Raw genomic sequence first — 113,002 nt, forward strand, 5'->3', positions numbered from 1 at the left:
TGACGTGAACTGAACCCCGGGCAAACTCATTGTTGCCGCGGTTGACCCGCAGGTGTCTTCTGGTGATGAACTTTGCCTCTTAAGCCCTTGAATTAATAGCAATATGATTCTTCTGCCGTGGCGGCACGTGGCCATGGGATTTGCGGATGACCGCGGCCGGGCAAGTCAACCGCCTTGCGAGGGAAGACGTTGAAGAAGAGCGTCTGTCACGGCTGCCCTGGTCCTTCGTGGACAGTTCACCCGGCAACACCCGCACCATAACTTTTCCAACATCCGGAGCTTCCCCATGAACAAATTACTGTCCACCCTCATCAGCGCAGCCGTCCTCGCCATGCCCCTGGCCGTGATCTCCACGCCAGCAGCGGCCCAGGCCGCCGCACCCGCAGCAGCCCCTGCCGCCGCACCAGCCGAAAAAGCCGCCGCGCCCACAAAAGCCAAGGCAAAAGCCAAACACAAGGTCAAGCACAAGGCCAAGGCAAAAGCCAAAAAATCGGTGTAATTCGCGGATGAAGTTCCGCTGAGCCCTTGATCAGGCGTCAGGAATTGAAAAAGCCCGCAGATGCGGGCTTTTTTATGGCCGTCTGTTTCGGCGCAGGCTCAACGGCCCAGGTACGACAGCGCAATTCCCGCAAATACCGTAAAGCCCAGCCAATGGTTGAGCCGAAACGCCTTGAAACAGTCATCGCGCTCGCGCTTGCGGATCAGCCAGCCGTGCCACAGCGCCTGCCCGAGCGCCACCGCAATTGCTATTAAATAAATAGCTGCTTGCGCAATATCCATAAGGGTTACAGCCCAAATTAACAGAAAAATCAGGTAACTGAGCATGACACCCGCCACATCGAACCGCCCCAGCGTGATGGCCGACGTTTTCATGCCGATCTTCAAGTCGTCGTCACGGTCGACCATGGCGTATTCCGTGTCGTAGGCAATCACCCAGAACAGGTTGCCCAGCAACAGTACCCAGGCCAGCAGCGGAACGCGCGACTGCACGGCGGCAAACGCCATCGGAATGCCAAAGCTGAAAGCGACCCCCAGCACCGCCTGCGGCATGGAGACATAACGCTTGGCATACGGATAGACCAGCGTGACCGCCAGCGCGGCGAATGACCAGGCAATGGTGACGACATTGGTGGTGAGTACCAGCCCGAAAGCCAGCAAAGCCAGCACGGCGCCGAGAATCAGGGCCTCTCTGACAGAAAGGGCGCCGCTGGTCACGGGCCGCTGCGCCGTGCGTTTGACATGCCGGTCAAAATCACGGTCGGCCACATCGTTGACACAGCAGCCGGCACTGCGCATGAGGAAAGTGCCCAAGCTGAACACGACCACAAGGTGCCAGCCCGGAAAGCCGTGCGAAGCCACCCAGAGCGCCGACAGGGTGGGCCACAGCAGCAGCAACCAGCCCGCCGGGCGATTCCAGCGGATCAACTGCAAATAGAAGTCGAGTTTTTGTTTCAACAAGCCAGGCGGCACCTTACTCTTCGAGCAAGGAGCGCAGCATCCAGGCGGTCTGCTCGTGCACTGTCAGGCGCTGCGTCAGCAAGTCGGCCGTCGGCTCGTCGCTGGCCTTGTCGGCCAGTGGAAACAATTCGCGCGCCGTGCGTGCGACGGCCTCATGGCCCTGCACCAGGATGCGCACCATTTCCAGCGCCTTGGGCGGCACCAAAGGCACATCGGGAATCGATGCCAGCTTGCTGAACTGGGCGTAGGAGCCCGGCGCGGGATGGCCCAGGGAGCGGATACGCTCCGCCACCGGATCGACGGCTGCCCACAATTCGGTGTACTGCGTCATGAACATCAGGTGCAGCGTGTTGAACATCGGCCCCGTCACGTTCCAGTGGAAGTTATGTGTGGTCAAGTACAACGTGTAGGTGTCGGCCAGCAGGCGGCTCAGGCCCTTGGCGATCGCTGCGCGGTCTTTTTCATTGATGCCGATATTGATGGAGGGTGCGGGTTTTCCTGCGGGCTTGGTCGATGTTTTGGCCATGGTGTTTCCTTTTTAAAGATTCTGGGACAACTTTACGAAATCAGGGAAGGGGCTGCAACAGCCGGGCTCAATGCCGGCCATAGACGGCGTTCACGACAGGCGATTGACGCCGGGCAGCTCGCACGCATAAATGGCATTGCGCAGCGCAGCGATCGCTTCGTACCGGGTAAAGCTGCGGCGCCACGCCAGCACCACGCGCCGGCTCGGCACATCGCCTGCGAAGGGCAGGTATTTGATGAACGAGGGTTGCTCTGCTGCCACCTTGCTGCGGCTTGCGGCCGTTTTCCCCTTGGCGGGTTTCCTGGCAGTTGCGGCCTGCTCGGCCAGCGCCTCCTTGGGCACGCCCAGGCGGGGAACCAGCGTGATGCCCATGCCCGCCGCCACCATATGCTTGATGGTTTCCAGCGACGAACCTTCAAAGCTTTTGCTGATGCCTTCGGCGCTGCTGGAAAAGCGTGCAAATTCGGGGCAAACCTCGAGCACGTGGTCGCGAAAGCAATGGCCGGTCCCCAGCAGCAGCATGGTTTCCTTCTTGAGCTCCTCAGCCGTCACGCTCTTGCGTGACGCCAGCGCATGGGCGCTGGGCACCGCCGCCATGAAAGGCTCGTCATACAGCGGCGCAATGGCCAGGTTGGTGTCGGGAAAGGGCTCGGCCAGGATGGCGCAGTCAATTTCACCGGTACGCAACTCTTCCAGCAACTTGACGGTGAAGTTTTCCTGCAGCATCAGCGGCATCTGCGGCGTATGCGCAATCGCCTGGCGCACCAGGTCAGGCAACAGGTAGGGGCCAATCGTGTAGATCACGCCCAGCCGCAGCGCACCGGCCAGCGGGTCTTTGCCGCGCTTGGCAATTTCACGGATGTTGTCGGCTTGCTCCAGCACGCTCTGGGCCTGGCGCACGATTTCTTCGCCCAGAGGCGTCACGGTGATTTCGTTGGCGTTACGCTCAAAAAGCTTGACCTGCAGCTCTTCCTCCAGCTTCTTGATGGCCACGCTGAGTGTGGGCTGCGAGACGTGACAGGCGTCGGCGCCCTTGCCGAAATGCTTTTCCCGGGCAACAGCGACGATGTATTTGAGTTCGGTCAGCGTCATGGGCTTATTGTGCTGCTTTTCTCAATCGCTGCATCGCCGGATGTTGCTTAGGCCTTCAGGTAATCGGCTTTGCCACCCAGCCAGCGCAGGATGTGCCGGTGAGCCAGTTCCGTATGCCGGTCCAGCATCAGCGGCGCCCGCTCGCGTGCCCAGGCCAGCAGCGCGGCATCGGTCTCGAGGTCGGCAAACCGCAGCAGCGGCGCCCCCGACTGCCGCGCCCCCAGGAATTCGCCGGGCCCGCGGATTTCCAGGTCGCGCCGGGCGATTTCGAAGCCATCATTGGTTTGCGCCATGGCTTTGAGGCGTTCGCGCGCCATCTCGCCGAGCCGGGACGCTTCGCCGGTCGAATACAACAGCACGCAGGCCGACGCAGCCGCGCCGCGCCCGACCCGACCGCGTAACTGGTGCAACTGGCTCAGGCCGAAGCGCTCGGCATGCTCGATCACCATCAGCGAAGCATTGGGCACGTCAACGCCCACCTCGATCACCGTCGTACTCACCAGCACGCCCATTTTCCCGGCGGTGAACTGGCTCATGACGGCCTTCTTTTCTGCAACCGGCATGCGAGAGTGCAGCAGTCCTACAGCGACACCGGGCAAGGCTGCACTCAATGCTTCATGCGTTTGCGTGGCATTGACCAGGTCGATGGACTCGCTTTCCTCGATCAGTGGGCAGACCCAGTAAATCTGCCGCCCTTCCGCCAGCTGCCCGCGTATGCGCGTGATCACTTCATCACGCCGTGCGTCGCTCACCACCTTGGTCACGATGGGCGTGCGGCCGGGCGGCAGCTCGTCGATGGTGGAGACGTCAAGGTCGGCGTAATAACTCATCGCCAGCGTGCGCGGAATCGGTGTAGCAGTCATCATCAAAAGATGGGGTTCCTGCCCACCTTCAGTCATTTTGCTGCGCAGGGCCAGCCGCTGCGCCACGCCAAAGCGGTGCTGCTCGTCGATGATGGCGAGCGCCAGGTTTTTGAACTTCACCTTGTCCTGGATCACAGCGTGCGTGCCTATGACCAGGCCGGCCTCCCCGCTCTCGATCAACGCCAGCATCTCGCGCCGCTCTTTTGTTTTCTGGCTGCCGGTCAGCCAGGCGGTCTTGATGCCCAGCGGCTCCAGCCAGCCGATCAGTTTGCTGAAATGCTGCTCGGCCAGGATTTCCGTAGGCGCCATCAGCGCACATTGCCAGCCCGCGTCGATGCAGCGTGCCGCGGCCAGTGCCGCCACCACCGTTTTGCCGGCGCCCACGTCGCCCTGTAACAGGCGGTGCATGGGGATGCTTTTTTTCAGGTCCGCCTCAATCTCGTTGCACACGCGCTGCTGCGCGGCGGTCAGCCGGAAAGGCAGGCGCTCCAGCAATTGGTCATGCAGCGTGCACTGCGTGCCGCGCACGGGTGGGCCCGCCAGCGAAGGTGCGCGCATGGCTGCGCGTATGCGCCGGGCCTGCAGCTGCGACAGCTGCTGGGCCAGCAGCTCTTCGGCCTTGAGCCGCTGCCAGGCCGGATGGCTGCGGTCTTCCAGTGTGGCCAGCGAGACATCTGGCGTGGGGTGATGCAAAAACTGTAGCGCCTCGCGCAGGCCCCATAAGGGCTGCAGCCTGTTTTCACCTAAAACTTCAGGCGGAAAGGTCTCGCGGAGATCAGCCCGCGCCAGGCCGCTGAGCACGGCTTTGCGCAGGTAGGTTTGCGGCAGTCCGGCCACGGTGGGATACACCGGCGTCAGCGCGCCGGGCAGCTCGCCGCCGGCCAGCCTGAAGCTGGGGTGGATCATTTCACGGCTGAGAAAGCCGCCGCGGATTTCACCCCGCACCCGAACATGGGCGCCTGTGCTCAGCGTTTTCTGGTGGGCCGGGTAAAAATTGATGAAGCGCAGCACGCAGGTGTCGCTGCCGTCGTCTACCGTCACCCGCAGCTGCCGGCGCGGGCGAAAGGCGATCTCGCTGTGCGTCACCTGGCCTTCGATTTGCACCAGATCGCCGTCGCGCGCGTCCGCCAGCCGCACGATGCGGGTTTCATCCTCGTAGCGCAGGGGCAGGTGCAAGGCCAGATCGATGTCGCGGCGCAGGCCCAGCTTCTCGAGCGCTTTTTGCGCGGGTGATTTGGGCGAGGCTTTTTCAGCCTTGGCCTGAGGCGCGGCCGTGTTCCCGGCCGCGGCCTCAGGCGGGACAGTTTTTCGGACGGAGGCACCAGGAGGCGACATGGGACAATTGTGCCTTCATGAGCACCCATTTCACCCTCAGCGATTTTGATTTCACGCTGCCCGAAGAACTCATTGCCCAAAACCCTGCCGCCCAGCGCAGCGGCTCGCGCCTGCTTGACGGGCGTGAAGACCTGCCAGTGGACCGACGGTTCACCGAACTCCCCGGCCTGCTGCTGCCGGGCGACCTGCTGGTGTTCAACGACACCAAAGTCGTCAAAGCCCGGCTCTTCGGCCAGAAAGCCAGCGGCGGCAAACTGGAACTGCTGATCGAACGCGTGCTGTCGCCCCACGCGGATGCCGGCCATGAAGTCGCCGCCCACATGAAGGTCAGCAAAAAGCCCCTGCCGGGCGCGGTGCTGCAAATGGACGGTGGCTTCACCGCCACGCTGCTGGGCCGCTGGCCCGAGGAAAGCGGGCCACTTTACCGCTTCCGCCTGAGCAGCGACCCGTATGCGCTGATGGCGCAGCACGGCCACGTACCGCTGCCGCCCTACATTACCCATACCGACTCCGCGGACGACGAGCAGCGCTACCAGACGGTGTTTGCCAAAAACCCGGGCGCCGTGGCCGCGCCCACCGCGGCACTGCATTTCGATGAAGCCATATTGGCGCAGCTCGAAGCGCGTGGCATCCGGCGCGCCAGCGTGACGCTGCATGTGGGTGCCGGCACTTTCCAGCCCGTCAAGGCCGAAAACATTGCCGACCACACCATGCATTTCGAACGTTTTGAGATTCCCGTAGCGACGCAACAGGCCATCGCCGCCTGCAAGGCGCGTGGCGGCCGCGTGGTGGCCGTGGGCACCACCACCGTGCGGGCGCTGGAGTCGCACGCCAAATTCGGTCCCGACTGCAACGACACCAACATCTTCATCACCCCGGGCTTTGAATTTGCCGTGGTAGACCTGCTGCTGACCAACTTTCACCTGCCCAAAAGCACGCTGATGATGCTGGTCAGCGCGTTTTCAGGCTACGAACACATCATGGCGCTGTACCGGCATGCGATTGCCGGGCGATACCGCTTTTTCAGCTATGGCGATGCCATGCTGCTGACCCGTAAAACCCCTCTGGGGAACACCTGAGGGTGCCTGAATCTCCCCGCGTACACCTGCGACAATCCCAAGATGCTCGAATTTGAAGTTCTGAAGACCGATGCTCCGGCTGGCGAAGGCGCCGGCGCCTACCTCGGTTCCTACGCCCGGCGCGGCAAACTGACGCTCAACCACGGTGTGGTGCAAACCCCCATCTTCATGCCCGTCGGCACCTATGGCACGGTCAAAGGCGTGATGCCGCAGTCACTGCACGACATGGGCGCGCAAATCATCCTGGGCAACACCTTTCACCTCTGGATGCGCCCAGGCCTCGACGTGATGCAGCAGTTCGGCGGCCTGCACAAGTTTGAAAGCTGGAACAAGCCCATCCTCACCGACAGCGGCGGTTTCCAGGTCTGGTCGCTGGGCGAAATGCGCAAGATTTCGGAAGAAGGTGTGAAGTTCGCCTCGCCCGTCAACGGCGACAAGCTCTTTTTGACGCCCGAAATCTCGATGCAGATCCAGACCGTGCTCAACAGCGACATCGTCATGCAATTCGATGAATGCACGCCTTACGACACCAAGGGCCACATCACCACCGAAGGCGAAGCGCGCAGCTCGATGGAGCTGAGCCTGCGATGGGCCAGCCGCTGCATTGCCGAATTCAAAAAACTGGAGAACCCCAACGCGCTCTTCGGCATCGTGCAGGGCGGCATGTTTGAAAACCTGCGCCAGGAATCGCTGGATGCGCTGGTTGAGCTGGAATTGCCCGGCTATGCGATTGGCGGCGTGAGCGTGGGTGAGCCCAAGGAAGAAATGCAGCGCATCATGGCGCACACGCCGCATCGCCTGCCGACGAACAAGCCGCGCTACCTGATGGGTGTGGGCACACCTGAAGATCTGGTCGAAGGCGTGGCAGCCGGTGTTGATATGTTTGACTGCGTGATGCCGACGCGCAATGCGCGCAACGGCCACATGTTCACGCGCTTTGGCGACCTGAAGATCCGCAATGCGCGCTACAAGACGGAAGACCAACCCGTTGATGCCACCTGCAGCTGCTACACCTGCAAGAATTTCTCGCGCGCCTACATGCACCACCTGGACCGCTGCGGCGAAATGCTGGGCCCCATGCTGTCGAGCATCCATAACCTGCATTACTACCTGAATCTGATGCAGGAAGTCCGCGACGCACTGGACGCCGGCCGTTTTGGCGAATTCACCGCGCAGTTCCACGCTGACAGGCAGCGGGGCGTCTGATGAACATCAACCTGCAACGCTGGATTGACCGCTGGGTCGGCATACCGCTGTGTGCTGCGGTATCGGGCGTCGATGCCGTGATGCGGCAATTCCGCTCCGGCGCCGACCCCGCGCCGCGCGCCATCGTGGTGATTTTGCTGTCGGAGATGGGTAGCCTGGTGCTGGCCCACGACATGTTCACGCGCCTGAAGCAGCGCTACCCCGACGCACCGCTGCACGCCCTGCTCTTTGGCAAGAACCGCGAAATCCTCGACCTCATGCAGGTGGTGGACCCGGCCAACGTGCACACGGTGGATGACAAGTCGCTGGGCGGCCTGCTGTCCAGCCTGTGGAAGGCTATTGGCGAGCTGCGGCGCGCGAATGTTGACGTGGCGATTGACTGCGAGCTGTTCTCGCGCATCAGCAGCCTGCTGTCGTATGCCAGCGGCGCGCGCATCCGCGTGGGCTTTCACCGCCACACGCAGGAAGGCCTGTACCGCGGCTCGCACATCAACCGGCCCGTTCCCTACAACCCTTACCAGCACATCAGCGCGCAGTTTCTGACATTGGCGCGCGCGATTGATTCCACCGCCGTTCCGAAATCCAAACTGCCCGCGAATCTGGCCGCGGCAGGCATCGGAAAACCACCGCCGCACATACAGCTGGATGCGGCGCTGGTGCCAGGCATCCATGCGCGATTGGCGCAGGACTTTCCCGCGATTGCCGGCAAGCTCCTGGTGCTGGTCTACCCGGGCGGGGGCATCCTGCCGATCCGTGCCTGGCCATTGGCTTCCTACACCGCGTTGTGCGAAGGGCTGGTGGCCGACGGCTGCGCCGTGGCCGTGATTGGCCTGAAAGACGACCAGGCGCTGGCGCAGCAACTGGTAGCCAACGTGCAGGCGGCCTTCCCCGGCAGCCCCGTGATTGACCTGACCGGCTATACGCGATCCATTTCCGAACTGCTGGCGCTCTTTCATGTGGCACGCCTGCTGGTCACCAACGACGGTGGGCCTGGGCAGTTCGCGGCGCTCACGCCCATCTGGACACTGATGCTGTTTGGCCCCGAGACACCGGGCCTGTATGCGCCGCTCACACCGCAGTGCCATTCCTTTTACAGCCAGTGGCCGTGTTCGCCTTGCCTCACTGCCTACAACCACCGCTCGTCGTATTGCGACGGCGACAACCAGTGCCTGAAGGTCATTGCGCCCGAAACCGTACTGGCCAAGGCGCGCGAGTGCCTGGCAACGCCCTGACCCCATTCCGATGACAACACTCCGATCCATAGCAGAGGCTGTCATCAGCCGCCTGCCTGAGCGCCTGCAACCCATGGTGCGCTGGCGCTTCATCAAGTTCGGCGTGGTGGGCGCCAGCGGCACGGTGGTGAATGTCGCCGTGCTGTATGTTGCCCAGGAATTCCTGTTCAGCCACATTGCCGACTTCCATTCCCGGCTGAACTACTCCATTGCGCTGGCCATCACGATCGCCACCATCAGCAACTTTTACTGGAACCGGCGGCTGACCTGGCGCGACCGCAAGCATGAAGTGCACCACTCGGCACTTTTCCTGTTTTCAAAGTACGTGATGGCGGCCGGCCTGGCCATCGTGCTGCAGTCACTGCTGACCAAATGGCTGGCGCTGTACATGCACTACATCCTGGCCAACGTGCTGGCGATTGCCTTGTCCAGCGTGTGTAACTTTGTGGCCAATGACCGCATGACATTTCGCCGCCGGCGCGCGAAAATCGTGGCCCCTGACGCCGACGGCGCTGCGCCGCCCTCCACCGATACCCATGACAAGCCCTGAGTCCCTGAAAAATCGTATCCCGGCCCACCGCATCTGGATAACGCTGGCGCTACTGGTCGCGCTGGCTTACCTGTTTGGCCTTGCCGGTGACCACATTCCGCGCAACGGCGACGAGCTGGTCTATGCCCATATCGCCCGGCTGACGGCCGCGACCGGCAAGTGGCTGCCACTGGTCAGCTCCTACGATTTCATGCGCAACACCAAGCCGCCCGTGCTGTTCTGGCAGGCGATGGTCGCCGGCGGATGGGGCGGGCACTGGACGCTGCTCAACCTGCGCCTGCCGAGCGTGGTCTATACGTGGGCAATTTCGCTCATGGTCGGGCTGCTGACCTGGAAGATCGTTCGCAACACGGCCACATCCACCGGCACTGTCGCTGAAGAGCCGGTCAGCCAGGCCGCTTCAACCGATAGCAGCCGCCATGCCCTGACGATGGGCGCCATCGCGGCCATCGTGTACCTGTCGTTCTTCAGCACCTACCGCTATGGCAGGCCTTACCTCACCAGCGCACCCGAAACTTTCTGGCTGTTTGGGGTGTTGTTTGCCGTTGCCTGGGCGCCGGCAAAGTTGCTGGCCTCGCGCTGGAAATTTCCATTGCTCGCCGGCCTGGCCATCGGCATAGGCTGCCTCTACAAATCGTTTGTCATGGTGGTGCCGGTCGGGTTCGGCCTGGCCCTGTGCTACCAGGTGCTGGGTGCTCAGAAAGCTCCTTGGGAAATTTCCCGGGCCGGGATCATCACCGACGGTATCAAGGTCACAGCCATCTGCGTGCTGGCACTCGCAATCTTCGGATTGTGGTTTGCCATTGACCCGCAACCAGGAGAAGTCTGGCGCGAGTTTGTCGTCGGCGAAAACGCCGGCAAGATGAATTCGTCCAAGGGCTACTTCGCCATCGCGTTCAGCGGCAGCAGCGGCGTGTTGACGATATTGACGGGTTACTTCTCCAACGCCCTTTTCCTGCTACCCGTTGCCGTGGGCTGCTTTGTGGCGGCGTGGCGCGCCTGGCGGCAGCGCAAGGGCACTGGCAAGACCATCAGCGATGCAGAAAAAGCCATGTGGTTCTGGATGCTGGCCTTTGCGCTGGTGTTCATGGTGCCCACCCAGCGCTCCACCCGCTACCTGATCCCCGCCATGCCCGCGCTGGCCGTACTGATCGCGTTGTACTGGGAGCGCATCTCGCGCATCTGGTTCAGCCTGACCTTGCTGATCTGCCTGGGCGGCGCGCTGGCCATGGGACTGATCGGCTTTGGCGGTGTGCGGGCCACACAGGATTCCTGGCTGTACTCACCGCTCTACTGGCTCTTTATAGGGGTTCTGGCCGTGGCGTGTATTGCGGGCATGGTCAGGCGCGAGCTGACGCGCCCGATCGCTGCGATGAGCAGCTTCGCCGTACTCATTGCGCTCGCATGGGTGACCCTGCCCTTCAACGGCGACATGGGCCATTTCCGCCCCGATACTGATGCATTGCTCAAAGGCCAGTCCGTGTCGGTGCCGAGCAACTTCAACGGGCACTTTGAGCGCTACGAGTTCATCATTCCGGGCGCCAAAATCGTTCCCTACTTTGCCGCGCAGCCGGTGGACTACGAGGACGTGAATGCCCTGTTCAAGAACACGCGCTACGCCCTGGTGCAGCGCCGTGCCGGGCAAAAGCCCTGCGACGGTTGCCGCATCATCGACCAGCGCTGGGACCTGCGCTCACGGCAGGACGAAAAAGAAGGCACGCTGGGCGCGTTCAAGTCGCCCGAAACCTTCTGGTACGCCCGAGAATACCTGGTCGAGCGCGCCGCGCCCTGAGCGTCCGCTGATTGTTCTGTTCATTCCAAACCCGTATTTGACTGGAGCCCTGCGCATGCCGAAAACCTCACCGCAGGCCACGATGGCCCGACTGCTATCCCTGGTGACTGTCCTGGGCAGCTTGCTCCTTGCGCTTGGCGGCTGCGCCACGGCCATCAAGCCGCATGCGGAGACGGGTGCGCCTATGCTGGGTTTTCAGAACATGGCTCTGAACCCGGGCAATGGTGGAGAGCTGATCAGGCCCGACGTCCTGCTGCCGGGCGACATCATCCTCACCGCTGAAAACGGCATCAACTCGGTGGGTATTCGCCTGATCACGCTATCGCCGGTCAGCCATGCTGCGATATATATGGGCAACCGGCAGATCGCTGAAGCCGTGGGCTCGGGTATCCGCGTGCGCAGCATGGACGCGCTACTCAATGATGAGGCGACAGTGGTGGCGTTTCGCCATCCCGACCTTACCGCCGAACAGGCCATCAAGATCAACACCTTCGCGGCCAGCCATGAAGGCAAGAAATACAACTATGTCGGCGTGATGCTGCAGGCGCCTTTCGCGCTGGAGCGCCGCATGTGCGAGCTGCCGCTGGTGCCTTCGATGGTGCGCGACTTCTGTATTCGCGGCATCGCAGCCGTGCAGCTGGGACTGGGACGCAATGACCAGTTCTTCTGTTCGCAGTTCATCCTGGAGGCCTACCGCAGCGCCGGCCTGCCGCTGACCGACGCCGACCCCCGGCTGATCAACCCCGGCGACCTGCTGCACATGCGGGAGGGCGATGTGCCCTCCATCATGATTCACAAGCCGCTGCGGTATGTGGGGCACCTCAAGGCAGCGCCCCAGATCGTCGCCGTCGAGCAGATGCAGCAGTAGCCGGCGCCGCTGTTGGTAGTTATGGCGACGGCCACTTCAGTTGATTCAACCGCCGATGTGCATCGTGAACTGCGCACCGTTGGAGAGCTTGCACTGCCCCGTCCCCATCGTTGACGAGTTCATCTGGTAGCGGCAGCTGATATAGCTGCCCCGGCTGCCGGAGCCGTTGGCCACCCCTTCGCGCGTCGAAGAGCCCGCGATGCGCGTAGCTTCCCCATTAAAGCTTTCACCGTTGATGTTGGTGGTGAAGGTGCCGCGCCCGTTCATGTCGTTGGTCACCACCGCGCCCACCATGCCGTAGGCCTGGGCGATGTCGTTCGCCGGGTACAGCCGCGCCGCAAAGGTCGTGCTTGCCGGCATGGCCGGTGTGACATACACCGTGGAGGAAACCGGCGGATGGCCGGGCTGGACCGGCACGACGTAGCAGCCCGTCAGGGCAGTGGCACCCAGCACCGCAGCGGCCAAAGCCGTGCGGCGCGTCAGGCGTGACAGGGAGAACACGGAGGAATCGATCTTCATAAATAACCCGAAGGCCCAAGCACATGCTTGTAGAGGCAGTGTGGAGCGGAATGCCTTAAAAGTTTCGTTTAAAGATACAAGATCATTAGATTTGTACGATCAGCATCAAATGAAGATACTTCATCGAAAACCGACAGGTAGACAGCAAATCTTCATGGCGGGGGCCGCAGTCACCAAATAGCCGACGTGCAGCGCAAAGATTCAGGCTCAGGCACTATCGGCGATCCTGCCCACTTTTTTTGCAAAGATGACCATGCAATACCGCCGCCTTGGAAACAGCAACCTCAAAGTCTCCGTCCTGTGCCTGGGCACCATGATGTTCGGCAAGCAGACGCCGTTTGAAGAAGCAGGCCGCATCGTGGCGTCGGCGCGCGAGCACGGGCTCAACTTCATCGACACGGCCGATGTCTACAACCAGGGGCAGTCCGAAAAAGACCTGGGCAAGCTTCTCGCGGGCCAGCGGAACCACTGGGTCTTGGCCAGCAAGCTGGGCAACCCTGTCAGCGAGGCTGTCAACGAAGGCCACTACTCCCGCCGTTGGCTGGTGCAGGAAACCGAGGCCATTCTGTCCAGGCTGCAAACCGACTACCTGGACATTCTTTACCTGCACCGTGACTACCACGACGCCAACCTGGAGGAGGCGGTGCGCACGCTGGGCGACCTGATTCGCACGGGCAAGATTCGCAGTTTTGGTCTGTCCAACTTCAGGGGTTGGCGCATCGCCGAGGTGGTGCACCTGTGCAAAGCGCTGGGCATGCCGCAGCCCGTGGTGTGCCAGCCGTACTACAACCTGCTCAACCGCGGCCCGGAGGTTGAAATCCTGCCGGCCTGCGGCCACTACGGCATTGGAGTGGTGCCTTACAGCCCGCTGGCACGCGGCGTGCTGACCGGCAAGTACCCACCCGGCCAGCCGCCGGCCGAAGGCACACGCGCGGGCAGCGGCGACAAGCGCATCCTGGAGACCGAATTCCGCGAAGAGTCACTGGTCATTGCGCAGAAGATCAAGGCGCGCTGCGAAGCCCGGGGACAAGTGCCCGGCCAGTTCGCCGCAGCCTGGGTACTGGCCAATCCACTGATCAGTTCGGTCATCGTCGGCCCGCGCACCCTGCCGCACCTGGAGGATGTGTATGGTGCGGTGGAACTGGTGCTGGACAAGGACGACGAAATCTTTGTCAATGACCTGGTCGTGCCCGGCCACGCGTCCAGCCACGGCTACAACGACCCGGGTTACCCATTTTTTGGGCGGCCGATGGCCTGAGTCGAGGAACCTGCGGCTTCTGTCGGCCTTTCGGGAACGGCTTCATATCAGATCTGGTACTGCGACCACAAAGCATTCGTGAACCGCGACGCGCCAATATGCTCACGCAACTTGTTGAACCTTGGCGCCTGAGGGTAAGCACGAAGAAATTGTTCCTTTGTCGCGTGCAGCTGATACGGCAGGTAGTAGGTGCCTTCATGCGCCAAGGCCAGATCGATCATTGAGCGAGTCCATTGCGCAGCGTGTCGCTGCGCATAGACCGACATGCCCTGCTTATAGTAAATCACGAAAGAAAATACATCTTGCCGCGCCCAAGCCATCAGTACCGCATGATCAGGCGGCGAGTGGCGTATTGAAACATTCACCGTTCCCGTAGGAATCGTTTGCAAGATGTCTGCCATCTTTCGCGCGAAGCTTGTGAAGTGGCGCTCCGGAACAAAATACTCTTGCAAAACATAAGTGGAAAAATCCCGGTTCGCTGGCTCCAGCTGCGCAACATCAAGGCTGGCTTCATAATTGCGCCACGCCACGGCCGGGGTATCTTCGATGGAAGTAGCGGCTTTTCCCCGGAGCAAAGCTCCGCCAGGCAACTCCGTCATGGCCCAGAAAAAAAATTTCTCTTTCGTGTAGGGGCGGCCCGGCGGCGTCAACCGCTCCTGGATGGTCAAGGGCTTGTCGGTGCGTGACCATGTGACGCAATGCGGATAGCCAAACCGGTCCGGGAATAAATCGGCGTTGTGCAACAGCACGTTCGGGTCAGACTGGATCTTCTCGCGGAACCAGCCCGGATAGTCTTCAATGGAAATGCGATTCGTTGATCTTTCTATGCGAAAGTTTTCATCGAGATTAAGTTCAATCTCCGTGACGACGCCAATCCCTCCATACCCGCCAATAGCGGCATGAAAAAGTTCTGAATTGATTTGCCTGCTGGCTTCAACCACCTCACCGTCAGGCAAAACGATCTGCAGGGCCCTGACGGAACGGCTCACAGGCCCGTGCCCCACATAACGCCCATGGCAATTCACCGACACCGAACCTCCCACCGTGAAACTGGCGTAGCTCTGCATGGTCTGGACCGCCAGCCCCTGCGGGTCGATGATTGTTTGCAAGTCGCGCCACCGCATACCGGCCTGGATTCTGGCGGTTCGTTTGGCAGGGTCGAATTTCACCACTGCATTCATGGAGCGCATATCCAGTTGCAGTCCGCCTTGAATTGCGGTTTGTCCACCCATGCTGAATCTGCCGCCGCCGACACTCACGCGGCCTTGCCATTTTTTTAAAGCCTGCCGGACATCATCGGTCCCACGAATTTCCGCGATCCCCGCCACCGTCACAGAGCTCAGATGCGCGACATTGCACACACTCAACGGATCGACCGGGCATTTCGCCTCGGCATTCAGTTGCGTCAGCGCAGCACCACCCGCGATTGCCGATAGCGCCCTCCTGCGCGATGGGTCAAAGCGCATTAGCTGGCACCGCAGGAATGGCAGAACCTGGCGAACGCGCTCTTGCGCGTGGAGCACTTCGCACAATGGTCAAACAGGCCGATGCCGCAGTGCGGACAAAAATCGATCTCCGGATTTTTCAGGTCCACAGCCCGCTCGCAGCCCGGGCACACGCCTTTGGAAAGCCTTGTCAGTGCCGTGTCGTAGCTCAGTTCCTCGCGGCGTTGCATGTTCGGCAGCTGCTCGATCAGCTTCTGCTTTTCCAGGTATCGGTTCAGCGAAACAATGGCCTGCCGGCCCACCAGCGCCGTGACGACAATGCCCACGATATAACGAACATAACCACCGTAGCTAGGCAGGTAAGGCACCAGCTCGACGAAGAAGGCAAACACAGCAAAGAAGATAAAACCCCACACAAAGGGCCAGTAAGTCGTCTTGCGCTTTTTCGCAAACAGCCAGCCGGCCGCCACCAGCAACGGGAGAGTCAGGGCCAGGCGGTACAGAAAGATGCGCAGTTCCACACGCCGGTATTCGGCGTTGAGTTGCACCTGGGCAGCCTCTTCCATCTCCGCCAGCCTGCGGCGCTCGCGCGTCGCACCCTGCCGGGCATCCAGTGCCGCCTGCTGCTGAGCTTCTACGGCGACGCCCGCCGCGCGTTCACGGTCTTTCAACCCGTCCAGCGCCCGCGTGCGCGACAGCAGTTCGGCATCCTGCTCAGCCAACTGCGTGGCGCGCCGCGTGGACAGCCAGTTGTCGAAGGTTTCGCGCGCTGCGGCCGAATCCGCCTGGGCTGCCCGGCGTTTAAGCTGGGCTTGCTCCAGCGAGATTTGCGCGTCACGCTCGGCCCGCTCTGCCGTTTTGATGGCGCCGCGTAGCGCATTGCTGGCTGTGGCGTCCATGTAGTCGTCGACCGAGAGCTGCTTCTCGACTTTCGGCAAATCGCCGACCACCGTGCCGCCCAAACCGATCAGGAAACCGGCAAACACCAAAGCCACCAGCCAGAGGCCGCGGTGCATCCATTTTTCTGTCAATCGCAAAGTGTTGGCCATGGTTATCTCCGTTTTCTGGAAAACAGGTTTTCACAGTTTGATGACGGTCACGGGCTTGCCGGGCACAGTCATTTGCGCGCGTTGCAGCCAGTCAAACACCGAATCCACCGTGACGGTCTCAATGCGGTCAGAAAACCGCTTGTCGTTGGGATGGTCGTCAAACGCGATATTCGCCGCGGTCACGCGCCCGCCCAGGCGGGTCAAAGGGCCCAGCTTCAGCGTGGTGGGCTCGTAGCCCTTGAATTGCAGCCAGGCCTGAGCCTTCTCACGCGTGGTCACCCCGGGTTCCATCGCGGCGGCCATGGTTTCAATCGCCCATTGGTTGGACTGCTGGTACTTGCGGCCCCACACGTAGCTCACGATGCTGTAAGGCTTGTGGTGCATGGCTGTCAACCGGCCCGGGTCTTGCAGCAGCGCCAGGAGGCGTGCCTGGACTTCCGGCGCAGGCGCCACCCAGGCAGCTTCGTAACGCCACAGGTCGTCCAGGAAAAACTCGCCCAGTCCCTGGCGATAAACCGCTGAGTCGCCGGTGCCGCAGGTGTTGAGCTTGTGCACCACGCGCCAGGTTATGCCGCCCTGACCGTCGGGCAGCTGATAGGCCAGGCCCAGATGCGAATAGCGAATACCGTACTTGCCCAGGTCTTGGCCTGTCCGCGCCAGCACCACCACCTTCTCGCCGCTGGCATTGAGCGATGCCAGCGTCTTCTCGGCCAGTGTCATGCCGCGCTCAACGGTTTGAGGGGTGGTTTTGCGCGCTTCGCAGGAACGCCCGGCATGGACAGTTGGGGCGGCGCCCAGGAAAAAAGCAGCCAGCAACAACGGCAGGACGACTCGAGTGATTTTCATGGGGTACTCCGCCTTATTGGGTCAACCGCTCGTTGTGCAGCAGCGCGCGGCCTAGTGCATTGGGAATAAAGGCAATGGCCTCTCCGGCCGCCGACAGCACCACCCCGGCGCTTACCACACTGACCACCACGGCGGTGCCGACGACCATGGAAACACCGGCAACGCCCCGGCCGACCACCTCGATGCTGGCGCGGGCACCGTCGGAGCCGCGCTCCAGCACGTACACCGTTCCCCTTGCCGTGCTCTCCACCGTTTTGACCACCAGCACCGTACCGGCCGTAGACAAAACCACAGGCACAGCGACGACTGCACCCACCGCGGCGCTGGCCGTGACTACGACGGAGGCTACCGGCAGTGCCGAGACGGCACTGAGAGCGGAAGCCTCGGATTGGGCTTGCGCATTAAAAGATGCCGTAGCGCCCGCCAATATTGCGCAAACAGCTATTAAATATGTAGCAAATGATTTTTTCATGATGCGTTCCAGAAGAAGTGTTGTTACTTATTCGCTGGCCGCGTGACCGCGGGGCCCGCGGCCCATACGGGCTTCGCTCAAGTCGGCTTCGTGCCGGTCGCGCAGGGTTTTGGCCAGGGTAAAGCTGCAGGTGATCAGGTAGAGCCAGCTCACGCCCAGGAAAGCCTTGTAGGTTTCATTGATCTCCATGCGCCACAAACCCCAACCCGTCAGCGACATCGCCAGGAAGAAGCCACCCCACACCACCAGCTTGAACATTGGGGTGTCCGTCAGCCGGCCTTCGGCCCGGCTTTGCTCCTGGTCACGCACATACTTGGCCAGCACGAAAGCGGCCGACAGGCAGAAGAAATACCCCATGATCATGAAAGCGCGGTCCAGGTCCTTGCCGGGCAGCCAAGACAAGCCCACAGCGCAAAGGAAAACTGCAATCACGAACGAGGCCCACACCTGAACCTGCCAGGGTTTGGAGTCACGGTGTATCAGCGTCTGCATAAAAACCTTGCGGTTGTTGAGGTGCCACTACTGTGCGGGCCAACGCTGCAAAATCACGCGAATAACGATACAGATCCTCAACAATGATCGAAGAGTATCGAATTTTGATACTTATTCAAGGAACCGGTTCAAGGATGTCTTAGCGCCTCCGTCATGCGCATATTGAACAAGGCCGGATCCTCAATTTGCGGAATATGACCGACGCCAGGCAATACCAGCAGTCTTGATCCGGCGACCAGGCGCTGCAGGGTTTCGGCCTGGGACAGCGGCGTGATCGTGTCCTCTTGCCCCCAGACCAAGGTCAGCGGCATGGGCAGCTCGCGGAAACCTTCAGGTTTCTCGCTCAGGGACTTGCCGCTCTCGCCGGCAAATTGCGCGGCCCAGTCGCCCAGGCTGGCGGTGAAGCCGTCCAGCACGAAAGGCTGCCGATAAATTGCCGTGCGCGAAGGCGTGACGACCTCCTTGCGAGCCACGAACTGGCGCAACCAGAATTCGCTGAACAAGGGCTGAGTGCCCACCGCGGCAATCAGTGCGGTGCGCAGCGGGCGAATGCCAAAGAGGCTCGCCGCCACGCCGCCGCTTTTCGCTGGTGCGGGATATTCCATCAGGCCGATTGCCGCGTCGACCAGGATGAGATGGCGCACGCGGTCGGGTTGCAGCATGGCGGCTTCGGCCGCGGGCCCGCCGCCATAGGAGTGGCCCAACAGCGTAACGGGCCCGAGCTTCAGCGCATCAATCAAGCCGATGATGCGGCGCGCCTGTGCGTTGCGACTGTAGTCGCGCGCAGCAGGCCGCGTGCTGAAGCCGAAGGGCGGCAGGTCCACCGCAATGACGCGATAGCCGGCGGCCGCCATGGCCTTTACGTTCTGGTCCCAGGTGCCGCTCCATGCGCCGGTGCCGTGGGTCAGTACCAGGGGCGGCGCGGCCGGGTCGCCGAATTCCTGCACATACAGGTCCACGTCATGCGCATGCAGCCAGCGCCCTTCCCTGGGTGCCGCCTCACGCGGGCTGTGGTCCTCAACCCACAGCATGCGGGCCCAGGAAAAAGCCACAACCAGCAACAGGCAGGCCACCAGCGCCATGAGTACGCGCCACGGATAAAAAAGCCAGGTGCGCCCTGGCTTCTGCTCTCGCCGCTTAATAGTCAAAAATGTGCTCCACCTGCAGCTTGCCGGCTTGCCACTGGCGCAACGACTCGGCCAGGTGTTTGACGGGCACCGTCAACACCACCCGCTGGGTGCCGGGCCGGGTGATGATAGGTTGCCTCAGCAGTGGCGTGGCGGGGCTGGTGGGTTCCCAGGTGCCTGGCGCCAGCACGCTGACCAGGATGAATGAGTCATTGCCTGCGATCTCGCTGAAATTGACGCCTTGCACCGCCAGCGCCTGGGCATAGCGCATGAATGCCTCGTAGCGGGGGATGGTGACCAGGGCCGAACCGTCGGATGTCGGCGAAAGCACCTTCAGCTCCGGCAGCGCGGTGTCGGCCCGCGGCACAGGCTTTGCCACCACGGCAGTGACCGGCAAAGGCGCATCGTAGATCGTCTGCGTGCCCAGCTTGATCAGCCGGGCATAACCCGCCTTGACCAGGTATTCGGTCGTGAGGGCAAAGCGGCGTTCCCACTTGCGGACCATGTCAGGCCCAATGAGAGGCACATCGCGCCAAAGACCTGCCAGCGCCTTGTCGAAGTCATACAGGTACCAGGGCTCTACGCGGATAAACCGCACATAGTCCTGTGCAACGCTGGCCGCATGCCTGTCCTCGGGCGTGGTGCGGCCGGCCAGTGATTCGGCGAGCCGCCCGACGAGCGTCTCATAGGCCGACTTGAGCGCATATTCCACCGTCGTGCTGGTGCCTATCACCATGATCATCAGGTGATAGCCGGGGTTGAGGTCGAGCCCGCGGCGGCGCGTCTCGTCAAAGACGGCTTTGTAGCTTTCCCAGAACTGGCCGATGTGGCCATAAAAAGGAAAGCGGCTGGGCGCACTGGTACCTATGAACTCACCGTACTCATAGGGGCTGAACACCAGAAACCATTCGGGATAAGTCAGCAGCGTCTGCTCGACGCCGCGCACATGCTCGGGCCCCGCCACCGGCGCAGGGCCGGAGGCCGACGCCATACCGACAAGCGCGGCGAAGGCGCCCGCAACTGTGAGATTGCGCAGCCAGCGCATCACGCGGCAGCCTCGCCGGATTTTGTGAACGCCAGCAGCACGTTGTCGGAGGGATCGTGCGCCTGCAGCTCGCGCTTGCCGCTGTCCTTCAGTCCACGTTCGCCAAGGTAAGCCACCCACTCGGCAACGGGACGGAAGTAGCGCAGCTCTCGCTGATTGGTTTCCCATGCGCCGTTCAGACCAGCATTGAAGACGGTGTGCACCAGTGAGACAAACGTGAACATCTCGGGCGTTGTGACGTCATGGTCGCGCAGGATGAACATGCCGCCCGGCTTAAGCACACGCACGATGGATGCCACAAAGGCATCCAGCTTGTCCAGCGGGCAGTGGTGCAGGCCGATGTAGCAGGTCACCAGGTCCACGCTGGCATCGGGCAGGCTCGCTGGCAGCGGGTCATAGTCGTTCATGGGCACAAAGCCGCCGATCTTGAACAGGCCGCCGCGCTCTGCGATGTCCACCGGCGAGTTGGTGGGCGCCACATCATTCACCAGGGTGACGGGGCCGGTCACCTTGATGCGCTTTTTCAGCTCGCTGATGTAGCGGCCGGTGGAGCCGATCTCGACATAACCGTCAATCTGCTTTTTGTCGCCCAGGAGCCGCTGGGTCTGGTCAGCCATCTCCTTCTTCTGCTTGAAGAGCGCCGGCAACGCCAGGGTCAGGTCCGCCATGAAGGGCTTGATCTTCGGCAGCTCACGCTGGAGCCTGCGGTAAATGGCTTCATCGTTGTCAAGCTCGGCAGAGGTGTTCTTGATCAGTGTGTGAAACCGGTCCTCAGGATAAAGGCGGTAAATGTTCTGCAGGAACTTGTAAAAACCGTCGTGCCAGCGGGTGACGCTGAAAACGGCGCGAAATTCCGAAGCGGGTGAGGTTGTGGTCATGGCAAGCCCAGTCGTTCAGGTGTTGGAGGCGTTCAATGTGGGGGCGTAGTATTTGTCCCAGAGCACATTGCGCAAGCGGAACTGCGGATCGAGCTTGCGTTTCAGGGCGAACAGCTCTTTGGCCCGCGGATAGGCGGCGTGGAACTGCTCCGCCGTTGCATGCGGCTGGTAGGGCAGGTAGTAGCTGCCGCCGACACTGATGGCCGCATCAATCAGCTCGCGCGTCCAGACCGACACGCGGTTGATGGCGTTGTCCCGGGTGCGCTGCTTGTAATAGAGGACAAACGCAAAGGTCTCACCCCGGGCCCAGGCCAGCAGGGTGCCGGGGTCGGGCCGCGCATGCCGCACCGACACATTAAGCGCATTGACGCGATAGCGCTGCAGGATTTCCGCCATGATCGGCACGAAGTCGTCAAACCGCTCCACCGGAATGAAGTATTCCTGCAACACATAGGTTGTGTGCTTGCGCGAAGCCGGCTCAAGCTCCGCCACGTCGTAACCCGCCTCGAAGTTGCGCCAGTGCACCTTGCGGAAAAGATAAAGGAGGGGATCGATCAGGTATTCGCGCCGCCATTTCCCCAAGGGGGTTTCGGTCACGGCCCACACAAAGTAGCGGTTCACAGGGTAGGTTTCACCGCCTTGCTGTAAACGCCTTGGCTCGGTCGTGGCTTCGTCAGTACGCGCCCAGGTGACAGAACGCACCTTGCGGTAATGCGGCGGGTACAGGTCGGCATTGTGGAAAACAGCATCCTGAAAATACCTGACCTTGGCCTTGAAGTGGCTGATGTATTCGGCCGCACTCATCTTGCGGGCCAGTCGCTTGACCTTGGTGTTGTCCGCCAGGTCCAGCTCGGCCTCAACGATCACGGCCACACCGCCGTAGCCGCCGATCACGGCGTAAAAGAGTTCCGCATTGACGGAAGGCGAAGCATCCTGCACGCTGCCGTCGGCCAGCACCACCCGGATCTCCCGCACCGACATCACCACTGCGCCCAGGCCCATGTAGCGACCGTGACAGTTGACGCTCAGCGCGCCGCCCACCGTGAAATTGGCATAGGTCTGCATGATCTTCACAGCGAGGTTGTGCGGATCAACAAATCGCTGGATGTCGCACCAGCGAATGCCAGCCTGCACGCGTATGGTTTTCTCCATCGGCGAGAAGCGGATGATCTGGTTGAGCTCACGCATGTCCAGGTGCAGGCTGCCGGGGCTGGCGGTCTGCCCGCCCATGCTGAAATGCCCGCCGCCCACCGACAGCGGGCCATCGGTACGGCGCACGGCATCGCACACCTCGTCCACGGTTTTGGGTTTGCTGATGGCCCAGACGGCAACCGGGTTGAGGCCGGTCACATCGTTCACGATCAAAGTGTTGTTGTGCATGTTGTGGTCCCGCGTCATCCTCTACCGCACCACCAGATAGTCGCCGCGCGGCGCCAACGGGTCGGGGCCCCAGCGATTGTCTTGCGGCAGGCCGCGCCTGAAGGCCAGTTGCCACGCCAGCCACAACGCGCCGGCCACCGGCACCAGGACCAGCAGCAGCCACCAACCCGAACGGTTGCGGTCATGCAGGCGCCGGATGCATAGCAATATCAGCGCCGCCAGTACCGGACCATTGATGAGCCAGGCCAGCACCACCGAAGGCGCCGGCCCTGCGGCTGCCCAGGCCAGGTACAAAACCATCCACGCGATGAGGCCATGCAGCCAGAAGCCACCGCGAGAAAGCCTGCCGCCAGCTTTAAAAAATTGAAGCGCAGTCATGTCTTGTCCTGTCCCAGAAGTTGTTCCACCTTCGCCCTCAGATCCAAAGGCTCCACTTTGTCCGCAGCAATTGGCATGCCTACATTCAGGCCCACCCGGTTGAAGAGCCCGCGCCGAAAGGGTCTGGTCATGGCAACTCCTTTTTCGGCGCGGCTGAAAAAGGAGCCCCATAAGTCGGTCAGCGCCATCGGCACCACATTGACCTGCACACCATCACGCCGGGCATTCTCCAGAATCTTCATGACGCCGCCTTTGAACTCCTGCAGTTCGCCATTTTTTGTAATGCCGCCCTCGGGAAATATTGCGAGCAGGTCACCATCACGCAGCACCTTGGCGGCGGCCTCGAAAGCCGCCTCGTACAACGCCGGGTCTTCCGTGCGCGGTGCAATCGGGATCGCCTTGGCCAGCCGGAACAGCCAGCCCAGAACCGGCATTTTGAAGATGCGGTGGTCCATCACAAAGTAGATGGGACGCGGGCTGGCGGCCATCAGCAGCACCGGGTCGACAAAGCTGACATGGTTGCAGGTCAGCACGGCAGCGCCGGTAGCAGGGATGTTGTCGTCACCGGTGATCTTGAAGCGGTAGACCAGGCGCGAGGCGATCAGGGCGATGAAACGCAGCAGGTACTCAGGCACCAGCATGAAGATGTAGAACGCCACCACCGCATTGGCCAATCCAACGAACAGGAAGATTTGCGGAATACTGAACCCGGCCTTGAGCAGCGCGCCGGCCAGGATAGCGCTGACGATCATGAACAGCGCATTGAGAATGTTGTTGGCCGCGATGATGCGCGCCCGGTGCGTGGACTGGCTGCGCAGCTGGATCAGCGCGTACATCGGCACGCTGTAGAGGCCGGCAAAGAGGCTGAGCCAGGCCAGGTCGATCATTACGCGCCAATGCACAGGCTGCGACATGAAGGCGCCCAGGGTCATAACGGGCGCTGACGGCAAGCCGCGCGAGGCGAAGTAAAGGTCAACCGCAAACACGCTCATGCCGATGGCTCCCACAGGAACCAGCCCTATCTCGACGTGGCGTTTGCTGAGCACTTCGCAGAGCAGCGATCCGGTCGCGATGCCGATGGAAAACACCACCAGCAGCAAAGACGCCACCTGCTCGTTACCGTGCAGCACCTCTTTGGCAAAACTCGGAAACTGGCTCAGGAATACCGCGCCAAAAAACCACATCCAGCTGATACCCAGCATGGAGCGGAATACCACCAGGTTGCCGTTGGCAAGCTTGAGGTTGCGCCAGGTTTCTGTCACCGGGTTCCAATTGATTTTCAGGCCTGGGTCAGTCGCTGGCGTCAGCGGAATAAACTGCGAGACAAGCCGGCCAACCAGTGCGAGGCCGATGCATGCAATGGCCACATAGTCCGGCCCGACCTGGGGTACGGCCACCATGAGCCCACCCACCACCTGGCCCAGCAAAATGGCCACGAAGGTGCCCATCTCGACCATGCCGTTGCCGCCGGTCAGCTCGCGCTCGTTGAGCGCCTGCGGCAGGTAGGCAAATTTGACCGGGCCGAATATCGTGGAATGCAGCCCCATCAAAAACGTGCAACCCAAAAGCACGGGCACCTGGACATTGGCATTGCTGCTCATGAAGCCGACCGCAGCGATCAGCATGATCACCACTTCCAGGTTCTTGACAAAGCGGATCACGCGCGTCTTCTCGAACTTGTCGGTGAGCTGCCCGCTGGTGGCCGAGAACAGCAGAAAGGGCAGGATGAACAGAGCGCCAATGGCCAGCCCCGCCAGCGCGGGAGGCAGCCAGCTCACGCTGAGCTGGTAGGTCACCATCACGGTGAAGGCAAACTTGAAAAGGTTGTCGTTGGCCGCCCCTGAAAACTGCGTCCAGAAGAAAGGGGCGAAGCGGCGCTGCTTGAGGAGCGCGAACTGGTTCGGATGCTCGTGAACGGGGGGTGGCGACACCGCGGCGGCCATATCAACAGGCATGCTTGACTCCTCTTTTCAGTTGTTGTGCGGCAGACTGTGGCGGGATGGCCTGCCTGCTCTGTTTTTGAATGCTGCTGTGGATTCTGCCTTGAATTTTCGGGCGTCCAGAAGCGCCGCAACGACGGGCCAGGCAGCACAACTGGCCACCACGTGCTTCAGGGTGTGGCCCGAAACCAGCTGACCCGTCCATTCGAACACCGCGTGGTCACCCAGCTCGAGCAGCTTGGCCAGCGCATAAATGGCCACCACCAGCATCCAGCGGATGGGCAACACCCGCCCTGCCAGCGTGGGCCGCAAACAGGCGACGCCGACAATCAGCAACATGCCACCGAGTTGCAAAACGGCCCAGGGCAGCACATTGCCCGTGTGCGACCAAAGATGCACGGACAACGGTCCGAGAACGAGGACTGCTGCAGCAACCGCTACACCGGCACGGGTGCTGACGGCCTGCATGGTGCCAAGCCCGAGCAAGCCTGCGAAGGCAAACACCATGCCGCCCCGATCCCAGACCAGCCCGGCATCTCCCGGCTGCAGATGGTAGGCTGCAGAAACCATGGAGGTGAGGGCCAAGCCGGCAAAGAACAGCCCTGCGAAACCTGCGGCGGCGGCGCTGAGCGCCCGCGCCTTCACGGCACGCACAAGGGCCCAGGCACCCGCCATGCCCCACAGCATGAACGGCAGGTTGCTGAGGACGTCCATCGCATGCGGCAACCATCCCCAGGCTCGTTGGTCGGCGAAGTCGTGATAGTGCAAAGGCTGCGCCACCGACGGCCCCAGCAATGCCGCCGCCAGCATCGCAAGCAACACGCCGGCGAGCGCGCATTCGCGGCGGCAGGCCGGGGCTTTCCAGCCCGATACCTTCATCTGCGCAAACCAGGAAGGCGGCGGCACAACACGGCGGTGGGCGGTTTTCAGGCTGATTGGCATGGGGCAGCTCCTGTGTGAATGAAGCTGCACTGTGCAGGCCAAGCGCCGGAAGAAGCACCGGAATTAGAACCAGTTCTTACTATTCATCCCGAAAGTACCGATAATCGATACTCATGAGCACTACCGCAGATCTTGTCATCGTCCTCAAAAAGGAACTCAAGGCGGCGCGCATGACGTACGCCGACCTGGCCGTCAAACTCGGCATGGCCGAGTCAAGCGTCAAGCGCATGCTGGCCAGGGGCGATATGCCCCTCTCGCGTATCGACGCGATCTGCCGCGCGCTCAAGCTGGACTTTGCCGACCTGGCCAGGCGCATCGCCGACACCCAGCCCCTGCTGGCGGAGCTGACCGAAGCACAGGAAAAAGCCGTGGTGGCCGACAAGAAGCTGTTGCTGGCCGCCATCTGCGTGCTGTCGCAATGGACGCTGGAGCAAATCACCACCAGTTACCGGCTGACCGAAGCCGAGTGCATCAAATACCTCGCGCAACTGGACCGCATCGGCATCATCGAGCTCAAGCCGCTGAACCGCTACCGGCTCAAGCTCGCCAAGACCTTCCGCTGGCGACCGCACGGGCCGGTCATGGACTACTTCCGCGAAAACGCCCTGCTTGACTATTTTTCCGGTGGATTTGACGGCAATGGCGAAGGCCTGCTGCTGGTGCACGGCTCCATCAGCCGCGGCCTGGCGCCTTCGTTCCTGGAGCGCATGCAGCGGGTGGCGCAAGACTTTGCCCAACAGCACCAGACCGACCAGAAGCTGGGCGACAAGGACCGCGAAGGATTCACCTTGCTGCTGGCCATGCGGAGCTGGGAGTTCGAGGCCTTCGCTGCACTTCGTAGGTAACACCCCCGTTCAGACTCACTTCGTGTAGTCTGCTCCCCCCTCAAGGGGGCGACCCCTGCGGCCCGGCAAAGCCGGTTCCGCGGGGCCTGCTGGTACTCCCTTGTTGGCATACTCGACATATTGCATGCAATTACATTAGCCAACTAAGTAAATTTGATGTTTACTGGTATTATTCAGCTGATTACGGCTTGCTCGGCTATTTTGTGCATGCAATTCCGACGAAATCACGATGAAACCCATCTCCACCTACGTTGGCCTGCCCATCCCGGTTGCGGCCAATCTGACCGACACCAAATACTTCTTCCAGGCGCTGGACAACTTCTCGCGCGTGATGGCGATACGTCCCGGTGACCGGGTGCTGATGCTGGCCGACCCTCTGCTGGACCCGCGCGTGATCGACGCCGTGATCGGCATTGCCAAGTCACGCGGCGCCGAGGTGCGCATTTACATGGAGCCGAGCACGCAGGTGACCGCCGTGCCTGAAGAAGTGCATGCCATGCTGAAGAAGGCCACTTTTGTGGTGTCTACCTGGTTCTGCTCCATCCTCGACCCTTTGTGCATCAACCTGCGCCGCACCGGCCAGCGTTGGGTCAAGATCACCTACTTTCGCAACCTGGATCTGCTGCACACGCCGCAAGCGCGCTTTCCGGTCGATCTCATCGGTGAGATCATCCGCCAAACGGCCAGCCGTTACCCGACCGAAGGCGATTTCGACCTGCGCTTCACCGATCCGCGGGGCAGCGACTTCCGCATCAGCTTCACGCAGGCGATGCGCGCCAACCAGTTGGCCACCAACCGCTGGCGCGGCCAGATGACGGCCGAGGAAGACGGCTGTTATGTGCACTACCTGCCGACACACGGCCCCAATCTGTGGGACCACAACTCGGTCAAGAATGATTTCAAGGCCGTGGTGCCCATGGCGGGCGTGCTTTACCCGCAATGGGCGGTCGGTTTTGCCAAACCGTTCGAGGAAAAAATCGCCGTCCATTTTGAAGGCGACACAATTTCATCGGTTGAGGGAATTTCAGAAGAAGCGGTGATCCTGCGCGAGATGCTGGTCGGTGGCCGCATGATCGAAGGCGGCGGCTGCGGCTTCAACCCCAAGGCGCCGCGCCACACCGTGTACCCGGCCGGCTCAAACTCTCCCGGAGCGCTGCACTTCGGCATCGACCTGGCGCAACCCAGCCACTACATACGCCGTGTCATGCCTAACTGGGAAGAGCCGCCCGTGCACATGGACCTCATCACGCTGGACAGCACCGTGACTGCAGGGGGCTGCACCCTGATCAAGGACGGTTTTTTGTGCGCACTGCGCGACCCGTCAGTGGTGGCGCTGGCAGCGCGCTATGGCGACCCTGTCGAATTGCTGGAAGCTCAGGTTTTATAGCTCCCCACGGCCTCTTCAAGCGGGGGCCGCGGTCCGGCTTTGCCGGCCGCGAGGCGCCCGTCCCCTGGAAGGGGAAAAGGCGCTACACGCAGTGAGCGTCCGATAGGGGTAAACCTAGGCAGGTGACGTAAACACCGTCAGCACGCCGGTGTAGCCGTACAGATGGTGACGGGCGATCTCACCGCCGGCGAAAAAACCAACCAGCGGCACATCGCCCAGGGCCCGCCGCACGATCTGCAGTTCGGCACTGGGCGCGCCGAAGTGCGGGCCGCCACGGCCGGAGCAACTGACGTACACCGCGCCCGCAATGCGCCGGGCCGCATGCGGCGTGGCTTCGGCCTCTGACGCGCTCAAGGCGCTGGCAACTTCCAGCGTGACTTCTTCCGGTTCCAGCTCTTCACGAATCTCGGCGCACACACGCACCAGGTCGGCGCGCGCGGCTTCCATGTTGCGTTCGCAGAAAGCCAGCTTCATGCCCACGACGGGCACCTCCGCGATGGCAATCCCCTTGCGCGCCGGATCCAGCCCGATCAGGTGGCGCACCAGCACCTCTGCGCCAAACTGGCCGTGCCGGCCGGCGCCGTCATGGGGAATGTCTGCCGGGCGGCTCAAGCCGACAAGCGTGGTCCGCACTTTGGCCAAGGCCTCCCGCGGCTCATCAAGCGACACGTCCAGGTCTGCCAGCATCACCTCCAGTGCCGGCTGTCCATCGAGCTCGGTCACCACATTGGACTCGCAGGCCGTGATCTCATGATGCGCAGACACCGGCCGGCACCCTTGGGTAATGCGTGACATCAGTGCCGCGCCCTGGCCAAAAGCCACACCGCTGAGGCCCCCGGTGAAGACACCGCCGGCCGCGCCCTGCCCCTTGACATTGCCATGCCCGCTGAGGGAAAACTGCACCGTACTGGAGCGGCTGGAGGCCAGGCCGCCAAACACATAGCCGCTGCCGGTGCGCTGTGCCATTTCGTCGATCAGTTCGGCAACGTCGGGCGTTCCGGCGTCCGCATGCACCAGCGCCGTATGCGCCTTGAACCTTCCCTGGCTGGCCGGGGGCAAGGGCGACACCCCGGAGAACACACGGTACTGGTCATGCGGAAGCTCGCAGAGCATGACCGTGAGCGCCGGCTCGTCAAAGTACTCGACGTTGTTGGAGGCGATACCCACACCCACCGTGCCGCTCCAGTCGGTGATGTCGGGCAATTCGGCGCTCAGATGGTCAAGAATATCCTGCGCGTGTGCCGCATAGTGATCGGTGATGTAGAGCAGCGCCAGCGTGGGCGATTTGGCGTAGCCGGGCAATGCGAGGTAGGCGCGCAGCTGCGCCAGCACAAGGCCTGCCGCCATCTGCCATTGCGGATGGGTGGCGTGGCCGTAGGGAAAAAGCTTCATGGGGTCCTGGTGAAATTCAGTGAAAAGTCGGCCTGTATCAACGCGTGGTTTTGCGTGCGGTTTTAGTTGCAGCCTTGCGCGCTGGCGCCTTGGCCTTGGGTTTCGTTTTGGTGGCAGTTTTGCCGGCGGCCGGTGTAGGCCATGCCTGGCTGCTGCGCAGGGCCGTGTTCATGGCCGCGCGTGCGCCGCCGGCCACGGTTTTACCGGCGGACTCCGCCATGTTGCGGGCCATGCCCGTTGCCATGCCGGTGGCGGTCTTCATCGCGTCCTTGGCAAGGCCGGTCGCCAGGCTTTTGGTGGTGTCCATGGCCGTTTTTTTGGCGGCATCCTTCATGGCATCTGCCGCAATCGTCTGGAACTGCTGGGTCAGCGCGCCCCACCACTGCATCGGGTCCACCACGCCGGCCGGCTGCGCGCCGGCCTTGGCCGCGCCGGGTGCCTTGGCCTTGGATGTGGCGGCCGGCTTGTCCGCGCCAAAGCTCGTTGGCGGGACCTCCAGCCCCGAAAACGTGCGGGCCTTGTCGGCCACACGCTGCACGCCACCGGCCACGCTGTCGGCCACCTTGAGCTTGAAGGCATTGGCCACATCGCCCATGTTGAAGTTCATGCCTTTGAGGGTAGCCAGCGTCATCTTCTGCACCTCCAGCGCCTGGATGGTCGCCTTGAGCGCCGTGGCGTTCTGGTCAAGCCAGAACTGGACAGCCTTGAGTTCATCGATGCGCTTGTCGAGTTCTTCAACATTCAGCGTGGGCGCTACCCAGTTGCCCAGGTTGGGCAACTGCGGAATGCTTTGTGTGGCGCTGCCTGCCGCCTGTTTGGCCAGGTTCTGCAAAAAGTCAAAGCCGGGCACCAGCTTGCCGAAACCGGGGAAAGAAGGGTTGTCCGCGTCACTCATGAATGTCTCCTGGCAGGTTGTGCACGATTTGCATCGGGCGGCTGGATGATCCAGCGCACGCCTTCATTGTGCAACGCCGCAGCAGCGCGTCAACCGCTTTTTGTGTTTTCAGCAGGCAAACACCAGGGTCGAACCGGTATTGATACGGATTCAAGCAAGAAACACCCACAGACCTTTACCGACAAGCGCAAATCGCTATCTATTTCATAGCATTCATCGGCAGGCATGGCGCCATGCCTGTTGCCGGCCGGGCTGCAAAAGCGTCTCTTTCGGGCAATGCCCTGATAAGCTTGCACCATGAAAAGCCTCTTTCACTTTGCCTTCAATGTCAGAGACCTCAACGTGGCCCGCCAGTTTTATGGCGGGGTCCTGGGATGCGCGGAAGGCCGCTCGGCCCCTACCTGGGTCGACTACGACTTTTTCGGCCACCAGCTGTCGCTCCACCTGGGCGAACCGTTCAAGACAGAGCGCACCGGCCATGTTGGCGACAAGCTTGTTCCCATGCCGCATTTCGGCCTGGTGCTTGCCCTGGCCGACTGGCAGGCCCTGGCGCAGCGCCTGCAAGCGGCCCGCATGGAGTTTGTGCTGGAGCCGCAAGTGCGCTTTGCAGGAGAAGCCGGCGAGCAATGGACCATGTTTTTCTGCGACCCCTTCGGCAACCCCATCGAGATCAAGGGTTTCCAATCACTTGAAGCCCTTTATTCGGCTAACACGGCCCGACATATCTGACATACATATGGCCTATACCTTTGCTTCCGCCACGGTGTTGCTGCTGCTGATCACCGATCCGTTCGGCAATATTCCGATTTTTGTCAACGCCCTGAAGGGTGTGGCGCCGGAGCGGCGCATGCGCGTCATCCTGCGTGAGGTGCTGATCGCGTTTTTGCTGCTGCTGGCCTTCATGTTTGTCGGCGACGGCTTCCTGCGCCTGATGAACCTCAGCGATTTGTCGCTGCAGATTGCCGGCGCGGTGGTCATGTTCCTGATCGCGCTGCGCATGATTTTCCCGTCGGACCAGCCCGAGGCCGCGCCGCTGCAGGGCGAGCCGCTGATTGTGCCGCTGGCGATTCCCGCGCTGGCCGGCCCCTCGGCGCTGGCCACGGTCATGTTGCTGGTGTCCCAGGCGCCGGCGCGGCGGCTTGAATGGATCGCGGCGCTGTGCGTGACCATGGCGGTGTGCGCCGTGGTGCTGGTGCTGTCCGAGCGAATCCAGCGGGTGGCAGGCGACCGCGTGATGATGGCCTTCGAGCGCCTGATGGGCCTCATCCTCGTGGCGATTTCGGTCGAGATGCTCCTGCGCGGCATACGGCTGTTCATCAGCCAAACCGGGGCTGCTGCATGAAAAAATCCGTGCAACGCCTCGTCCTCCTTTGTGCCTGCGCATTGGCCTCGCCGTGGGCACATGCGGTGCAAGACTGCGAAATCAACGGTGAAAGCGTCAACCCCAACAATGGCAACACCACGGCCGGCAAAACCGGCATCATGCGCTGCAAGGACCGGGACACAGGCCAGCTGATGCGCGAACAGGAGCTGCAGGGCGGCAAGTTCATGGGTTTGATGCGCTACTACCAGAACGGCAAGCTACAGCGGGAATACGGCGAAAACGAGCGCGGCAACCGCCATGGCCGCGCGCGTGAATTCGCACCGGACGGCCAGGTGCTGCGCGACTCCATCTACGACAACGGCACCGAGGCCGGCCTGGCGCGCAGCTTTCACACCAATGGGCAGTTGCGGCGCATCGTGTTTTACGGGCCGCGCGCAGGCGGCAGCATCGAGCAGGCCTATGCCGAATTCAATGACCGCGGCCAGCTCCAGGCCTTGCGCTGCGGCGACAAGCCTTTGCTGGCAGCGCCGGCCGAGGACGCCCGTTGGTGCGGTTTTTCGGGCGGCGCCTCAAAGATCGAACTCTTCAGCAGCAAAGGCGTGCTGAACGGCACCAGCAGTTACCTGGCCGGAAAACGCATTCGCCATGAAACGCTGGGCGAGAGTGGCAAGCCGGATTACCTGGACGAGGTATCGGGCAACATTCGCACTGAACGCTATTTCAACAACGCCGGCGTCAAGCGGCGCGAAGTCCAGTGGCTGCTGGAAACCAACCCGTCAAAAACCTCGTTCAAGGAACGCGAGCAGGAGTTCGCCGACAGCGGCGCCCTGACGCGCGACAGGCGCTGGTCGGCCGGCAAGCCGGTCAGCGACCAGACTTACTACCTGAACGGCCAGCCGCGCAGCAAAACCGAGTACGGCGGCGAAGGCGACACCGCCTGGCTGCAGACTACCGACTTCTTCGACAGCGGGAAAATCGCCGCCACCGGCCGCTACACAGCCTCCAACCGCTACCGGCAACTGCCCCAGGGTACGCACCAGCGCTTTAACGAAGCCGGCAGGCTGGTGGCCGAATCGAGCTACGACGAGCGCGGCCGCATCACGCGCGAGAGAACCTGGGACGACGAGGGCAAGCCATCACGTGACGACGCCGTGTTCGAAGACGGCTCACGCAAGGCTTATTCAAGATAACACCCCCGTCCAGGCTCACTGCGTGTAGCCTGTTCCCCCCTCGAGGGGGCGGCGCCTGCGGCCCGGCGAAGCCGGTTCCGCGGCCCCTGCTGGTTTTATTCGGGGTAGCTCAGACGTTCTCGACAATTTTTTGGTCGATGGCGCCAAATACTGAGAGCCCATCCTTGCCCTTGGCTTCAATGCGGATGGTGTCGCCGAACTTCATGAACTCGGTTTTGGGCCTGCCATCCTCGATGGTTTCGATGGCGCGCTTTTCAGCGATGCAGCTGTAGCCGTGGCTCCAGTCCTTGTTGCTGACGGTGCCTGAACCGATGATGCTGCCGGCACGGACATTGCGGGTCTTGCAGATATGGGCGATCAGCTGGCCGAAACTGAATGTCATCTCGGGGCCGGCTTCGCACATAGCGACCTTGCGGCCGTTCCAGGTGCTTTGCAGGGTCATGTGCAGGCGGCCCTTGTCCCAGGCGTCGCCCACTTCGTCCAGCGTCACTGCCACCGGGCTGAAAGCGGTTGCCGGTTTGCTCTGGAAGAAACCGAAACCCTTGGCCAGTTCATCGGGGATCAGGTTGCGCAAGGACACGTCGTTGGCCAGCATCAGCAGGCGCACGCCTTCCAGCGCCTGTTCGGGGGTGGCGCGCATGGGCACATCGCCGGTGATCACGGCGATCTCGGCCTCGAAGTCAATGCCGAACTCCTCGCTCGCCACCACCACATCGTCGCAGGGTCCAATGAAATCGTCGCTGCCGCCCTGGTACATCAGTGGGTTGGTGTAAAAACTTTCCGGCACCTCGGCGTTGCGCGCCTTTCGCACCAGTTCCACGTGGTTGATATAGGCCGAGCCGTCGGCCCACTGGTAGGCGCGCGGCAGCGGTGCCATGCAGCGCGATGGCTCAAACGGAAAAGCGTGCCTCGCCTTTCCCTGGTTCAATGTTTCGTACAAGTCCTGCAACTGCGGCGACATGAAGTTCCAGTCGTCCAGCACCTGCTGCAATTTGCCCGCGATGCCCGTCGCATAATGGGCTGTTGAAAGATCGCGCGACACCACGACCAGCTGGCCGTCGCGTGAAGAGTCTTTGTAAGTGGCAAGTTTCATCAATATCCTGATTGGTGGCTGTCGGCTTTCGCAGAAGGCCTGATTGTGCCGTGGCCGGCGGTGGCATCCGGCCCCGCGTTACGATCCATGCATCCACAGTCTCACGGCGAACCTGAAATTCTAGTCAAGCCCATGAAAGTCAGCCCAGGCGCCCCCGCAACAGCACGCAGCAGCCTGCCGCCGCAACGCGCGGGCATTCAGTCGGTCGAGGTCGGCTTCAGCTTGCTGGAGTCGCTCTCCACCTCACCCGGCCCGCTGATGCTTCGCGACCTGGCAGCCGCAGCGGGCATGAGTGCGGCCAAGGCACACCGTTATCTCGTCAGTTTTCAGCGGCTGGCACTGGTCGTCCAGGACGAGGCAACCGCCCGATACGACCTCGGCCCGGCTGCGCTCAAGTTAGGACTCGCTTCCCTTTCGAGATTGGACAGCGTGAAGCTGGCCCGTCAGCTCATGCCGCGCCTGATGATGCAAACCGGCCAGACCCTGGCACTGGCGGTCTGGGGCAACCAGGGACCAACCCTCGTCCACTGGGAGGAATCGCCGCAGTCTGTGACGGTCAACCTGCGGCTGGGCGACGTCATGCCGCTGCTGTCGTCCGCCACGGGCTTGTGCTTTGCCGCATTTTTGTCTTCGAACCTGCCCAAGGCCAAAGCCAAACCACAAGGGAGGCTGGCGCTGCTGGTCAGGGCTGAACTGACACGCAACCAGAAGCTGGCGCGAAAAGATGTTCCCGCCACCATGGCCGAGCTGAATGCCTTGCTGGAAGATATCCGCCGCCGCGGCATGGCGCGCGCAGTCAATACCCTGCTGCCCGGCGTAGCCGGCTTCTGTGCGCCGGTGTTCGATGCCGACGGCCATCTCGCGCTCGGCATTGTGGCGCTGGGTTCGCTTGCAACGTTTGATCCGGACTGGGACGGCGCGGTGGCACGGCCGCTGGCCGCCGCCGCCCGGCAACTTTCCGGTGATCTTGGATTCACACAGGCGTGACCGCGTCCACCGACCGCTATCCTTCGGCGCCTCGCTGGCGTGTGCTTGCTGCGCTGGCTGCAGGGGTGCTGGCTGTCCACACGCTGGTGCTGAAATCAGCGCCGGTACGATTCGGCCCCGAGCAAACTGCCGCCTCCCCACGCAGCGAGGCTTTCGCAACGCGCAGCATCGCACCGCCTCCTGCACCGACATCGCTTGCCCCCGCGCCTTCCGCACCGCCCCCAAAGCCCAGGATATTCAAGAAGAAACCCGCCGTAACCCAAGAGAGTCCAGCGCAACACGCTACTGATTTGATAGCAATCTCGCCTCCCGAGGTGGTGACATCCAGCACGCCCCAGGTAGAAAATCCGCAAAGCATGCCCGCACAGGCAACGCCCACAATCGCTGCTGCCAGCGCCCCCGCGACAGTCGACCCAGACCAGTCGGCGGTGACGGCGGTGGCCTTGCCGGAAAGCGCGCGACTGGAATACAAAATGACCGGCAGCGCAAAGGGCTTGAACTACCACGCGGACGCCGAACTGGGATGGCGCTATTCAGGCGACAACTACAGCGCCTCCATGCGCGTCAGCGCATTGTTTTTAGGTTCACGCAGCATGGCAAGCACCGGGCAGGTGGGTCCGGAAGGCTTGGCGCCAACCCGCTTTTCCGACAAATCAAGAAGCGAAGTGGCCGCGCATTTTGAAGCAGACAAGGGGCAGATCACCTTCAGCGCCAATACGCCGACGGTCCCCTGGATCAAGGGTGCACAGGACCGGGTCAGCGTCTTCATCCAGCTGGCTGCCATACTGGCGGGCAACCCGGCCGGCTTTCCGGCGGGCTCCACCATTTCAATTTACACCGTGGGACCGCGGGATGCAGACACCTGGACGTTCCGGGTGGAAGGCGAAGAGAAAATGGTACTTCCCTATGGCGAGCTGAATACGCTCAAACTCACCCGTCAGCCCCGGCGTGAGTTCGATCAGAAAGTGGAACTCTGGTATGCCCCGTCACTGGGGTATCTTCCCGTTCGCAGCAGAATCACCCAGCAGAACGGGGATTTCATTGACCAGCAGCTCAGCGCGATCACCAAGAGCTGAGTTCAACAAACCGGCGTTGTTATGCCGCACGGAGGTGCCCGTTTTATGTGCGGTTTTACACGCACTACGCGCCTTTACCGCATGCTTTCGCACTTAACCCCCCGGGCCCTTGAACTTGGCCTCATCGTTGCTATCTGAAGCTAAAGGACCTACACCATGCAAATGCTTTACGACTCGGAATCTTTTGCTGTCATGCAGATTCACGCCAATGCGCCGGAAGAATCCGCGCCTGTCCCCGCCGTTCCCGAATTGGCCCGGCATGGCTTCGAAATCGTCGACAAGCGTTCGGGCAAGGAGGTCTATCTGGATGGATCCTGGGCTGAAATGTTCCAGCAGCGCCTGAGCGCCTGGGCGCAAAACACTCCCACGCAAGAAGAAATCGAAGACACGCTGGAAGGCTACAGCGGTCTTGCCAACACGCCGATATCGCTTCATTAGAAGTAGAGCCTCCACGGTCTCTCACTTCGTGTAGCTCCTTGCCCCCGAGGGGGCCGCTGTGCCTGCGGTCTGGCGGAGCCAGCCCCGCGGCCCCTTGAAGGAGCGCCCCCCGCTGGGTGTGTCTTTCTGCCCAATCAATCGCCTGGCGGGCTTTCTGCCTGCACCACCAGCGGCGTGAGGTGCAGCCCCAGTGCGCAGCCGATGATCCATTGCCCGAAGTTGCGCAGTGGCGTCCAGCTGGCCGTAGGTCCGCCCAGCATTGACACCACCGCCGTCGCCAGCAAGGGGCCGATCATCCAGGGCAAAGGCGTGCGCAGCGCAATACACAAGAAAGCGGCACCCCAGGCCAGCAACAAGGTCAGGACGACACGTACGGGCGGGGACTGGGCGGCACGGTGGGGCAAGGAAGGCATGGCAGAGCGTAACGGCGCGGAACAGAAGCCGCTGGAAGCGGTAGTATCCATCGATGCGCCACCTCCTCACCCCTCATGCTTTGGCATGCCTTGTCTGCGCCGCCACGGCGGCTTTGGCGGGAGGCTGCGCGGGACGGCCCGAAGCGCCCATCCTGCAGGTGCAGGGCAGCGAAACCGCACAGACATCCACCCGGCTGGAGGCGCTGCTCCCTGCCGACGTCCTGATCCTCGGGGAGCAGCACGACGCCGCTGAGCACCAGACAATCGAGCAGCAGGTGGTCGCCGCCCTGGCGGCCAAAGGGGCGCTGGCTGCCGTAGCCCTTGAGATGGCCGACACGGGTGCAAGTACTTCCGCGCTCAGACCCAGCGCCACCGAGCAGCAGGTGCGCAATGCGCTCAACTGGAACGATAAGGGCTGGCCATGGACAGCCTACGGCCCTGCCGTGATGACCGCGGTGCGCGCCGGTGTCCCCGTGATGGGCGCCAATCTGCCCCGGGCGCAAATGCCGGAAAGCATGGCCGACAATCGGCTTGACGCCCGCTTGCCAGGCCCCGCCCTCAAAGCCCAGCAGCAGTTGATCCGTCTCGGCCACTGCAACCTGTTGCCTGAGGGCCAGATCACGCCCATGACACGTATCCAGATTGCCAAGGACATCACCATGGCCAACACCCTGGGGCAGGCCGTGCTGCCCGGCAAGACAGTGCTGCTGCTGGCCGGAAGCGGCCATGCGAACCGGCAATTGGGCGTACCGTTGCACCTGCCGACGGACATAAAAGCCAAAGTAGTGCGCCTGCTTGCCGGGAACCCCGCGAATGCCGAGAAGGCAGACGCTTTCGACGCCGTGTGGGCAACGGCCCCGTTCCCGGAGACCGACTATTGCGCGGGCCTGCAGAAGCAGCTGGCACCCAAACCCTGAAGAGCCTTTTGGGGCTCGGCTGGCGGGAATCAGGTGTTTTTGCGGATGGCGTCGGCAACCACATTGACGATGCGGTCGATATGTTCTTTTTCGACGATGTAGGGTGGACAGACCACGATGTTGTCAGCCGCCGGCCTCACCAGCACACCGTTGTGGAAGCAGTCCATGAAGATGTCATACGCGCGCTTGCCCGGCACACCCGTCACCGGCGCCAGCTCGACCGCGCCGGCCAGTCCCAGGCTGCGAATACCGATCACATTGGGCAGGCCCTTCAGGCCGCTGTGCATCGCGTCGCCCAATACCTTGCCCATCTGGCCGGCACGTTCATACAGCTGTTCTTCCTTGAACAGCTCCAGCGTCGCAATTGCGGCCGCGCAAGCGACCGGGTGGCCGGAGTAGGTATAGCCGTGAAAGAACTCCACGGCATGCTCGGGCGCACCGGCATTGGCATTCATCATGCCGTCATAGATGCGGTCGGAGCAGATCACACCACCCAGCGGGATGACACCGTTGGTCACGCATTTGGCGAAGTTGAGCATGTCGGGCACCACACCGTAATAGTCTGCCCCGAAACCGGTGCCCAGGCGGCCGAAGCCCGTGATGACTTCATCAAAAATCAGCAGGATGCCGTGCTTGTCGCAAATTTCGCGCAGCCGTTTCAGGTAGCCCTTGGGCGGGAGGTACCATCCGGCGCTTCCTGATACCGGCTCGACGATGACGGCAGCCACGTTGCTCGGGTCGTGCAGCGGCAGGATGCGATTTTCCAGTTCCAGCAGCAGGTCTTCCTGCCACACGGGCTCAGCACCGTTGATGTAGGCATGATTGACCGGGTCATGGATGAAGCGCATGTGGTCCACGCGAGGCAACAGCGCGGCGCCATACACCTTGCGGTTGGCCGGAATGCCGCCCACGCTCATGCCGCCGAAACCAACGCCGTGGTAACCCTTTTCACGGCCGATGAATACATTGCGGTGGCCTTCGCCCCGCGCACGGTGGTAAGCCAGCGCGACCTTCAACGACGTGTCCGCGGCCTCCGAACCCGAATTACAGAACAGCACCTTGTTGAGGTCACCTGGCGCCATGCCAGCAATGATCTCGGCGGCCTTGAAGGCCTGATCGTTGCTGGCCTGGAAAGCGGTCGCGTAGTCCAGCGTATCGAGCTGCTTCTTGATGGCTTCGTTGATGGGCTTTCGGTTGTGGCCGGCGCCCACGCACCACAGGCTGGAAATACCGTCGATCACCTGGCGCCCGTCGTGCGTCGTGAAATGCATGCCGTCTGCGGCCACAAACACGCGCGGGTCTTTTTTGAAGCTGCGGTTGGGCGTGAACGGGAGCCATTGGTGCTCCATGTTGAAATTCTGGTAGGCCATGGTGGTTTCCTGCGTCGAAAGGTGTGAAGCTGGGATAGCAGCGCTTGATCTTGCATTCTGGCACTCTTGCCGCCGCCCTGCACCTTCAATTGCCCGCCGGCCGGGCAGACACAGCCTTCACCTGCGACAATTCACCCCCTATGAATCACGCTTATATCCTGACCCTGTCCTGCCCGGACCGTATGGGCATTGTTCACGCGGTCTCTGGTTTCCTGTTGCAGAACGGCGGCAATATTGAAGAAGCCGCGCAATACAACGACCATGACACCGGACTCTTCTTCATGCGGGTTCAGTTTGCCTGCGACCAGCTGACCCAGGAAGAACTGAAGACGCAACTCGAAGCATTCGCCTCACCTTTCAGCATGAAGTGGAAACTTCACTCGACAGAAGCGGCCATGCGTACCGTGATCATGGTTAGCCGCGACGGCCATTGCCTCAACGACCTGCTGTTTCGCTGGAAGTCCGGCATGGTGCCGCTGGATGTGCGCGCCATCATCAGCAACCACCGTGACTTTTACCAGCTGGCGGCAAGCTACAACGTTCCTTTTCACCACATCCCGGTGACGGCGGCCACCAAGGCGCAGGTCGAAGCAAAGCAACTTGAGATCATCGAGGCAGAGGGTGCCGAACTGGTCGTGCTGGCGCGCTACATGCAAGTGCTCAGCAACGAGATGTGCGGATCACTCTCAGGGCGTGCCATCAACATCCACCACAGCATGCTTCCGAGCTTCAAGGGCGCGAGGCCGTATTACCAGGCGCATGAACGCGGCGTGAAAGTGATCGGTGCGACGGCGCACTATGTCACGGCCGACCTTGATGAAGGCCCGATCATCGAACAGGATGTCACCCGGGTCGACCACAAGGACACCGTCGAGCACCTGACCGCCCGCGGCAAGGACACCGAAAGCCGCGTGCTGGCACGCGCTGTCAAATGGCACAGCGAGCACCGTGTGCTTTTGAACGGCCATAAGACCGTTATTTTTAAATAGATATGAACAAGCCTGATATGAACAAGCCTGCTCGCTCAACAGATAGAAAACACGCATCATCCGCTGTTACCACGGCGTCATGGTGGTTCGGTATCGCGTTTTTGTGTGCCGTTCTGTCTTTGCGGCCCGTCGAAGATGCCGATATCTGGTTTCAACTGCTTGCCGGTCGTTATGCGCTGGAACACGGCGCAGTACCTCATCAGGAGTTTTTTCTCTATACCGCTGCCGGCGCGCCCCAGCTCTTCGGCGGCTGGGGCTTCGGTTTGCTCGCAGAGCTCGCCGTCAGGCTAGGGGGATGGGTCAGCCTGAGTGTCTTTAACGCGGTGCTGTGGGCTGCGACCCTTTGCTTGGGACTATTCGCTGCGCAGCGAGCCGCCAACAACGGCATGCAGGCACGCTACGAGGTTGACCTGAACCAGATGGCGGCCATGGCTTTGGCGCTGCTGATTGTCTACCCCACGTTCCTGCACCGATCCCAGATACGCGCAGAAGTTACGCTCTACCTTTCGTGGATGGCAGCCACGCTCTTGTTTGAAAGCTGCCGCCATCCTGCCCGCATCCGCCGGGCACTGTTCGCCTTTCCCCTGTTGTGTCTAGCGTTGGCGTGGGTTCACACCACGGTGCTGCTGATGCTGCCTCTTTTGGCCGCTTATGCACTCCGCCGATGGCAAGACAGGCATGAGCACGCCATATCCCGCAACGAGGCGGTGTGCTGGGCAATTTGCGGGCTGGCGAGCGTGGCGCTGCCGCTGCTGAACCCCAATGGGGCACAACAGGTGTTTTCGCAGTTTTTTGTCTGGCAAGACATGCAGGATGGAGGCAGTATTGCGGCGGAGAGGATCGCCATACGTGAATACTTGCCGCTATGGGATCCCAGCTCGCGTTTTCTCTGGCCGTCTGCCGCTGTTCTCGCGATGGGCACGGCGGTCTGGTTCCTCACTGCGGGGCCGGCAAGATTGTCCGGCCTTGTTGTCATTGCACCCATGGCCATCATGGCCATACAGCATCGCCGGGGTCTCGGCCTTTGGGCCATGGCCCTTCTGGTCCCCCTGGCAATAAGCCTCCTCACCACATTCAGGCAGGCATCCCAGCGCAAACCAATGCGTTTGCCAATGGGCGCGTTGACCGCTCTCAGCATGCTGGCGATGCTGGTCGCGGTGGTTCCGACAAGGTATTCGGGATGGGGCATGACAGACGTAGGATTGCGTGCCATCGAAGCAGTCAAATTGATTGGACGAGTACTGCCTGACGGGGGGAACATCTGGATGCTCGACACATACGCGCCACAGGTCCCATATCTGCTTGGGGACAAGTACAAGGTCGGCTACGCGGGCCACATGATTTATCGTCATTCTTCGGCAACGACTCATTACGTCAACATACTGAGTGCGGCTGATGGTTGGGAAAAAGAACTATCCACCCATAACGTAAAAGTCATCGGCGTACCTGCTCTGCAGCTTCCGAAAGCCGCGCTTCTACCTCTTGCGACCAGTCTCGCCTTCAATCCGCGCTGGCAACTGATATTCGCGGACTGGCAATTGCTTGTTTTTCTAAAGCGCGGTGCCTCGGAGATCGCGCAACCTCGGGAACAATGGGCGCAAGCCACAGCTTTCGTCGCCGTCGCCCTTGAATTGGCTAACGCGTCGGAAGTCCTTGCACCCGATCCGAAAAAGCGGGCACTGATTGCACGCCTGGAGCAACAGCAGACTGTACTGCGAAGCGTGAAGGACCAGCCCGAGCGGCTGGATTGGGCCGCAATGGACAGAATTGGAAACCCGGCAGGCTCGGCCGGCAAATGAAGTACAGAACATCGGTGATTCCCGTTGGCACATGACATCTGAAAGACCAGAGCGTCATATGACTGCAAGAATCCCACCCATTCAATGCCTGCTGACCTTCGAGGCGCTGGCGCGGCTGCGCAGCGTGACGCAGGCGGCCGAGGAGCTTTGCGTCACGCCCAGCGCGGTCAGTCACCGCGTCAAGCAGCTGGAGCAAATCATCGGCACCAAGCTGTTTGGCCGTGCCGATTTTTCACTGACCACCGAAGGCAGCGAATACCTGGCGCATGTGCGCGAAGGTCTGGCCACACTGCAGAAATTTCCCGGTGCGGCCGGGCAAAGCGCCGCCCCCGGCAAGCGCAAGTTACGGCTGGCGGTCACGCCCACGTTCGCACGCTCCATCCTGATTCCACGCCTGCGCCAGTTCACCGATGCCTATCCTGAAATCGACCTGACGCTGCAGGTGTCCATCCCCCTGCTGGACGTGGTAGCCGAGGATGCCGACCTCATCGTGCGCTTCGGCACAGGCCGCTATGCGGACCTGGAGCACGTCTGCCTCAGCAAGGACGAAGTCGCGCCGCTCGCCTCACCGGCTTTTGTGCGCGAACACGGCCCCTTTGAGGCGGCTGAAGATCTCGAAGGCGAAAGCCTGTTGCGCTCGCCGCTGGAGCCCTGGCGTACGTGGTTTGCCGCCCACAAACTTGATTGGCCCGAACCCACCGACGGCTCCCAGTTCAACGACATCGGCCTGATGTGCGATGCCGCCGCGGCCGGCATGGGCATCGCGTTGATACGTCTCAAGCTGGGCGCGCCCTGGCTGGAGAACGGCTCGCTGGTGCGGCTGGGCAGCAACGAAGTGTTCGCCGGTAATATTCCCAGCCCGCACGCACATTACCTATGCTGGCGCACCGGCACCATGGACCGCTGGGAATGCGCGGCTTTTGCCGACTGGCTGCGCAAAAGCCTGGGTTAGGGCCCCAAGGCATGTTACGAGAAGGCCGCCGTTCGGCGTTGCAAAGCCTTGACGGGGCCCCTGGGCTTTGCGCCTTGCTCAAGGCCTTTGACATGCAACGCATCCTGCGTAAACAAATAGCACTAACAGGTCCTGACGCCGTCCGATAAGTGGTTTTGCGTCCGTACCGGCTCATGCCTATGATGAGCTGGTAGTGACACCGGGTGAGCGCCCGGCCGGCTGCACATAGTCAAAAAAACCAACCTGTTCAACGAGGGAAAATCTTATGAGGAAAAATCAATTGGCCGTCGGAGTGGCCGGCGTCCTGCTCTCCATGCTCGCCCTGTCGTCTGCGGTTCATGCCGAGGGTAAGGCGGCCGCGGCCAAGGCCGTCAAGCCCGGCACCTTCTGCCCCATCCAGGACGCCAAGGAGTGCCAGGCCGCCGTGACGCCCGTGCAAATCCTGTCGCGCTTCAAGGCTGGCAATATGCGTTTCGTTTCCGGCAAGCCGCGCCACCAAAACTATCTCAAGGAAATGAAGGCCACCGCGGACGGCCAGTTCCCACTGGCCAGCGTGGTGTCGTGCATTGATTCGCGCGCACCGGCCGAGATTGTGTTTGACCAGGGCATAGGTGACCTTTTCAACGCACGCGTGGCAGGCAACATCGTCAACGAAGACATCCTGGGCAGCCTGGAATTCGCGCACAAAGTCATGGGCGCCAAACTGCTGGTGGTGATGGGCCACACCAGCTGCGGTGCCATCAAGGGTGCTTGCGACGACGCCCAATTGGGCAACCTGACGGGACTCATCGGCAAGATCAAGCCGGCCGCGAACCTGGTGTCCGCCGACATCAAGGATCGCACGTCCAAGAACTATGCCTTTGTCGAGATGGTGGCGGAGAGCAATGTGCATCTCACAGTGGAAACGATTCGCGAGAAGAGCCCCATCCTGCGCGAAATGGAGCAAAAGGGAGAAATCCTGATCGTGGGGGCCATGTACGACGTGAAGACGGGCAAGGTCAAGTTTTACGACACGCCCGGCGCCAGCAAGGCTCCGGGAACGAAGTCCTGAATCTCTTCCCGTTTTGGACGGATTCTGGCGGCCGGCATTTCACACCCGGCATTAAATTTCTTCAACCCGGCCGCCGCCGCTTGCCCTACAGTCTGGTTTCAACCCCGGAGCCAGACAGCCCATGAACACCCCCGCCTCGCTCGAACAGCAAAGCCAGCTTGAACGCTCGGAGCGGCAGTCGCAGGTCGTGCGCGCGCTGCAGGCGGTGTTGCCGGCCCATGCCCTGCTGTGGAACAACGAAGACACCACACCTTACGAGTGCGACGGCCTGACCGCCTACCGCCAGCGGCCGCTGGTTGTGGCTTTGCCCGAGACCTATGACCAGGTGCAGGCCGTGCTCAAGAGCTGCCATGCGCTGGAAGTACCAGTGGTTGCGCGCGGCGCCGGCACAGGGCTTTCCGGCGGTGCCATGCCGCACAAGCTGGGCGTCACGCTATCGCTGACCAAGTTCAACAAGATTCTCAAGCTCGACGCCGCCAGCCGCACGGCCGTGGTGCAAGGCGGCGTGCGCAACCTTGCGATCTCCGAGGCGGCCGCGCCGCTGGGTCTTTATTACGCGCCCGACCCTTCCAGCCAGATCGCCTGCACCATAGGCGGCAACGTGGCCGAGAACTCGGGCGGCGTGCACTGCCTCAAGTACGGGCTGACGGTACACAACGTGCTCAAGGTCAGAGGCTTCACAATCGAAGGCGAAGAGGTCGAGTTCGGCAGCGACGCGCTGGATGCCGCTGGCTACGATCTGCTGAGCGTCATCATCGGAAGCGAAGGCATGCTGGCCGTCACGACCGAAGTGACCGTCAAGCTGGTGCCCAGGCCGATTCTTGCACGCTGCATCATGGCCAGCTTTGACGACTTGCGCAAAGCCGGCGATGCCGTTGCCGCGGTGATTGCAGCCGGCATCATTCCCGCCGGGCTGGAGATGATGGACAAGCCCATGACGGCCGCGGTGGAAGACTTTGTGCATGCGGGCTACGACCTGAGCGCGGTCGCGATTTTGCTGTGCGAAAGCGACGGCACGCCAGAGGAAGTTGAAGAAGAAATCGGCCACATGACCGACGTGCTGCGCCGCTGTGGCGCCACGGCCATTGCGGTGAGCCAGGACGAGGCTGAACGCCTGCGCTTCTGGAGTGGCCGAAAAAACGCCTTCCCCGCATCGGGACGCATCAGCCCCGACTACATGTGCATGGACTCCACCATCCCGCGCAAGCGGCTGGCCGACATCCTGCTGGCTATCGCAGAGATGGAAAAGAAATACCAGCTGCGCTGCGCCAACGTATTCCACGCGGGCGACGGCAACCTGCACCCCTTGATCCTGTTTGATGCCAACGACCCCGATCAATTGCACCGCTGCGAACTCTTCGGTGCAGACATTCTGGAAACCAGTGTCGCGATGGGCGGCACCGTGACGGGCGAACACGGCGTGGGCGTGGAAAAGCTCAACTCCATGTGCGTGCAGTTCTCCGCCGAGGAAAACGGGCAGATGTTCGGTGTCAAACGCGCGTTCGACAGCAAAGGCCTGCTCAACCCGGGCAAGGTGATCCCAACGCTGAACCGCTGCGCCGAATACGGAAAAATGCTGGTTCGGGGCGGGCAGATCAAGTATCCCGATTTACCGCGCTTTTAGGCGAAAAGAGCAACCGCATGGCGACCTCGTAGACTGCGCGGACAACCCCACGGCCCAAAAAATGCATACGACGCTGTCCAGCAGTGTTTCCACCATGCGCCGCCAGGTCTCCCGTGGCCTGGCAGGCGCCTTGCTGGCGTTCGTTTCGCCGTGGGGCTGGTGCCTCGAGGTGGGGCAGTCACTGCCCCACCTCGAGCCCTTCGACAAGGCCATGCTGGAGGTCATGAAGAAACACGATGTCCCGGGCGCCAGCCTGGTCGTGGCCAAGGACGGCAAGCTGCTCCTTGCCAAAGGCTACGGTTATGCCGACAGGGACAAGCAGGAAGCCATGACGCCGCAAACCCTGTTCCGCATGGGAAGCATCAACAAGACCTTGACGGCGGTCATGGTGCTCAAGCTGGCAGAGGATGGAAAGCTGAAACTGGACGACCCGGTGCTGCCCTTCTTCGAGAAAGCCGGGATAGCGCCCGCCGCCCCCGCTGACCTGCGCGTCAGGGACATCAGCATCCGGCACCTGCTTCAGCATTCAGGCGGGTTCGATCGGGAGCGCTCTGGTGATCCGTTTTTTCAGCCCCGGCTCAGGGACGTTGCCCGCCGGCAAGGCGTTGCGCCCGTTACCTGCGATGCGATCATCCGGGATTCCCTGCAGGACAAGCTGGATTTCACACCCGGCGAGCGCTTCGCCTATTCCAATACCGGTTACTGCATGCTCGGAAGGGTTGTGGAAATCGTCACCGGCGAATCCTACCGCGCCTTCAGCAGCCGGGAGTTTCTGAGGCCGTCCACCGGCAAAGGCTTTCAGGCTGCAAGCAACACCGAGAGCCGGCAGGGCGAGACGAAGTACTACGCGTATCCCGGAGAACCGCTGCAGCGGGGCGCACCGGGTGTTACGAACGCGAATGTACCCAGTCCTTACGGCTCCTACTCCATCGAAAACATGGACGCACTGGGCGCCTGGATTGCAACGCCAACAGATGTGCTGAAGTTTTTCCTGGCGATCGACGGCGCACGGGGAAAACGCCTTCTGAATGAGGAGTCATTGCAAACCATGCGCAGCGAGCCGATGCTGGAAAAAGACGGCAATCCGCGCAGCTTTTATGCGGCAGGCATCCACGTCGTCAGGAGTGACAAGGGCGATAACTGGTGGCACACAGGCAGCCAGCCGGGCCTGCAGACCCTGGCACTTCGGACCCGGCAAGGCTATGCATGGGTAGTGGCCTTCAATTCCAGGCCGGACCCATCCGGGCGCCGCGCCTTCTTCAAAGACATCGACCAGGCCCTGTGGGGCGCGGCGAATGCGGTGCGGGAGTGGCCGCAAGGGGATCTTTTTGCCAGTCCTTGAACTTTCCAGGGTGGGTCTTGCCATGACCACTCCGGCAATTCCGTTCGACCCCATCGCTTCGAGAGTGCGCTCATCTCCCGTGGAAACCATGCCATGACAGCGTTGCGGGGTTTGGCCTGGTTACTCGTCTTTCAGTCCGCTGGGGAACTTCTTTCTCACGGCTTTTCCCTGCCGTTTCCTGGCCCCGTGATTGGCATGGTTCTGCTTCTGCTGGGCCTCCAGTCAGATACGGTGCGCACCCCTGTGGCAGTGTGCGCAGACTTCCTGCTTTCGCACCTTTCGTTACTCTTTGTACCTGTCGGCGTCGGGGTGATGACCCATCTTTCACTGGTCAGCCAGTACGGCGCACGCATGTTGCTGGTCGTGGTGGCGTCCACTTTGGCGGGTTTGCTCGTGACCGTACTGATGCTGCACCTGCTGCGGGACCGCAGCGACACCCCTCCCCAGGAGCCTCCACATGCCTAAATTTGTGGAGTTATGGGTCTACCTGTCGGCCACACCCCTGTTTGGCTTGACCGCGACGCTGGTGGTGTATGTGCTCGCGCAAGCCGTTTACGCTCGTCTCGGACAAGCGCCCTGGGCCAATCCTGTGTTGTGGACGGTTGTCTGCCTGGCCGGCACCCTGCTGGCCACCGGCGTGCCTTACCCCACCTATTTTGCGGGCGCCCAGTTCATCCATTTCCTGCTCGGCCCTGCGGTGGTGGCACTGGCATGGCCACTGTGGTTGCGGCGCGAAGAACTGCGCAGGCGCTGGGGCCGGCTGCTGCTTGCGGCCCTGGCCGGCGGTGCCGCGGCCAGCGGGTCGGCATTGTTGCTGGGATGGGCCGTAGGCTTGCCCATCGAAGTTACCCTGTCGCTAGCGCCCAAGTCTGTCACCGCACCGGTCGCCATGGGTATTGCGGAAAGGATCGGCGGAATCCCTGCGCTGGCGGCAGTGTTTGCGGTGGTCACCGGCCTCGTCGGTGCGCTCAGCGGCAAATACCTGTTTGACGCCTTGCGAATTCCCGTGGACGCTGCGGGCTGGGCCGCGCGTGGTTTTGCGCTGGGCACGGCATCTCACGGGCTGGGCGCCGCGAGAGCCTTGCAGGTCAATGCCGACGCGGGCGCTTACGCCGGGTTGGCGCTGGGCCTGCAGGTGGTTCTGGCGTCTGCACTGATACCGCTGGCGTTCCGGTGGCTGTAGTAGCCCGAACCGCAAACACGAAAACTCCGCATCACCTTCCTGCCGCGAGCAGCAGGGAAGTGATGTGGAGGTTTCGGTAGCGCGTCAGAAATGCGCCTGTTGTTGCTTTAAGTCTCCTACACCGCCTGCAAACCTGGTTTGACCACGCTCGCCGGCTTGGCCGCAGCCAGCGCACCGAACAGGATCTCGCCTGAAAGCTGGCCGCCTTCTTCAATCACCAGCTTGCCGTAGCGGATGATGCCCGTGACTTTTCCTGTCGAGTAAATCACCAGTTTCTGCCGCACTGTAAGGTTGCCGTTGAATTCGCCACGGATTTCCGCCACATCGATTTCTGCGGAGCCCTTGAACGCACCCTGCTCGGCAATCTGGATCACTCGCGAATCCATGGTGGCTTCCACCAGGCCTTCGACCACCAGCGTATCGCAGTCCGTGATCTCCACGCCCTTGAGTTTGATGTTCGGGCCGACCGTCAACTTGCTGCCGCCTTCTTTTACCGTGCCGACAGGTGCTTCATTGACCGCCTTGGCGGTGTTTTGCTGGTTCACATTTGTGGACGACGCTCCCGACTGCAGCGCGCCGGAAGCACTGGAAGTGCCCGTGGTCCCATAGCCATTTCCCGGGCCATGACGCAAGCCCGTTGGTGTCTCGTTTTCTCGCTTGCCAAAGAACGGTGTTGCCATTGTGAGTTCCTTCAAAAAGAACGCATGGTACGTCTGCAGAAAATTAAAAGCTTCAGCTGTATGCAAGATAGGTAACGAAATTAATTCTTACATTCCCTTGTTTGCATTCGCCCTGCGGCAATAACAACAGGCTCCATGTGCGCCTATGTGCGGCTGGCGATACATAAGGGAAACTCCGTCCAATTGGCACCCGAAACCTGCCCGCTTTGTATCGGTACGATGATTTTTTGACGTGGCATTGGCCGCAGTTCGCAGTGCCGATCTTCCCCTGTCGAAATGTCTCAAACCTCAGATACTGGTCGCGTGTAGCATGTCGGATACCATGACCGCAGACAGTGAACTTCACGCCTTCGCACTTTTTGGCACTGCCGTTGGGCAGTGCGCGCTGGTGTGGAACGCACACGGGATTGCAGCCGTGCGGCTGCCCGAAACATCGGAGAGCCGCATGCTGTCCCGTTTGCACAGGGAGTTTGCGCAGCTGGCTCCTGCCACGCCGCCGCACGACATGCAATTGGCCATACATGCCATGACAGCCCTGCTGGCGGGTGAGGCCCGTGACTTGCGCTTTTGCACACTGGACCTGCGTCACGTCCCCTCTTTCAACCGCCGGGTGTACGCGATTGCGCAGGAGATTCTTCCAGGCAAGACCCGCACGTACGGCGACATCGCCACCGAGCTTGGCGAACCCGGCTCAGCGCGTGCCGTGGGTCAGGCGCTGGGGCACAATCCGTTTCCCATCGTCGTGCCCTGTCACCGCGTTCTGGCGGCTGGCGCGCAGTCGGGCGGCTTTTCCGCGCCTGGCGGCGTCTCGACCAAGCTGCGCATGCTACTGATTGAAGGTGCCGAGATCGGCGGCGCACCCGGTCTGTTTGACCGTGAGCCGCCGCCCTCCACGTCATAGTCATTGAACAAACGCCCATCACCACGAAACTCACCCACCCATGCCGCACACCTCTACAGAGAAAACGCCCGCGATTCGTCTCTATTCAGCCCGCCTCAGCATGTTCGGCGCCAAGGTGCAGATCGCTGCGTTTGAAAAAGGCATACCGCTCGATATCGTCATGGTGCCCTTCACGCAGACCGAGGGCTACTCACCCAAGCACCCGGAGGTCGTGCGAATCAACCCAAAAAAGCAGGTGCCCGTACTGATCAACGGCGACCTGGAGCTGTTTGACTCGACGCAGATCCTGGAATACCTTGAAGACCTGCAGCCCCAGCCCGCGCTGTGGCCGGCCGGCATCGCCGCCCGCGCCCGCGCGCGCCAGATGGAGCACATGTCGGACGAGGTTTACTTTCCTCACATCATCCGGCTCATGGGCCTGCAGCACAGCCTGGACGATCCGCAAGCGGTCGCCGCGATTGATAGTGCGCGGGCCTTCTACACGCGGCTTGAAAATCTCCTGCAAGGGCGGGAGTTCGTGATGGAGAGCTTCTCATTTGCCGATATCGCCCTGTACGTGGCGATGCTGTTTGGCGAACGTCTGGGCGCGCCTCTCACACCGGCCACACCGTTGCTGCTGGCATGGCGCGACAGGATGAGTGCGCGGCCTTCGGTGCAGAGCGCGGTGATCCCCATGGCGAAATACCTGTTGTCGGACGGCAGGCCTTTGCCTGCCTTCATGGCCGAAATGCTGCAAGTGGCCTGACACCAGGACCCACACCCGACGTGGGTGCTCGGGGAAAACCGAGCAAAGACCGGCGCTTTGGCGCAAACTGGCGAGCTGGCCGTGCAAACAAATCCAACAAGCGCGGACCGGCAAAAAAGGAGTTCGCCATGCCCCGCCACACCCCTATCGAGCGTTATCGCAATATCGGTATCAGCGCGCACATTGATGCCGGCAAGACCACCACGACCGAACGCATCCTGTTCTACACAGGTGTGAACTACAAGATCGGCGAAGTCCATGAAGGTACGGCCACCATGGACTGGATGGAGCAGGAGCAGGAGCGCGGCATCACCATCACCTCGGCAGCGACCACCGCCTTCTGGAAAGGCATGGCCGGCAACTACCCCGAGCACCGCATCAACATCATCGACACGCCCGGCCACGTGGACTTCACCATCGAGGTGGAGCGCTCCATGCGCGTGCTCGACGGCGCGGTGATGGTGTATGACGCCGTGGGCGGCGTGCAGCCGCAGTCAGAAACCGTCTGGCGCCAGGCCAACAAATACAAGGTGCCGCGCCTGGCTTTCGTCAACAAGATGGACCGCGTGGGCGCGGACTTTTTCCGCGTGCAGCGCCAGATCAGCGAACGTCTCAAAGGCGTGGCTGTGCCGGTGCAGATTCCGGTCGGCGCTGAGGACCACTTCCAGGGCGTCGTCGACCTCGTCAAGATGAAGGCCATCATCTGGGACGACACCAGCCAGGGCCTGCATTTCGAGTATGGCGACATTCCGGCAGACCTGGTGGAGACCGCCAACGAGTGGCGCACCAAGATGATTGAGGCGGCCGCTGAAGCCAATGACGATTTGCTCAACAAATACCTGGCGGGCGAGCCGCTGAGCGAGGACGAAATAAAACAGGGACTGCGCCAGCGAACCATGGCCAACGAGATCGTGCCCATGCTCTGCGGCAGTGCCTTCAAGAACAAGGGCGTGCAAGCCATGCTGGATGCGGTGATCGACTATATGCCGTCACCGGCGGATGTGCCCGCTATCCTGGGCCACACCGAGGACGACGGCGAGGCCGAGCGCCACCCCAAAGACGATGAGCCCTTCTCGGCACTGGCTTTCAAGATCATGACCGACCCCTATGTCGGACAGCTGATTTTCTTTCGCGTGTACTCGGGCGTGATCAAAGCCGGTGACACGGTCTACAACCCTGTCAAGGGCAAGCGCGAGCGCCTGGGCCGCATTCTGCAGATGCACGCCAATGAGCGCAACGAGGTCAAGGAAGTGTGCGCAGGCGACATCGCCGCCGCCGTGGGCCTGAAAGAAGCCACTACCGGCGACACGCTGTGTGACCCGGCCCACGTGATCATCCTGGAGAAAATGGTATTCCCCGAGCCTGTCATTTCACAAGCCGTGGAGCCCAAGACCCAGGCCGACCAGGAAAAGATGGGCATTGCGCTGAACCGCCTCGCGCAGGAGGACCCATCATTTCGTGTGCACACCGACGAAGAGTCTGGCCAGACCATCATCTCGGGCATGGGCGAGCTGCACCTGGAGATATTGGTGGACCGCATGAAGCGCGAGTTCAGCGTGGAAGCCAATGTGGGCAAGCCACAGGTGGCCTACCGGGAGACGATCCGGCAGGCGGTGAACGATGTTGAAGGCAAGTTCATCAAGCAGTCGGGCGGGCGCGGGCAGTACGGGCACGCCGTGCTCAACCTGGAGCCGCAGCCTTCAGGCAAAGGCTATGAGTTCGTCGACGCCATCAAGGGCGGCGTGATTCCGCGCGAATACATTCCGGCCGTCAACAAAGGCATTGTGGAAACGCTCAAGGCCGGCGTGCTGGCGGGCTACCCGGTGGTCGACGTCAAGGCCACGCTGGTGTTCGGCTCCTACCATGATGTCGATTCGAACGAAAACGCCTTTCGCATGGCCGGCTCGCTCGCCTTCAAGGAAGCCATGCGCCGCGCCAAGCCGGTGCTGCTGGAGCCCGTGATGGCGGTCGAGGTTGAAATGCCCGAAGACTTCATGGGCAATGTGATGGGCGACCTCTCATCGCGGCGCGGCATGGTGCAAGGCATGGAAGACATTGCGGGCGGCGGCGGCAAGCTGGTGCGCGCCGAGGTGCCGCTGTCGGAAATGTTCGGCTACTCGACCACCTTGCGCTCACTCACGCAGGGCCGCGCGACCTACACCATGGAGTTCAAGCGCTATGCCGAGGCGCCGGCTGATGTGGCCGCAGCCATCATGCGCGGCAAGGGCGCGTAGCTCCGCGCATGAAGCTCTAACAATTTCACCAGCCTGCTTTATGCGGCTTGCCCATACGGCCAGGCGCGTGCAGCTATGGATTGGCACCAACAATTCAACCCACGCAAGCAGGAATACGCGTGCCAGATATTTAAAACAAGTCCTCGGGCAAAAGGGGGAACGGCCAGAAACCCTCAGATCTCGATCTTGCTGCCCAGTTCCACCACCGAGTTGTTTGGCAGGTTCAGGAAGTCTGCCGCACCGCTGGCGTTGTGGTGCATCTGAGCAAACAGTTTCTCGCGCCAGGGTGCCATGCCGCTGCCGATGGTGGGGATCACCGTGTCGCGCGAGAGGAAATAGCTGGTCGTCATCGACTCCAGCTCGCAGCCCCTGCCCTTGATCTGCTGCAGGGCCTTGGGCAGATCCAGGTCGTTCTTGAAGCCGTAGTGCACATTGACCTGCCAGCAGTCGTGGCCCAGTGATTCAATTTCGAGACGCTTGTTCATGCCGATCCAGGGGATCTCATGGTTGCGCACCGTCACGAACAGATTCTGCTCATGCAACACCTTGTTGTGCTTGAGGTTGTGCAGCAGCGCGTTGGGCACGCTGCCGGGCTCGGCCGTCAGGAATACGGCCGTGCCTTCGACACGGGCCGGCGGGCTGACGAAGACGGCGTCCAGGAAGCTGGGTAAATCGATCGCATCGGCCCGCAGCTTTTCATTGAGCAGGTGCCGCCCTTCCTTCCAGGTGATCATCAGCGTGAAGACCGCACCCCCAATCACCAGCGGGAACCAGCCGCCGGCGAACAGCTTCATGAGGTTGGAGGCGAAGAACGCGAAGTCGACGACAAAGAAAACACCGGTCGCCGCAATGCACAGGCTCAGCGGATACTGCCAGCCGTAACGAATCACGTAAAAAGTCAGGATGGTGGTGATCAGCATGTCGGTGCATACCGCGATGCCGTAAGCGGCCGCCAGGTTGCTGGACGAGCGGAACATCACCACCGCGAGCACGATCGTTATGAAGAGGCCCCAATTGACGAAGGGCATGTAGATCTGGCCGGTGTCGCGCACGCTGGTGTGCTGGATATTGAGGCGCGGCAGATAGCCCATCTGGATGGCCTGCTTGGTCACGCTGAAGGCGCCGGTGATCAGCGCCTGCGAGGCGATCACGGTAGCCATGGTGGCCAGGCCTACCAGCGGCAGCAGCGCCCACTCGGGCGCCATCAGGAAAAACGGGTTCTTCACTGCGGCAGGGTTGCCTATGAGCAGTGCGCCCTGACCGAAGTAATTGAGCACCAGCGAAGGCATGACCACGGAAAACCACGCCAGGCGAATCGGTTTTTTTCCGAAGTGGCCAAGGTCGGCGTACAGCGCCTCGGCGCCTGTCACGCACAGCACCACAGCGCCCAGGATGATGAAGGTGGTACCGGGGTTGGCCCACATGAACATGACCGCGTAGTGCGGGCTGACTGCCACCAGGATTTCGGGATGGGTCACGATCTGCGAAATGCCCAGCAACGCCAGCACGCCGAACCAGATCAGCGTGATGGGGCCGAAAAATTTGCCAATGCCCGCCGTGCCGTGCTTCTGCACCGCAAAAAGGGCAAACAAAATGACCAGGGTGATCGGGATCACGCCCTGCTTGAAGGCAGGCGAGACGACTTCCAGGCCTTCGACGGCCGACAGGACCGAGATGGCCGGGGTGATGACGCCGTCGCCATAGAACAGGGATGTGCCGAAGATGCCGACGATCAGCAAGGTCTTGCGCAGCTGAGGCTTGTCTTTTACTGCTGTGGAGGCCAGCGCCAGCATGGCGATCAGGCCGCCTTCACCGTTGTTGTCGGCGCGCAGCACCAGCGCCACATACTTGATCGAGACAATGACGGTCAGCGTCCAGAAGAAGATGGACAGGATGCCGTAGACGTTGTCGGGGGTAAAGGGAACATGCCCGGAACCGAAAACTTCCTTGACGGCATACAGGACGCTGGTTCCGATGTCGCCGTAGACGACACCAATGGCGCCCAGGGTGAGCGCCGCGAGTGATGATTTTTTACTGGACACAAAAACTTCCCGTCTTTGCGCTCGGCCCGTTCAAGCGGGTCCAAAGCGGCGGGAATGGTTACCTTTGGGAACGCTATTTTGCGCCCAGGTACCCGGCTTGCAAGTCGGCGGACATCCCTAAATCCAACTAATCCCGATTTTGTTGCACCGCAACAACTTGTAACAATAGGGGTCGGCGGCCGATCAGGGAGGCAGCGCAGGCAGTTGAATTCTGGGTGCTACTTTTTTAATAGCTGGTCGCGCATGACCCGTCTGGGCTAGAGGCCTAAAAGACCCATAATCCGGGCCGTCTCGGGTACACAAGCTCCCCGACTTTCAGAGCGGCCGCAGGCAGACCGGCTTTGCCGGATGCCTTGCGGCGTCCCCTGCAAGGGGAAACGGCACTCCACGAAGCGTAGCGAAGTGAGAACGATAGGGGTGTGCCAAGCCATCTCTAGTCATACACCTCGGCGTCCGGATCGGTGGCTTCGAGTTCATAGCTCGCAGCAAGCATCGCCAGTCGGGCGATCACGCCATACATATAGAAGCGGTTGGGGCTGCTGGAGCCGGGCTTCTCGCCGGGCTGCGGCAGGCGGCCGCTGTCGGCAAAGGCCAGGGGTACAAAGCTGGCGCCGGGCGCGTTGAGGTTTTCGTCCACGCCGCGCTCGGCATGAACGCGGTAAAAGCCGCCGACCACATAACGGTCCATCATGTAGACCACGGGCTCGGCCACGGCGTCGTTCACGCGCTCGTTGGTCAGCACGCCTTCCTGGATGATCACTTCGGACAGCGGCTGGCCATCTTTCGTCGTGCTCATCTTGTTTTTTGTCTTGCGGTTCAGCGCGTCCAGGTCTTTCACGTCGCGCACCGTCATGATGCCCATGCCATAAGTGCCGTTGTCGGCCTTGACGACGACAAAAGGCTTTTCGTTGATGCCGTATTCCTTGTACTTGCGCTTGATTTTGGTGAGCAGCGCATCGACGTTGGTGGTCAGGCAATCCATGCCGGTTTCTTCGGCAAAGTTGACTTCACCGCACTGGGCGTACATGGGGTTGATAAGCCAGGGGTCTATGCCCAGCAGCTTGCCGAAACGCTTGGAAACTTCTTCGTAGGCCTTGAAGTGCCGCGACTTGCGGCGCACCGACCAGCCGGCATGCAGCGGCGGCAACAGGTACTGCTCGTTGAGGTCTTCCAGGATGCCGGGGATGCCGGCCGACAGGTCATTGTTCAGCAAAATGGTGCAGGGGTCGAAGTCTTTCAGGCCCAGGCGGCGGTCGGTCCGGATCAGCGGCTCGATCGTGATGGTCTCTCCGGTCGGCAGGTTCAGCGTGGTGGGCTCCTTGATGTCGGAGCTCAGCGAGCCGAAACGCACATTGAGGCCGGCCTGGTGAAAAATGCGCTTGAGCTGCAGCACGTTGGACAGGTAAAAGCTGTTGCGCGTGTGGTTCTCGGGCACGACCAGCAGGTTGCGCGCCTCGGGACAGATCTTTTCGATCGCGGCCATGGCGGCCTGCACCGCCAGCGGCAGCATCTCGGGCGTCAGGTTGTTCCAGCCGCCGGGGTAGAGGTTGGTGTCGACCGGGGCGAGCTTGAAGCCGGCGTTGCGGATGTCGACCGAGCTGTAAAACGGCGGCGTGTGCTCCATCCACTCCAGCCGGAACCAGCGCTCAATCGCCGGCGTGGAGTCCAGGACCCGTTGTTCGAGTTCGTTGATAGGGCCGTTCAGGGCGGTGATGAGGTGCGGAACCATTCGGCCACTTTCGAGTAGGGAATCTGTTATTTGCTTCGGTTATATCTGACCGAATTTTAGGGAGATTGGGACAGACTGCAGGGGTTACAAGGGGTAACGCCGCCGCAAGTCATCCAAAAATCCGTGGGCCGACTTCTCAGCCCGGCATGGCTTCAGGTACGGACTTCGCCCTGGCCCAGCACCACATATTTGAGGGACGTCAGCCCCTCAATCCCGACCGGTCCACGCGCGTGGAACTTGTCGGTGCTGATGCCGATTTCGGCTCCCAGCCCAAACTCGAATCCATCGGCGAAGCGGGTGCTCGCATTCACCATGACGCTGGCTGAATCCACCTCGCGCAGAAAGCGCTGGGCGTTGATGTGGTCGCGCGTGAGGATGGCATCTGTGTGGTGGCTGGAGTACTGGTTGATGTGGGCGATGGCTTCGTCAATGCCCGCCACCACCTTGATGCTGATGATGGGCGCGAGGTATTCCTCGTACCAGTCCTGCTCCGTCGCCGCTTTCAGGTTGGCGCCTTTGACGCTCGCCAGGATCGCCTGGGCCTCGGCATCGCAACGCATCTCCACACCCTTGGCGGCGTAAATCGCGCCGATTTTGGGCAGGAACTGCGCGGCCACACCGCGCGCCACCAGCAAACCTTCGCTGGCATTGCAGGGGCTGTATTTTTGCGTTTTTGCGTTGTCGGCCACTTTCACCGCCATTTCGATGTCGCAGGGGTCGTCGACATACACATGGCAGTTGCCGTCCAGGTGCTTGATGACCGGCACCTTGGCATCGCGGCTGATGCGCTCGATCAGGCCTTTGCCGCCGCGCGGGATGATCACGTCCACATACTGCGGCATGGCGATCAGGTGGCCTACGGCTTCGCGGTCGGTGGTCGGCACCAGTTGCACGGCATCGGCGGGCAGGCCGGCGTCAATCAGCGCCTGTTGCACCAGCGCAGCCAGCGCCTTGTTCGACTCAATCGCTTCAGAGCCGCCGCGCAGGATACAGGCGTTGCCACTTTTGATGGCCAGCGACGCGGCTTCAATCGTCACATTCGGCCGGCTCTCGTAAATCATGCCGAACACGCCAATCGGCACGCGCATCTGCCCCACGCGGATGCCGCTGGGCTGCTCCTTCATGCCGATGATGTCGCCAATCACGTCGGGCATCACGGCCAGCTGCTCGCAGCCCACCGCCACGGTTTCAATGATTTTGGGGGTGAGCTTGAGGCGGTCCAGCATGGGCCCGGCCAGGCCGGCCGCTTTTGCGCGTTCCAGGTCCAGGGTGTTGGCTGTTTGCAATGGTTCGATCTGGCTGCGCAGCAAGCTGGCCAAACCCAAAAGCGCTCTGTTTTTGATAGCTGCTTGCGCCCGTGCCATAAGGGCGGAAGCTACTTTTGCCTGTGAACCCATGGCCTGCATCAGGTCCGAGACGTCGCTGCGGGCAGCCAGGGCGGTGGGGGAGTCGGGCGCGTTCATCCTGCCATTTTGCCTCTAATCATGGCTGGGAGCCTGTCGGGCTTGGGGCGTCGAAAGCGAAAATCGGCTCCAGCGAGGACAGTTTTTGCAGGGTTTGCAGGCCCATAGCCCAGCTATGGGACAAAAAGACGGCGAAAAATGGACCGCTGCGGTCGATTTGCAGCCGACGATTCCCAAGTCCGACAGGCTCCTGGAGATCAGTTGCCGGAGCGAACACCGCGGCGCTGCATCATGTCCTGGCTCATGGCCTGTAGGGCTTGCGTCGTCAGCACCACCTGCGCAGCAGGGTAGGCAAGACGGTCTTCGTCCGCCAGGTGCCGTTCGTACAGGCCGGCGAAGTGGTCCAGTGCCGCCGTCTGGGTCGCAGTCAGCGCAGCCCCATCAGCCACCGGACTCTCAGCGATCTCGTGCAGCGCGCTGCGCGCCGGGGGCCAGGCCGTATCCATGTCCCGGTGGTCCTGTAAAAGGCGCTGCACCAGGGTGCGCAGGCCGGCATCCGGCCCGGCCAGCAATGGCGGGAACACATGCCGCTCTTCATCCTGGTGATGCAGCGGTGCGGCAAGGTCGAAGTAGCGCATCACATCACGTGCCGCCTGGCGCGCAGACTCGTCACGGCCGTGTTCAAGCAGGTGCTGCTGCAGGCGCGCCAGCAGCACGAGCATGCGTTCCACCCGCTCATGGCAGGCGGCCAGCATGTCGAAAGGCGCCTCGAATCCGGCACCCGGTGCATGCACGCCGGGCAAGGAAGCAGGCCGCGTGACCCGGCGCACCATGCCCATATCAGCCGAACTGCACGGGCTGACCCTGCGGGTCAAACGGAATAAACGCCCCGATCTGGCCCTGCTTGATGGACTCGACCATGCGCTGCAGTGGTTCTTCCGCATCTTCGGTGGTCGGCGCACGGTTCACTGAGCCCGACATGGCCGCGGCAAACACCAGGCCCCAGTTGTGGCCGAACTGGCTGGACTCCTGCACCAGGGCGGCAAACGAACTCAGGTCCTCCGGGCGCTTGTCGACACACATCAGCGGGACCAGCGCGCCGCCCTGGCCGGCCTCAAAACGTTTACGTTGCGCCGGGGTGCTGTCCTCGGGCAACTCAACACCGGTAAATACAAACAGCAGGCGCTGCGGTTCGGGTTGCGCGCGGGCGGCCTGCAGCAGGTCGTCAAAACTCAGAATGTCCATGGCTTGATCCAGTCACAGGAATTAAAAGGAATCCGCCGGCCCGGATCCCGGTGCGGCGCTGTCGGCAGAAAGGCTGCTTACAAAATCAGAAGGCACCGGCCTCAGGCGGGCGGGCTTGCGCGACTGGGCGGTGCCCATGCTGACAAAACACAGGGCATATTCACCGCCTGCCAGGCCAAACAGCCGGCGCAGCCCCCCGGACTTCAGCGCCTTGCCGCTGGTCAGTGACGAACCATAACCCAGGGCCGTGGCCATGAGCAGCATGTTCTGCACCGCACAGCCGGCCGAGACCAGGCGTTCAGCCAGGTCGATCCCGGCATCACCACACGCGCCATCGACCACGACCAGCATGAGCAAAGGGGCGCGGTGCGCTTTTTCGCGCGCCTGCGCAAGCTGTTCAGGGGTGGCTTGCGGGTCGCGTTCGACCAGCGCCGCACCGAAGACCGCGGCCAGTTGCGCGCGTGCCGCCTGCGGCACCAGCACAAAGCGCCAAGGCAGAAGCTGGCCATGGTCGGGCGCCGTGGCAGCGGCTCGCAAGATCATGTCGAGCTGCTTCGCATCGGGACCGGGTGCTACCAGCCGCTTCGGCAAAATGGTCTGGCGCGATTGCATGAGGGCTGCAGCCAACTGCGCCGGGTCGACGTCGGCCGCGGCGACTGCAGAGGGCTGACCGGGAAAGGCGAGCAGATTCATCAGTTCGCTTTCAGCTGGAGCGCTTATCGGCGTAAGGCTGATCCGCTCGCTTATTCACCCACACACTCCCAGATGGCCGCACTGGGTGCAATAGTCGCACCCATCCTTGCGGATCACGGCATGGGCACCGCATTCGCCGCACTTCTTGCCCGCCATCACCGGCGGGGCAAGCGCCATGTCAACCTGCGGCTCCACCACGGGTGTTGCCCCGGCAGCATGCTGCCCGGCCCGCCGCGCGATGATGTTCTGCACCGCATAAGCAATGGCCGCCACTTCAGAGTCGTGCCATAACGGAACACGCGTGCCGTCGGCCTTTTCGTAGGTTCCCAGCCGCACCGGGCCGCGGTCCCAGGCCACCTTGCGCATGTCGCTGAGCGCACGCTCAAGAAAACCACCGCGCGCGGCCAGCGAAAGCATGCGCATGCTGGAGGTGATCCACTGCTGCGACTCGCCGCTTTGTCCCACGGGCATGAAAAATTCGATCGCACGCTCGACCGTGCCATCCCCCATGGCGGCCGGCACAGGCAAAAAGGACACCACGATATAGAGCGTCTTGCGCCCTTCCTGGGTCCAGTAATCCACTTTTTCCGCCACCGCCGACAACGCGCCCTTGGGCCGGCTCTCGATCACCGTGCGCATTGGGTCCACAGCGGGCGCGGCGGCCGGCATGGCCGCGGGGTCCGCATGGGTTTCCAGAACCGAACCGAGAATGGCGTTGGGCCGGTAGGTGGCCAGGCCCTTGAGTTTTGCGCGCCAGGCCTGCTGGTACAGGCCCTTGAAGTCTTCGTAGGCGTAGTCCGCCGGCACATTGACGGTTTTGGAGATCGCCGTGTCCACAAACGGCTGCACCGCTTCCATCATGCCAATGTGGCTGTCTGCCGACATCTCCAGCGCCGAGACAAAGTAACCAGGCAACTTGTCCACGTCACCGCCAAGTTCGCGGTACAGGCGCCATGCATGGTCTTCCACGGCGTACTCGGTGGTGCTGCCGTCAGACTCACGTTTCTTGCGCCGGTACATCCAGGAAAACGGCGGCTCGATGCCGTTCGATGCATTGTCGGCAAAGGCCAGGCTGACCGTACCGGTGGGTGCAATTGAGAGCAGGTGACTGTTGCGGATGCCGTTCGCGCGGATGGCCTGCTGCAAGGCGGCAGGCAGCCGGCTGGCAAAGGTCCCTGCAGCAAGGTAGCCCTCGACATCGAACTTCGGGAACGCGCCCTTTTCCTTCGCGAGTGCCACCGAAGCCGCGTAGGCAGCATCGCGCATGCTCACGGCAATGCGCGCGGCCATCTCGCGTCCCTCGGGCGCGTCGTAGCGCAGGCATAGCATGGCCAGTGCATTGCCCAGCCCGGTGAAACCGACGCCAATACGGCGCTTGGCGGCGGACTCGGCCTGTTGTTGCGGCAGGGGCCAGAAGGTGACGTCCAGCACGTTATCGAGCGCACGCACCTGGGTCGCCACTGATTTCGAGAAGGCTTCGAAATCAAAGGCCGGCACGCCGTTGAAGCCAAAGGGGTGGCGCACAAAACGCGTGAGGATGATGGGCCCGAGGTCGCAACAGCCATAGGGTGGAAGCGGTTGCTCGCCGCAGGGATTGGTCGCTGCGATGTCTTCGCAATAACGCAGGTTGTTGTCCTGGTTGATGTGGTCCAGGAACAGGATGCCGGGCTCGGCGAAATCGTAGGCCGAGCGCATCACGGTGTCCCACAACTCGCGCGCGGCTACCGTCTGGTAGACCCACAGGCCGTCCGCGCGCTGGAAGGCGCCTTGCGCAACCAGTGAAGCGCCGGGTTTGGCCTTGTGCACTAGTTCCCAGGGCTGGTCTTCGGCGAGCGCGCGCATGAAGGTGTCAGGCATGCCGACCGAGACATTGAAGTTGTTCCAGCGCCCAGGCGCGCGCTTGGCGGTGATGAACTCGTGCACATCCGGGTGATCGATGCGCAGCACGCCCATCTGCGCACCACGCCGCGCACCAGCGCTCTCCACAGTGGAGCAGGACTGGTCAAAGACGTTGATGTAGCTGCAAGGACCGGAGGCCATGGACGCGGTACCCTTGACCTCAGCGCCACGCGGACGGATGCGTGAAAAATCGTAACCCACGCCGCCGCCGCGCCGCATGGTTTCGGCGGCCTCGCGCAGTGCCTCGTAGATGCCGGGATAACCGCCGTCATCGACACCCTGGATGCAGTCACCCACAGGTTGCACAAAGCAGTTGATCAGCGTGGCCTGGATGGAAGTGCCGGCCGCGCTCATGATGCGGCCTGCACCAATTGCCCCTGCGTGCAGGTTCTCGAGGAACAGCGCTTCGTGCTGGGCACGCTCCGCCTCGGGCTCGACCGAGGCCAGGGCGCGCGCCACACGTCGGTACAAATCCTCCACACCTGTCTCGCCGGGTTTGAGGTATTTTTCCTTCAGCACGTCCTGGCTGATGGGCTGGGTGGCCGTCATGTCTTGCGGCCGGCCAAACTGATCACGTTTCATGCGGGTGCTCCTGCTGGCCGAACTCCGCCGAGCAGCCATTGCATTAATTCTTGCACCGAACGGATCTGGTCGCCAAACGGCAACCGGGCGGCACCACGGAAGAAAAGGCCTTTGTGGATGTCGCCCTCGAAGGCATGCCCGAGTTGTTGGTCGATACAGAACTGGCCCATGCCGGCCACGCCATCGCGCAGGCCGCAATGGGTGAGGCAGTCGAACGACATGTTGCATTTGGCCTTGACATGGGCCGCCGCCTGGAGCCGGGCTTCCAGCCGCAGGTATTTGTCCAGCCATGGCGTTCGCACGGCGCGGGCGGGCAAGCCGGCCACGCTGATGAACTCCACCAGGTCTTCGGGTTTCGCCTCGGCCAGCACCTTCTTGAAGGCGGGATCGGCATCACACTCCCGGGTGACGGCAAAGGCCGTGCCAAGCTGCACGGCCGAAGCCCCCAGGGCTTGCAAGCGCAGGATGTCGTCCCTGCAGTTGATGCCGCCGGCGGCAACCAGCGGGATCTCGCGTTCGATGCCGGCCGTTTTGAAGAATTCCAGCACCTGCGGAATGACAACCTCGAAATCGAAACGCTTGTCATGCAGATCCGCGACTTTGGCGGCGCCCAGATGGCCACCCGCGAGACCGGGATGCTCAATCACGATGGCATCAGGCAGGCGCCCCTTTTTTTGCCACTTGCGCACCAGCAATTGCACGCCGCGCGCGTCCGACAGAATGGGGATCAACACCGCGTTGGGATAGTCGCGCGCCAGCTCCGGCAGATCAAGCGGCAGGCCGGCGCCGACCACCAGCGCATCGGCCCCGCTGGCCATGGCCTGGCCCACATAGTCTTCGTAGGCGCTGAGGGCCTTCATGACATTCACGGCAATCAGGCCGCGGCCCTGTGACAACTGACGGGCCAGGCGAATTTCCCGGTCAAGCGCTTCAAGATTGGCGGCATCGATCAAAGCCCGGGCATCAGGCTCCTTGTTCAGATGGCGTGTTTTGGCCATCAGATCAGGATGCAGGCGCCGCAAGTCCACGGACGACAGGGTGCCCACGCCGCCCAGGCGTGCCACCGTGCCGGCCAAGCCACCCGCAGAGACGCACACGCCCATCCCGCCCTGCACCACCGGGATCAACTCCTTGCCGCCAATGCGCCAGGGCCGAAGGCCCGAATCGTGAGCAAGTGTCTGCAACGCTGCCGATGCCGTGATCGAATTGACGTTTGCCTTTGCGGCAAGGTCAATTGGTGATGATTTGTCCATCGTGCTCCACATAAGGTTGGTACGGGCCAGTGCCGCTGTTAGAGGCTATCGCAGCAGGAACGAAACTTCCTTGCTGTACATCAAAGGTATGGATTTCACCGTCCTCAATGACGTAGTGCCAGCCATGCAGGGTCAAGGCGCCCTTCTCGACCTCACGCCGGACCATGGGATAGGCCATCAGCCGCTCGAGCTGCAACACCACGGTGCGCTGCTCGGTGCGGCGCAGGGCCTCCGGGCTCGACACAACAGGCAGCAAGGCTTCGCTGGCGAGTTTGAGCCAGGCTTGCAGGGCTACTGCTTCCTCGGGAACGCCTTCGTACGCGGCACGGATGGCTCCGCAGTGGCTGTGGCCACAGACAATGATGCGCTCCACATGCAGGCTGAGCACCGCGAACTCAATCGCCGCCGTGGTGCCGTGCAACCCATGGGAGCCGTCATATGGTGGAACGAAGGCACCCACATTGCGCACGATGAAAAGTTCACCCGGGCCGGCGCCGGTCAGCAGGTAGGGCACCACGCGCGAGTCCGAACAGCCAATGAACAGTGTCTTGGGGTGCTGCCCCTGCGCCACCAGATCCTGGAAGCGCTGCTGGTGCAGCGGAAAGTAGTCAGAGTGGAAACGCCGCAAACGCAACAGGAGTTCGTCCGGGCGCTCGAGGTCTTCATTCATTGCACCAGAGGCGAATCCGCACCCTCAAGAGCGATGCCCTCTACCTCCGCCTCGCCAACCAGCAGGCTCATGTACTGGTGTAGGGCGCGCGCGCGCGACTGCATTGTCAGCAGGGCTGCGATGCGCTCGCGTACTTCCTCATACGTGGGCTGGGTGCCGCTGCGCCGATCCAGCACGTCAATGATGTGAAAACCGAAACGCGTGTGGAACAGGCGCGGGTGCACGCCCGTGCCTGTTTGTGCATGCTGCAGGTGAAACAGTTCTGTCGCCAGCTCGGGCGCACAGTCGTCCGGCGTGATCCAGCCCAGATCCCCGCCCTGGGCGCTGCTGGGGCAATTGGACAATTCGGCAGCCAGCTGGGCAAAGCGCCCGGGAGCCACGCCCTTGTGCGACAGCTCGAGCAAGGCGCGCTCGGCATGCACCGTGAGTGCCTGGACATTGACGCCGGGAGTGACCGCAAACAGGATATGGCGCACGTGCAGGGCCTGGCCCACCAGAAACTGGGCCTTGTGCGCCCCGTAATAGCGCCGGCCTTCCTCTTCGGTGGGCAGGGGCGTGGTCACCTGCTGGTCGACCATGGCTTCAATGATCTCGCGTTCGGCCTCGCCGAGCTCGGGGCTGGTCAAACCAGTGTGGCGCGGCAGCAGGCCTTGTGATACCGCCTGCTGGCGCAGCAGCTCGGCGTAGGCCAGTTCGCGCAAGGTGGCTGTGTCGGGCCGCTGCCCTGGCGCATACAGGGCGATGCCATTGACAAGGGCCTCGGGCACGGCAGCCTGGACTGCCGCAGAAGCACACTGGCATGAACCGCTGCCGCAACCCTGAGCGGCAGCGGGTGAAGAAAGTGTGGATGTGGTCATGGACGGTTCCTGTTTTACGTGAGGTCAGGGAGCGCCGGGCGACTTGGCCCGGGGAACGCCAAGGCGGCGGCTGCGCACGACCTGGTAGGGGCGGAAGAGGTAAGCGACCGACCCAAAGCCGCTCCACACGTGAACCAGACGGCTGAAGGGGAACAGCAGGAAGATGGTCATCCCGAACACGATGTGGAAGCGGTAGGGCCAAGGCAAGACGGCAAGCGTTGCAGAGTCCACCTCGCGCAGGGTGAGAATGCGCTGCGCCCATTCGGCCAGGATCAGCATCACGCCGCCATCGGCGTGTCCCCATGAATACGGCAGGGTGATGAGGCCCACAACCAGCTGCGTCCAGAGGATCAGCAAGATCGCGAGATCGGTCTTGTGGCTGGTGTAGCGGATGCGCGGGTCAAACATGCGGCGGTAAATTAGCATCGATAAGCCGATAAAACAGATGAAGCCGGCAATGCCGCCTGCGTAGATCGCCATGCGCTGCTTGGTCGCAGCGTCCATGAAAACGCCGTAAACCGCGTGGGGCGTCAGCAAGCCCACCAGATGCCCAAAAAACAGGAACAGGATGCCCACGTGGAACAGGTTGCTACCCCAGCGAAGCAAGCCGGTGCGCAATAACTGCGAAGAATCGCTTTTCCAGGTGTACTGGTCGCGGTCAAAACGGATCAGGCTGCCGAGCAGGAAAACGGTCAGGCAGACGTAGGGATAGACACCAAAAAGAAATCCGTGAAGTCCGGGGCTCATGTTTGCGCTCCTTGGGTGGGGCGTGCCTTGCGCACGTGAGGCACGATGTGGATAGGCTGCGGCTGGTCCGGCCTGGCCTGGCCTTTGGACGAGCAGCCATCAAAAACGACCGGCTCTTCCCAAACCGCATCGATAGGCTCTTCCGCCGCAATTTGCACCGGTTGCGCCTTTTCCCCGGCCAGCTCCAGCAGGGCACCCAACACGGAGGCGTAGGCGCTTTCGCGCTGCTGCAGCGCCGCGAAAATCGCATTGAAGATGTGCGCCATCTCGGCCAGAAACTCGCGCGCCTCACTCGGTGGCTGGGTCGAGGTGAATTCGAGCACCACCGGCAGAAAGTCCGGCATTTCTCCTTCGGCCAGGTACATGCCGGCCTTCTCGTAGGTCTGCGCCAGGTCAATCATGGCCGGCCCGCGATCGCGCGAATCGCCATGCACGTGTTCGAACAGGTGCAGCGATGTGGCGCGGCCCCGGTCGAACAGCTCGACGTAAGCCGCCTCGGTCTCAAGCGCAGGCGCCAGTGCGAGCGCTTCGATCAGTGCGTCCAGCTCGGCCATCCGCTGCGGCTGCAGTGCGCGCTCTTCGTGCAGGACTTCTCGCATCGCACTCAGGTGGCTGCGTAATTCGGCGTCAGGATACGCAAGCAGTCGGGCCAGCACACGCAGGCTTTTCGAAGCCACAGCGGGGGTGTTGTTGAAAAGTGCCATGGTCAAACCTCCACCTTGATGGGAATAGTGCGTTTCTTGTTGCCGCCGAACAGGCTGACATCGCTGGCGCCGTCGGAGCAGCCATTGCCGAAGGTAAAGCCGCAGCCGCCGCGCATGTCGAAAGCGTTTTCAGCGTATTCGCGGTGGGTGGTCGGGATCACAAAGCGGTCCTCGTAGTTGGCAATCGCCATGATGTGGTACATCTCCTCGACCTCGGCCACCGTCAGCCCGGCTTGCTCCAGCACCGCCAGGTTCTGCACCTGGTCCACATGTTTGCTGCGCTGGTAGGAACGCATGGCCAGCATGCGCTGCAGCGAACGGATCACCGGCGCCGTGTCGCCGGCGGTCAGCAGGTTGGCCAGGTACTGCACGGGAATGCGCATCTGCGCGATGTCGGGCAGCTCACCGTTCACGCCGATGTGGCCGGCATTGGCCGCCGAAGTGATGGGCGACAGCGGCGGCACGTACCAGACCATGGGCAGCGTGCGGTACTCGGGGTGCAGCGGCAGTGCCACCTTCCACTCCACCGCCATCTTGTAGACCGGGCTGCGGCGGGCGCCTTCGAGCCAGGCTTCGGGAATGCCGTCCTTGCGCGCCTGCTCAATCACCTTCGGATCGTTCGGGTCCAGGAAGATGTCGAGCTGGGCCTGGTACAGGTCCTTGTCGTCTTCCACGCTGGCCGCTTCCTGGATGCGGTCGGCGTCGTACAGCACCACACCGAGGTAACGGATGCGGCCCACGCAGGTTTCGCTGCAGACAGTCGGCTGGCCGGCTTCAATGCGCGGATAGCAGAAGGTGCATTTCTCGGCCTTGCCGCTTTTCCAGTTGTAATAGATTTTTTTGTACGGGCAGCCCGAGACACACATGCGCCAGCCGCGGCACTTGTCCTGGTCGATCAGCACGATGCCATCTTCCTCGCGCTTGTAGATCGAGCCGGAAGGGCAGGAAGCCACACAGGCCGGATTCAGGCAGTGCTCACACAGGCGCGGCAAATACATCATGAAGGTGTTTTCGAACTGCCCGACCATGTCTTTCTGGACCTGGTCAAAGTTCGCCAGGTTGGCGTCCTTGCTGCGCTTGGAAAATTCGCCGCCGAGGATCTCTTCCCAGTTCGGACCCCACTCGATTTTTTCCATGCGTTTGCCGGTGATCAGGCTGCGAGGCCGCGCCGTTGGCGCGGCTTTCATTTCTGGCGCTGACTGCAGATGGTCATAGTCGAAGGTGAAGGGCTCGTAATAGTCATCGATCTGCGGCATGTTCGGGTTGGAGAAGATGCGCATGAGCAGCTTCCACTTGCCGCCCTGACGCGGCTCGATGGAGCCGTCGGCCTTGCGCACCCAGCCGCCGTTCCACTTGTCCTGGTTTTCCCATTCTTTCGGGTAACCAATACCGGGTTTGGTTTCGACGTTGTTGAACCAGGCGTACTCCATGCCGGGCCGGCTGGTCCAGACGTTTTTGCAGGTGACCGAGCAGGTGTGGCAGCCAATGCACTTGTCCAGGTTGAGCACCATGCCGATTTGTGCGCGTACTTTCATGCTGCTTCTCCCATTTGCTGCACGGCGAACGCACGGTCGTCATCGCGCGGCGTGTCCAGCCAGTCGACCTTGCTCATCTTGCGCACCACGACAAATTCGTCGCGATTGGTGCCTATGGTTCCGTAGTAGTTGAAGCCGTAGGAGAGTTGCGCATACCCGCCGATCATGTGCGTCGGCTTGAGGACGATGCGCGTCACGGAGTTGTGGATGCCGCCACGCTGGCCGGTGATCTCCGAACCCGGGGTGTTGACGATTTTTTCCTGCGCGTGGTACATCATCACCATGCCGGGTTTGACACGCTGGCTGACGACAGCCCGCGCGGCAATTGCGCCGTTGACGTTGTAAGCCTCGATCCAGTCGTTGTCTTCCACGCCAATCAGCTTGGCGTCATCTTCACTGAGCCAGATGATGGGCCCGCCCCGGCTCAGCGTGAGCATCAACAGGTTGTCGGTGTACGTCGAGTGGATGCCCCACTTCTGGTGCGGCGTGATGAAGTTCAGTAATATTTCGGTGTTGCCGTTGGTACGAATACCGTGCACCCCGGCGGTGGCCTTCAGGTTCACCGGCGGCCGGTAGCTGGCCAAGCCCTCGCCGAAAGCCAGCATCCAAGGGTGGTCCTGGTAGAACTGCTGGCGGCCCGTGAGGGTGCGCCATGGGATCAGTTCATGCACGTTGGTGTAACCGGCGTTGTACGACACGGTTTCCGATTCGATGCCGCTCCAGGTCGGCGAACTAATGATCTTGCGCGGCTGGGCCTGGATGTCGCGGAAGCGGATCTTCTCGTCCTCACGGTGCAGCGCCAGATGGGTGTGCTCGCGGCCGGTCTGCTTGCCCAATGCCGCCCACGCTTTGACCGCCACATGGCCGTTGGTTTCGGGCGCGAGTTGCAACACCATTTCGCAGGCATCGATGTCGCTGTTGATACGCGGCATGCCCTGGGTCACGCCCGGTTCGGTGACCAAGCCGTTGAGTTCGCCGAGTTGCCGAACTTCGGTTTCGGTGTTCCAGGCAATGCCTTTGCCGCCGTTGCCCACCTTGTTGAGCAGGGGGCCCACGGCAGTGAATCGTTTGTAGACGTTGGGATAGTCGCGCTCGACGACCTGCATCTGGGGCGCCGTCTTGCCGGGCACCAGTTCGCACTCGCCACGCTTCCAGTCCTTGACTTCAAACGGCTGAGCCAGCTCGCCCGGGGTATCGTGCATCACCGGGGTCAGCACCATTTCCTTCTCCACGCCCAGATGCCCGTCGCACAGCTCGCTGAATTTTTTGGCGAAGCCCTTGTAGATTTCCCAGTCGCTTTTCGATTGCCACACCGGATCCACCGCGGTGGACAGCGGATGGATGAAGGGGTGCATGTCACTGGTGTTGAGGTCGTTCTTTTCGTACCAGGTTGCGGTCGGCAGCACGATGTCGGAGTACAGGCAGGTCGTACTCATGCGGAAGTCGAGCGTGACCAGCAGGTCCAGTTTTCCCTCGGGCGCCTTGTCATGCCACACCACCTCTTCGGGTTTGCCTTCTTCGGTTCCCAGATCCTTGCCCTGCACGCCGTTGTCTGTGCCGAGCAGGTGCTTGAGAAAGTACTCATGGCCCTTGCCCGACGAACCGATGATGTTGGAACGCCAGACAAACATGTTGCGCGGCCAGTTGTCCGGATGGTCCGGGTCCTCACAGCTCATCCTGAGCGAGCCATCCTTGAGCGACTTGACGACATAGTCCTTGGCATCCAGGCCAGCGGCCTGAGCATCCTTGACCACCTGCATCGGGTTGGTCTGCAATTGCGGTGCACTCGGCAACCAGCCCATGCGTTCGGCGCGCACGTTGTAATCGATCATGCTGCCGCCGTAGAGCTTCTTGTCGGCCAGTGGCGATAGCACCTCGTTCACGCCGAGCTTCTCGTAGCGCCACTGGTCGGTGTGCGCATAAAAGAAGCTGGTGGAGTTCATCTGCCGGGGTGGGCGGATCCAGTCAAGCGCGAAGGCCAACGGCGTCCAGCCGGTCTGCGGTCGCAGTTTCTCCTGGCCCACGTAGTGCGCCCAGCCACCCCCGCTCTTGCCGATGCAGCCGCACATCATCAGCATGTTGATGACGCTGCGGTAGTTCATGTCACTGTGGTACCAGTGGTTCATGCCGGCCCCGATGATGACCATGGACCGGCCTTCGGTCTTGTCGGCATTGTCGGCAAACTGGCGCGCGACGGCGATGATCTGGTCGCGTGGCACCCCTGTGATCTGCTCCTGCCAGGCCGGGGTGTAAGGGGTGTTGTCGTCAAAGTCGGCCGCAGCCAGCTCACCGGGCAAGCCGCGGGGAATGCCGTATTGCGCGACCTGCAGGTCGAAGACTGTCGCCACCAGGGCTGAGCGCTCCTCGCCGGCCTTGCCGAGCGAAATGCGCTGAACCGGAACCGTGCGCACCAGCACGTCACCCTGCTCGTTGTTGGGGAAGTGTTCATGGTGAATGCCACCGAAGTACGGAAAACCGACCTTGGCGCTGTCGGCACTGGGGGCATCGCCCTCCATCACCGACAGCTTGAGCGCGACCTCGTCACCCTGGCGTGCCTCTTTGGACTCCAGGTTCCACTGCCCGGCGTCGGCGCGGCCATCAGGACCCCAGCGAAAGCCGATGGCACCGTGCGGCAAGACGACCTTGCCCTGTGCGTCGAACGCCACGGTCTTCCACTCAGGATTGTTCGCCTGGCCGAGTTTGCCGTTGAAGTCGGACGCGCGCACATAACGGTCCGGCACCATGACGGTTTCGCCATTTTCAAGTTGGTGCTCCTTGAGCATCACCAGCATGGGCAGGTCGGTGTAACGGCGTGCGTAATGATCGAAGTAGGCAGAGCGCGGCTTGCCGTTGCCGCCGAAATAGAAGTCTTTCAGGATTACATGGCCCATGGCCATGGCGACCGCAGCATCGGTGCCCTGCTTGGGATGCAACCACAGGTCAGAGAGCTTGGCGACTTCGGAGTAGTCGGGCGTGATCGCCACGGTCTTGGTGCCCTTGTAGCGGACTTCGGTGAAGAAGTGCGCATCAGGGGTACGGGTCTGCGGCACGTTGGAGCCCCAGGCAATGATGAAGCCCGAGTTGTACCAATCGGCCGACTCCGGCACGTCAGTCTGCTCACCCCAGACCTGCGGGCTGGACGGAGGCAGGTCGCAGTACCAGTCGTAAAAACTCATGCACACGCCGCCTATCAGCGACAGGTAGCGCGAGCCGGCGGCGTAACTGACCATGGACATCGCCGGGATCGGCGAGAAGCCGATGATGCGGTCAGCACCGTGCCTCTTGATGGTATGGACGTTGGAGGCGACAATGATTTCATTGACTTCGTCCCAGCTGGAGCGGACAAATCCGCCGAGGCCACGCACACTCTGGTAGTCGCGCCGCTTGGCATCGTCCTGCACCACCGCCGCCCAGGCCTCGACCGGCGGCAGTGTCAACCGCGCTTCGCGCCAGTGCTTGAGCAGGCGTGCGCGCACCATGGGGTATTTGACGCGGTTCGCGCTGTACAGGTACCAGCTGTAGCTGGCGCCGCGCGAGCAGCCGCGCGGCTCGTGGTTGGGCATGTCCCAGCGCGTGCGCGGGTAGTCGGTCTGCTGGGTTTCCCAGGTGACGATGCCGCCCTTGACATAAATCTTCCATGAACACGAACCCGTGCAGTTGACGCCATGGGTGCTGCGCACGATCTTGTCGTGTGCCCAGCGGTTGCGGTAGGCGTCTTCCCAGGTTCGGTCTTCGGCAGTGGTGACACCGTGGCCCCCGGAGAAGGACTCCCTGGGGTTGGAAAAGTGACTCAGTCGATCAAGAAAGTGACTCATTTGTTTCTCCGTAAAGCGGTAAAAAGCGGGCTCAGCGTTCGCTCAGGGATTTTTGATCTCGGCGCCGCGGCGCAGGTAGAACCACCAGTTCAGCACCAGGCACAGCGCATAGAAGATGGCAAAGCCGTACATGGCGTTTTCCGGCGTGCCGGCCTTGATCTGCACGCCGATGACCACCGGGGCGATGAAGGCACCGTAGGCGGCGATGGCCGAGGTCCAGCCCAGTACCGGGCCGGCCTGCTGGCGGTCGAAGATGACGCCAATCGTGCGGAAGGTGGAGCCGTTGCCGATGCCGCTGGCAGCAAACAACACGACAAACAGCACCATGAAGAGCAGGAAGTACTGCTCGGGCGCATTCGACTTGTAGGCCAGCAGCATCACGTAGCCCACCGCAGCGGAAGCCAGCACCATCACGGCGGAGATGATCTGCGTCACGATGGAGCCACCGACCTTGTCCGAAACCCAGCCGCCCACAGGCCGGATCAGCGCGCCGACAAAGGGGCCTATCCAGGCAAAGGTCAGCGCCGACGGTGCGTGCGGATTTTTCAGCGTGTGCTGCATGACGCCAGCGGCGTCCGGCACGTGGCTGATGCCGAAGATCACAGTGATGGCCAGCGGCAGGGCCATCGAAAAACCGATGAAGGAGCCGAAAGTCACGATGTACAGCAGCGTCAGTGACCAGGTGTGTTTGTTGCTGAAGATCGCAAACTGCTTGGTGATGTTTTCTTTCATCGTGCCGAAGGCAGTGAGCTTGAGCACCAGCAAGGTGCTTGCCACAATCAAGGGCATGGCGATCCACATGTTGAGCAAGCCCAAGCCCGTGGGTTTGGGCAGGTAGAGGTACAGGCCAATGCCTGCCGGGACAAATGACAGCGTGTAGAGCCAGATGATTTTGAGAAAGGCCGGGATGGTGCCGCCAATGGCTGGAGAGACGGTCGTCAGGTTGTTCATGCCGAAATAGCAGATAGCCGACAACGGCACAAGCGACAGCAGCCAGGCAAAACCGGCGTTCTGGATCCAGGTGGGTGTGCCCGCCACAATCTTGCCGAAGATCCAGCCGCTGTCCTTGACCAGATTGGTCGACTCGCCTGCGAGGCCTCCAAACAGACCCAGGGTCATCACCAGCGGGATGACGATCTGCATGGTCGTCACGCCGAAATTGCCCAGTCCTGCATTCAGGCCGAGCGCCGTGCCCTGCAACCTCTTGGGAAAGAAGGTGCTGATGTTGGACATGGAGCTGGCGAAGTTTCCGCCACCCACCCCACACCACAAGGCCATCAGCTGGAAAGACCACAGCGGCCACTCGGGGTGCTGCAGCACGATGCCGGTGCCGATGGCCGGCGCCAGCAGCATCGAAGTTGTCAGGAAGATGGTGTTGCGCCCGCCTGCCAACCGGATCAGGAAGGAAGCCGGAATGCGCATGGTGGCGCCGGCCAGCCCCGCGATGGCTGTCAACGTGAACAGCTCGGCCTGGGTGAAGGGAAAGCCCAGGTTGAGCATCTGCACGGTGATGATGCCCCACATGCCCCAGACGGCAAAACCGCAAAGCAGGCTGGGCACGGAGATCCATAAGTTGCGGTAGGCAATGCGCTTTCCGGTGCTTTCCCAGAACTGCTCGTCCTCGGGACGCCAGTCGGTGATGTCGGCGCCGGAGGAGCGCGACTGAAGGGCTGGAATGGCCGTGCTTGCTGCAGACTTGGTGCTCATGATTTTTCCCTTGAAGAAGATGGCCGCATCAGGCCAATGCGCCGCTTGCGTTCGATCCCATGACTTCAGTGCGCCGCACTTCGGTCCAGTACATCCAGATCAGCGAGACCCAGACCACGCCATACATGAACATGAAGGCGCTCGAGCGGATGCCGGTGAGGTCCATCAGTCCTCCGAAGATGATGGGGAGCACAAAGCCACCCAAGCCGCCGGCCAGCCCGACAATGCCGCTGATCGCGCCGATGTTGGCGCCGTAGTCGTCGCTGATGTACTTGAAGACACTGGCCTTGCCGAAGGCCCAGGCAATGCCCAGGATGAACATGAGCGCGGTGAAGGTGTAGACGTTCAGCCCGATGTGGAAGGTGGCTGGACCGTTGACCGTGAGAATGGTGAAATCTGTTTGCGGGTAAGACAGCAGGAACAGGCAGACCCAGCTGACCCACATCACCCACCAGGTCACGCTGTGCGCGCCGTACTTGTCGGACAGAACGCCACCAAAAGCGCGCAGCACGCCGCCCGGCAATGAGAAGCAGGCTGCCAGCAGGGCTGCCACGCGGATGTCCAGGCCGAATTCACCCACGTAGTACTGCACCATCCAGAGCGACAGGGCCACATAGCCGCCGAACACGATGCTGTAGTACTGGCAATACTTGAGGACTTTCGGATCTTTCAGCGACTTGAGCTGATCACTGAACTTGACGTGGCTGGGCACCAGGTGCGAAGGATCGCTGTAGCTGAACAGCCAGAACAGCACCAACGCAGCCAGCATGATGACCGCGTACACCTGCGGCACCATGGCCCAGCCAAAAGCCACCAGCAGCACAGGCGCCACAAATTTATTGACGGCAGCGCCCGAGTTGCCGGCACCGTACACCCCCATGGCCATACCTTGGCGGCTTTTCGGGAACCAGCGCGCCACGTAAGGTGTTCCCACCGAGAAAGATCCACCGGCCAGGCCAACAAATAGGCCGATCACCAGGAAATGCCAGTAGACCGTGGCGTAACTCATGAGCCAGATGGCAGGCACCGTGGTGGCCATCAAGATCGCCATGACGATGCGTCCGCCGTAGCGGTCGGTCCAGATACCCAACGGTACGCGAATCAAGGAACCTGTCAGCACGGGTGTCGCCGCGAGCAGGCCGAACTCCGTGGCGTTGAGGTTCAACATCTTCTTGATCGGAATGCCGATCACGCCGAACATCATCCAGACCATGAAGCAGACGGTGAAGGCCAGTGTGCTGACAATCAGCACCGACCAGGCCTTCCTTGAATTACCGAGTTCAGAGCTCATGCATGTTTCTCCTGAGACATGGCATGACTGTCGGCGTTTAGCGCGCTGCTGAATATCCTTCTTCAGAACAGGCAGGCGGCATTAAAAAGACGACGTGGAACCTCGCCACCTCATCATGAAGAACTAGCGCCGGGTCAAACTGCCCCGGCCTTGATCTTTGTCAAGTCAGGTCGCGGCCAGCCGCGTAGACCGCGGCCTGCACGCGCGAGCTGAGCTGTAGTTTGCGCAGGATGTGCTGAACGTGAATCTTCACCGTGGTCTCGGCGATATCGAGCTTGCGGGCAATCACCTTGTTGCTGTCGCCATGCGCGATCAAGGCCAGGACCTCCCGCTCGCGGGCCGACAGCAGCGCAAGGGCCGAGTCGTTCTGCTCCGGCGCCAGCGCGCTCCCATTGCTGCTCGTTTCCACGGCAGCGACCTCGCCGGTCACGGGCAAAGGGGGCTTGGACCGGAAGGCCGCCACCAGCTTGGTCATCATTTCCGGGCTCACGACCGACTCGCCTTCCAGGACCTTGATGATGGATTCCGACAAATGGTCCAGCTCCACAGTTTTCAGCAGATAGCCGTCGGCTCCGGCTTGCAGCGCTGTGGCCAGATCCCCTTCGTTTTCGCTGACCGTCAGCATCAGGATGCGAGTGCCTGGCGCTGCGTCCTTGAGCGCCGCGATGCCATCCACACCAAGTACCCCCGGGAGATGATTGTCAAGCAGAATCAGGTCAGGTTTGCTGCGCGCTACGCAGCGCAATGCCTCGCCGATATCGCTGGCCTCGCCAGCCACGTCGAAACGGCCATCCTGCAACAGGAGCGCCACCAGCCCTCGGCGAAACAGGGTGTGGTCATCCACCACCAGCAATTCAATGGATTTCATTGAGGTCTCCCTGAGCTGCCGTACGAAGTGCTGCAGCTGGTGCCGGTGCCGTGGACTGCGCCGCCATGCCACCTCCGACCTCGGGATGAGGCGGCAATGTCAGCGTGACCGTAGTTCCTTGCCCCGCCGCGGAGACAACGTTCACTTCAGCACCAATACGCCCGGCACGCTCCCGCATGATGTTGAGACCCACATGTGACTCCCCCGGGTGCTTTTGGGTGTCGAAGCCGGCACCGTTGTCCCGCACCACAAAACGCCAACGTGCGCCTTTGACTACTTCCAGCTCGACTTGCGCGGCACCGGCATGCTTGCGCACATTCGACAGCGCCTCCTGCACCACATGCAGCACCTGAACCTGCACATCGGATGGCAGCGGCAGCCCTTGGCCATGGACCTGCAATTGCCCGGACAGCCCCGTCTGGCTCTGGAATTTCTGCAGTGTTTCCTGCAGCGCCTGCTCAATATCGTCAGTGTTGGTGCGCGTGCGGAAATGCACCAGCAATTCGCGGACGTCGCTGATGCTTTCGCGCAACCCAATGTCCAGTTCATCAAGAGCGCCTTGCATTTGCGAGGTCTGGCCCTTCTGTACGGCTGTTCGCAGCAACTGCACCTGGATCTTGAGAAAGGCCAATGACTGGGCAATCGAGTCGTGCAGGTTGCGCGCCAGCAGGGCGCGCTCCTCCGCGACCGCCGCCTCCCGGTCCAACGCGTCTGCACGCAAACCCTCCAGGGAACTGGCCAGGTGGCTGGCCAGTGCGTCCAGCAATTCGACTTCGTCGGCGCTCAGCAAAACAGGCGCGCGAAAGAACAGGTTGAATTCGCCGAGCAGGCGTTGCTGCAGCCGTATCGGCACACTGACCACGTTTTCGTACCCCACCTTGGCGCAATGGCGTACCGGCGCTTCATCGTGGCTGAGAATCGGGATCACGCGGGTACGCGCGTCCGGCCGCAGGTTGCCGCATGCACAGGCCCCGGCCAGCAGGCTGCGCTCTTCTTCCACGAGGTCTTGCGGAAAACAGTCGGAGGCCAGCATCAGATAACGCTGGTTGGCATCGTCGGACCAGCGGACTGTGGCGGCATCGGCCTTCATCACGGCGCGCACGCGCTGGGCAAAGCCGCGCGCCAGCTCGTCAATGCTGCCCGCCTGGGCCAGGAAAGCGCTGACCTTGTAGAGTGCCTCCAGTCGAACGCGCTGCGCCTCAATACGCCGTGTTTTGGTCTCGACCTTGGCTTCCAATCCTTCATAAAGCGATTGCAAGGTGGCCGCCATATGGTTAAAGCCGGCGGCCACCTGGCCAAATTCATCCACGGTGTCGACTTCGATGCGCGTCCTGAAATCCCCTGACTCCAGCTTCTGCAAACCTTGCCGGAGCTGCCCCAAGGGATTGATCACATACATGTAGCCGGTGTAAAGCATGATGACCGCCCCACCGATGGCCAAGGCCATCATCAGGAGCTGGAACAGGTTCAAGATGGCTGTCAGGCGGGACAGGTGTTGTTCGATCACCAGCACCAGGCGGTCGCTGGCTTCAACAAACTCGCCGCCGGCCTTCAGCAGGACCTGCGCCTGCGGGGCCGGCTCGGCCAGCCATAGCGGCCGCTGAGCAAGCCACAGGGACTCGACATCGGCAAAACGCTGGTGCACCTGGTCGTCCCACGGCACAAACAGCGGCCGGGACGGATCGCCCTCGCGCAACAGCGACAGACTCTCGTCAAACCGGGTCACCAGGCTCTGCCGCTCGGCACGCTCCACCCCCGCCTGCACCGCACTGGCCAGCCGCCAGGTTTGCATGCGCATACGCCCGGCCTCGTTGACCGCCGCAGCGCCTCCTTCAAGTTGCCAGGTCACCCACAGGGTCAACCCTATGGACGCCAGCGCGACGATCAGAAGGCTGGCACCTATGCGAATGAGTTTTTTGGACAGGGACGCCGTCTGTTGCATGTCACGAGCGTAACCCCGATCAGAGTGGCGCGCCACCCATGCCCTGGGCGTTGCTGCTAGGCCCTTGAGCCGTCCGCCATGGCATGCGGCCTGCGGGACACGGGCGACGGCGCCGCGCACTCGGCGCAGACCATACCGGCCAGCCGGTGCAGCGCCTGCCAGCCGTCGGCGGGCCAGTCAGGCTGCTTCAGGCCCTTGACGATGCCGTCGACCTTGTGGGCGGCGTGCAACAGATTGGACAAAGTGGTGTCACCGATCTGTGGCAGCACGCGCTCAAACAGTTTTTCCTTGATGCCCCAGACGCGGTTTTCGCGCAGCGCCATGGGCATGGGGCGCCCGGCGCTAATCGCATCTTTCACGCGCTTCATGCTGCGGATGTCTTCAGCCAGCGCCCAATGCACCAGCACTTCGGATTCGCCCTCGGACTGCAGGCCGTCGAGCATGCGCGCCACGCGCACCGACTGGCCGCCCAGTACAGCCTCAGAAAGCTTGAACACGTCGTAGCGCGCCACGTTGAGCACGGCGTTTTCCACCTGATCAAAACTCAGGGCGCTGTCGGGCTGTGCCGGGTACAACAGCCCCAGCTTCTGGATTTCCTGGTGCGCGGCCAGCAGGTTGCCTTCCACCCGGTCGGCAAAAAACTGCAGCGTGCGCTGGCCTTCTTCGCCGGCGGCCACGCGCTGGCCCTGCTGTTGCAGGCGCTGGGCAATCCACTGTGGCAGGCTGCGGCGGTCAATCGGGTCGAATTTGACGGTGACGCCGAAGCTTTCGAGCGCGCCGAACCACGCGCCCTTGGCCGTCATGCTGTCCAGCCGCGGCAGCATGACCAGAGTGAGGGTGGAGTCGTCGCCCTGTGCGCGTTCGGCGATTTGCTGCAACGCGACGGAGCCGTCTTTTCCAGGCTTGCCGCTGGGGATACGGATCTCGACGATCTGTTTATCAGCGAAAAGGCTGAGCGAACCGCCGCTGGCCAGCACCTCACTCCAGTCGAAATGCGCGCCGGCCACGGTGTGCACCGTGCGCTCGGTATAGCCCTGTTCGCGCGCCGCAGCGCGCAGCGCGTCGGCAAACTCCTGCACCAGCAGCGGCTCGTCGCCGTGCAGGGTGTACAGGCTTTTCAAGCCGCGCTTGAGGTGTTCCTGGAGTTGGGCAGGGGCCAGATTCATGAGGGGAGTTTAAAGCTTGGTGGTCGATAGCAGCAGGCTGGTCTCGGTGTTGGCAATGCCTTCGAGCAGACGGATGCGGCTCAGCACACGGTCAAAGGCTTCCAGGGTGTCGGCCTGCAGTTCGGCGACCATGTCCCAGCGGCCGTTGGTGGTGTGCAGTGCGCTCACGGCCGGGTCGCCCCGCAGGGCCGCGAGCACCGCGTCGGTGCGGTTGCCCTCAACCGCCACCGTCATGAAGGCGCGTATGCGGTGGCCCTCGGCCTGGGGTTTGAGGCGAACGGTGTAACCGGTGATGGTGCCGTCGACCTCCAGCTTGGCCAGCCGGTTTTGCACCGTGCCGCGTGAGACGCGCAAAACCTTGGCGATGGACGCGACCGAGGCCCGGGCGTCGTCCCGCAACAGGGAAAGCAATTGGCGGTCGGTATCGTCCATGCAGACATTTTATTGGCGAAATGCCAATAAATTCTGTCTATTTGATCAAGCAATACATGAATTTGATCAACTTACTGTCTTTTCTTTAGCGTGCTGGCTGCAGACAATGGAAATCAACATAAGACCCGGGAGCCCCATCATGGTTGACTACATTGGCATTGAAAGCATTCAGAAAATCGTCCGCCAGCGCGGCGCGGCCGCCTTTATCGAAGGCCTGGCCGGCGAGATCGAGCTGGACTATCGGCGCTGGAACGACTTTGACAAATCGGCGCGCCACGCCATCCACTCGCCCGACGGCGTGATCGAACTCATGCCCACCAGTGACGGGCATCAGTATTCCTTCAAGTACGTCAACGGCCACCCCAAAAATACCGAGCTGGGTTTGCTGACCGTCACCGCCTTCGGCGTGCTGGCCGATGTGGACACCGGCTACCCCTTGTTGCTGTCAGAGCTCACCATCACCACCGCACTGCGCACGGCAGCCATGTCGGCACTGGCCGCCAGGTGGATGGCCCGCCCCGGGAGCCGCGTGATGGCGATCATCGGCAACGGCGCGCAAAGCGAATTCCAGGCCATCGCCTTTCACCACATGCTGGGCATACGCGAGATGCGCCTGTTTGACATTGACGCGGCAGCCAGCGATAAACTGGCCCGTAACCTGCATGCGTTGGGGCTGCAGGGCCTGAGCGTGACGATTTGCCAGTCAGCGGACCAGGCCGTGCAAGGAGCCGACATCGTGACCACCATTACCGCCGACAAACGCAACGCCGTCATCCTGACTCCGGAGATGATCAAACCCGGCATGCACCTGAATGCCGTGGGAGGCGACTGCCCCGGCAAGACCGAGCTGCACGCCGACATCCTGCTGCGCAAGGACGCCCGCGTGGTGGTCGAGTTTGAGCCGCAGTCGCGCATCGAAGGCGAGATCCAGCAAATGCCCGAGGACTTCAAAGTGGCTGAATTTGCCGACGTGCTCAAGGGCACGGCCAAGGGGCGTGCATCGCCCCGGGAAGTCACGATTTTTGATTCGGTCGGTTTTGCGCTGGAAGACTATTCGGCCCTGCGCTATTTGCACAAGCTGCAACTGGCGGACGTTGCCAATCGCCGCCAGATCGACCTGGTGCCTCATCTTGACGACCCCAAAAACCTGTTCGGCCTGCTGACGCCCGCCGAATCGCCGACCGCCAAGGCGCCCCGCATGTCCCCCATACCTGAAATGGCACGTTGATGACCAAGTCTGTTGACCTGATTGGTGCCCCTACCGACATCGGCGCGGGCAGCCGCGGCGCCTCGATGGGGCCTGAAGCCTTGCGCGTGGCCGGCATCCGCGAAGCGTTGCACGGCCGCGGGCTCGAAGTTGTCGACACCGGCAACCTGGCCGGCCCCACCAATCCCTGGCTGCCGCCCGACGAGGGCTACCGGCACCTGGACGAGGTGGTCGCCTGGAACAAGGCGGTGCACGAAGCGATGTACCAGAGCCTCGCGGCCGGCCATCTGCCCATCCTGCTGGGCGGCGACCACTGCCTGGGCATTGGCTCGATCAGCGCGGTGGCGCGCTACTGCCGCGGCATCGGCAAGACGCTGCGCGTGCTCTGGCTGGATGCGCACACCGACTTCAACACCAACGCACTCACGCCCACCGGCAATGTGCACGGCATGCCGGTGGCGGTGCTGTGCGGCCACGGGCCGGCAGAGCTCACCAATATCGGCGGCATGGTGCCCGCCATGAGCCCCAAGGCGATACGGCAAATCGGCATCCGCAGCGTGGACGAGGGCGAAAAGCGCTTTGTGCGGCAAGAGGGCCTTGAGGTCTTCGACATGCGCTACATCGACGAGATGGGCATGCGCCACACCATGGAAAAAGCGCTGGCCGGCATGGACGCCAACACCCACCTGCATGTGAGCTTTGACGTCGATTTTCTGGACCCCTCCATCGCGCCGGGTGTGGACACCGCCATCAAAGGCGGCCCCACCTACCGCGAAGCCCAGCTGTGCATGGAGATGATTGCCGACACCGGTTTGCTCGGCTCGCTTGATGTGATGGAGCTGAACCCGGCACTGGACGTGCGCAACGGCACGGCCGAGGTGGCCGTGGACCTCATCGAGAGCCTGTTCGGCAAAAGCACACTGATGCGGGCCTGATGGGTTAGGGGCTTCAGAGTTCCGTCACCGCCGCCAGGCGGCGCATGATCTGCTGGACGACATCGCTTTGCATATCGCGGTACAGCAGGGCTTCTTCGGCCTCCTTTGCCAATACCGCCGACTCATTGAAGCTGATGTCGCGTTGCTGCATGATTTCAGTGTCGGGGATGAGTTCCTTGCCCGCCAGGGTACGCAGCTTGAAGCGAAAGCGCAGGCGCAGCTGAAACTCGCGCACCTGGCCCGAGGCATTGCGGCTCAGGATAACTTTTTCGCGCTGATCGCCCAGTGCATCGAGGATGACTTGCGCCTCATTGATCCTGCGGGCCTCGGTGATCACCTCCACTTTGCGCGTCGCCTGCAGTGAACGCCTGAGCTCCACCCCCAGCGGCGAAGTCTCGGCCAAGCCCGAATAAAGCGTAGTGAAGGCAAAGGTGGGCGCCTTGCGCAATGCGAAGCCGCATCCGCTCAGGCTCAGGGCGGCGGCTGAGGCCGACAGTGTGAGGAATGCGCGACGCTGCATGGCTGGCTTTCTGTGTGTTTTTTTGAAGCGGTCTCAATGACCTAAATGACGATGTTGACCAGCCGGCCTGGCACCACGATCACCTTCTTGGCGGGCGCACCCGCAGCCTGTTTGGTGAAAGCCTCCGACGCCAGCGCGGCGGCCTCGATGGTGGCCTTGTCGGCGCCGGCGGGAACAGTGACGGAGCCGCGCAGCTTGCCGTTGACCTGCAGCACCAGCTCGATCTCGTCCTGCTGAAGAGCGGCTGCGTCGACTTCGGGCCAGGGGGCATCGAGCAGTTCGCCGTGCCGCGCCGCGTAGCCGAGCTGTGACCAGAGCGCATGTGCCAGATGCGGCGTAGCCGGGTAGAGGCAGCGCAGCAGGATGCCGAAGCCTTCGTGCAGTGCAGCGACTGCGCCCGCAGACGAAGCACCTTTGAAGTCTTCCATGGCGTTGAGCAGCTTCATGTTGCCGGACACCACGGTGTTGTATTGCATGCGCTGGTAGTCGTAGTCAATCTGTTTGAGCACCGTGTGAATTTCCAGGCGCAGCGCTTTGGTCTCTTTGTCAAAAGTGGCCGTAGCCCCCGATACCTGTGCGCCATCAGCTCCTGAATTCATAGCATGAAGCTTGACACCGAAATTCCACACGCGACGCAGGAAGCGGTAGGAACCTTCGAGCGCGGCGTCGTTCCACTCCAGCGTGGTGTCGGGCGGCGCGGTGAACATGGTGTAGAGCCGGGCGGTGTCCGCGCCGTACTTTTCGATCAGGTCCTGCGGGTCGACGCCGTTGTTCTTGGACTTGGACATGGTCGTCCAGCCCTCGTAAGGCACGGGCAGGCCGTCGGCTTTGGACGTGGCGGAGATCACCTTGGCGTGCTCGTCGCGCACGATATCGAGCTCATGCGCCCAGAAGTACTGCTTGCCGGTGGTCACGCGCGAGAAGGCCTCGTTGAGCACCATGCCCTGCGTGAGCAGCTTGGTGAAAGGCTCGTCGACCTTCACCAGGCCCAGGTCACGCATCACCTTGGTCCAGAAACGGGCGTAAAGCAAATGCAGGATGGCGTGCTCGATACCGCCGATGTACTGGTCCATCGGCATCCAGTAGTTGGCGCCTTCGGCCACCATCTTGTCGCCGTTCTTCGGGTCGCAGTAGCGCATGAAGTACCAGGACGAATCGACAAAAGTGTCCATGGTGTCGGTCTCGCGGCGGCCGCGCTTGCCGCAGACGGGGCAGACCACACCGGCGTGAAAGCCCGCATGCTTGTGCAGCGGGTTACCCGAACCGTCCGGCACGCAGTCTTGCGGCAGCACCACGGGAAGGTCTTTTTCAGGCACCGGCACAGCGCCGTGCTCTTCGCAGTGGATGATGGGAATGGGTGTGCCCCAGTAGCGCTGGCGGCTCACGCCCCAATCGCGCAGGCGCCAAGTGGTCTTCTTCTCGCCCAGTCCCTTGGCGGCCAGATCGGCGGCCACGGCATCGACTGCGGCCTTGCAGCCCAGGCCGTCGTACTTGCCCGAATTGATGGTGACACCCTGCTGCTTGTCGCCGTACCAGTCGGCCCAGGCGTCCAGGCTGTAGGCCTGGCCCTTGACATCAACCACTTGCCTGATCGGCAGCTTGTATTTTTTGGCGAATTCGAAATCACGCTCGTCGTGCGCGGGCACGCCCATCACAGCGCCGTCGCCGTAACTCATGAGGACGTAGTTGCCGACCCAGACTTCAACTTTGTCGCCGGTGAGCGGATGCGTGACAAAGAGGCCCGTGGGCACGCCTTTTTTCTCCTGCGTGGCAAGCTCGGCTTCGGTCGTTCCGCCGGCCTTGCATTCTTCAATGAAGGCGGCGATTTTTGGATTGGACACGGCGGCGTGCTGCGCCAGCGGGTGCTCAGGCGCCACGGCGCAGAAGGTCACGCCCATGATGGTGTCGGCGCGCGTGGTGAAGACATACATCTTCCCCTCGCCGATCAGCTTGCCGGAGGCGTCCTGGATGTCGTGCGTGAACGCAAAGCGCACGCCTTCACTCTTGCCGATCCAGTTCTCCTGCATCAGCTTGACGCGTTCGGGCCAGCCGGGCAGCTTGTGGCTGACGCTGTCGAGCAGTTCGTCGGCGTACTGGGTGATCTTGAGGTAGTAGCCGGGGATCTCGCGCTTTTCCACCACTGCGCCGGTGCGCCAGCCCTTGCCGTCTATCACCTGCTCATTGGCCAGCACAGTCTGGTCGACCGGGTCCCAGTTCACGACCTGGGTCTTGCGGTAGGCGATGCCTTTTTCCAGCATCTTCAGAAAGAGCCACTGGTTCCACTTGTAGTAGCTCGCATCGCAGGTGGCGACTTCGCGGCTCCAGTCGATGGCCAGCCCCATCGCCTGCATCTGCTTTTTCATGTAAGCGATGTTGTCGTAGGTCCACTTTGCCGGCGGCACGCCGTTTTTCATGGCGGCGTTTTCAGCCGGCAGGCCGAAGGCGTCCCAGCCCATGGGCATCAACACGTTGTAGCCCTTCATGCGCAGGTGGCGCGTGAGCATGTCGTTGATGGTGTAGTTGCGCACGTGGCCCATGTGCAGCTTGCCGCTGGGGTAGGGCAACATGGAGCAAGCGTAGTACTTCTTGCGGCTGGCGTCTTCCGTCACGCGGTAGGCGTCGGCTGCGGTCCAGTGGGCTTGAGCGTCGCGCTCAACGTCGAGGTGGTTGTATTTGTCTTGCATGGAGAACCGGGAAGGCGAAACGGGATAACAAAATGGAAGCCGTGAAAGGCTCCGGCCCCGCCATGCGGGCCGCGCAGCCAAAGGGCGAATCCCCGATTTTAGATGCTGGGCGGCTCTGCGCAGGTTACCGGGCCGCCGCAGGGCTGGCAGCCGCGGACGGAACAGGATCCGCCACAAAGCCGATCCGGTTGAGCCCGGCTTTTTGCGCCACGCCCATGACTTCCACGACTTTCCCGTAAGGCACGGCTTCGTCGGCACGCAACTGCACTTCGGTGTCGGGATTCTGGCCGGCGGTTTCCGCCAACCGGCGGGCAAGCTCATCCAGGCCCAGGGGCTTGTCATTCAGGAAAGCCTGGCCAGCCCTGTCGACCACCAGGGTGACGAATTTCGGCGCATCGGCCGGCTTGGCCGCTTCGGTCTTCGGCAAGTCGAGCCGGATGGTGCTGGCCAGTAGCGGAGCTGTAATGATGAAAATGACCACCAGCACCAGCATCACGTCGACCAGCGGCGTGACGTTGATGTCACTCATGGGCTGCGGGCCCTGGGTGCGTTCGAGGCGGCCGAAAGCCATTAGCTAGCCCTTATGTGCGAGTAACTCGCGCAAATCGCGTGCAAAGCCTTCGAGGTCGGCCTCGATACGGCCGACGCGACGGCCGAAAATGTTGTACGCCAGCACGGCTGGAATCGCTACCGCCAGGCCTGCCGCCGTCATGATGAGCGCTTCGCCGACGGGGCCGGAGACCTTGTCGATGGTGATCTGGCCGGCTGAAGCGATGCCGACAAGTGCGTGGTAAATGCCCCAGACCGTACCCAGCAGCCCCACAAAGGGTGCGGTAGAACCGACGGTAGCCAGCAGCACCTGGCCGAACTGCAGCTTGTCCAGGATGTCATGAAGGGCGTCGCGCAACACGCGGGTAAGTTGCTGGGACTTGTCACCCGCCGACGCCAGCGTACCGCCGGCCTGGATGTCCGTGGCAACAATGAGAGGCAACACCAGCGCCTCGCGGTCGAAGGCGGCCACTTTCTCCCGGGCTTGTTCTACAGAGGTCGATTGCCAGAAAGCAGCGGTGCTGCGTGCCACGTCTTTGGCGGCACGCTGAAGCAGCCAGGCCTTCCACAGGATCACGACCCAACTCGCGACCGACATGGCCAGCAGCAAGGCCGCCACCAGCTGGCTGACGATGCCGCCCTGGGTCATCAGGCTGAAGAAGTCCATCAGGTTAAAGCCTCCGAAACTGCCGTGACCGGCACCGCATTCATTTTTTCAGACCCAGCACGTCAAACATGTCAAAAAGGCCGGTGGCGTGCGAATCGAGGTAGCGCGCGGCACGCAAGCTGCCCTGGGCATAGTTGGCCCTGCTGGATGACTTGTGGGAAATTTCGATGCGCTCGCCGGTGCCCAAGAACATCACAGTGTGATCACCCACCACGTCGCCGCCGCGCACGGCCGCAAAACCGATGGTCGACGGGTCGCGCTCGCCCGTCACGCCTTCGCGGGCATAGACGGCGCAATCCTTGAGATCGCGGCCCAGCGCACCGGCAATCACTTCACCCATCTTGAGTGCGGTGCCGGACGGGGCATCCACCTTGTGGCGGTGGTGCGCCTCGACGATTTCGATGTCATAGCCGGTAGAAAGGGCCTGAGCCGCCATCTCGAGCAGCTTGAGCGTGACGTTGACGCCTACGCTCATGTTCGGAGCCATGACGATGGCGATGTCTTTGGCCGCAGCGGCTATCTCGGCTTTCTGCGCGTCGGAAAATCCGGTAGTGCCGATCACCAGCTTGACGCCCAGCTCGCGGCAAGCCGCCAGATGGGCCAGCGTGCCTTCGGGACGGGTGAAATCAATCAGCACGCCGGAATCTTTCAGGCCCTGCCGAAGATCGGCATTGATCAAAACGCCGCTCATGCGTCCCGAAAACGCGGCGGCATCACTGCCGATGGCGGAACTGGAAGCCACATCGAGCGCACCGGTCAGCTGGCAGTCGGCACTGGCGCCGACGGCCTCAATCAGCATCTGGCCCATGCGGCCGCTGGCGCCCGCTACCGCGACCCGGTGCCGTCTGGCCTGGGTCGCCTGGATTGAGCCGGCCCCGCTCACTGTTTCGGGCTTTCGAGCGGCGGATAGGAGGCAGACGGAGAGCCCGCTGGCGCACTGGTGGGCGCCGAAGTGGCTGCTGCCGGATTGGCTTTGACCTTTGTGGAAGCCTTGGTGAGCTGCTCTTCGGTGGCTTCCAGCACGGGCACATCGCCCAGTTTGCGTCGGTTGCCCAGTTTGGCAATGAATTCGGTCTCGCTCGGCATGGCGTCGCCTTCAAAGCGCTCCAGCTGGTCACCCTTGAAAAACACGGTGTATTTGTACGACTGGGGCTCCACGCCCTGGCGCTTCAGCGTAAAGACGTAATCCCAGCGGTCGCCATGAAACAGGCTGGCCATCAGAGGCGTTCCCATGATGGCCTTGACCTGTTCACGCGTCATGCCGGGGCGAAGCAGCTCAACTTGCTCCCTGGAGACAAAATTGCCCTGAATGACGTCCACCTTGTAGGGCGTGACCCAGTTGACCGGGTTGATCGAACTGCTGCTCATGTTGCTCAGGCTGCTGCAGGACGCCAGCACCGTGCAGGCCAGGAGCAGGAAAGCGGTTTTGGCGCTGTAACGATGATTTGCAGGCATGGCTGACATAGTGAGGGGGTGTAGCGATATGATCGTTCATTGTAGCGGCTGGGGGCCCCCGGCCGGCACCTGCCCAGAAGGGTCGCACCACCGCTTTACACAGCGGTTTCACCCAGAGAGTTTTCCCATGAGCAACATCGACGAACTGAAAAACACCGGCCTCAAGGCAACCCTGCCACGCCTGAAAATCCTGGAGATCTTCCAGGCGGGCAAACAGCGCCACATGACAGCCGAAGATGTGTTCCGGGTGCTGCTGGAAGACCGCTCGGACATTGGCCTGGCCACGGTCTACCGGGTGCTGACCCAGTTCGAGCAGGCCGGACTGCTGAACCGCAGCAATTTCGAATCAGGTAAAGCGGTCTATGAGATCAACGAAGGCCAGCACCACGACCACCTGGTCTGCCTCGATTGCGGCAAGGTCGAGGAGTTCTACGACGCCGAGATTGAAAAACGCCAGAATGCCGTCGCCAAAGCCAAGGGCTTCACCATTGCCGATCATTCACTGTCGATCTACGCTAACTGCACCAAAGACAAGTGCCCCAACCGCAACGGCGCACCGGTACGGCACCATCACGCTTAATTTTTAGCAGAAATGGCCTGCAGCCCTTTATATACAAGCGCAAGCAGCTATTGATTCAATAGCAAGTAAAACTGCGGCGCAGAAGGTGTGAAGAAACCGTAGCGAGCAGCCCGAGGTTGCATCGAGGACCGGAGCCGTACTTGCGTACGGCGAGGACCGCAGGTGCAAGATCGGGTTGCGCAGTAGGTTTATTCGCGCCTTCTAATCGTCTTGTTCCATGGCGCGGCGGTGCCGCTCCACGAAATCCTGGTAGGTATTGATGCCGCGCAGCTGCAAGATCGCATTGCGCACGGCGGCCTCGACCAGCACGGCGATATTGCGGCCGGCTTCCACCTGGATGATGACCTTGCGCACCGGGATGCCCAGCACGTCCTGCGTCAGCGGTTCGTACGGGATGCGTTCGTAATCGCGCTCTAGCGTTTCGCGGCGCACCAGGTGCACGATCATCTTCAGGCGCATCTTGCGGCGCACCGCCGTCTCGCCAAAAATGGCCTTGATGTCGAGCAGGCCGATGCCGCGTACTTCCAGCAGGTTTTGCAGCAGTTCCGGACAGCGTCCTTCAATCGTGGTCTGGTTGATCCGGTACAGGTCTACCGCATCGTCGGCCACCAGGCCGTGTCCGCGCGAAATCAGTTCCAGCCCCAGTTCACTTTTGCCCAGGCCGGATTCACCGGTGATCATGACGCCCAGGCCCAGGATGTCCATGAACACGCCATGCATGGAGGTGCGGTCGGCAAAATGCTTGGACAGGTAGGCCCTGAGCACGTCAATCACGAAAGCCGCCGATTCGGGCGTGGCGAACATCGGCAACTGGGCGCGTTCGCACATCGACAGCAGCGTGTCCGGCGCGGTCTGGCCGTCGGCGACGATCAGCACCGGTGGCTCCAGCGTGATGATGCGGGAAATGCGCCGGGCGCAGTCCTCAGGGCTGGCATTCGTGAGGTAAGCAACCTCGCGTTCGCCCAGGATCTGCACGCGGTAGGGATGAATGTAGTTGAGGTATCCGACCAGATCGGCGCCAGAGCGTGCAGCCCGCACGGCGACTTCGTCGAAACGCCGCTCGGAGGCCCCGAGGCCGGCAACCCATTCCCATTTCAGGGCGGCGCGGTGGTCTTCAAATAAAACGTCAGCGCTGACAACGGTGGGCTTCATGCGGCCTTGTACTTTTCCTGTTCAAGACCCTGCCGGGCCGGACAGCGTGCAACCGTGCAACACCGCATCTAAGAACTGACTTCGTGGACGGAATGCCAGGAAGCGATCAGGTTGTGCAGTCCAGCGGCATCGGTGCTGGTCTTGAGTTGCTCGCGCAGGGAGCTGTCGCTAAGCAATTCGGCAATTTCCGAAAGAATTTCGAGGTGTTTTTGAGTGGCAGCCTCGGGAACCAGCAGAAAAATCAGCAGGGCTACGGCCTGTTCGTCCGGCGCATCGAAGCCAATGGGCGCCTGCAACAGGAAAACGGCCGCCATGGGGGCCTTCAGGCCCTTGATCCGGCCGTGCGGAATCGCCACGCCGTGGCCAAGCCCGGTGGAGCCCAGGCGTTCGCGGGCGAACAGGCTGTCCGTGATCAATGCGCGGTTCAGGCCATGTTGGTTCTCAAACAGCAGACCGGCTTCCTCGAAAGCGCGCTTCTTGCTGGTCGCTTCAACGCTGACCAGAACCTGGGAGGGGGGCAAAATTTGCGAAAGACGGTTCATAACAATCTTTTAGTCGCCGAATTATGCACTTTGCAGCGGGTTGACCGCAAAAAAGGCATTAAAAAGCCGCTTGGCGCCACAAGCGGCTTCGGCGTCTGGTTTGGCGCGCCTGCAGATGCCCTGCAGATTCGCCGCGACAGAAAACGTGCAATGCAGGTTTTTCCGTCTGCACGCCACCGGTGAATGCGGCCCTTCGAGGAGAAGCCGCGCACTCTGAAAAGGGACAGCCCGAAAAGACTTTCAGGCCTGGCGCTTGGCAGCAACGTGGTGGTGATCCTGGGTTCTGGTTTTGTAACGCCCAACCTGACGGTCCAGCTTGTCTGTCAATTCATCAACTGCGGCGTAAAGATCAGCGTGGGAGCTCTCGGCAAACAGGTCGCGGCCCTTGACATGCACATTGCATTCGGCCCGCTGGCGTCTTTCCTTTTCTTTCATGTTGTCCACTGTCAACAGGACTTTTACGTCTACTACCTGGTCGAAATGCCGGGTAATCCGATCCAGCTTGCTGGTCACATAACCGCGTAGCGCGGGGGTAACTTCAAGATGGTGGCCGCTGATCGTCAAGTTCATAAAGAGACTCCTTTTTCCAAGGTTGGAGCTGGGTTGAAAACACTGCCGGGCCCATGAAGGCGAGGCAGCGGACGGGGACACTCTCTTGGATTCACTATGCGCCCGATGCCCCGCAATTGCAACCTTGCGCCGCAATAAATAATGAAACCTTATGAAAAACCCCTTGACCCGATTTCACTGCATGCGCTGAGTGCTGGCGTGCCGCCCTGGCAGCGCCTGAAGGCCTTTGATTCTTCTGGCTTTTTACCAAGTCAAACCGTGTGGCGGCCAAGCCAGCGGACTTGCAGGAAGTCTTTCGCGGCGGCATCATGCTGACACAATTGCCCGCAGCCGGCCCGGCCCCATCAATGAGGCAATGGCAAAGACTGAAACAGCGCCCCATGGCGAAAAAACCATAACACCAGCCGATCAAGCTCATGCCCCGCCTGCTTTCACCACGTCCGCCGCATACCCGGCCCGGCCATGTCGCTTGAGACCATCATTTCTTCTGCGTTAACCCGCCCTGACGAGGCGCAAAATGCCCTTGTCCTCATGGGCGGCGGCGCACGCACGGCCTACCAGGCGGGAGTGCTTCACGCCCTGTCAACCATGCTCAGCGTGCAGGGCGGTGCGGCTGACCCGAAATTCCCGTTCAAGATCCTGGTGGGCACGTCAGCCGGTGCGTTGAACGCAGCTTTCCTGGCAAGCCATGCGGGTGAAGGCTTGCAGGCATTCGGCCGATTGGCCAATTTCTGGACCACATTGCGCTCATCGCAGGTTTACCAGCTCAAGGTTCCCGCGTGGATCCGTTCAAGCCGCATTGCGGCGGCGCTGTTTTTGTCGCAGCAGGTGCGGGCGCAACAATCCCTGCTGGACAACACACCGCTGGTCGACACCTTGCACCATGCCATTTCGCTGGGCCACATCGAGCAGGTGCTGCAGGATAAAACCCTTCACGCGCTGGCCATCACGGCCTCCAGCTACAGCAGCGGCGTGCACTGGACGTTCTGCCAGATGGCTGCCGGCCGCCACGCCGATCTCTGGAGCCGGCCAGGGCGGCGTGCAGAGTTCCAGCCCGTCACCATCGAACACCTGATGGCTTCCAGCGCCATTCCCTTCCTGTTCCCCTCCACGCCGCTCTGGGTGGACGGCCACCGCGAGTTCTTTGGCGATGGTTCCATGCGCCAGAGCTCCCCGCTCTCACCCGCCTTGCACCTTGGGGCCAGCAAGGTGCTGGTGATCGGCGTGGGGCAACCCGAGCGCGCCGGTTTCGTCGGCAGCAACGGGCCGAACGTGAGCGGCCGGCCCACGCTGGGCGCCATTGCCGGCCATGCCATGGCCAGTGTGTTTCAGGACACGCTGCAGGCCGACGTGGAGCAGGCCCAGCGCGTGAGCAAAACCGTGCGGCAGATGCCGCGCGAAATCGCGGCTGTCATGCCCTACCGGCCCGTCGACGTGTTGGCGATTGCACCGTCACAGTCGCTCGACGCACTGGCGCAAGCCCACGCCGGCGAATTACCGCGGGGGACCTACAACGCGCTGGCTGGCCTGGGTGCGCTGGGCGCCAAAGGCAGTCCGGGAGGCGCCGCACTGGCCAGCTACCTGCTGTTCGAGCCGGGGTTTGTCAAGGCGCTGATGGCGCTGGGCGAACAGGACGCTTACGCGCGAAAGAGCGAGCTCATCGAGTTTTTTATGTAGCGCAAGCGGTGGATAAACCAGGTGTGAAATGCCATAATCGCCGCTTATTCATTACGGAGAAATCCTTGGAAAGTAGCCCTAGTTGCTAGCTTTCAACACCGCAGACTGACGCCAGGCTTGCAAAGGCTCACGTTGAAAGGGGGTTGAAAGCGATGCCATATCCCACCGCCCTTTTACCGCGCTTTCGCGCAAGGCCTGAGCGTTCGCCTTGTGCCGGCCCTTGAACCGATAGGCAGTCAGTCATGCTCAATATTTTCACGCTGGCCAACGGCCGGCTTTTCCAGGAAGAAATCGAATCCCTGGAAGAACTCTCCAAATTCCAGCCCATCTGGGTGGATCTGGAGTCTCCCACCCTCGAAGAAAAACGCTGGATCAAGCAGTACTACGGGTTGTCCATTCCGGAAGACGCGATGGACGAGGACATTGAAGAGTCCGCGCGCTTCTACGAGGAAGACAACGGCGAGCTGCACATCCGCTCCGACTTCCTGATTGCCGACGACGAAGAGCCGCGCACCGTGCGGGTGGCTTTCATCCTGAACCTGGTCAACGACGACCTCAAGAGCAAGGGTGTGCTGTTTTCCATCCACGACGAAGACGTGCCGGTTTTTCGCCTGCTGCGGATGCGCGCGCGCCGCGCCCCGGGGCTTATCGAAGACGCCAAGGAGGTGCTGCTCAAGCTGTTTGACGCCGACGCCGAGTATTCCGCCGACACGCTGGAAGGCGTTTATGTCGAGCTCGAAAAAGTCAGCGCGCAGGTGTTGTCGGGCGACGTGACCGACGCCCTGGCCGGCGAAGTGCTGGGCGCCATTGCCCGCCACGAAGACCTGAACGGCCGCATCCGCCGCAACATGATGGACACGCGCCGCGCGGTCAGCTTCATGATGCGCAGCAAGATGCTCAACGCCGAGCAGTTCGAGGAAGCGCGGCAGATTCTGCGCGACATCGACTCGCTCGATTCACACACCGCCTTCCTCTTTGACAAGATCAACTTTTTGATGGATGCCACGGTAGGCTTCATCAATATCAACCAGAACAAGATCATCAAGATATTCTCGGTGGCCAGCGTCGCGCTGCTGCCGCCTACGCTGATCGCCAGCATCTACGGCATGAATATGTCTTTCCCCGAACTGCAGCTTCTGGGGCCGGCGGCTTATCCGTATGTGATCGCGCTGATGGTGGCCAGTGCACTGGTGCCGATGATCTATTTCCGCAAGCGGGGCTGGCTGAAATAGCCGCTCTCAAGCTGCCGCGGGATGCACCCCAGGTATCAAATCAGGATCCAACCCAATACAGACAAGCGCGAGCAGCTATCAAATAGATAGCAAACACTTTAAACGGGAATCGCCGGCAGCAACTTCTCAACAATGGCACGCGCGTAGACGCTGGCCACTTCCGCCACAAATGCCGGAAAGTCCACGTGCGCGGTGTCGTCGGCGCGGTCGGAAATCGTTCTCACCGACGCAAACGCCACGCCGTAGTCATGGCAGACCTGCGCCACGGCCGCACCCTCCATCTCGACCGCCAGCGGCGTGTGGCCTGCTGCAATCAGTGCCGCACGGATACCGGCGGCTTCCTGCGCACCGCAGACAAAGCGGTCGCCGCTGATCATCAGCCCGCGGTGGACACGCGCAGACGGATACGCCGGCACAGTACCGGCAGCCAGCGCCGCCGCGTGCAATAACGCCGTCAAAGCCGCGTTGCTTTCAAAAACCGTCTTGCCATACAGCGGAACCTCATAGCGGGGAAACAGCGGTGAGGCGTCCATGTCATGCTGCACAAAACTGTCGGCCACCACCACATCGCCCACATTCACACTTTCGCCCAGCCCACCGGCCACACCGGTGAATACAATGCGGCCGACCTTGAAGTGCTCGATCAGCGCCACCGCCGTGGTGGTTGCCGCCACTTTTCCGATACGCGCGAGCACCAGCACGACCGGGTGCCCGTGCAGGGCACCAAGCCAGAACTCGCGGCCAGCGTGCTTCACCTGCCGCGCGTTTTCCAGCAGGTCAATCAGGCCGGACTGCTCTTCAGCAAGGGCGCTGAGGATGGCGGTGGGTGCACGGGGGAAGATGTCAACGGAAGTCATGCCCTGATTTTGCCCGCGCTTTCAACACCGGGGGCGCAGAAAAAAGGGCAGCTTGCGCTGCCCTCTAGAAAACCTGCCGCGCATGCGCGGCGAGCTCTGAAACTTGCCGTTTATTTCTTGTCGCGCAGTTCGCGGCGCAGGATCTTGCCAACCGGCGTCTTGGGCAGATCGGTACGGAACTCCACCACTTTCGGTTGTTTGTAGCCTGTGAGATTGGTTTTGCAGTATTCCCGCACCTGTGCTTCCGTGAGCTCGGGATTCTTTTTCACGATCACCAGCTTCACGGCTTCGCCGGACTTTTCATCGGCAACGCCTACGCAGGCACATTCCATCACGCCGTCGAGCTTGGCCACTACATCCTCAATTTCGTTCGGATAGACATTGAAGCCGCTCACAAGGATCATGTCTTTCTTGCGGTCGACGATCTTGAAGAAGCCGTTTTCATCGACCACGCCGATGTCGCCTGATTTGAAGTATCCGTCGGGCGTCATGACCTTGGCGGTCTCGTCGGGGCGCTGCCAGTAGCCGGCCATGACCTGCGGACCCTTGATGGCGATTTCGCCGGGCTGGCCTTGCGGGACTTCATTGCCGTCGTCATCGAGCAGCTTGAAGTAAGTGCCGGGAATCGGCACACCGATGGTGCCGGTGAAGGCCTTGCTGTTGGTCGGGTTGCAGCTGGCCGAGGGTGATGTCTCGGAAAGGCCGTAACCTTCGCAGACCGGGCAGCCGGTTTTCTCGAGCCACAGCTTGGCCACCGCGCCTTGCACAGCCATGCCGCCACCCAGAGAAATCTTCAGGTGCGACCAGTCCACGGTGTTGAAGTCCGGGTGATTCGCCAGGCCATTGAACAGGGTATTGACCGCGGGGAAGCTGTTGATCTTGTGCCTGGAGAGCTCTTTAAGCACGGCCGTCAGGTCACGCGGATTGGGGATCAGGATGTTTTTGCTGCCGGTGCGCATGCCCAGCATCATGTTCACGGTGAACGCGAAGATGTGGTACAGCGGTAGCGCGCAGACATACGTGAGCTGCTCGCCGGCCGGCAGGGCCGCCATGGCCGGGCTGTTCCAGGCTTCGGACTGCAGCACATTGGCGATCACGTTGCGGTGCAGCAGAACGGCGCCCTTGGAGACACCTGTGGTGCCGCCGGTGTATTGCAGCACGGCCACGTCGTCTGGTTTGATGTCGGGCCGCTTGAGCGTCAGGCGCGTGCCCTGCGCCACAGCGTCGTTAAAACGCACGGCGCCGGGCAGGTTGAAGGCCGGCACCATCTTCTTGACGTTGCGCACCACGTAGTTGACGAGCGCGCCCTTGAGCATGCCTAGCTGGTCACCCATGGCGCACAACACCACGTGCTTGACGGGCGTGGCGGCAATGCATTGCTCGAGCGTGTTGGCGAAGTTTTCGATGATGACGATCGCCTTGGCGCCCGAATCCTTGAGCTGATGCTCCAGTTCGCGCGGCGTGTACAACGGGTTCACATTGACCACCACATAGCCGGCGCGCAGGATGGCGGCCACCGCCACCGGGTACTGCGGTACGTTGGGCATCATGATGGCAACGCGGTCGCCCTTAGCCAGGCCCAAGCTCTGCAGGTAGGCGCCGAAGGCGAGCGACAGGCTGTCGGTCTGGCCGAAGGTCACGTCCTTGCCCATGAAGCTGTAGGCGACGCGGCTGCCGTGTTTCTTGAAGCTTTCCTCCATCAATGCGACCAGCGACGGGTACTGGGACGCGTCGATATCGGTAGGAACGCCCGGCGGATAGGCTTTGAGCCATGGGCGGTCAAGGGTCGCTGCATTCATGTTTGTCTTCTCCATTACGTATTGCTTACTGCCATGGATTCTCATGGCGTGCCCTCTTCGTGGCTATTGCGTTTTCCCTAGGAAACCCGGGAAATCAGGAGGGAAGCCTCTCTAAATCGGGGTGCGCCCGCGGCTCGCCGCCGCGGGAAAACCCGGCGGCCAGCGATTACTCGATGGCCTTGCCCATGTCTTCGATCACCTTTTTGGCGTCCCCGAACACCATCATGGTCTTGTCCATGTAGAAGAGTTCGTTGTCCAGGCCCGCGTAGCCAGCCGCCATGGAGCGCTTGTTGACGATGACCGTCTTGGCCTTGTAGGCCTCCAGAATCGGCATGCCGTAGATCGCGCTGCCCTTGACGTGCGCGGCGGGGTTCACCACGTCGTTGGCGCCCAGGATGATGGCGACATCGGCCTGGCCGAACTCGGCGTTGATGTCTTCCATTTCATGCACCTGGTCGTAGGGCACTTCGGCCTCGGCCAGCAACACGTTCATGTGGCCGGGCATGCGGCCGGCCACCGGGTGGATCGCGTATTTGACGTTGACGCCCTTGTCGATGAGCTTTTGCGCCAGCTCTTTGACCGAGTGCTGGGCGCGCGCCACGGCCAGGCCGTAGCCCGGCACGATGATCACGGTCTCCGCATTGCCCAGGATGAAGGCAGCGTCGTCGGCAGAGCCCGACTTGACGGGGCGCTGCTCTTTGGCGCCTGCGGCGGCGGTGCCGGCCTCACCGCCGAAGCCGCCCAGGATCACGTTGAAGAAGGAGCGGTTCATCGCCTTGCACATGATGTACGAGAGGATGGCGCCCGACGAGCCGACCAGCGAGCCGGCAATGATCAGCATGGAGTTGTTGAGCGAAAAGCCGATACCGGCCGCGGCCCAGCCCGAGTAGCTGTTGAGCATGGACACCACCACCGGCATGTCGGCGCCGCCGATCGGAATGATGATCAGCACGCCCATGACGAAGCTCATTGCCAGCATCGCGAAGAAGGCGGGCCAGCTGCCCGTGAACATGAACACCAGCCCCAGGCCGATGGTCACCAGGCCCAGCACCAGGTTCAGCTTGTGCTGGCCGGCAAACTGCACAGGTGCGCCCTGGAACAGGCGGAACTTGTAAGTGCCCGACAGTTTGCCGAAGGCGATCACCGAGCCGCTGAAGGTGATGGCGCCAATGGCGGCGCCGAGAAACAGCTCCAGCCGGTTGCCGGTGGGGATGGGGTTGCCTTTGGCGGCGATGCCAAAAGCGTATGGCTCGGCAACGGCGGCCACAGCGATAAAGACCGCAGCCAAACCGATCATGCTGTGAAAGAACGCCACCAGCTCGGGCATCTTGGTCATTTCGACCGTCTTGGCGCGCCAGGCGCCATAGCCTCCGCCGACCACCAGGCCCAACAGAACGTAACCCATGCCGAGGGCCTTGCCGCCCGAGATCTCGACAATCAGCGCCGCCGTGGTCAGCGCGGCAATCGCCATGCCGGCCATGCCGAACAGGTTGCCGCGGATTGAGCTGGTAGGGTGTGACAGGCCCTTGAGCGCCTGAATGAAGCAAACGGAGGCTACCAGGTACAGCAGCGTGACGAGATTCATGCTCATTTGGCGGCTCCTTCAGCGGGCGCGGCGACTTTTTTTTCTTTCTTGCGGAACATCTCCAGCATCCGGCGCGTCACCAGAAAGCCGCCGAAGATGTTGACGGCCGCCAGCGCCACGGCCAGCACGCCCATGGTTTTGCCCAGTGGTGTTTCGGTCAGTGCGGCCGCGAGCATCGCGCCCACGATCACGATGGCCGAAATCGCATTGGTCACCGCCATCAGCGGTGTGTGCAACGCCGGCGTGACGGTCCACACCACGTGGTAACCCACGTAGATGGCCAGCACAAAAATAATCAGGTTGATGATGGTGGGTGACACTGCATCCATGGTCTTCTCCGTGAGGGACTACGCGGGCGTGAGCCCGGCTTGTCCGATTAAATCCAATTGATCCGATGAGTCCCGAACGGGTTACTTCTTCTTGACCTCGCCGCCCTGCGTCATCAGGCAGGCTGCGACGATGTCGTCTTCCAGGTCGACATTGAGCGTGCCTTCCTTGGTGATGATGAGCTTGAGGAAGTCGAGCAGGTTGCGGGCATAGAGCGCGCTGGCATCCGCCGCGACAAGGGCCGGTACGTTGGTCTGGCCGATCAGCGTCACGCCGTGCTTGACCACGGTCTTGCCGGGTTCGGTCAGCGGGCAGTTGCCGCCTTGAGGTGCGGCCAGGTCGACGATCACGCTGCCGGGCTTCATGGCCTTGACCATGTCTTCGGTGACCAGCACCGGCGCCGGGCGGCCCGGGATCAAGGCTGTGGTGATGACCACGTCGGCTTGCGCCACGCGCTTGGCGACTTCGGCCTTTTGCCGCTCGAGCCAGCTCGGCGGCATGGGCTTGGCATAGCCGCCCACACCGACCGCGGCTTCGCGTTCTTCGTCAGTCTCGTAGGGCACATCGATGAATTTACCGCCCAACGATTCGACCTGCTCTTTGACGCTCGGGCGCACGTCGCTGGCTTCAATGACGGCGCCAAGGCGCTTGGCGGTGGCGATGGCCTGCAGGCCGGCTACGCCGACGCCCAGGATCACCACGCGGGCGGCCTTGACCGTGCCGGCCGCCGTCATGAGCATGGGGAAGAAGCGCTGGTATTCGGCAGCGGCCATCATCACGGCCTTGTAGCCGGCGATGTTGGCTTGCGAAGACAGCACGTCCATGCTTTGCGCGCGGCTGGTGCGCGGCGCGGCCTCCAGCGCGAAGGACGTCAGCTTGGCCGCAGCCAGGCGCTGCAGCCCGGTGGCATCAAAAGGATTGAGCATGCCGACCAGCACACCGCCGGCTTTGGCCAGGCCCATTTCACTGTCCAGCGGGCAGCGGACCTTGAGCACGATATCAGCGCCATAAGCGCCCGCCGCGTCGGTGATCTCTGCGCCGACCGCCGTGTAGGCCTCATCGGGAACGCTGGCAGCCACCCCGGCGCCGGACTGCACACGGACGGTATGCCCTTGTGCCTTGAGCTTTTTGGCCGTTTCGGGCGTGATGGCGACGCGTGTTTCTCCGGCCGTGATTTCGGCGGGTACCCCAATGAGCATGGGTCTCTCCTCAGTACGTTGGTGTTGGTTTGATTGACGTCAGCCCGCAGGCGGGCTTGCGCGCGATCTGTCTCGGTGTCTTTATCTGCGTATCCGCTTTTGTACCTGTCATGAAGCTTACATGAGATTTCTGCAATTTTTTGTCAGGGCAGTCTACAGTTTTTGACCCGAGTCAAGCCACGCAATAAAAAAAGCCCCGCCTGCCAATACATGGCGGTTGGGGCCGGTTTGCCTTGATGGCTGGCGTGCTATTTCTATTTGGCTGTCGGCATCACGAATTCGGCGCCCTTGCCGATGCTCTCTGGCCAGCGCTGCATGATGGACTTTTGTTTGGTATAGAAACGTACGCCCTCTTCGCCATAGGCGTGCATGTCGCCGAAGAGGCTTTTTTTCCAGCCACCAAAGCCATGCCAGGCCATGGGCACCGGGATCGGCACGTTGATGCCGACCATGCCGACCTGGATGCGGCGGCTGAATTCGCGGGCCACGTGGCCGTCCCGGGTGAAGCAGCTCACGCCGTTGCCGAATTCATGGGCATTGATCAGGTTCACCGCTTCGGCGAAGTCCTTCACGTGCACGCAGCCCAGCACCGGGCCAAAAATCTCTTCTTTATAGATGCGCATGTCGGGCGTGACATGGTCAAACAGCGTGCCACCCATCCAGAAGCCCTTGCCGCAGCCCGGGCCGGCCTTGGCGCCCGTGAAGGTGCGGCCGTCCACCAGCAGCTTGGCGCCTTCTTTCACGCCCGTCTCGATGTAGCCGGTAATGCGCTGGTGCGCGGCCGATGTGACGATGGGGCCCATTTCAGCGTCAAGCTCCACACCGTTTTTGATCACCAGTGTTTTGGCGCGCGCTTCCAGCATGGGAATGAGTTTTTCGGCCACATTGCCCACCAGCACAGCCACAGAGATCGCCATGCAGCGTTCGCCGGCCGAGCCGTAGCCCGCGCCGATCAATGCGTCCACCGCCTGCTCCAGGTCGGCGTCGGGCATGACCACCATGTGGTTCTTCGCGCCGCCCAGTGCCTGCACGCGCTTGCCGTGGCGTGCGCCGGTTTCGTAGATGTAGTTCGCGATCGGTGTGGAGCCAACAAAGGACACGGCCTTCACGTCCGGGTGCACCAGCAGGGCGTCGACCGCCTCTTTATCGCCCTGCACCACGTTGAAGACGCCGTCGGGCAAGCCGGCTTGCTTGAGCAGGTCGGCCATGAAAAGGCTGGGGCTGGGGTCGATGGGACTGGGCTTGAGCACAAAGCAGTTGCCGGCGGCAATCGCCACCGGGAACATCCACATCGGCACCATCACCGGGAAATTGAAGGGCGTGATGCCGGCCACCACACCCAGCGGCTGGCGCAGCGTCCAGTTGTCGATGCCGGTGGAAACCTGGTCGGTGAAGTCGCCCTTGAGCAGCTGCGGAATGCCGCAGGCGAATTCAACAATGTCGATGCCGCGCGAGACCTCGCCTTGGGCGTCGGTGAACACCTTGCCGTGCTCGGCGGTGATCATGTGGGCCAGCTTGTCCTTGTTCAGGTTGAGCAGTTCCAGGAACTTGAACAGCACGCGCGCGCGGCGCAGTGGCGGCGTGTCGGCCCAGGCGGGAAAGGCGGCCTGGGCTGACGCCACGGCCGCATCGACCTCCGTTCCGCTGGCAAGCGCGACATAACCCGACACCGCGCCCGTTGCAGGGTTGAAGACTTCCTGGCTACGCCCGGAAGACGGCGCGGCCACACGGCCATTCAGGTAGTGGCCGATGGTGGCTTGTGAAGCGGAGGCAGCAGGGGATAAAGACATTTTGCAATCCTTGAAAGGTGGCGGCACCGGACTGGCCGTTGGGGGTTCACCGCAGTCTAGGGCTGCGCAGCCGAATTGATAATGCCCCGTTTTGTGATTACATTGTTCATATTTTTGAACAATAGACCTCTCGACCTCCATGTCTTCCGACCAGCTATCGCCCCTTGTCGCCGATCTTCACCTGCTGACCATCCTGGCGGCTACACGCAGCTTTACCGAAGCGGCGCGCCGCCTCGGGATGTCCAAGGCCTCGGCCAGCATGCGCATCAGTGAGCTGGAGCGCGCCGCCGGCGTGACGCTGGTGCGACGCACCACGCGCTCCGTAGGCCTGACGGAGGCTGGCCAGCAATTGGTGAACGACATGCAGCCGGCGTTTAACCGCATCAGCGAGAGCTATTCCGCCGTGAAGGACCTGGTGGAAACCCCGCGCGGGCTGATCCGCGTGACAGCACCTGTCGCGCTCGGGCGTCAGCACCTGGCGCCCTGCGTTGCGGCCTTCCTCAAGCGCTATCCCGAGATCCATATCGAACTGGAACTCACCGACCGCTTTGTCAACCTTGCCAATGAAGGCTTCGACCTGGCGATACGACACACGAATGCGCCGCCCGACACCCATGTGGCCTGGGTGTTGTGCGAAACGCGCTCCATCCTGCTGGCCAGCCCCGACTACCTGGCGCGCCGCGGCGTGCCTGCGCAGCCGTCAGACCTGGCCGCGCACGATTGCCTGCTTTACCTGGGCAACCACAACACCGCCAGCTGGACCTTCGTGCGCAGCGGCAAGCGCAAATCCCGCGAGCAAGTTGGCGTGAACATCACGGGCACACTGAAGGCCAACAACAGCGAAGTGCTGCGCGAAGCGCTGGTGGCGGGCCTGGGCATCGGCCTGCTGCCGGATTTCAGCGCACCTGCGGGTGGCAGCGCGGTGCCATCGCCGTCGCCGCTTGTGCAGGTGCTGCCCGAGTGGCAGGTGCAGGGATTTTTCGGCGAGCGCATTTACGCCCTCAGGCCCTGGTCGCAGCAAGTGCCCAAGGCGGTGCAATGCCTTGTGGCACATTTGCGCGAGAGTTTCGCTGCCGGATTTTCGGCTAGCAAACACACCTGGCCGGCCGGTCAGGACCCCGGTCATCAAGGCCACGGATAATCCGGCGCATGATTAAACGATGGAAACCCAGCGTCACGGTCGCTGCGGTGATTGAAAAAAAGACGGGCGGTGTCTCCAGGTTCCTGCTGGTCGAAGAGGAAACGCGGGACGGCCTGAAGCTCAACAACCCCGCCGGCCACCTGGATCCCGGTGAAAGTCCCTTTGAGGGTTGCGTGCGCGAAACACTGGAAGAAACCGCCTTCCATTTCACGCCCACCGCCATTGTGGGTGTCTATCTCTCCCGCTTTGAGCGGGCCCTCATCGGGCAGGAAGAATCCGAAGACATCACCTACCTGCGCTTTGCGTTCTGCGGCGAACTGGGCGAGCACGTGGCAGGCCAGGCGCTGGATGAGGGCATTGTGCGCACGGTCTGGCTGACGGCCGACGAAATAAGAGCAAGCGCTCACATGCACCGAAGCCCTCTCTTGTTGACCTGCATGGAAGATTACCTGGCAGGCAGGCGCTTCCCGCTTGATCTGGTGACCACGGATGCCAGCGTGCATGCACCGCTGAACCAGAAGTAGGAAGCACCGCTGCCGTGGATGATTTGGCAGCGCCAACGGGACCCCGCTTTCCCGCTGACAGCCAGCGCAATCCTCAATAAAGAATTCGTTGCGCCACCGGCGGCGGCGTCCACTGGTACAACCAGGTCTCCGTCAATGACTGGCCGTCGACCTGCAAATGCATGCGCAGGTTGATGGGTGCCGTGCTGTCGCCATCGGGGCGCAGGTCGAACATGGCACGCCACCCCTTGATGGCGTCCAGCGGCCGGGCCGACGTCAATTCAATCGTGCCGCGCGAAGCGGTGATCACGGCTTTGACCTGGGCCCCGCGGTTCAGCAAGGCAAAGTCGCCGCCCGCAAAATCGACGGCAAAACGCCGCGTGTAGGCGGTGCGCTTTTGCCCGACCACGCCGCCGAGGCCGGTACGTGTGGCCACACAGCGCGCCAGCGGCCCTTGCGCGGCGGGCGGTTCGCCCCCCCAGTGCAGCCGGTAGGAAAACAGCAACTCCTGCCCTGCCTGCGGCTTGTCCCTGGGGTTCCAGAAGGCCACGATGTTGTCAAAGGTTTCGTCCGCGGTCGGAATTTCCACCAGCTGTATCGCGCCCGCACCCCAGCCCGCCTTGGGCTCAACCCACAGGCTCGGGCGTTTTTCATAGAACACGCCGTCGTCCTGGTAGTGGTCAAAGTTGCGATCGCGCTGCATCAGGCCAAAACCGCGCGGGTTCTCGTCCTGGAAGGCGTTGAACTGCAATTGCGCCGGATTGGTCAGTGGACGCCACAGCCATTCGCCCGTGCCGCTGTGCATGGCCAGGCCGTCGGTGTCGTGGATTTCGCCGCGCCAGTCCCAGCCCATGCGTTTGTCGTTTTCGCCGGTCTGGAACATGCTGGTGCACGGCGCGATGCCCATGCGGTCAATGGTTTTGCGCGGATACAGCGCCACGTCCAGGTCCATGACCTGCGTGTCGCCCGGCGTGATCACAAAGCGGTAGGCGCCGCTGACACTCGGCGAGTCCAGCAGGGCGTAGACGGTCAGTGAAGCCGCTTTCGGGTCCGGCTTTTCGAGCCAGTAGCCGATGAAATCCGGAAACTCTTCCGGGAAAGTTTGCGCCGTGTCGATGGCCAGGCCCCGTGCCGACTGGCCATACTGCCATTCGCCTCCCACCGCGCGAAAGTAGCTTGCGCCAAGGAAGGCCGCCACGTCACGCACCGGATCGGTGTGGAAGTTCAGCCGGAAGCCGGCAAAACCGAGATCGACGGGCAATTTGTCGCCCCGCACGCCGCTTTTTCCGTAATCAAACATGGCCGGGTCATAGGCCAGTTCCTGTGCCTGGCCATTGCTCACTTCATGCATGCGCACCGGCGTCTTGAAGAATAGGCCGAGGTGAAAAAATTTGGCCACGAAGCGCAGCTTGTCATCGCCCCACAAGGCATGGTCGTCCCTAAAGCGGATGGCCTGGTGCTGGTCCCAGTTCAAGTCCGAAATACCGGCCGGCAAGGCCGCAGGCCGGGGCCGGTAGGGTTTGGCGGCCAGGTCGCGCGCCTGGCCCTTGAGCATCGCGTAATCGAAGGCTTGGGCCTTGCCCACGGGTTTGAGGCCCGCAGCCTGGGCCAGTGACGAAAGCCATGGCAACCCGGTGGCGATGCCGGCGGCCGTGACGGCCTGCCCGGTGCGGGAAAGAAATTGACGTCGTTGCAAAGTGGCAGCTCCTGCAAGAAAGGGAGTTCCATTGTGCCGCCGGCCGCACGGCCAGCAGGGCCGGAAAGCCCGGACAGGCGCAAACGCTTTCATCTTTTTACAATAGAGCCATGGGCAACCCGCAAATCAACACACACAGCCACGACGGCAAGCGGCAACGGATCGTTGTTGGCCTGAGCGGAGGCGTGGACTCCGCCGTGACGGCGCACCTGCTCAAGCAGCAGGGGCACGAGGTTATCGGCATCTTCATGAAGAACTGGGAAGATGACGACGACAGCGAGTTCTGCTCGTCCAACATCGATTTTGTCGACGCCGCCGCCGTGGCCGACGTGATCGGCATCGAGATCGAGCACGTCAACTTCGCAGCCGACTACAAGGACCGCGTCTTCGCCGAGTTCCTGCGCGAATACCAGGCTGGCCGTACGCCCAACCCCGACATCCTGTGCAACGCCGAAATCAAGTTCAAGGCATTTCTGGACCATGCCATGCGCCTGGGCGCCGAAAAAATCGCGACCGGCCACTATGCGCGGGTGCGTCGCAATGAAGCCACCGGCCTGCACGAACTGCTCAAGGGCCTGGACCCGGCCAAAGATCAAAGCTATTTTTTGCACCGGCTGAACCAGTCACAGCTCTCCAAAACGCTGTTCCCTGTGGGTGAGCTGCGCAAGACCGAAGTCCGGCGCATTGCCGACGAGATCGGCCTGCCCAACGCGAAGAAAAAAGACTCCACGGGCATCTGCTTTATCGGCGAGCGGCCTTTCCGCGAATTTTTGAATCGCTACATTGCCAAAGAGCCCGGCCCCATCAAGAACGACAAGGGCCGCGTGCTCGGTGAGCATGTGGGCCTGTCTTTCTACACGCTGGGGCAGCGCCAGGGCCTGGGCATAGGCGGCGTGAAGGCCAAAGGGGCCGAGCTCAAGGCCGTGCAGGCACGCGGGTTACGCGGCGTGGGCGAGCACGAACCCTGGTTTGTGGCACGCAAGGACCTTGAAACGAACACGCTGTGGGTGGTTCAGGGCCATGATCACCCCTGGCTGCAATCCACCGTGCTCCAGGCGCAGGACTGCAGCTGGGTGGCGGGACATGCACCGACGCCCGGTGTCATGGCGGCCAAAACACGCTACCGGCAGGCCGACGCGCCCTGCGAATTGCGCAGCGCTAACGGTGCGGCCTGCGAACTGGTGTTTGCCGATGCCCAGTGGGCGGTGACGCCGGGCCAGTCGGCTGTGCTCTACCAGGGCGATGTCTGCCTGGGTGGCGGCGTGATTGCCACCAGCAATGTGCAGAACCAGCCGGCTGTGCCGGTCCGGGCAGTCTACGCCTGATTTTCATTCAAATCAGGCCGAAAGCCATTATGGTATTGCGCAAGCAGCTATTAAATCAATAGCAAAACGACTCAAAGCGCGGTTTCAACGTAGGTGTAAATGTAGTTGGAGCCGCCGTTGACGTTGCCCAGCAGGCGCGACGAACCAAAAATGCCCGAGCGGTGCGACACACCAAAGCCTATAAAGGTGTCCTTGAGCGGCCGGTAGCCGATCAGGTCGCCCAGGCTCACGTCAATGGTCGGGTCCAGGTAATTGAGCATGCGCGAGGCCGACTTGCCGTTTGCCGCCAGGCTGGACGACTCGATGTAGGGCGCCCGCTGCGCCATGGAGACGCCCACGCCCAATCCCAGCCGCGTCTTGACCCGGTCGCTCCACGGGAAGCCCGAGTAAACGGCCTTCATGAACAGGTCCAGTTGCACGCCATTGGCCTGCAGGCCCCGCTCATCGTGGTGCGTGAGGCCCACGTAGCCGATGAAGTCGAGCGGCCAGCCGTTCACGTTGTTCAGGAAGGGCTTGCCCACCTGAATGCCGGTAATGCGGGTCGAATTGACCTTCGCCGTCGACAGGCACTGCGCCGTGATGATCTTGGCCAGGTGGCAGCCGTCTTCGGTTGACTTGCCGTACAGCAGCTTGAAGTAGGTGGGTGAGCCGTCTTCTGCCCACTCGCGCTTGTGGCCGCCGAAGTCATAGGCCGCACCGACATACACGGCGGGCAGCACGCTCTTTTGCACGATGGGGCTGTTCTTGGTCTTGTTGTCCAGCAGGGTGGCCGACACACCGGCCAGCAGACGCCAGCGCTCGGTGAGGTCATAGGAGCCGTACAGGCCAATCGAGGTCTGCACGCCCGAGCCCGGCGCATAAGCAGGCCGCCCGGCCGTTGCCTCACTGGCCTGCACTCCGTAGTAATAGTTGTTGAGCCTGGCGTCGCGCACCCCCACGGTCACATTGGGGCGCAACATCCAGGGGCCCGAGCGCCAGTCGTAGGTGTAGCCCAGACGGAACTCGTTGCCCTTGTACGTGTTGCTGATGTCATGCACCAGCTCGGCCTGCAACGTGCCCCAGGGCTGGCGCCAGCGGTAGGCTAGGCCCAGGTCCAGGCCCGAGTCGCGCGGCGACATGCCGGCCAGACTGGCGGGCAGGCGCTCGGTCGGAAAGCCCTCCAGGCGCTGCTCCACAAAAAGGTCCAGGCGCCGCTCGGTGCCGTTGAGCAGCTTGATGCCGCCCCGGTTGGCATGCAGGAAAAGCCGTTCGCCCTCATACAGGTAAAGCGGCAACAGGTCGTAGCGCGTGCCGGCATCCTTGTAGGGCGAACGCTCGATCCGGGTCACGAGGCCCAGCCCGACACTGCCCGGCGAAGAAAGGATGTCGGTGAGCGGCTCAGTGTTGCCGCCGGCAAAGGCCGGCAGGGCCGCGCACAGCCCGGCAGCCGCAATAGCAGCTCCGCGCAGAACTCGGTGTGGCAAAAGGAGCAAAGGGGAGCGATTCATCATGTTTTTTTTGAAAGTGGGGGATGTTGCAGCAGCCGGTCAGGGGGCACACACTCCGATGCTATCCACGAACAACGCATCCGCTCCGGCCGATTTGTAAGAAAACGGGTACAAATCGGATAGGCCGACACCGCGCCATTCCCCTTATTGATTCGATCCGGGCGTCTTTCTCACACGCCGGCTCACACGTACACTGCCTATCTTCGGGTCTCCACTAACTTAACGGAGCCTGTTATGCCCAAATTCGTGATCGAACGTGCCATCCCCGGACTCGGGGCCCTGAAGCCCGCCGAGCTGCAATCCATCTCCCAGAAATCCTGCGGTGTGCTGCAGGAACTGGGGCCTGATGTGCAGTGGGTGCAAAGCTATGTGACGGGCGGCAAGATGTACTGCATCTACAACGCGGCCAGCGAGGAACTCGTGAAGGAACACGCGCGCAGGGGTGGCTTTCCGGCGGACACCGTCTCGCGAGTCACCACCACCATAGACCCCACCACCGCCGAAGCCTGAGGCAGCCGGTGAACTCGCCAGCCCCGAACGACGCGCCGCCTTTGGGGCTGGCCATCCACCTGCTCGGCCCGCCGCGGGCGGAGCGCGGAGGCCAGCCCGTGCCGGCGCCACGCGGGCACAAAGTCTGGGGCCTGCTCGCCTACCTGGTCCGCAGCGATGCGCCGGTCAGCCGCAAGCACCTGGCGCAGCTGCTGTTCGAGGATGCCGAAGATCCGCTGGCCGCCCTGCGCTGGAACCTTAGCGAGCTGCGGCGCCTGCTCGGCACCGCAGATTTGCGCGGCGATCTGCTGGCGCTTTCACTGGAGCCTGCCACCTACGTCGACCTCAGCGCCGTACTGTCGGGTAGCTGGGCGCAAGCCCTGTATGTGCCCGGCCTGGATCACGAGTTGCTGGAAGGCATGAATTTTTCCGGCAGCCCGGCCTTCGAGGTCTGGCTTGCCACGGAGCGCCGCCATCTGCAGGCCGCCGCCGAAGCCGTGCTGCGCGAAGCCGCACTGGCTCGCATGGCCGCGGGCGCCATGACAGAAGCAGCCGCGCTGGCCGGCCGACTGGTACGGCACAACCCGCTTGACGAGAACTACCAGGCTTTGCTGGTGCGCAGCCTCGCGGCCGCGGGTGACGGCGTGGGCGCCGCGCGCCAGGCCGCAGCCTGCCGTGAATTGTTCCAGCGCGAACTCGGCGTGCAACCCGGCGCCACGCTGGACGCCGCCCTGCGCACGCTCACCGCAGCGCCCACCGCGCGGCCCGCCACCGGGCGCGCCGCGGCGCTGGCACAGCTGGAAGCCGGGGAGGCGGCGATCAGCGCCGGCGCGCTCGATGCCGGCCTGCAATGCCTGCGCCGCGCGATCGTGGAAGCCGATGCCACCGGCGACGCGGCGCTGCGCGCGCGCACGCGTGTGGCCCTGGGCGGCGCGCTGGTGCATGCCGCCCGCGGACGCGACGAAGAGGGCGCTACGGCGCTTCACGAAGCACTGGAGGTCGGCCACGAGGCTTCGCCGGCACTCGCCGCCGCCGCGTGCCGCGAGCTCGGCTACGTCGAATTCCTGCGCGGCCGCTATGAACGCACGCTGGCCTGGCTGCAACGCGCGACGCCGATGGCAGCCGGCGACCACGCGGAGCAAGCGCGCATTGCCACCGTGCAGGGCGCTGCGCTCAGTGACACTGCGCATTACACAGCCGCCATCAGCCAGCTACGCGAAGCAGAGGTGCTGGCTGCTAGCGTCGGCGACAGCCGGCAACTTGCCTACGCGCTGTCCATGCTGGGCCGCGCGCTGCTGCTGCACGGTGAACCCGAGGCCGCCGCCGACGCCCTGGACCGCTCGGTGGCACTGGCCCGGCAAGGCTGGACCGCCTTTGTGCCGTGGCCGCAATCGCTGCGGGCCGAGATCGACCTGCTGCGCGGCGACGTGGATGCGGCCGCGAACCGCTACGAGCATGCCTTCGCGCTCGGCTGCCAGCTCAGCGACCCATGCTGGGAAGGCATTGCCGGCCGAGGCCTGGGGCGCGTGGCGATGGCGCGCGGGGAACCGCAGCGCGCCGTCGAAATACTCGCTGACGCATTGACGCGCTGCATACGCCTTCCTGATGCCTACCTGTGGGCCAAGGCATATGCCCTCGACGCGCTGTGTGATGTCGCTGTGGCACAAGCCATGCCCCAGGCCTCGGCCTGGATCAACGAAATGCAGGACCTCGCTGCGCGCAGCGGCATGCGCGAACTGACGGTGCGCGCCTGCCTGCACCGCGCGGCGCTCGGCGACGGTGCGAGCGCGGCGGCGGCGAAGCTGCTTGCCGGCCAGATCGACAACCCCGCGCTGCACGCCCTTGCCGGGCTATGACTGCGGTTGCCACATCCAAAGAGGCTGATGATGAATGCGAAATCAAACGACGCCGTATCGCTCAGCGGCATCCGGCGCCTGGTGCCCGGCCAAGCGCTGCGTTTGCCGCGGCGCGGCGGCGAACTGACGGTGCTGCACGGCCGGCTCTGGCTGACGCTCCACAACGATCCCGGGGATCATTTCATCGAAGCCGGCCAGCGCGTGCGCCTTGGCACCAACAAGAACGCAGTGGTTGAATCCGCAGGAACCGCGCAGGGCGTGAGTCTGCACTGGGAGCCTTGTCGCCCGGGCTTCGTCAGTGCCTTGCTCGCCCGGCCCCTGAGCGGCACGGCCTTCCTGGCCTTTTTGGCGGCCCGCGGCTTCGCGGCGCTGGCCCTCAGCGCCGCGGCAGGCGCAAGACGCGCGCGTGGCCATCATGCGGTCAGCGACCGCCACGTGTTCATCACGCTGGAAGGCGGCGGGGCGCGAGGGTCAGGCCACCCTTGAGGAAAAAAGCCATCAACCCTTATCGGATGAGCGCAAACAGCTATTAAATTGATAGCAAACACGCCGTGACGCTCTTTTTTAGCGCTGCATGCCATCGCCACCGCGGCGGATGCCACCGGTGAACACAGGCCGGGCGCCGCATGGCCTCAGCCGAGCCCGCACCACTGCGCGATGCGGTGCATCATGTCGCCCCACAAACCGAGCACGGCGGCAAGCACCAACACCCCGCCAGCCAGGCGCACGCCAAGTTGCCCGCCCAGCCTATTGCCAGCGCGCCGAAGCCCAGCCAGTAGTTGCGGCGCCAGCAACAGGGAGACGCCGCTACCTACCGCAAAAGCCGCCATAGCCAGCGCACCTTGCAGCGGTCCGCCGCTGAGCGACGCCACCAGCAGCGCCGAATAAAGCAGGCTGCAGGGCATAAAGGCCCACAACGCGCCCACCGAGAACATGCCGCCGCGCGATGCGGCCACGGCACCCACCCTGGACCACGCGGAGCGGCCCGCGCGGTCGGCCCAGGCCGGCTGGCTGGCCTTCACCACCAGCATCAGGCCCCAGCCCAGCACGGCCAGGTGAAACAGCACCCAGAGCGGCTTGACCACGGCGGCCTGCTCCGTAATCCAGGCAAAACTTTGCACCGCCACGGCTGCCGCCGCGCCCGCGGCGGAATAGCCTACAAGCCGCCCGGCCTGAAAGACCAGCGGTGAATGTGCCTGCCGCTGCGGGCCCACGCGCCGGAGACCGCCACAGGCAGCGCCGCACATCACGGCGCAATGCGGTCCGCCGGCCAGCCCCATCAGCAAGGCCGTCATGGCGAGTGCGTAAGACATGGGCGGCGCCGCAATCAAATAATGCGCGAAAACCGGCTGCGGTTGAGGTCGGACTGCAGGTAGCGGTCGAACACCATGGCCACCGCGCGCAGCACGAAGCGCCCCTCGGGCGTCACTTCGATGCCGGTGTCAGACAGCACGACCAAGCCGGCGTGCTCCAGTTCGCGCAGGCGTTCGAGCTCGGGCGCGAAGTAGGCCTTGAAGTCCAGCATCCAGGCGAGTTCTATCGACTCGAACCAGACCCGGCCTTGGCACATGATGGCCATGATCACCGCGCGGCGCGCCAGGTCGTCCCGGCTTAGCGCCAGGCCGCGCGTAACCGGGAAGCGCCCCTGATCCAGCAGGTCGCAGTATTCCTCCAGGTCCTTGGCATTCTGGCTGTAGGTGGCGCCGACCGCGCCTATGGCCGACACGCCCAGACCCACCAGGTCGCGGTCGGGCTGGGTGCTATAGCCCTGGAAGTTGCGGTGCAACCGGCCCTCGCGGCTGGCCACGGCCAGCGCGTCGTTCTCAAGCGCGAAGTGGTCCATGCCGATGTAGCGGTAACCCGCGCCCTGCAAACGCTGCATGGCCTCGGCCAGCATGGCGGCCTTGTCCTCGGCCGCGGGCAGCAGCGCCGTTGGGATGTGCCGCTGCGGCTTGAAGCGCTCCGGCAAATGGGCATAGGCATAGAGGGCAATGCGGTCCGGCCTGAGCTCCTCGACCCGGCGTATGGTGCGCGCGAAGGACGTCTGTGTCTGCCGCGGCAAGCCGTAGATCAGGTCCACATTGATGGATTCAAACCCGAGCGCGCGCGCCTGCGCGACCAGCGCGAACACCTGTTCGGCGGGCTGGACGCGGTGCACGGCTTTTTGCACATCGGGGTCAAAATCCTGGACGCCGAAGCTCAGTCGGTTAAAGCCCAGGGCGGCCAGCGCGGCCAGGCGCGTGTTGTCCACAGTGCGTGGGTCTACCTCGATGGCCATTTCCGCACTGGCCGCGATGTCGAAGTTGCCTCTGAGCATGTCCATGAGCCGTGCGAGTTCCGCGTCGGACAAAAAAGTCGGCGTGCCCCCGCCCAGATGCAGCTGGCTAACGGGCTGCCCCTGCCCCAGTCGCGCCGTGTACAGGGCCACTTCGCGCTCAAGATAGCCCAGGTAGGCGGTGGCGCGGCTGTGCTGCTTGGTGATGATCTTGTTGCAGGCGCAGTAGTAGCACAGCGATTCGCAAAACGGGATGTGCACATACAGCGACAGCGGCGCCGCCGATGTCTCGGCCCGCACGCGTCTGTCGTCCAGCGCGCGGCTATGGTCGACGGCGGTAAAGGCCTCGACAAAACGGTCCGCTGTGGGAAAGGAGGTGTAGCGCGGCCCGGTGATGTCGAACCGTCGAAGGGCCTGGGGTAATACAGCGGGCATGGAATGTTTAGGGAATGTGAGGCCTCCACTGTGCCGCCCCTCCGCCCCGGCTGCGTTGATGTGGATCAACGAGGGCGCAAGGTGGGGCCGCCGGACGCGTCTGCCCTGTTCTTGACCTGCGTCAAATCGCCGCGAAGGGCACGCCGTAAGCTGGCGGCTTCCCCATTGCCCTGGGTGGACGGCCCCGGCTGCCAACCCTTCATCTCATGTCCCTGTCACAAGCAATCCAAGTAACCCAAGCTACTGTTCTTCCGCACCGAAAAGTCCTGCGTTCCTGGCTTCTTCCCGTCTCGACCAAAAACACCGGCCTTGCATTGGCGCTGGCCCTGATGGACCTTGCCCTGTTCGCTGCATGCATGGCCGGGGCGGTGCTCGCGGACCACCCCGCCCTCCAGGTGCTCATGGCCCTGCTGGCGGGGTTCATGATCGCCAGGCTGTTTATCCTCGGCCACGATGCGTGCCACCAGAGCTTCACCTCACACCGCAAACTCAACCGCTGGCTGGGCCGCCTGCTTTTTCTGCCCTCGCTCACACCCTACAGCCTGTGGGACGTCGGGCACAACATCGTGCATCACGGCTACACCAACCTCAGCGGCTTTGATTTCGTCTGGCAGCCCGCAACTCTTGAGGCCTATGAACGCCTGCCCGCCTGGAAGCGATGGCTGGAGCGCGTCTACCGCAGCGGCTGGACGCCCTGGCTCTATTACCTCGTGGAAATCTGGTGGAAGCGGCTTTACTTCCCGTCCAAAGCCGTGATGCCCACACGGCGCGGCATTTTTGTCGCGGACAGCTTGCTGGTCACCGCCGCTGCCGCTGCCTGGGTCGCGGGCCTTGTGGTCACGGCATGGTCTACCGGCCAGTCGGCACTCTGGCTTTTGGCTGTCGGCTTTTTCCTGCCGCTGCTGGTGTGGAACGGCCTTATAGGCTTTGTGGTCTACGTGCACCACACGCACACCCAGATCGCCTGGTACGACAACAAAAAGAGCTGGTCCGACGCAAACCCCTTTGTCTCCACCACCGTGCACCTGACCTTCAACTCGTTTTTCGGCGCGGCGCTGCACCACATCATGGAGCACACCGCCCACCACGTCGACATGGGCGTGCCGCTGTACCGCCTCAAGCAGGCCCAGGCCGTCCTGGAGGCCAGGCTACCCGGCCACATCGTTGTACAGCCCTTTTCATGGCACTGGTACTTCGACACGGCGCGCCGCTGCAAGCTTTACGACTTCGAGGGGCGGCAATGGACGGATTTTTCCGGCAATCCGACCTCGCAAGGGATGGCCGGGCCC

102 protein-coding genes and 2 pseudogenes (2 of these 104 only partly in view) are annotated in these 113,002 nt (G+C 62.2%); 41 read left to right on the forward strand and 63 right to left on the reverse strand.

Going from position 1 to position 113,002, the window contains the following annotated elements; genetic code table 11:
• Positions 1-58, reverse strand: a pseudogene (locus tag AC1DWQ_RS05435) (IS1595 family transposase) (its annotated part extends 170 nt beyond the left edge of the window); the annotation flags it as partial.
• Positions 59-286: 228 nt separating this feature from the next.
• On the opposite strand from AC1DWQ_RS05435, the gene AC1DWQ_RS05440 reads away from it, so the two are divergent.
• Complete coding sequence (locus AC1DWQ_RS05440) at positions 287-499, forward strand: hypothetical protein (RefSeq protein WP_477666459.1); 213 nt, start codon at positions 287-289, stop codon at positions 497-499.
• A 98-nt stretch (positions 500-597) separates the two neighbouring features.
• Here AC1DWQ_RS05440 and ubiA read toward each other — a convergent pair whose 3' ends face one another.
• From ubiA to recG, 4 genes are all read right to left on the reverse strand, one after another.
• Positions 598-1,458, reverse strand: coding sequence for a 4-hydroxybenzoate octaprenyltransferase (gene ubiA / locus AC1DWQ_RS05445; RefSeq protein ID WP_477668704.1), 861 nt, complete (start codon positions 1,456-1,458; stop codon positions 598-600).
• Between the two features lie 13 nt (positions 1,459-1,471).
• Complete coding sequence (locus tag AC1DWQ_RS05450; protein ID WP_477668705.1) at positions 1,472-1,984, reverse strand: Dps family protein; 513 nt, start codon at positions 1,982-1,984, stop codon at positions 1,472-1,474.
• Positions 1,985-2,074: 90 nt separating this feature from the next.
• Positions 2,075-3,076, reverse strand: a complete 1,002-nt coding sequence (locus tag AC1DWQ_RS05455) for a hydrogen peroxide-inducible genes activator (RefSeq protein WP_477668706.1) — start codon at positions 3,074-3,076, stop codon at positions 2,075-2,077.
• Positions 3,077-3,123: 47 nt separating this feature from the next.
• A complete protein-coding gene (recG, locus tag AC1DWQ_RS05460; RefSeq protein WP_477668707.1) occupies positions 3,124-5,274 on the reverse strand; it encodes an ATP-dependent DNA helicase RecG in 2,151 nt (716 codons plus the stop codon).
• A 17-nt stretch (positions 5,275-5,291) separates the two neighbouring features.
• Between recG and queA the strand changes: the two genes are divergently transcribed.
• The 6 genes from queA to AC1DWQ_RS05490 are packed head-to-tail and all read left to right on the forward strand — an operon-like array spanning position 5,292 to position 12,001.
• Positions 5,292-6,353, forward strand: coding sequence for a tRNA preQ1(34) S-adenosylmethionine ribosyltransferase-isomerase QueA (gene queA, locus AC1DWQ_RS05465; protein WP_477668708.1), 1,062 nt, complete (start codon positions 5,292-5,294; stop codon positions 6,351-6,353).
• 42 nt (positions 6,354-6,395) lie between these two features.
• Positions 6,396-7,559: a tRNA guanosine(34) transglycosylase Tgt gene (gene tgt / locus AC1DWQ_RS05470; protein WP_477668709.1), complete on the forward strand. Its 1,164-nt coding sequence runs from the start codon at positions 6,396-6,398 to the stop codon at positions 7,557-7,559.
• Complete coding sequence (locus tag AC1DWQ_RS05475; RefSeq protein ID WP_477668710.1) at positions 7,559-8,791, forward strand: glycosyltransferase family 9 protein; 1,233 nt, start codon at positions 7,559-7,561, stop codon at positions 8,789-8,791. Before tgt ends, AC1DWQ_RS05475 begins: the two co-directional genes overlap by 1 nt.
• Before the next feature lie 10 nt (positions 8,792-8,801).
• Positions 8,802-9,341, forward strand: coding sequence for a GtrA family protein (locus tag AC1DWQ_RS05480; RefSeq protein WP_477668711.1), 540 nt, complete (start codon positions 8,802-8,804; stop codon positions 9,339-9,341).
• Complete coding sequence (locus tag AC1DWQ_RS05485; protein ID WP_477668712.1) at positions 9,328-11,133, forward strand: ArnT family glycosyltransferase; 1,806 nt, start codon at positions 9,328-9,330, stop codon at positions 11,131-11,133. Before AC1DWQ_RS05480 ends, AC1DWQ_RS05485 begins: the two co-directional genes overlap by 14 nt.
• A gap of 55 nt (positions 11,134-11,188) precedes the next feature.
• Complete coding sequence (locus AC1DWQ_RS05490) at positions 11,189-12,001, forward strand: YiiX/YebB-like N1pC/P60 family cysteine hydrolase (RefSeq protein WP_477668713.1); 813 nt, start codon at positions 11,189-11,191, stop codon at positions 11,999-12,001.
• Positions 12,002-12,046: 45 nt separating this feature from the next.
• Here the strand turns inward: AC1DWQ_RS05490 and AC1DWQ_RS05495 are convergent, their stop codons facing one another.
• Positions 12,047-12,520, reverse strand: a complete 474-nt coding sequence (locus AC1DWQ_RS05495; protein ID WP_477668714.1) for a hypothetical protein — start codon at positions 12,518-12,520, stop codon at positions 12,047-12,049.
• Between the two features lie 253 nt (positions 12,521-12,773).
• Between AC1DWQ_RS05495 and AC1DWQ_RS05500 the strand changes: the two genes are divergently transcribed.
• A complete protein-coding gene (locus AC1DWQ_RS05500) occupies positions 12,774-13,778 on the forward strand; it encodes an aldo/keto reductase (RefSeq protein ID WP_477668715.1) in 1,005 nt (334 codons plus the stop codon).
• 47 nt (positions 13,779-13,825) lie between these two features.
• Here AC1DWQ_RS05500 and AC1DWQ_RS05505 read toward each other — a convergent pair whose 3' ends face one another.
• The 12 genes from AC1DWQ_RS05505 to AC1DWQ_RS05560 all read right to left on the reverse strand — a co-directional run bounded on the left by AC1DWQ_RS05505 (position 13,826) and on the right by AC1DWQ_RS05560 (position 25,772).
• The gene (locus AC1DWQ_RS05505; protein WP_477668716.1) at positions 13,826-15,244 is read right to left on the reverse strand and encodes an FAD-binding oxidoreductase; all 1,419 of its coding nucleotides are present in this window, start codon (positions 15,242-15,244) and stop codon (positions 13,826-13,828) included.
• A complete protein-coding gene (locus tag AC1DWQ_RS05510; protein WP_477668717.1) occupies positions 15,244-16,272 on the reverse strand; it encodes a serine endopeptidase in 1,029 nt (342 codons plus the stop codon). Before AC1DWQ_RS05510 ends, AC1DWQ_RS05505 begins: the two co-directional genes overlap by 1 nt.
• Before the next feature lie 30 nt (positions 16,273-16,302).
• Positions 16,303-17,118, reverse strand: coding sequence for a DUF2145 domain-containing protein (locus AC1DWQ_RS05515; RefSeq protein WP_477668718.1), 816 nt, complete (start codon positions 17,116-17,118; stop codon positions 16,303-16,305).
• Between the two features lie 13 nt (positions 17,119-17,131).
• The gene (locus tag AC1DWQ_RS05520) at positions 17,132-17,590 is read right to left on the reverse strand and encodes a hypothetical protein (RefSeq protein WP_477668719.1); all 459 of its coding nucleotides are present in this window, start codon (positions 17,588-17,590) and stop codon (positions 17,132-17,134) included.
• 27 nt (positions 17,591-17,617) lie between these two features.
• Positions 17,618-18,082 (reverse strand): YiaA/YiaB family inner membrane protein, encoded by a 465-nt coding sequence (locus tag AC1DWQ_RS05525; RefSeq protein ID WP_477668720.1) that lies wholly within the window; start codon positions 18,080-18,082, stop codon positions 17,618-17,620.
• A gap of 128 nt (positions 18,083-18,210) precedes the next feature.
• On the reverse strand, positions 18,211-19,164 hold the full coding sequence (locus AC1DWQ_RS05530; protein WP_477668721.1) for an alpha/beta fold hydrolase: 954 nt from the start codon (positions 19,162-19,164) through the stop codon (positions 18,211-18,213).
• Between the two features lie 55 nt (positions 19,165-19,219).
• The gene (locus AC1DWQ_RS05535; protein ID WP_477668722.1) at positions 19,220-20,257 is read right to left on the reverse strand and encodes a hypothetical protein; all 1,038 of its coding nucleotides are present in this window, start codon (positions 20,255-20,257) and stop codon (positions 19,220-19,222) included.
• Positions 20,254-21,132: a methyltransferase domain-containing protein gene (locus tag AC1DWQ_RS05540; protein WP_477668723.1), complete on the reverse strand. Its 879-nt coding sequence runs from the start codon at positions 21,130-21,132 to the stop codon at positions 20,254-20,256. Before AC1DWQ_RS05540 ends, AC1DWQ_RS05535 begins: the two co-directional genes overlap by 4 nt.
• A gap of 15 nt (positions 21,133-21,147) precedes the next feature.
• Positions 21,148-22,512 carry an FAD-binding oxidoreductase gene (locus AC1DWQ_RS05545; RefSeq protein ID WP_477668724.1) on the reverse strand — a complete coding sequence of 455 codons (1,365 nt, stop codon included), beginning with the start codon at positions 22,510-22,512 and terminating at the stop codon, positions 21,148-21,150.
• 21 nt (positions 22,513-22,533) lie between these two features.
• Positions 22,534-22,890 (reverse strand): DUF805 domain-containing protein, encoded by a 357-nt coding sequence (locus AC1DWQ_RS05550; protein WP_477668725.1) that lies wholly within the window; start codon positions 22,888-22,890, stop codon positions 22,534-22,536.
• The gene (locus tag AC1DWQ_RS05555; protein ID WP_477668726.1) at positions 22,887-24,845 is read right to left on the reverse strand and encodes an MFS transporter; all 1,959 of its coding nucleotides are present in this window, start codon (positions 24,843-24,845) and stop codon (positions 22,887-22,889) included. Before AC1DWQ_RS05555 ends, AC1DWQ_RS05550 begins: the two co-directional genes overlap by 4 nt.
• Before the next feature lie 15 nt (positions 24,846-24,860).
• Entirely contained in the window at positions 24,861-25,772 is a 912-nt protein-coding gene (locus AC1DWQ_RS05560) for a hypothetical protein (RefSeq protein ID WP_477668727.1), read from the reverse strand.
• 113 nt (positions 25,773-25,885) lie between these two features.
• Between AC1DWQ_RS05560 and AC1DWQ_RS05565 the strand changes: the two genes are divergently transcribed.
• Complete coding sequence (locus tag AC1DWQ_RS05565; RefSeq protein WP_477668728.1) at positions 25,886-26,617, forward strand: helix-turn-helix domain-containing protein; 732 nt, start codon at positions 25,886-25,888, stop codon at positions 26,615-26,617.
• 229 nt (positions 26,618-26,846) lie between these two features.
• The gene (locus AC1DWQ_RS05570) at positions 26,847-28,004 is read left to right on the forward strand and encodes a hypothetical protein (RefSeq protein ID WP_477668729.1); all 1,158 of its coding nucleotides are present in this window, start codon (positions 26,847-26,849) and stop codon (positions 28,002-28,004) included.
• 114 nt (positions 28,005-28,118) lie between these two features.
• Here the strand turns inward: AC1DWQ_RS05570 and AC1DWQ_RS05575 are convergent, their stop codons facing one another.
• Together AC1DWQ_RS05575 and AC1DWQ_RS05580 are read right to left on the reverse strand one after the other, a co-directional pair.
• The gene (locus AC1DWQ_RS05575; protein WP_477668730.1) at positions 28,119-29,396 is read right to left on the reverse strand and encodes an FIST signal transduction protein; all 1,278 of its coding nucleotides are present in this window, start codon (positions 29,394-29,396) and stop codon (positions 28,119-28,121) included.
• A 37-nt stretch (positions 29,397-29,433) separates the two neighbouring features.
• On the reverse strand, positions 29,434-30,291 hold the full coding sequence (locus tag AC1DWQ_RS05580; RefSeq protein ID WP_477668731.1) for a PhaM family polyhydroxyalkanoate granule multifunctional regulatory protein: 858 nt from the start codon (positions 30,289-30,291) through the stop codon (positions 29,434-29,436).
• A 297-nt stretch (positions 30,292-30,588) separates the two neighbouring features.
• Between AC1DWQ_RS05580 and AC1DWQ_RS05585 the strand changes: the two genes are divergently transcribed.
• From AC1DWQ_RS05585 to AC1DWQ_RS05595, 3 genes are read left to right on the forward strand one after another with little or no spacing between them, the layout of a single operon-like run.
• Positions 30,589-31,020, forward strand: coding sequence for a VOC family protein (locus AC1DWQ_RS05585; protein WP_477668732.1), 432 nt, complete (start codon positions 30,589-30,591; stop codon positions 31,018-31,020).
• Positions 31,021-31,027: 7 nt separating this feature from the next.
• Complete coding sequence (locus AC1DWQ_RS05590; protein ID WP_477668733.1) at positions 31,028-31,633, forward strand: MarC family protein; 606 nt, start codon at positions 31,028-31,030, stop codon at positions 31,631-31,633.
• An 8-nt stretch (positions 31,634-31,641) separates the two neighbouring features.
• On the forward strand, positions 31,642-32,805 hold the full coding sequence (locus tag AC1DWQ_RS05595) for a toxin-antitoxin system YwqK family antitoxin (RefSeq protein WP_477668734.1): 1,164 nt from the start codon (positions 31,642-31,644) through the stop codon (positions 32,803-32,805).
• 109 nt (positions 32,806-32,914) lie between these two features.
• Here AC1DWQ_RS05595 and AC1DWQ_RS05600 read toward each other — a convergent pair whose 3' ends face one another.
• A complete protein-coding gene (locus AC1DWQ_RS05600; protein WP_477668735.1) occupies positions 32,915-33,898 on the reverse strand; it encodes a fumarylacetoacetate hydrolase family protein in 984 nt (327 codons plus the stop codon).
• Positions 33,899-34,072: 174 nt separating this feature from the next.
• Between AC1DWQ_RS05600 and AC1DWQ_RS05605 the strand changes: the two genes are divergently transcribed.
• The 3 genes from AC1DWQ_RS05605 to AC1DWQ_RS05615 all read left to right on the forward strand — a co-directional run bounded on the left by AC1DWQ_RS05605 (position 34,073) and on the right by AC1DWQ_RS05615 (position 36,399).
• Positions 34,073-34,885, forward strand: coding sequence for an IclR family transcriptional regulator (locus AC1DWQ_RS05605; RefSeq protein WP_477668934.1), 813 nt, complete (start codon positions 34,073-34,075; stop codon positions 34,883-34,885).
• A 356-nt stretch (positions 34,886-35,241) separates the two neighbouring features.
• The gene (locus tag AC1DWQ_RS05610) at positions 35,242-35,961 is read left to right on the forward strand and encodes a DUF3108 domain-containing protein (RefSeq protein ID WP_477668736.1); all 720 of its coding nucleotides are present in this window, start codon (positions 35,242-35,244) and stop codon (positions 35,959-35,961) included.
• A 156-nt stretch (positions 35,962-36,117) separates the two neighbouring features.
• Positions 36,118-36,399 carry a BTH_I0359 family protein gene (locus AC1DWQ_RS05615; RefSeq protein WP_477656579.1) on the forward strand — a complete coding sequence of 94 codons (282 nt, stop codon included), beginning with the start codon at positions 36,118-36,120 and terminating at the stop codon, positions 36,397-36,399.
• Positions 36,400-36,560: 161 nt separating this feature from the next.
• Here the strand turns inward: AC1DWQ_RS05615 and AC1DWQ_RS05620 are convergent.
• A pseudogene (locus tag AC1DWQ_RS05620) lies at positions 36,561-36,812 on the reverse strand (AbrB family transcriptional regulator); the annotation flags it as partial.
• Between the two features lie 53 nt (positions 36,813-36,865).
• Between AC1DWQ_RS05620 and AC1DWQ_RS05625 the strand changes: the two are divergent.
• Positions 36,866-37,729, forward strand: a complete 864-nt coding sequence (locus AC1DWQ_RS05625; RefSeq protein WP_477668737.1) for a ChaN family lipoprotein — start codon at positions 36,866-36,868, stop codon at positions 37,727-37,729.
• A gap of 29 nt (positions 37,730-37,758) precedes the next feature.
• Here the strand turns inward: AC1DWQ_RS05625 and aptA are convergent, their stop codons facing one another.
• Positions 37,759-39,099, reverse strand: a complete 1,341-nt coding sequence (gene aptA, locus AC1DWQ_RS05630) for an omega-aminotransferase AptA (RefSeq protein ID WP_477668738.1) — start codon at positions 39,097-39,099, stop codon at positions 37,759-37,761.
• Positions 39,100-39,239: 140 nt separating this feature from the next.
• Between aptA and purU the strand changes: the two genes are divergently transcribed.
• The 8 genes from purU (at position 39,240) to AC1DWQ_RS05670 (ending at position 48,039) form a co-directional block, all read left to right on the forward strand.
• Positions 39,240-40,088: a formyltetrahydrofolate deformylase gene (purU, locus tag AC1DWQ_RS05635; RefSeq protein WP_477668739.1), complete on the forward strand. Its 849-nt coding sequence runs from the start codon at positions 39,240-39,242 to the stop codon at positions 40,086-40,088.
• A 2-nt stretch (positions 40,089-40,090) separates the two neighbouring features.
• Positions 40,091-41,887 (forward strand): hypothetical protein, encoded by a 1,797-nt coding sequence (locus AC1DWQ_RS05640; RefSeq protein ID WP_477668740.1) that lies wholly within the window; start codon positions 40,091-40,093, stop codon positions 41,885-41,887.
• A gap of 58 nt (positions 41,888-41,945) precedes the next feature.
• Positions 41,946-42,839, forward strand: a complete 894-nt coding sequence (locus tag AC1DWQ_RS05645) for a LysR substrate-binding domain-containing protein (RefSeq protein ID WP_477668741.1) — start codon at positions 41,946-41,948, stop codon at positions 42,837-42,839.
• 265 nt (positions 42,840-43,104) lie between these two features.
• Entirely contained in the window at positions 43,105-43,890 is a 786-nt protein-coding gene (locus AC1DWQ_RS05650; RefSeq protein ID WP_477668742.1) for a carbonic anhydrase family protein, read from the forward strand.
• Positions 43,891-44,011: 121 nt separating this feature from the next.
• Complete coding sequence (locus AC1DWQ_RS05655) at positions 44,012-45,514, forward strand: FAD-linked oxidase C-terminal domain-containing protein (RefSeq protein WP_477668743.1); 1,503 nt, start codon at positions 44,012-44,014, stop codon at positions 45,512-45,514.
• 61 nt (positions 45,515-45,575) lie between these two features.
• Positions 45,576-46,856: a serine hydrolase domain-containing protein gene (locus tag AC1DWQ_RS05660; protein ID WP_477668744.1), complete on the forward strand. Its 1,281-nt coding sequence runs from the start codon at positions 45,576-45,578 to the stop codon at positions 46,854-46,856.
• A 93-nt stretch (positions 46,857-46,949) separates the two neighbouring features.
• Entirely contained in the window at positions 46,950-47,321 is a 372-nt protein-coding gene (locus tag AC1DWQ_RS05665) for a CidA/LrgA family protein (protein ID WP_477668745.1), read from the forward strand.
• Complete coding sequence (locus tag AC1DWQ_RS05670) at positions 47,314-48,039, forward strand: LrgB family protein (protein ID WP_477668746.1); 726 nt, start codon at positions 47,314-47,316, stop codon at positions 48,037-48,039. The genes AC1DWQ_RS05665 and AC1DWQ_RS05670 overlap by 8 nt, the downstream gene beginning before the upstream one ends.
• A gap of 116 nt (positions 48,040-48,155) precedes the next feature.
• Here AC1DWQ_RS05670 and AC1DWQ_RS05675 read toward each other — a convergent pair whose 3' ends face one another.
• A complete protein-coding gene (locus AC1DWQ_RS05675) occupies positions 48,156-48,719 on the reverse strand; it encodes a bactofilin family protein (RefSeq protein ID WP_477668747.1) in 564 nt (187 codons plus the stop codon).
• A gap of 322 nt (positions 48,720-49,041) precedes the next feature.
• On the opposite strand from AC1DWQ_RS05675, the gene AC1DWQ_RS05680 reads away from it, so the two are divergent.
• From AC1DWQ_RS05680 to fusA, 3 genes are all read left to right on the forward strand, one after another.
• A complete protein-coding gene (locus AC1DWQ_RS05680) occupies positions 49,042-49,620 on the forward strand; it encodes a methylated-DNA--[protein]-cysteine S-methyltransferase (protein WP_477668748.1) in 579 nt (192 codons plus the stop codon).
• Positions 49,621-49,660: 40 nt separating this feature from the next.
• Complete coding sequence (locus tag AC1DWQ_RS05685) at positions 49,661-50,365, forward strand: glutathione S-transferase family protein (protein WP_477668749.1); 705 nt, start codon at positions 49,661-49,663, stop codon at positions 50,363-50,365.
• A 128-nt stretch (positions 50,366-50,493) separates the two neighbouring features.
• Entirely contained in the window at positions 50,494-52,599 is a 2,106-nt protein-coding gene (fusA, locus tag AC1DWQ_RS05690) for an elongation factor G (protein ID WP_477668750.1), read from the forward strand.
• A 173-nt stretch (positions 52,600-52,772) separates the two neighbouring features.
• On the opposite strand, the gene AC1DWQ_RS05695 is transcribed toward fusA, so the two are convergent.
• The 20 genes from AC1DWQ_RS05695 to AC1DWQ_RS05790 all read right to left on the reverse strand — a co-directional run bounded on the left by AC1DWQ_RS05695 (position 52,773) and on the right by AC1DWQ_RS05790 (position 79,179).
• Positions 52,773-54,641 (reverse strand): potassium transporter Kup, encoded by a 1,869-nt coding sequence (locus AC1DWQ_RS05695; RefSeq protein WP_477668751.1) that lies wholly within the window; start codon positions 54,639-54,641, stop codon positions 52,773-52,775.
• Between the two features lie 433 nt (positions 54,642-55,074).
• A complete protein-coding gene (gshA, locus tag AC1DWQ_RS05700; protein WP_457281482.1) occupies positions 55,075-56,370 on the reverse strand; it encodes a glutamate--cysteine ligase in 1,296 nt (431 codons plus the stop codon).
• 152 nt (positions 56,371-56,522) lie between these two features.
• On the reverse strand, positions 56,523-57,833 hold the full coding sequence (locus AC1DWQ_RS05705; protein ID WP_477668752.1) for a glutamate-5-semialdehyde dehydrogenase: 1,311 nt from the start codon (positions 57,831-57,833) through the stop codon (positions 56,523-56,525).
• Between the two features lie 197 nt (positions 57,834-58,030).
• Complete coding sequence (locus tag AC1DWQ_RS05710) at positions 58,031-58,612, reverse strand: hemerythrin domain-containing protein (protein ID WP_477668753.1); 582 nt, start codon at positions 58,610-58,612, stop codon at positions 58,031-58,033.
• A 1-nt stretch (position 58,613) separates the two neighbouring features.
• Positions 58,614-59,018, reverse strand: a complete 405-nt coding sequence (locus AC1DWQ_RS05715) for a ribonucleotide reductase subunit alpha (RefSeq protein WP_477668754.1) — start codon at positions 59,016-59,018, stop codon at positions 58,614-58,616.
• Between the two features lie 21 nt (positions 59,019-59,039).
• A complete protein-coding gene (locus tag AC1DWQ_RS05720) occupies positions 59,040-59,711 on the reverse strand; it encodes a nitroreductase family protein (RefSeq protein WP_477668755.1) in 672 nt (223 codons plus the stop codon).
• Between the two features lie 54 nt (positions 59,712-59,765).
• Positions 59,766-62,192, reverse strand: coding sequence for an adenosylcobalamin-dependent ribonucleoside-diphosphate reductase (locus AC1DWQ_RS05725; RefSeq protein WP_477668756.1), 2,427 nt, complete (start codon positions 62,190-62,192; stop codon positions 59,766-59,768).
• Positions 62,189-63,445 carry an NAD(P)H-dependent flavin oxidoreductase gene (locus tag AC1DWQ_RS05730; RefSeq protein ID WP_477668757.1) on the reverse strand — a complete coding sequence of 419 codons (1,257 nt, stop codon included), beginning with the start codon at positions 63,443-63,445 and terminating at the stop codon, positions 62,189-62,191. The genes AC1DWQ_RS05725 and AC1DWQ_RS05730 overlap by 4 nt, the downstream gene beginning before the upstream one ends.
• Positions 63,423-64,115 (reverse strand): carbonic anhydrase, encoded by a 693-nt coding sequence (locus AC1DWQ_RS05735; protein WP_477668758.1) that lies wholly within the window; start codon positions 64,113-64,115, stop codon positions 63,423-63,425. Before AC1DWQ_RS05735 ends, AC1DWQ_RS05730 begins: the two co-directional genes overlap by 23 nt.
• Positions 64,112-64,972, reverse strand: coding sequence for a peptidylprolyl isomerase (locus AC1DWQ_RS05740; RefSeq protein ID WP_477668759.1), 861 nt, complete (start codon positions 64,970-64,972; stop codon positions 64,112-64,114). The genes AC1DWQ_RS05735 and AC1DWQ_RS05740 overlap by 4 nt, the downstream gene beginning before the upstream one ends.
• A 24-nt stretch (positions 64,973-64,996) precedes the next feature.
• Positions 64,997-65,719 (reverse strand): respiratory nitrate reductase subunit gamma, encoded by a 723-nt coding sequence (gene narI, locus AC1DWQ_RS05745; protein ID WP_477668760.1) that lies wholly within the window; start codon positions 65,717-65,719, stop codon positions 64,997-64,999.
• Positions 65,716-66,423, reverse strand: a complete 708-nt coding sequence (gene narJ / locus AC1DWQ_RS05750; protein ID WP_477668761.1) for a nitrate reductase molybdenum cofactor assembly chaperone — start codon at positions 66,421-66,423, stop codon at positions 65,716-65,718. The genes narI and narJ overlap by 4 nt, the downstream gene beginning before the upstream one ends.
• Before the next feature lie 2 nt (positions 66,424-66,425).
• Positions 66,426-67,958: a nitrate reductase subunit beta gene (narH, locus tag AC1DWQ_RS05755; RefSeq protein WP_477668762.1), complete on the reverse strand. Its 1,533-nt coding sequence runs from the start codon at positions 67,956-67,958 to the stop codon at positions 66,426-66,428.
• Complete coding sequence (locus tag AC1DWQ_RS05760) at positions 67,955-71,773, reverse strand: nitrate reductase subunit alpha (protein ID WP_477668763.1); 3,819 nt, start codon at positions 71,771-71,773, stop codon at positions 67,955-67,957. Before AC1DWQ_RS05760 ends, narH begins: the two co-directional genes overlap by 4 nt.
• Positions 71,774-71,815: 42 nt before the next feature.
• On the reverse strand, positions 71,816-73,480 hold the full coding sequence (locus AC1DWQ_RS05765) for an MFS transporter (protein WP_477668764.1): 1,665 nt from the start codon (positions 73,478-73,480) through the stop codon (positions 71,816-71,818).
• A gap of 28 nt (positions 73,481-73,508) precedes the next feature.
• Positions 73,509-74,771, reverse strand: a complete 1,263-nt coding sequence (locus tag AC1DWQ_RS05770; RefSeq protein ID WP_477668765.1) for an MFS transporter — start codon at positions 74,769-74,771, stop codon at positions 73,509-73,511.
• Between the two features lie 160 nt (positions 74,772-74,931).
• Positions 74,932-75,639: a response regulator gene (locus AC1DWQ_RS05775; RefSeq protein WP_477668766.1), complete on the reverse strand. Its 708-nt coding sequence runs from the start codon at positions 75,637-75,639 to the stop codon at positions 74,932-74,934.
• Complete coding sequence (locus AC1DWQ_RS05780; protein WP_477668767.1) at positions 75,626-77,581, reverse strand: type IV pili methyl-accepting chemotaxis transducer N-terminal domain-containing protein; 1,956 nt, start codon at positions 77,579-77,581, stop codon at positions 75,626-75,628. Before AC1DWQ_RS05780 ends, AC1DWQ_RS05775 begins: the two co-directional genes overlap by 14 nt.
• A gap of 56 nt (positions 77,582-77,637) precedes the next feature.
• Entirely contained in the window at positions 77,638-78,747 is a 1,110-nt protein-coding gene (holA, locus tag AC1DWQ_RS05785; RefSeq protein WP_477668768.1) for a DNA polymerase III subunit delta, read from the reverse strand.
• Positions 78,748-78,756: 9 nt separating this feature from the next.
• Complete coding sequence (locus AC1DWQ_RS05790; protein WP_477668769.1) at positions 78,757-79,179, reverse strand: Lrp/AsnC family transcriptional regulator; 423 nt, start codon at positions 79,177-79,179, stop codon at positions 78,757-78,759.
• A 139-nt stretch (positions 79,180-79,318) separates the two neighbouring features.
• Between AC1DWQ_RS05790 and AC1DWQ_RS05795 the strand changes: the two genes are divergently transcribed.
• Positions 79,319-80,407: an ornithine cyclodeaminase gene (locus AC1DWQ_RS05795; protein WP_477668770.1), complete on the forward strand. Its 1,089-nt coding sequence runs from the start codon at positions 79,319-79,321 to the stop codon at positions 80,405-80,407.
• Positions 80,407-81,321, forward strand: coding sequence for an arginase (gene rocF, locus AC1DWQ_RS05800; RefSeq protein ID WP_477668771.1), 915 nt, complete (start codon positions 80,407-80,409; stop codon positions 81,319-81,321). The genes AC1DWQ_RS05795 and rocF overlap by 1 nt, the downstream gene beginning before the upstream one ends.
• Positions 81,322-81,334: 13 nt before the next feature.
• On the opposite strand, the gene AC1DWQ_RS05805 is transcribed toward rocF, so the two are convergent.
• From AC1DWQ_RS05805 to AC1DWQ_RS05830, 6 genes are all read right to left on the reverse strand, one after another.
• A complete protein-coding gene (locus AC1DWQ_RS05805) occupies positions 81,335-81,841 on the reverse strand; it encodes an LPS-assembly lipoprotein LptE (RefSeq protein WP_477668772.1) in 507 nt (168 codons plus the stop codon).
• A 41-nt stretch (positions 81,842-81,882) separates the two neighbouring features.
• Positions 81,883-84,525, reverse strand: coding sequence for a leucine--tRNA ligase (leuS, locus tag AC1DWQ_RS05810; protein ID WP_477668773.1), 2,643 nt, complete (start codon positions 84,523-84,525; stop codon positions 81,883-81,885).
• A gap of 124 nt (positions 84,526-84,649) precedes the next feature.
• The gene (locus AC1DWQ_RS05815) at positions 84,650-85,096 is read right to left on the reverse strand and encodes an ExbD/TolR family protein (protein ID WP_477668774.1); all 447 of its coding nucleotides are present in this window, start codon (positions 85,094-85,096) and stop codon (positions 84,650-84,652) included.
• Positions 85,097-85,099: 3 nt separating this feature from the next.
• The gene (locus tag AC1DWQ_RS05820) at positions 85,100-85,741 is read right to left on the reverse strand and encodes a MotA/TolQ/ExbB proton channel family protein (RefSeq protein WP_477668775.1); all 642 of its coding nucleotides are present in this window, start codon (positions 85,739-85,741) and stop codon (positions 85,100-85,102) included.
• Positions 85,742-85,781: 40 nt separating this feature from the next.
• On the reverse strand, positions 85,782-86,624 hold the full coding sequence (gene dapB / locus AC1DWQ_RS05825; protein WP_477668776.1) for a 4-hydroxy-tetrahydrodipicolinate reductase: 843 nt from the start codon (positions 86,622-86,624) through the stop codon (positions 85,782-85,784).
• Positions 86,621-87,196, reverse strand: coding sequence for an outer membrane protein assembly factor BamE (locus AC1DWQ_RS05830; RefSeq protein ID WP_477668777.1), 576 nt, complete (start codon positions 87,194-87,196; stop codon positions 86,621-86,623). Before AC1DWQ_RS05830 ends, dapB begins: the two co-directional genes overlap by 4 nt.
• 127 nt (positions 87,197-87,323) lie before the next feature.
• On the opposite strand from AC1DWQ_RS05830, the gene fur reads away from it, so the two are divergent.
• Positions 87,324-87,776 carry a ferric iron uptake transcriptional regulator gene (fur, locus tag AC1DWQ_RS05835; protein WP_457281494.1) on the forward strand — a complete coding sequence of 151 codons (453 nt, stop codon included), beginning with the start codon at positions 87,324-87,326 and terminating at the stop codon, positions 87,774-87,776.
• A gap of 201 nt (positions 87,777-87,977) precedes the next feature.
• On the opposite strand, the gene hprK is transcribed toward fur, so the two are convergent.
• Together hprK and AC1DWQ_RS05845 are read right to left on the reverse strand one after the other, a co-directional pair.
• The gene (gene hprK / locus AC1DWQ_RS05840; RefSeq protein WP_457281495.1) at positions 87,978-88,928 is read right to left on the reverse strand and encodes an HPr(Ser) kinase/phosphatase; all 951 of its coding nucleotides are present in this window, start codon (positions 88,926-88,928) and stop codon (positions 87,978-87,980) included.
• Between the two features lie 68 nt (positions 88,929-88,996).
• Positions 88,997-89,470, reverse strand: coding sequence for a PTS sugar transporter subunit IIA (locus tag AC1DWQ_RS05845; protein ID WP_477668778.1), 474 nt, complete (start codon positions 89,468-89,470; stop codon positions 88,997-88,999).
• Here AC1DWQ_RS05845 and AC1DWQ_RS05850 point away from each other — a divergent pair.
• Positions 89,360-89,653, forward strand: a complete 294-nt coding sequence (locus tag AC1DWQ_RS05850) for a hypothetical protein (protein ID WP_477668940.1) — start codon at positions 89,360-89,362, stop codon at positions 89,651-89,653. The two genes, AC1DWQ_RS05845 and AC1DWQ_RS05850, sit on opposite strands and share 111 nt — an antisense overlap.
• Positions 89,654-89,710: 57 nt before the next feature.
• On the opposite strand, the gene hpf is transcribed toward AC1DWQ_RS05850, so the two are convergent.
• Complete coding sequence (hpf, locus tag AC1DWQ_RS05855; protein ID WP_007872838.1) at positions 89,711-90,040, reverse strand: ribosome hibernation-promoting factor, HPF/YfiA family; 330 nt, start codon at positions 90,038-90,040, stop codon at positions 89,711-89,713.
• A gap of 462 nt (positions 90,041-90,502) precedes the next feature.
• Here hpf and AC1DWQ_RS05860 point away from each other — a divergent pair, with 462 nt between their 5' ends.
• Together AC1DWQ_RS05860 and AC1DWQ_RS05865 are read left to right on the forward strand one after the other, a co-directional pair.
• A complete protein-coding gene (locus AC1DWQ_RS05860; protein ID WP_477668779.1) occupies positions 90,503-91,717 on the forward strand; it encodes a patatin-like phospholipase family protein in 1,215 nt (404 codons plus the stop codon).
• A 242-nt stretch (positions 91,718-91,959) separates the two neighbouring features.
• A complete protein-coding gene (locus tag AC1DWQ_RS05865) occupies positions 91,960-92,949 on the forward strand; it encodes a magnesium and cobalt transport protein CorA (protein WP_477668780.1) in 990 nt (329 codons plus the stop codon).
• A 98-nt stretch (positions 92,950-93,047) separates the two neighbouring features.
• On the opposite strand, the gene AC1DWQ_RS05870 is transcribed toward AC1DWQ_RS05865, so the two are convergent.
• From AC1DWQ_RS05870 to AC1DWQ_RS05895, 6 genes are all read right to left on the reverse strand, one after another.
• The gene (locus tag AC1DWQ_RS05870) at positions 93,048-93,806 is read right to left on the reverse strand and encodes a 5'-methylthioadenosine/adenosylhomocysteine nucleosidase (RefSeq protein ID WP_477668781.1); all 759 of its coding nucleotides are present in this window, start codon (positions 93,804-93,806) and stop codon (positions 93,048-93,050) included.
• A 110-nt stretch (positions 93,807-93,916) separates the two neighbouring features.
• Positions 93,917-95,605, reverse strand: a complete 1,689-nt coding sequence (locus AC1DWQ_RS05875; RefSeq protein ID WP_477668782.1) for a long-chain-fatty-acid--CoA ligase — start codon at positions 95,603-95,605, stop codon at positions 93,917-93,919.
• Between the two features lie 166 nt (positions 95,606-95,771).
• Positions 95,772-97,196: an NAD(P)(+) transhydrogenase (Re/Si-specific) subunit beta gene (locus tag AC1DWQ_RS05880; RefSeq protein WP_477668783.1), complete on the reverse strand. Its 1,425-nt coding sequence runs from the start codon at positions 97,194-97,196 to the stop codon at positions 95,772-95,774.
• Complete coding sequence (locus AC1DWQ_RS05885; RefSeq protein ID WP_011485418.1) at positions 97,193-97,519, reverse strand: NAD(P) transhydrogenase subunit alpha part 2; 327 nt, start codon at positions 97,517-97,519, stop codon at positions 97,193-97,195. Before AC1DWQ_RS05885 ends, AC1DWQ_RS05880 begins: the two co-directional genes overlap by 4 nt.
• An 81-nt stretch (positions 97,520-97,600) precedes the next feature.
• Positions 97,601-98,716, reverse strand: a complete 1,116-nt coding sequence (locus AC1DWQ_RS05890) for a Re/Si-specific NAD(P)(+) transhydrogenase subunit alpha (protein ID WP_477668784.1) — start codon at positions 98,714-98,716, stop codon at positions 97,601-97,603.
• A gap of 254 nt (positions 98,717-98,970) precedes the next feature.
• Positions 98,971-100,506: a CoA-acylating methylmalonate-semialdehyde dehydrogenase gene (locus AC1DWQ_RS05895; RefSeq protein ID WP_477668785.1), complete on the reverse strand. Its 1,536-nt coding sequence runs from the start codon at positions 100,504-100,506 to the stop codon at positions 98,971-98,973.
• 139 nt (positions 100,507-100,645) lie between these two features.
• Between AC1DWQ_RS05895 and AC1DWQ_RS05900 the strand changes: the two genes are divergently transcribed.
• Together AC1DWQ_RS05900 and AC1DWQ_RS05905 are read left to right on the forward strand one after the other, a co-directional pair.
• Positions 100,646-101,647, forward strand: coding sequence for a LysR family transcriptional regulator (locus AC1DWQ_RS05900; RefSeq protein ID WP_457281504.1), 1,002 nt, complete (start codon positions 100,646-100,648; stop codon positions 101,645-101,647).
• Between the two features lie 8 nt (positions 101,648-101,655).
• Positions 101,656-102,171: an NUDIX hydrolase gene (locus AC1DWQ_RS05905; RefSeq protein ID WP_477668786.1), complete on the forward strand. Its 516-nt coding sequence runs from the start codon at positions 101,656-101,658 to the stop codon at positions 102,169-102,171.
• Positions 102,172-102,244: 73 nt separating this feature from the next.
• Here the strand turns inward: AC1DWQ_RS05905 and AC1DWQ_RS05910 are convergent, their stop codons facing one another.
• Positions 102,245-103,846, reverse strand: coding sequence for an OpgD/OpgG family glucan biosynthesis protein (locus AC1DWQ_RS05910; RefSeq protein ID WP_477668787.1), 1,602 nt, complete (start codon positions 103,844-103,846; stop codon positions 102,245-102,247).
• A 110-nt stretch (positions 103,847-103,956) separates the two neighbouring features.
• Here AC1DWQ_RS05910 and mnmA point away from each other — a divergent pair, with 110 nt between their 5' ends.
• On the forward strand, positions 103,957-105,171 hold the full coding sequence (gene mnmA / locus AC1DWQ_RS05915; RefSeq protein ID WP_477668788.1) for a tRNA 2-thiouridine(34) synthase MnmA: 1,215 nt from the start codon (positions 103,957-103,959) through the stop codon (positions 105,169-105,171).
• Positions 105,172-105,242: 71 nt separating this feature from the next.
• Here mnmA and AC1DWQ_RS05920 read toward each other — a convergent pair whose 3' ends face one another.
• The gene (locus AC1DWQ_RS05920; protein WP_477668789.1) at positions 105,243-106,658 is read right to left on the reverse strand and encodes a MipA/OmpV family protein; all 1,416 of its coding nucleotides are present in this window, start codon (positions 106,656-106,658) and stop codon (positions 105,243-105,245) included.
• A 234-nt stretch (positions 106,659-106,892) separates the two neighbouring features.
• On the opposite strand from AC1DWQ_RS05920, the gene AC1DWQ_RS05925 reads away from it, so the two are divergent.
• The 3 genes from AC1DWQ_RS05925 to AC1DWQ_RS05935 are packed head-to-tail and all read left to right on the forward strand — an operon-like array spanning position 106,893 to position 109,489.
• Positions 106,893-107,168, forward strand: a complete 276-nt coding sequence (locus AC1DWQ_RS05925; RefSeq protein ID WP_477668790.1) for a DUF4242 domain-containing protein — start codon at positions 106,893-106,895, stop codon at positions 107,166-107,168.
• Positions 107,169-107,176: 8 nt separating this feature from the next.
• Complete coding sequence (locus AC1DWQ_RS05930) at positions 107,177-109,003, forward strand: AfsR/SARP family transcriptional regulator (RefSeq protein WP_477668791.1); 1,827 nt, start codon at positions 107,177-107,179, stop codon at positions 109,001-109,003.
• Between the two features lie 30 nt (positions 109,004-109,033).
• On the forward strand, positions 109,034-109,489 hold the full coding sequence (locus tag AC1DWQ_RS05935) for a DUF2917 domain-containing protein (protein WP_477668792.1): 456 nt from the start codon (positions 109,034-109,036) through the stop codon (positions 109,487-109,489).
• A gap of 146 nt (positions 109,490-109,635) precedes the next feature.
• On the opposite strand, the gene AC1DWQ_RS05940 is transcribed toward AC1DWQ_RS05935, so the two are convergent.
• Positions 109,636-110,316, reverse strand: coding sequence for a sulfite exporter TauE/SafE family protein (locus AC1DWQ_RS05940; protein WP_477668793.1), 681 nt, complete (start codon positions 110,314-110,316; stop codon positions 109,636-109,638).
• 14 nt (positions 110,317-110,330) lie between these two features.
• Positions 110,331-111,713 carry an oxygen-independent coproporphyrinogen III oxidase gene (gene hemN, locus AC1DWQ_RS05945; RefSeq protein ID WP_477668794.1) on the reverse strand — a complete coding sequence of 461 codons (1,383 nt, stop codon included), beginning with the start codon at positions 111,711-111,713 and terminating at the stop codon, positions 110,331-110,333.
• 206 nt (positions 111,714-111,919) lie between these two features.
• Between hemN and AC1DWQ_RS05950 the strand changes: the two genes are divergently transcribed.
• On the forward strand, positions 111,920-113,002 hold the 5' portion of the coding sequence (locus tag AC1DWQ_RS05950) for a fatty acid desaturase (protein WP_477668795.1). It continues 6 nt past the right edge of the window; the window shows 1,083 of its 1,089 coding nt (coding positions 1-1,083); the start codon lies at positions 111,920-111,922; its stop codon lies off the right edge, out of view.

It is taken from the genome of Polaromonas sp. P2_G11 (assembly GCF_056403595.1).

Coding starts and splice junctions, on each gene's coding strand:
- AC1DWQ_RS05610 (WP_477668736.1), top strand. CDS start 35,242: ATGCCCGCACAGGCAACGCCCACAATCGCTGCTGCCAGCGCCCCCGCG.
- AC1DWQ_RS05500 (WP_477668715.1), top strand. CDS start 12,774: ATGCAATACCGCCGCCTTGGAAACAGCAACCTCAAAGTCTCCGTCCTG.
- AC1DWQ_RS05440 (WP_477666459.1), top strand. CDS start 287: ATGAACAAATTACTGTCCACCCTCATCAGCGCAGCCGTCCTCGCCATG.
- AC1DWQ_RS05660 (WP_477668744.1), top strand. CDS start 45,576: ATGCATACGACGCTGTCCAGCAGTGTTTCCACCATGCGCCGCCAGGTC.
- AC1DWQ_RS05615 (WP_477656579.1), top strand. CDS start 36,118: ATGCAAATGCTTTACGACTCGGAATCTTTTGCTGTCATGCAGATTCAC.
- AC1DWQ_RS05710 (WP_477668753.1), bottom strand. CDS start 58,612: ATGGGCATGGTGCGCCGGGTCACGCGGCCTGCTTCCTTGCCCGGCGTG.
- rocF (WP_477668771.1), top strand. CDS start 80,407: ATGACCAAGTCTGTTGACCTGATTGGTGCCCCTACCGACATCGGCGCG.
- AC1DWQ_RS05935 (WP_477668792.1), top strand. CDS start 109,034: ATGAATGCGAAATCAAACGACGCCGTATCGCTCAGCGGCATCCGGCGC.
- narI (WP_477668760.1), bottom strand. CDS start 65,719: ATGAGCCCCGGACTTCACGGATTTCTTTTTGGTGTCTATCCCTACGTC.
- AC1DWQ_RS05765 (WP_477668764.1), bottom strand. CDS start 73,480: ATGAGCACCAAGTCTGCAGCAAGCACGGCCATTCCAGCCCTTCAGTCG.
- AC1DWQ_RS05585 (WP_477668732.1), top strand. CDS start 30,589: ATGAAAAGCCTCTTTCACTTTGCCTTCAATGTCAGAGACCTCAACGTG.
- AC1DWQ_RS05830 (WP_477668777.1), bottom strand. CDS start 87,196: ATGCCTGCAAATCATCGTTACAGCGCCAAAACCGCTTTCCTGCTCCTG.
- AC1DWQ_RS05770 (WP_477668765.1), bottom strand. CDS start 74,771: ATGAGCTCTGAACTCGGTAATTCAAGGAAGGCCTGGTCGGTGCTGATT.
- fusA (WP_477668750.1), top strand. CDS start 50,494: ATGCCCCGCCACACCCCTATCGAGCGTTATCGCAATATCGGTATCAGC.
- AC1DWQ_RS05875 (WP_477668782.1), bottom strand. CDS start 95,605: ATGAATGCAGCGACCCTTGACCGCCCATGGCTCAAAGCCTATCCGCCG.
- queA (WP_477668708.1), top strand. CDS start 5,292: ATGAGCACCCATTTCACCCTCAGCGATTTTGATTTCACGCTGCCCGAA.
- tgt (WP_477668709.1), top strand. CDS start 6,396: ATGCTCGAATTTGAAGTTCTGAAGACCGATGCTCCGGCTGGCGAAGGC.
- AC1DWQ_RS05665 (WP_477668745.1), top strand. CDS start 46,950: ATGACAGCGTTGCGGGGTTTGGCCTGGTTACTCGTCTTTCAGTCCGCT.
- AC1DWQ_RS05865 (WP_477668780.1), top strand. CDS start 91,960: ATGCTCAATATTTTCACGCTGGCCAACGGCCGGCTTTTCCAGGAAGAA.
- narH (WP_477668762.1), bottom strand. CDS start 67,958: ATGAAAGTACGCGCACAAATCGGCATGGTGCTCAACCTGGACAAGTGC.
- AC1DWQ_RS05480 (WP_477668711.1), top strand. CDS start 8,802: ATGACAACACTCCGATCCATAGCAGAGGCTGTCATCAGCCGCCTGCCT.
- AC1DWQ_RS05655 (WP_477668743.1), top strand. CDS start 44,012: ATGAACACCCCCGCCTCGCTCGAACAGCAAAGCCAGCTTGAACGCTCG.
- AC1DWQ_RS05680 (WP_477668748.1), top strand. CDS start 49,042: ATGACCGCAGACAGTGAACTTCACGCCTTCGCACTTTTTGGCACTGCC.
- fur (WP_457281494.1), top strand. CDS start 87,324: ATGAGCAACATCGACGAACTGAAAAACACCGGCCTCAAGGCAACCCTG.
- AC1DWQ_RS05885 (WP_011485418.1), bottom strand. CDS start 97,519: ATGGATGCAGTGTCACCCACCATCATCAACCTGATTATTTTTGTGCTG.
- AC1DWQ_RS05525 (WP_477668720.1), bottom strand. CDS start 18,082: ATGCAGACGCTGATACACCGTGACTCCAAACCCTGGCAGGTTCAGGTG.
- AC1DWQ_RS05570 (WP_477668729.1), top strand. CDS start 26,847: ATGAAACCCATCTCCACCTACGTTGGCCTGCCCATCCCGGTTGCGGCC.
- AC1DWQ_RS05940 (WP_477668793.1), bottom strand. CDS start 110,316: ATGTCTTACGCACTCGCCATGACGGCCTTGCTGATGGGGCTGGCCGGC.
- AC1DWQ_RS05715 (WP_477668754.1), bottom strand. CDS start 59,018: ATGGACATTCTGAGTTTTGACGACCTGCTGCAGGCCGCCCGCGCGCAA.
- AC1DWQ_RS05895 (WP_477668785.1), bottom strand. CDS start 100,506: ATGTCTTTATCCCCTGCTGCCTCCGCTTCACAAGCCACCATCGGCCAC.
- AC1DWQ_RS05720 (WP_477668755.1), bottom strand. CDS start 59,711: ATGAATCTGCTCGCCTTTCCCGGTCAGCCCTCTGCAGTCGCCGCGGCC.
- AC1DWQ_RS05905 (WP_477668786.1), top strand. CDS start 101,656: ATGATTAAACGATGGAAACCCAGCGTCACGGTCGCTGCGGTGATTGAA.
- AC1DWQ_RS05735 (WP_477668758.1), bottom strand. CDS start 64,115: ATGAATGAAGACCTCGAGCGCCCGGACGAACTCCTGTTGCGTTTGCGG.
- hprK (WP_457281495.1), bottom strand. CDS start 88,928: ATGAAGCCCACCGTTGTCAGCGCTGACGTTTTATTTGAAGACCACCGC.
- AC1DWQ_RS05505 (WP_477668716.1), bottom strand. CDS start 15,244: ATGCGCTTTGACCCATCGCGCAGGAGGGCGCTATCGGCAATCGCGGGT.
- AC1DWQ_RS05730 (WP_477668757.1), bottom strand. CDS start 63,445: ATGGACAAATCATCACCAATTGACCTTGCCGCAAAGGCAAACGTCAAT.
- AC1DWQ_RS05560 (WP_477668727.1), bottom strand. CDS start 25,772: ATGCCAATCAGCCTGAAAACCGCCCACCGCCGTGTTGTGCCGCCGCCT.
- AC1DWQ_RS05880 (WP_477668783.1), bottom strand. CDS start 97,196: ATGAGCATGAATCTCGTCACGCTGCTGTACCTGGTAGCCTCCGTTTGC.
- narJ (WP_477668761.1), bottom strand. CDS start 66,423: ATGGCACTTTTCAACAACACCCCCGCTGTGGCTTCGAAAAGCCTGCGT.
- AC1DWQ_RS05575 (WP_477668730.1), bottom strand. CDS start 29,396: ATGAAGCTTTTTCCCTACGGCCACGCCACCCATCCGCAATGGCAGATG.
- AC1DWQ_RS05640 (WP_477668740.1), top strand. CDS start 40,091: ATGAACAAGCCTGATATGAACAAGCCTGCTCGCTCAACAGATAGAAAA.
- AC1DWQ_RS05590 (WP_477668733.1), top strand. CDS start 31,028: ATGGCCTATACCTTTGCTTCCGCCACGGTGTTGCTGCTGCTGATCACC.
- AC1DWQ_RS05725 (WP_477668756.1), bottom strand. CDS start 62,192: ATGAAACGTGATCAGTTTGGCCGGCCGCAAGACATGACGGCCACCCAG.
- AC1DWQ_RS05540 (WP_477668723.1), bottom strand. CDS start 21,132: ATGACCACAACCTCACCCGCTTCGGAATTTCGCGCCGTTTTCAGCGTC.
- AC1DWQ_RS05580 (WP_477668731.1), bottom strand. CDS start 30,291: ATGAGTGACGCGGACAACCCTTCTTTCCCCGGTTTCGGCAAGCTGGTG.
- AC1DWQ_RS05790 (WP_477668769.1), bottom strand. CDS start 79,179: ATGGACGATACCGACCGCCAATTGCTTTCCCTGTTGCGGGACGACGCC.
- AC1DWQ_RS05520 (WP_477668719.1), bottom strand. CDS start 17,590: ATGAAAAAATCATTTGCTACATATTTAATAGCTGTTTGCGCAATATTG.
- AC1DWQ_RS05925 (WP_477668790.1), top strand. CDS start 106,893: ATGCCCAAATTCGTGATCGAACGTGCCATCCCCGGACTCGGGGCCCTG.
- AC1DWQ_RS05845 (WP_477668778.1), bottom strand. CDS start 89,470: ATGAACCGTCTTTCGCAAATTTTGCCCCCCTCCCAGGTTCTGGTCAGC.
- AC1DWQ_RS05900 (WP_457281504.1), top strand. CDS start 100,646: ATGTCTTCCGACCAGCTATCGCCCCTTGTCGCCGATCTTCACCTGCTG.
- purU (WP_477668739.1), top strand. CDS start 39,240: ATGAATCACGCTTATATCCTGACCCTGTCCTGCCCGGACCGTATGGGC.
- AC1DWQ_RS05870 (WP_477668781.1), bottom strand. CDS start 93,806: ATGACTTCCGTTGACATCTTCCCCCGTGCACCCACCGCCATCCTCAGC.
- AC1DWQ_RS05495 (WP_477668714.1), bottom strand. CDS start 12,520: ATGAAGATCGATTCCTCCGTGTTCTCCCTGTCACGCCTGACGCGCCGC.
- mnmA (WP_477668788.1), top strand. CDS start 103,957: ATGGGCAACCCGCAAATCAACACACACAGCCACGACGGCAAGCGGCAA.
- AC1DWQ_RS05685 (WP_477668749.1), top strand. CDS start 49,661: ATGCCGCACACCTCTACAGAGAAAACGCCCGCGATTCGTCTCTATTCA.
- AC1DWQ_RS05545 (WP_477668724.1), bottom strand. CDS start 22,512: ATGCACAACAACACTTTGATCGTGAACGATGTGACCGGCCTCAACCCG.
- gshA (WP_457281482.1), bottom strand. CDS start 56,370: ATGGTTCCGCACCTCATCACCGCCCTGAACGGCCCTATCAACGAACTC.
- AC1DWQ_RS05670 (WP_477668746.1), top strand. CDS start 47,314: ATGCCTAAATTTGTGGAGTTATGGGTCTACCTGTCGGCCACACCCCTG.
- AC1DWQ_RS05805 (WP_477668772.1), bottom strand. CDS start 81,841: ATGCAGCGTCGCGCATTCCTCACACTGTCGGCCTCAGCCGCCGCCCTG.
- AC1DWQ_RS05600 (WP_477668735.1), bottom strand. CDS start 33,898: ATGAAACTTGCCACTTACAAAGACTCTTCACGCGACGGCCAGCTGGTC.
- AC1DWQ_RS05555 (WP_477668726.1), bottom strand. CDS start 24,845: ATGCCTGTTGATATGGCCGCCGCGGTGTCGCCACCCCCCGTTCACGAG.
- AC1DWQ_RS05850 (WP_477668940.1), top strand. CDS start 89,360: ATGTTGGTTCTCAAACAGCAGACCGGCTTCCTCGAAAGCGCGCTTCTT.
- AC1DWQ_RS05455 (WP_477668706.1), bottom strand. CDS start 3,076: ATGACGCTGACCGAACTCAAATACATCGTCGCTGTTGCCCGGGAAAAG.
- AC1DWQ_RS05780 (WP_477668767.1), bottom strand. CDS start 77,581: ATGCAACAGACGGCGTCCCTGTCCAAAAAACTCATTCGCATAGGTGCC.
- hemN (WP_477668794.1), bottom strand. CDS start 111,713: ATGCCCGCTGTATTACCCCAGGCCCTTCGACGGTTCGACATCACCGGG.
- leuS (WP_477668773.1), bottom strand. CDS start 84,525: ATGCAAGACAAATACAACCACCTCGACGTTGAGCGCGACGCTCAAGCC.
- AC1DWQ_RS05550 (WP_477668725.1), bottom strand. CDS start 22,890: ATGACTGCGCTTCAATTTTTTAAAGCTGGCGGCAGGCTTTCTCGCGGT.
- AC1DWQ_RS05530 (WP_477668721.1), bottom strand. CDS start 19,164: ATGGCGCTGGTGGCCTGCCTGTTGCTGGTTGTGGCTTTTTCCTGGGCC.
- AC1DWQ_RS05565 (WP_477668728.1), top strand. CDS start 25,886: ATGAGCACTACCGCAGATCTTGTCATCGTCCTCAAAAAGGAACTCAAG.
- AC1DWQ_RS05485 (WP_477668712.1), top strand. CDS start 9,328: ATGACAAGCCCTGAGTCCCTGAAAAATCGTATCCCGGCCCACCGCATC.
- AC1DWQ_RS05775 (WP_477668766.1), bottom strand. CDS start 75,639: ATGAAATCCATTGAATTGCTGGTGGTGGATGACCACACCCTGTTTCGC.
- AC1DWQ_RS05740 (WP_477668759.1), bottom strand. CDS start 64,972: ATGACCACATCCACACTTTCTTCACCCGCTGCCGCTCAGGGTTGCGGC.
- recG (WP_477668707.1), bottom strand. CDS start 5,274: ATGTCGCCTCCTGGTGCCTCCGTCCGAAAAACTGTCCCGCCTGAGGCC.
- AC1DWQ_RS05475 (WP_477668710.1), top strand. CDS start 7,559: ATGAACATCAACCTGCAACGCTGGATTGACCGCTGGGTCGGCATACCG.
- AC1DWQ_RS05815 (WP_477668774.1), bottom strand. CDS start 85,096: ATGGCTTTCGGCCGCCTCGAACGCACCCAGGGCCCGCAGCCCATGAGT.
- AC1DWQ_RS05760 (WP_477668763.1), bottom strand. CDS start 71,773: ATGAGTCACTTTCTTGATCGACTGAGTCACTTTTCCAACCCCAGGGAG.
- AC1DWQ_RS05645 (WP_477668741.1), top strand. CDS start 41,946: ATGACTGCAAGAATCCCACCCATTCAATGCCTGCTGACCTTCGAGGCG.
- AC1DWQ_RS05860 (WP_477668779.1), top strand. CDS start 90,503: ATGTCGCTTGAGACCATCATTTCTTCTGCGTTAACCCGCCCTGACGAG.
- holA (WP_477668768.1), bottom strand. CDS start 78,747: ATGAATCTGGCCCCTGCCCAACTCCAGGAACACCTCAAGCGCGGCTTG.
- AC1DWQ_RS05515 (WP_477668718.1), bottom strand. CDS start 17,118: ATGAAAATCACTCGAGTCGTCCTGCCGTTGTTGCTGGCTGCTTTTTTC.
- AC1DWQ_RS05675 (WP_477668747.1), bottom strand. CDS start 48,719: ATGGCAACACCGTTCTTTGGCAAGCGAGAAAACGAGACACCAACGGGC.
- AC1DWQ_RS05890 (WP_477668784.1), bottom strand. CDS start 98,716: ATGCTCATTGGGGTACCCGCCGAAATCACGGCCGGAGAAACACGCGTC.
- AC1DWQ_RS05490 (WP_477668713.1), top strand. CDS start 11,189: ATGCCGAAAACCTCACCGCAGGCCACGATGGCCCGACTGCTATCCCTG.
- AC1DWQ_RS05625 (WP_477668737.1), top strand. CDS start 36,866: ATGCGCCACCTCCTCACCCCTCATGCTTTGGCATGCCTTGTCTGCGCC.
- AC1DWQ_RS05705 (WP_477668752.1), bottom strand. CDS start 57,833: ATGAACGCGCCCGACTCCCCCACCGCCCTGGCTGCCCGCAGCGACGTC.
- AC1DWQ_RS05450 (WP_477668705.1), bottom strand. CDS start 1,984: ATGGCCAAAACATCGACCAAGCCCGCAGGAAAACCCGCACCCTCCATC.
- aptA (WP_477668738.1), bottom strand. CDS start 39,099: ATGGCCTACCAGAATTTCAACATGGAGCACCAATGGCTCCCGTTCACG.
- hpf (WP_007872838.1), bottom strand. CDS start 90,040: ATGAACTTGACGATCAGCGGCCACCATCTTGAAGTTACCCCCGCGCTA.
- AC1DWQ_RS05820 (WP_477668775.1), bottom strand. CDS start 85,741: ATGGACTTCTTCAGCCTGATGACCCAGGGCGGCATCGTCAGCCAGCTG.
- AC1DWQ_RS05920 (WP_477668789.1), bottom strand. CDS start 106,658: ATGAATCGCTCCCCTTTGCTCCTTTTGCCACACCGAGTTCTGCGCGGA.
- AC1DWQ_RS05650 (WP_477668742.1), top strand. CDS start 43,105: ATGAGGAAAAATCAATTGGCCGTCGGAGTGGCCGGCGTCCTGCTCTCC.
- AC1DWQ_RS05510 (WP_477668717.1), bottom strand. CDS start 16,272: ATGGCCAACACTTTGCGATTGACAGAAAAATGGATGCACCGCGGCCTC.
- AC1DWQ_RS05795 (WP_477668770.1), top strand. CDS start 79,319: ATGGTTGACTACATTGGCATTGAAAGCATTCAGAAAATCGTCCGCCAG.